This window comes from Blastomonas sp. RAC04, assembly GCF_001713435.1.
In the GTDB taxonomy this organism is placed as follows: domain Bacteria; phylum Pseudomonadota; class Alphaproteobacteria; order Sphingomonadales; family Sphingomonadaceae; genus Blastomonas; species Blastomonas fulva.
This window is the reverse complement of record NZ_CP016460.1, coordinates 2,600,902-2,713,370: the sequence shown is the minus strand read 5'-3', so window position 1 is coordinate 2,713,370 and position 112,469 is coordinate 2,600,902. Positions and strand designations below refer to the sequence as shown.

The following is a 112,469-nucleotide window of genomic DNA, read 5'->3' as shown; positions in this document are numbered from 1 at the left end:
TCGAGCACGACATTGGTGTAGCTGACCGAGCGGCCGCCATTCTCGCCGCGGCCGATGTTCACCGTTTCTCGCGAGGACAGGGAGATCAGCATCACCTCGGTGCCGGTCCCCGGCCTGCCCTGCAGCACGATGCTGCGCCCGCCATCGGCGGTGCGGGCGACGCGCACGGTGACGCCGCTGCGCCTGCGGATGGCGCCCGCGCGCGCGATCTGCTTGCGCGCATTGGCCTCTTGCGATCCCACGCCCTGCGCACTGCCGTCGATCACCAGCTGCGGGGTGTAGATGTTCGCCCCGGCAAAGGCACGGTCGCCATATTGGCGCTGCAGCCGGGTGTTCTCCTCGCGGCCCAGGCTGTCCTTCCAGCAAAGCCGGTCCCAATAGGTCACCGGGCGGCTGATGACGAGGATGGCAGGATCGCGCGCCAGCCTTGCGGCGACCGCATCGGCGGGCGGGCAGGACGAGCAGCCCTGGCTGGTGAACAGCTCGGCGACCACGGGGCCCGATTGCGAAATCGCCAGTCTTGCAGGTGATGGCGCGGAATTGCCGAGCGCCGACCCTTGAGATGGTGCGTGGAGGGCGGAGATGGCAAGCGTGGTGAGAACCGCAGCGGCAGTGATCCAGAGAAGCTTCATGGATGGGTCCATCCTCGGGAGTTGTACGCTCCATGTTCGACCCGGCGCACCAAACGGTTACGCTTTGGCCCGGGCGCGGGTGACACTGCGCGAGGCGAGGTCAGGCGAGCTCGACAGAGCCCCCCGGCGGCGGGACCAGCGCGGGCCAGCCGCGGGGGGCGAGACCCTGGCGCATGCCCAGGATCGCCGCGATCGGGCCGCCATGGGTAACGACCAGCACGCGGCCGGGCGGCAGGCGGTCGAACGCGGCGAGCGAGCGGCGGGCCAGCTCCATCGTGGTCTCGCCGCCGCCGGGGCGGAAGTGGTGCGGATCGTCGATCATCCCGTCCATCGCATTGCCGGTTTCGCGGTAGATCGCATCCCAGCTGCGTCCCTCCCAGCTGCCGAAATCGCGCTCCTGCCAATCGGGCATGGCGTGAACGCCGACGCCTGCGAGATTTGCGATCGCCTCTGCCAGGATGCGCGCGCGGCGCAGGCCTGAATGCAATATGGTTTCGGGGTGCCATGCGGCCAGCTCGGTGGCGAGCGCGCGGGCGTGCGCGGCGCCCTCGCGGCTCAGCCCCATGTCGCTTTGCCCGTAGCAGCGGCCCTTCCAGGCGCGAGCAACCTCGGTGTGACGGACCAGTAGCAAGGTGCGCATCACAGCGCCGTCGTCGCCGCGAGCAGGAGGATCAGTTGCCCGGCATAGGCCGCAAAGCCCAGGCAATCGCCGGTGCTTCCGCCGATCCGGCGCAGCAGCAGCGCGCGGAACCAGAGCGCGAACGCGCCTGCAGCGAGCGATGCTGCCAGGAGGGGCAGAGGGTTCAGCACGGCAAAGCCCAGCAATCCGGGCAGCGCGGTCGCCAACGCCGTCAGCAGAATCGCTGGCCCGACGCCCGATGCGACATCCTTGGCGAGCCCAGTACCCTGCGGAGCGGGCGTGACCAGGGTCATCAGCACGACGACCAGCAGCCGCCCGAAGGTCGCCGCAGCAACGATCGTCAGGAAGGCCGCCCATGGTGCCATGGCCTCGATCACCGCCAGCGTCAGCGCGGCGCGCAGGCCGACCGCGAGGATCAGCCCCAGGCTGCCATAGCTGCCGATGCGGCTGTCCTTCATGATCCGCCGGACATCGTCTGCGGTATAGCCGCCACCGAACGCATCGCAGAAATCGGCGACCGCGTCCTCGTGGAACGCACCGGTCAAACGCGCCTCGAGCGCGAGCGCGATCAGCACCGCGACCAAAGCCGGCCAGAAGGCGTCCGCCGCCAGCGCGACGCCTGCGGTGACAGCGCCGATGCCTGCGCCGACCAAAGGAAACCAGCCCACCGCCTGCACCAGCCCGGTCGCGACCTGCTGCGCGCTCAACCGATCGGTGCCGGGGACGGGGATGCGGGTGAGAAACTGGATCGCGAGCAGGGGCGGCGCCCAGGCGGGGCATCTGCTGTCCATGTCAGGCCCCGATATCCGCGAGACGTGCGACATCGCACAGCAGCGCCGCCGCGCTGTCGAGCAAGGGTAGCGCGACCAGCGCGCCGCTGCCTTCGCCCAGCCGCATCTGCCATTCGAGCACCGGGGTGAGGCCGAGTTGCGTGAGCGCCGCTCGGTGGCCAGGCTCGGCTGAGAGATGGCCCGCGATCATCACCGCACGCGTCCCCGGGCAAAGCCGCTCGGCGATCAGCGCGGCGGCGGTGGTGACATAGCCGTCGAGCAGCACTGGCACGCCCTGCCGCGCGGCCTGCGCATAGAAACCCGCCATCGCGACGATCTCGAACCCCGCGATCGCCGCCAGCGCAGCCTTGTCGGTACGACCGTCCAGCCTTGCAACCGCAGCGGCGACAATATCGCGCTTGATGCCGCGCATCGCTGCATCCGCGCCTGCGCCGCTGCCGGTCGCAGTATCGGCGTCGATCCCGGCGAGCGCGTGGGTGATGCAGGCCGCAGCGGTGGTGTTGCCGATCCCCATCTCACCCGCGATCAGCAGGCGATGGCCCGCATCGACCGCGTTTTTCGCCTCTGTCTCGCCCAGCGCCCAGGCGGCATCGAACTGGTCTTCAGTCATCGCCGGGCCGCTGCTGAGATCGGCGGTACCCGGCGCAACGGTGTGTGGATTGAAGTGCGCGGGCCATGGCTGTCGCGGTGGCTGTGCCATCCCGGCATCGATCACCCGCACATCGACGCCATGCGCGGTGGCGAGCGCGGTGCTGCTCGCCTTGCCGCTCAGGATCGTCTCGACCATCGCGGTGGTCACCGCCGAGGGCCAGGGGGTGACGCCCTGCGCCACCACGCCATGGTCGGCGGCGAACAGCACCAGGCGGCGCGGGCGGGTGAGCGGGGTGAGCGATTGTCCCGCCAGCGCCAGCTCGACCGCCAGCGCCTCGAGCCGCCCCAGGCTGCCCACCGGCTTGGCGAGCGAATCGAGCTTTGCCTGAATGTCTTCGCGGGTGATCATCAGCGCTCCAGCCGTGTGATTTCAGAAGGCAGCCGGTCCTGCCAGCCATGCCGGACCAGTTCGGGCGTCTCGCTCGCGCGCTCGGGATAGCCCAGGCACAGCAGCGCGATAAAGCGCCAATCTCCGGGCACGCCGAGCAGCGCGTTCATGCCTGCAGGGTCGATGATCGACACCCAGCCCAGGCCAATGCCGTGCGCGCGGGCCGCAAGCCACAGGATGTGCACCGCGGTCACCACCGACCAGCACAAGGTTTCGGGCATCGTCGCGCGGCCAAGCCCGTGGCCGGCCTCGCCCTGCTCGTCGCAGAACACCGCGACGATCTCGGGCGCCTCGCGCAGGCCGTGGAGTTTCAGGCCGTCGTACAGCGCCTTGCGCTCGGCGGAATAGCCCGCGCCCGCCGCGCGTTTTTGCGCATCGACTGTGTCCGCCAGCGTGGCGCGGCGCTCGGGCGAGACGATGCGGACGAAGCGCCAGGGCTGGGCATTGCCGACCGACGGGCCGTGGCACGCGGTCTCGAGCAGGCTGCCAAGCAGGCCTTGCGGAAGCGCGCGAGTCTGGAAATGCCGCACATCGCGTCGCCACGCGAGCAGGCTGTCGAGCTGGTCGCGGAAAGCGGCGTCGAACATCGGCTCAGTCATGGCCGATGCCCCGCAATCGCCAGCAGCCGATCGATATCGACATGCTGTTCCAGCCCTGCCGCCAGCGCATCGAGCGCCTGATCGACGCGGTGCTCTTGCGCGACGCCATCGGACTCAGCGCCAAGCCGCGCCAGCCACGCGCCACGCTGCGCGGGGTGATCGAACAATCGGTGGATATAGCAGCCCGCGATCCGGCCATCGGCGCTGATCACGCCGTCCACCGCGCCATCGGCGAGCCGCAGCAGCGGTTGCACCGGGCCCAGCGCGCGGGTCTGGCCGACATGGATTTCATAACCCGCGAACGCCGCGCCGTCGCGCAGGCTGGTGCCCGTGACATCGACCACGCGCTTGTCGCCGGTGAGCCGGGTGGCGACCGGCAGATAGCCCAGTCCCGCCACGCTTCCGGGCACACCCTCTACGCCATCGGGGTCCTCGATGCTCTGTCCGAGCATCTGATAGCCGCCGCAGATGCCGAGCAATCCGCCGCCGCGCCGCACATGCGCTGCGATGTCGATATCCCAGCCCTGCGCGCGCAGAAAGGCGAGATCGGCGATGGTCGCCTTGGTCCCGGGCAGGATGACCAAAGCCGCATCGCCGGGGAGCGGCTGGCCCGGCGGGACCATTACCAGCTTCACGCCGGGCTCGTGCGCCAGCGGGTCAAAATCGTCGAAATTGGCGATCCGTGACAGCATCGGCACCGCGATGGTAATCGCGCCCTCACTGCTGGCGGCGGAATCGAGCACCACCGCGTCCTCGGCGGGCAGCTGCCGCGCTGCAGCGAGCCAGGGGATGACGCCCAGCCCGGGCCAGCCGGTGCGGCGTTCGATCTCGGTATAGCCATCGTCGAACAGCCGGACATCGCCGCGAAACTTGTTGATCAGGAAGCCGTGGATCATCGCGGCGTCGTCTGCGTCGATCACGGCCCTGGTCCCGACGATCGAGGCGATCACGCCGCCACGGTCGATATCGCCGACCAGCACCACTGGAACGCCTGCCGCCCGGGCAAAGCCCATATTGGCGATGTCGCCGGCGCGCAGGTTGATCTCGGCAGGGCTGCCTGCGCCTTCGACGATGACGATATCGGCGTCCGCCTTCAATCGATTCCAGGATTGCAGCACGGCATGCAGCAGTTCGCCCTTGCGGTGCTGGTAATCCGCTGCGCCCAGCATGCCGACCACCTTGCCGTGCACCACCACCTGCGCGCCGGTATCGGACTGCGGCTTGATCAGCACCGGGTTCATGTCGATGCTCGGCTGCACGCGGCACGCCAGCGCCTGCAGCGCCTGCGCGCGGCCGATCTCGCCGCCTTGCGCTACCGCGGCGTTGTTCGACATGTTCTGCGGCTTGAACGGAAGCACCTTGAGACCACGGTTTGCGAGCAACCTGCACAGGCCTGCGACCAGCACCGACTTGCCGACATCCGATCCGGTCCCCTGCAGCATCACAGCAGCCATGCGAGCACTCCCACGATCGCCCACAGGAGCACGCATGCCCGGCGATAGACCCATAGCGCGCGCTGCAGATCGCCGGCATCGGGCGCGGGGCCATCGCCCAGCCAGGCACGGTGCGCGGGCTCGCCGTCATAGCTGACAGGCCCGCCCAGCCTGCGCCGCAGAACGCCCGCCATCGCTGCCTCGGGCCAGCCGCCATTGGGCGAGGCGTGGTGGCCCGCATCGCGCACCATCGTGGCCCAGCCTCCCAGCCCGGCGAGGCACACGAGCACGCCCGAAATCCGCGCGGGGATGAAATTCACCAGATCGTCCGTCCGCGCTGCCGCCCAGCCGAAATGCAGATGCCGCGCGTCGCGGTGGCCGATCATAGAATCTGCGGTGTTGACCACCTTGCAGACCAGCAGCCCCGGCAACCCCGCGATCATAAACCAGAAGGCGGGCGCGACGACGCCATCGCAGAAGCTCTCTGCCAGGCTCTCGGTGGCCGCGACCGCAATGCCGTTTTCATCGAGCGCCTGGGTGTCGCGGCCGACGATCTGTCCGACAGCGGCGCGCGCCGCGCTCACATCGACGCGCAGCAGCGGACGGGCGACTGCGCGGACGTGATCGTCGAGACTGCGCTGGGCGAGGCCGGTGGTCGCAAGCACGATCACCAAACCGATTGCAAGCCCGTCGCCCGCCCAGCGTTCGATCAGCCATCCAATCGCGCCGACCCCGCCTGCAACCAGCGCCAGCAGCGCCACACCCATCGCCCGGCGGCGCAGCGCGGTGCCCGTGTTCCATCTGCGGTCGAGCGCGGCGATGGCAGCGCCGATCCAGATCACCGGATGGCCGATCACCGCCAGCAGCCAGGCGGGATAGCCGATCGCGGCCTCGCCGATCAGCGCCAGCAGCAGCTGTTCGGGCCGCGCCAGCATCAGGGCCGCGCCATCGGGGTGGTGACGATGAAGCGCACGCCGTCGGGGGTGGTGCCGATATGCGAGGATACGCCATAGGTTTCGGCAATCCGCACGGGCGTCAGCACGTCGTCGGGCGCGCCTTGAGCGACGATGCGGCCATCGCACAGAAGCAGCACCTCGTCGGCCACCCGGATCGCATGGTTGAGGTCGTGGAGCACGACGATCACGCCTGCGCCGCCGCGTGCGACATCGCGCAGGCATTCGAGCGTGTCGAGCTGGTGCGCGGGATCGAGATTGGCGAGCGGTTCGTCCGCCAGCAGCCATTGCGGCTCACCCGCCAGCACCCGCGCGAGCAGCACGCGCGCGCGTTCGCCGCCCGACAGCGCGGTCACCGGGCGCGCAGCGAACTGGGTCACATCGGTCGCGGCCATGGCCAGCGCGACCGCCGCGCGGTCCGCCTCGGTCTCGCCCCAGCGCGCGCGGTGCGGGTAGCGGCCCAGCGCCACCAGGGTCGCGACATCGACATCCCAATGCACATCGCCGCCTTGCGGCAGCAGCCCGATCTGCCGCGCCAGATCGCGCATGCCGAGCGTGCTGCGCGGATGGCCGCCGACCAGCACCTGGCCAGTTTCGGGTGTGTGCAGTCCGGCAAGGCACGAGAGCAGGGTCGATTTGCCGGCGCCATTCGGCCCCAGAACTGCGGTCACCCGTCCGGGGGTGAAGCGCGCGCTCACCGCATCGAGCACCCGGCGTCCGCCGAGCTTCAATGTCAGGTTTTCAGCCGCCAGCACGCTCATGCCAGCCTCCGGCGCATGCGCAGCAGCAGGACAAGGAAGAACGGCCCGCCGAGCATCGACATCGCGATCCCCAGCCGCAATTCGCTCACCGTCGGCACCGCGCGCACCAGGCTGTCGGCGAGCAACAGCAGCAATGCGCCCGCCAGCGCCGACGGCAGCAGCACCGCCGAGGGCCGGTTGCCGACGAACGGCCGCACCAGATGCGGCACGATCAGCCCGACAAAACCGATGATGCCTGCGGTCGCCACCGACGCGCCGACGCACAAGGCGACGCCGATTACGATCAGCAGCTGCAGCCGCAGCGGATCGACCCCCATCGAGCGCGCGGCGGATTCGCCCAAGGTCAGCGCATCGAGCGTACGCCCGGTGAACGCAAGCAGCACGCACCCCAGCGCCAGCAGCGGCAGCGCGAGCCAGACGTCGTCCCAGCTGCGATCGGTCAGCGCGCCCATCAGCCAGGTGACGATCTGCGAGGTCGCAAACGGGGTGGGGGCCAGGCTGATCGCCAGCGCGGTCATCGATCCCGCCACGCTCGAAAGGATCACGCCTGCCAGCGTGAACACGATGACGCTGCCCGAGCGCCCGACCAGCAAGGCAAGGATCGCCATGGTGATGCCTGCGCCGGTCAGCGAAAAGGCGGGCAGCAGCAGCGGGGACGCGGAATAGCCGAAATAAAGCGAGATCACCGCGCCCAGTGCCGCACCCGACGACACACCGAACAGCCCGGGATCGGCCAGCGGATTGCGCAGATAACCCTGCATCGCCGCGCCCGACAGGCCGAGTGCTGCACCCACCAGCGCCGCCAGCAGGGTGCGGGGCAGGCGGAGCTCGGCGATGATCGGCCAGCGCGGATCGCCCGCAGTCCAGGCGTCGAGCGGGATCCACACCTTGCCCGCGATCAGCGACAGCGCGAAGGCCAGGGCAATGCCTGCGAGCAGCGCCAGATTGATGCGCAGCGACCGCGTCACAGCGTCCGCCGGATTTGGGCGAGGTGGCCCACCGCATCGATGATCGTCGGGCCGCCGCAATGCAGCAGCTTTTCAGGGTATCGGCGCACCGCGATCTGCTGTTTCAGACCGGCTAGCACCGGATGGCCCAGCATCCTGTCCGAGCGGTCGTGCGCGCCGACCGAGAGCAGCACCTGCGGCGGCTTTGCCACCATGTATTCGAGCGGCAGAACGTCCCATTGCTTGAGACCATAATCCGCGCTCAGATTGCGAAAGCCGGTGACGCGCAGCAATTCGCTGGCGAGCGTGCCATCGCCCGGCACCAGACCGCCGCCCTGCCAGATCAAGGCTCCGGAGGGGGCGGCGCTGCTTGCCGATGCCGCGCGCACCGCATCATCGATCCGCGCGACCAGCGCCTCCCCGCGCGCCGGCTGGCGGATGGCGGCGGCGATGGTGCGGACCTGCGCGCTGCTCTCGTCGATGCTCTCGGGGACGCCGATCTGGATCAGCGGAATGTTCATCCGGTGCAGCGCGGAAATGGTCGAGGGCGCGACATGGCTTCCGGCAATCACGATGTCGGGGGCCAATGCGACCACCTCCTCGGCGGTGCCCGACGTCGCAGCGAACCGCCGCGCCTGTTCGAGCGGGATCGACGTGGCGCGTTCGTCCTGCGAATAATGGCTGATCGCCGCGATCTGCGCGGGATCTGCCACCTGCATCAGCACCGCATCGACGCACGGGTTGATCGAGACGACGCGCGGCAGCGCCTCGCGCCCCTGCGCTGGTGGCTGCGCCGCACGGTCAGCCGCCTGCGACGCGCAACCCGCGACCGCAAGACCCAGGACCAAGGCGAGAGCGCGGATCAATACTCGACCCCCTTCTGCGCCTTGAACCCGGCCTTGAACGGGTGCTTCACCTCTTCGAACTCGGTGACCAGATCGGCGATCTCGATCAGCTCGGGCTTGGCGCTGCGTCCGGTGATGCAGACGTGCTTGGTCAGCGGGCGCTCCTTGAGGAAGGCTATGATCTCGTCGATCGGCAGCGTGTCCTGCCTCAGCACGATGTTGAGTTCGTCGAGGATGATGAAATCATATTCGGGATCGAGGATCAGTTCCTTCGAGCGCTCCCAGGCGGCGCGCGCCGCCTCGATGTCGCGGGCGCGGTCCTGCGTGTCCCAGGTAAAGCCTTCGCCCATCACCTCGAAGGTCAGCAGATCGGCATTGGCCTGGAAGAAATTCTTCTCGCCGGTCTCCCACGCGCCTTTGACATATTGCACGATGCCGACCTTCATCCCCCAGCCCAGCGAGCGGATCGCCATCCCGAAGGCGGAGGAGGACTTGCCCTTGCCGTTGCCGGTGTGGACGATCAGCAGCCCGCGCTCGAGCGTGCGCTTGGCTTGCATGCGTTCGCGTGCGGCCTGCACCTTCTTCATGCGGGCGTTGTGGCGGGCGAAATCGTCGGGCGTCTCGGTCATCCATTCCTCCATGTGGCGAGCGCATCGCCCAGTCTCGTCCAGTCAGTCTCATTGCCCGGCAAACCGATCCGCAGCCAGTCGGGCGACTGGGCAAAGGGCCGGGTCAGCACGCCCGCCTGTGCCAGATGCATGAACAGGCCATCACGCTGCGGCGTGTTGATCAACACGAAAAACGCGGTACGGCCAACGATTTCGATGCCTTGGCCGGTCAGCACATCCGCCAGCCGCTGTGAAGCGTTCGCCAGTCGTGCGCGCTGCGTGTCCTGCCAAGCGGTATCGCGATAGGCGGCAAGCCCGGTGGCGAGCGCAGGGCCGGAGATCGGCCAGTCGCCGATCAGCGCGCTCAGGCGCTCTCCAATTTTGGGCGGGGCGATAACGAAGCCCAGTCGCAAACCAGCGAGGCCGAAGAACTTGCCAAACGAGCGCAGCACGATCAGCCCCGGCCAGGCGCAGCGGGCCAGGCTGTCATGCGCATCAGCATCGGCGAAAGCTTCATCGACGATCAAATGCCCGCCGCGCGCCGCAAGCAGCGAGGCAGCAACCTGTAATTGCGTGCGATCAGCGATCACCGCGTCTGGGTTGTTGGGTCTGGCCAGCACCAGCACATCGTGCGTCTGTGCCATAGCAAGCACGGAGTCGGAATTGCAGAGTGTTACCGCTTGAGCGCCCCACATCGATTCATGGCCCGAATAGCCTGGGCGCACGATAGCAGGCTGCAGCGGCAATGTCCTGTCATCCAGCAGCACGCCGAGCAGCCGCATCGCCAGATCGCTTCCCGGCACCGCGACGACGCGCGAAGGGTCCGCGTCGAAGCAGGCGGCTGCGGCTAACTCCAGCGCCTTCAATTGCGCAGGATCGGGCAGTCGCTCGGCCTGATCCCGCGCATTGCCGAGCGGATAGGCCCAAGGCGCAATCCCGGTCGAAAGGTCGGTCCAATCCGCAACCTGCGGAAAGGCTGCGCGCGCCAGATCGATCCGACCGCCATGCCGGGCGAAATCGGCGACCAGATCGTCGGGGGCGCGCGCGTCCCTCATCAGTAGCGCAACCGCACGCCGGCATAGCCCGCGCGGCCCGGCGAGCCATAGCGGAACACCGTTTCGTAGCGCTCGTCGAACAGGTTCTCGACGCGGCCATAGATGTCGATCCGCTCGGTCAGCGGGAACGAGGCGCGCAGGTCCGCGAGCACATAGCCCTCGACCTTGCGGCTGTTGTTGGCGTTGTCGAAATTCGCGCCGACATGGGTCAGCGTCACCCCGGTCTCCAGCCCGAAGCCCCAGCGATAATCGATCAGCGCGGTCATGCTGTGCTGCGGACGGCGGACCAATTGACGCCCGAAATTGGCGTTGCCGGGCGAACGGTTGGTGGCATCGGTATAGGTATAGTTGGCCTGCAGCCGTAGCGCATCGACCGGCTGCATGGTCAGGCCGATCTCGACCCCTTCGGCGCGCGCGCGGGCGACATTGTCATAGGTCCCCGACGGCCGGTTGGCGCAGATGCCGGTGAGCGGCGCGACGCATGAGACGAAGATGATCAGGTCGCTCGAATTGCGCCGGAAATAGGTGGCGCTGGCCTGCAACCGGCCTTCGACCAGGCTCTGGGTGATGCCGGCGTCCCAGCCCTTGGAGCGCTCGGGCTGCAGCTGCTGGTTGCCGAAATCGCTCTGCAGCTGGAACAGCGAGGGCGCCTTGAACCCCTCGGCATAGCTGGCGCGAAACGCGGTGTTGCCCTCGCCCGGCGCAAATACGCCGCTCGCGCCGAAGGTGGTCGCGCCGCCGAAGCGGTTGTGGTCGTCGTGCCGCACCCCGCCGGTCAGCGTCAGCCCCTTGGCGGGGGTGGCGACGATCTGGCCGTACAGGCTGTCGATCCGCGCGCGTCCCAGCGAGGGCGCTGCGCCGAAGCTGCTGCTGGAAAAGCGCGAGGTTTCGCGCTCGAGCCCTCCGGTCAGCTGCCAGCCTTCGGCGATGTCGAAGATGCCCTGATATTCGATCCGCTCGTTGCGGCCATGGCCGACAAAGGTCTCGGTTGCAGGGCCATCGAGCGCGATCGAGCGGCGGCGGGTGTCGGTATAGGCATAGCCCAGCCGGTTGCGAAACCGTCCGTCGAACAGCGCAGCGTTGATGCCGGTATAACCGACGATCTCGCGGGTGCGCGATTCCTCGTTCACATCGGCAAAGGCGAAGGCGGGTGCGGGGAAGCCGTCGATGTTGACCCGGCCTTCGGAATACCAGCCGCGCGCATCGATCGAGATCGCATCGCTGAGCGCCAGGTTGAAATTGCCGTTGGCGCCGTAATTCTCATAGCCGTCCCGCTCGGTCCCGCCGCGCGCCTCGCTGAACGACGAAATGCCGTCGGTGCGGAAATAGCCCGCGCCCGCGCTCGCCGACAGGGGACCTGCCTTGCCCGAGATGTTGCCGACCAATTGGCCGGTGTCGCGATAGCCATATTCGCCGCGCAGGTTGACCGCGAGCTCTTCGGTCGGCTGGCGAGTTATCATGTTGATTACCCCGCCGATCGCCTGGCTGCCCCACAGCACGGAGGAGGGGCCGCGCAGCACCTCGATCCGCTCGATGTTGCCGGTGAGCAGATGGCCGAAGTTGAAGCCGCCGCCGGGCGTGGAGGGATCGTTGAGCTTGACGCCATCGATCAATGCGGCGGTCTGGTCGCTCTCGGCGCCCCGGATGAACACCGATGTGGTCGCGCCGACGCCGCCGTTGCGGATGATGCTGACGCCGGGAAGGGTGCGCAGGATGTCGGCGACCGACTGGGTCTGGCGCCGTTCGATCTCTTCGGAATCGACCACGCTGATAGACTGGCCGACGCGCTCGACCGGCTGCGCGGTGCGGTTGGCGGTGACGACGACGATGGGTTCGCGCGGGTCGGCTGCGGCAAGATTGTCCTGCGCGATCGCAGGCGCGCAGACGCCGGTACAGAATGCGAGTGTGGAGGCGGTAGTTTTCAGAAACGATGTAGGCATGTGTATCCCCTGTCTAACAACAAGGGGTTGCACGCACCAATGGTACAGCTGAGCAATCGCCGGCCTATCACCCGCGCGCGCCACCCCGATCGATGTCGTCACGCGAGGATGAACCTCGATCACGCTGAACACCCCGTCCGCGCAAAGGACCGACTGCGTCAGGCAGGTCTCCTGGCTCCCGGGTCAACACGTCCGCCCCGCCTTCCCGGATGCGGTTGCATCCAGTGGCATGATAGGGCGACCGCTCTCCGGTCACAGTTGCGGGGACAGCCGCGGATTACAGGGGTGGATACCTGCTTCCGCGTTCCCTATTAATCCCATCTCTGGGAACCTGTCGCGTCGCCGCATTATGGCGCGACTTTACGTTTTGCAAGGAAAATGGATCGATGCGGTGCTGACCTTCATCACCGGCGGCGCGCGTTCGGGCAAGAGCGCGCGCGCGCAGTGTCTGGCCGAAAGCCATGCCGGAGAGCTGGTCTATCTGGCGACCGCGCAGGCCTTTGACGAGGAAATGCGCGATCGGATCGCGCGGCACCAGGCGGACCGGGACGCGCGCTGGCGCACGGTCGAGTGCCCGGTAGACCTTCCCGAAGCCATCGCGCGCGAAACCGGCGAAGACCGCGTACTGCTGGTCGATTGCCTGACGCTGTGGACCAGCAACCTGCTGCTGGGCGAGCATGATTTCGCCGCCGCGTCCAAGCGGCTGATCGACACGCTGGCGCAGGCCCATTCGCCGGTCATACTGGTCAGCAACGAGGTCGGCATGGGCATAGTGCCCGACAATGCGCTCGCGCGGCAGTTTCGCGACATGGCGGGGCGGCTGAACCAGAAGGTCGCCGCCATCGCCGATCGCGCCGAACTGGTCGTGTCGGGGCTGAGCTTGACGCTCAAGCCCTGACCGGCCGGAGCGCTAGCGTGGCTTACCAGATCGTCGTCAGCCAGTAGAACACCGCGCCAACTGCGGCCGAGGCGGGGATGGTGATCAGCCAGGCGACGACCACCCGGCCCGCCACGCCCCAGCGCACCGCCGAGGCGCGGCGCGCCGCGCCCACGCCGACGACGCAGCCGGTGATGGTGTGCGTGGTCGAGACCGGAATGCCGAACGCGGTGGCGGCAAACAGCATCACCGATCCGCCCGACGAGGCGCAGAAGCCCTGCTGATGCGACAGCTTGGTGATCCGCGTGCCCATTGTCTCGATGATCTTCCAGCCCCCCGACAGCGTGCCCAGCGCGATCGCGATGTAGCAGCTCAGCACCACCCAGCCGGGGACCGCGAACTCGCCGTCGAGCATGCCCTGCGAATAGAGCAGCACGGTGATGATCCCCATCGTCTTTTGCGCATCATTGGCACCATGGCCCAGCGAATAGGCGGCGGAAGAGAGCAGGTGCAACTGCTTGAAGATGCCCTCGGCGCTCTTTGCGGTCGCGCGCATGAACGCCCAGGATGTTAGCACCACCAGCAGGATCGACAGGATCATGCCCATGGTTGGCGACAGGATGATCGCCGATGCGGTCTTGAGTACGCCCGACCACACGATGCCATCCAGCCCGGCGCGCATCACGCCCGCGCCGATCAGCCCGCCGACCAGCGCATGGCTCGAGGAGGAGGGGATGCCCTTCCACCAGGTGACGACGTTCCAGAACATCGCCCCGACCAGCGCGCCGAAGATCACCTGCGGATTGACGATGTCGACCTGGATGATGCCCTTGCCGACGGTCTCTGCCACCTTGAGCCCGAACACCCAATAGGCCGCGAAGTTGAAGAACGCGGCGAACACCACCGCGTGCACCGGCTTGAGCAGCCGGGTCGACACCACCGTCGCGATCGAATTGGCGGCATCGTGCAGCCCGTTGAGAAAGTCGAACGCCAGCGCGAGCGCGATCAGCGCGATCAGCAGCGGCATGGCAATGATGGTGGTTTCCATGGAGGTTGCGGGGCGCTCAGGCGTGGTCGATCACGAGACCGTCGATCTCGTTGGCGACATCCTCGAACCGGTCGACCACGCGCTCGAGATGCGTGAACAGCTCGCGTTCGACGATAAAGCGCAGCGGGTTCGCCTCGCCATGCTGCTTGTAGAGCGCCTTCAGGCCGCGCGCGTGGATCTCGTCGGCATGGCCTTCCATGATCACCAGCCGTTCGGTCAGCTCGTGCAGCCGCCCGGCATTACGGTTGACCTGGCGCAGCAGCGGCAGCGCCTCGACGGTGATCCGCGCGCAATCGACGATGATCGCGGCCATGTCCTTCATTTCCTGCTTGAACTCGGTGAGCTCGTACAGATCGATCGCGCCTGCGGTCTTCTGCATCTCGTCGATGGCATCGTCCATCGATCCGATCAGGCTGGTGATCGCGCTGCGGTCGAACGGGGTGAGGAAGGTGCGGCGAACGGTCTGCAGCACCTCTCGGGTGATGAGGTCCGCCTCGTGCTCGCGCTCGGTGAGCTCCTGGATGTGATCGGCCATGCCCGGCCCGCCGCCCAGCAGCCGTGCGAGCGCGTTGGAGCCCGACAGCAGCGTCAGCGCATGCGCCTCGAACAGCTCGAAGAAATTGCCCTGCTTGGGAAGCAGCGCCTGAACCCACTGGAATACGGCCATTTTCGGAGAGGCTTTCTGTGTGCCGAGAACAAATCCGCTTTTGGCGATGCGCCGGTCGGATTCGCTGGCGCGGAAGCGCCGGATGAGTTCGGCAAGCTCGGGCTCGTCGACCAGCTGCGCGGCTTCCTCGAGCGAGAACCACTGCCGCTGGCGCTGGTCCTGCTCTTCCCATTCGTCGAGCAGATCGGTCACCGAAAAGGGAAACACATCGACATCCACGTTCAGCGACGCGCCGTTCTTGCGCTTCTTGCGATAGCGATAGCTGCCAAGCGCGGTCGGGCAGGCCGCGCCCTTGACGCCTGCCTCTTCCTCGGCCTCGTGCGCGGCGGCGGCGTGCGGCTGCAGCCCGTCGATCATGTTGCCTTTGGGCAGCACCCAGCGCCGGGTCTCGCGCGAGGTGATCAGCAGGATGCTGACCGGTGCGGTGACGTTGTCGCGGTCGGTGCGATAGGGCAGGGCGGCAATCTGGCGGATGGTGGTTCCCCTGGGCGGTCCGGGTGGGTGAAGGTCAGGTTCGGTGCGCCGGGCCTTCTGCTGGCAACACCGGTGCAGTGCCGCGCCGCCGCTGGGCTGCGCAGGCAAAGGTTCGGCAATGTCCCTCTTCCCCCGGTCCGGATATCTTATGCATCACGCCGCCGCGGACGGATGGCGCGTAATAAAACGGTCACATAACTGTAATGTTGGCGTCTGCAAAGTGCTATTGCGACGGACCGCGCCGATGGGGGGCGCTCGGCAGATAGGCGGTCAGGGACGCGCCGGAGGGTGATATCGCTCGAATCGCCCAAGTGCTACGAAGCCCGCCGAGATTCCGGGCGAGCTTTCGGCGAGCTGGACGATGTCTCCTGCGCACAGCAGCGCGCCGGAGGTGCGGGTGATCAGGATCTGGTTGCGGTTAAGCAGGCTCGCACCCCGGCGCACGCGGTTGATCAGCAGTTTGCGCCCGCTCATCTGATAGACGATCCCTTCGCCTGCCAGGATGCGGGTGGAGCGCACGCGGTGGAGCGCGATGCACTGGGTGCCGGTTTCGCCGTCGCTGTCAGAAGCGTATTCGACTGGCGGCACGAACCACATGTCCTTGTCGGCGGGTCCCGTGGCATCCGCCTTGCCTGCCAGCGCCAGCATCACTGCAAGTGCGCCAAGCTGCGTGCGCAGATAGGGCATGGGACCTGTCTCCTGCTCGCCCGGCGTTCAACAAAAGGGCACCTTGAGGGCTGGAAGTGGTCGCGACCCGGCCCTCAAGGTGCAGCCGGTCGATGGGGGGCACCATGACCGGATAGAACCGACCGGGGCTTGGCCGGTTCTGCCGCTAAGACGCCGCGCCGCCGCCACACCCGCATGGATGTGCGAAAAAAATGCACACGGGGACAGATGGGGTGCGGGTTCTTGCGCGCGGCGGCGTCTGGGTGCATGGGCTGTGCCCGCATTCCTTCCGCTGCAGATGTGATTGCCGTATCCTATGTCCCGCCAAGGCCTCGAAGCCGTGCTGATCGCCGAACGCGAGCCGTTGCTGCGCTTCCTGCGCGCCCGCGGCGCGGGCGAAGCGGCAGAAGATGTGCTGCAGGAGCTGTGGCTGCGGCTGGCCAATCTGGATACCGGGCCGGTCGCCGATCCGCGCAGCTATCTGTTCCGCGCCGCCAACAACGTGATGCACGACCGCTATCGTTCGGCACAGCGCAGCCGCCAGCGCGATGCCGACTGGCTTGAGGTGCAGGGCGGCACCGGCGAGGCATCGGACGCGCCGCTTCCCGATCGCCAGCTGATCGCGCGCGCCATGCTTGATCAGGCAGAAGCCGTGCTGGCAGCAGAGGGTGCCCGCGTGCTGCAGGTCTTCCGCCTGTTCCGCATCGAGGGGGTCAGCCAGCGCCAGATCGGTCAGGATCTCGGGGTCAGCCTGAGCGCGGTGGAGAAGGATCTGCAAAAGGCCTATCGCGCGCTGATGGCCTGGCGGGAGACACTCGATGTGGATTGAGCGCAGCCGTGACGTCTTATGGCCAGGACAGACATGATGACAGACACTGGTGACCATATCCGCCTCGAGGCGATCGACTGGGCCATCGCGACCCAGCACCCGGATTTTTCCGATTGGGACGGCTTTGCCCGCTGGCTGGAAGCCGACCCGCGCCACACTCTTGCCTATGATCAGGCGCTGGCGGCGGCGGGGAGCGTGGCAGATCTGGCCGCTCAGGCTGCGCCCGCCATGCCTCGTGCGGCCAATGACGAAGAAGTCGGGCCGCGCCAAAAGACCGTGCGCCGCCGCTGGATGATCGGTGCGCTGGCGGCCAGCCTGCTCGCGGTGATCGCCATCCCGGCCTGGCAGATGCGCCCGGAGCCCTATACCGTCACCACCGCGATGGGCGAGACGCGGAGCATCGATCTGCCCGATGGCAGCATGATCGTGATCAACGGCGGTTCGCGGCTCGGGCTGGATCGCGGCAACCCGCGCTTTGCCCGGCTGGAGACCGGAGAAGCGCTGTTCGAGGTGCAGCACGACGCGCGCGACCCGTTTGTCGTCGAGGCGGGCGATGTCCGGCTAGTCGATGCCGGAACCGCTTTCAATGTCGTGCGGACCGGCAGCGATCTCGATGTCGCGGTTTCCGAGGGCGTGGTGATCGTCAATCCCGAGCGGGAAAATGTTCGCCTGCCCGCAGGACGCCGCGTGGTCATGGCAGGCGCAGGCGGCGGGATCATGCTGTCCGATATCGCGCCCGACCAGGTCGGCAGCTGGCGATCAGGGCGGCTGAGCTTTGCCGGCACCAGCCTGGCCGCCGTCGCCGCAGCATTGGAGCGGGGGCTGGGCACGCGCATCCTGGTTCACCCCTCTATCGCCGCGCGCCCGTTCAGCGGGGTGGTGCAGATCAGCGGCAGGGGCGCAGGCGCGGTGGCAGCGATCGCGCCGGTGCTGGGCACCCGCGCGGTGCGCCGGGCCGATGGCTGGGAGCTGGTGAGCGACGATGCGCTGCCTTAGCCTGACGATGCTCGCGCTGCCGCTGGCGGCGCTGGCATCGCCCGCGCAGGCCGAAGCGCCGGTGTGGATCGACATCGCGGCGGGCAGGCTGGACACCGCCATCATCGCCCTGGGGCGGCAGGCGGGAATCAGCATCGGCCTGACCGACCGGCAGATCGGCGCGCACCGGGTGCGCCGTTTGCGCGGCACCATGACCACGCGCGAGGCGCTCGACCGGCTGCTGCAGGCCAGCGATGCCCGCGCGGTGCGGCTGGCGGCCGATCACTGGCGCATCGTGCGCGCGCCGGTCACCGCGAGGCGCAGCGGCGCGCCGATCCGCCTCGCAATGGCCGTGCCCTCGTCCTTGCCCGAACCGATCCACGAAATCGTCGTCACCGCGCAGCGCCCGCCGCCCGAGGCGCTGACTCGCGACACCTTTGGCTACATCCGGCTGGAGGGCGACTTTGCGCTGGGCGAGCAGGGCCGAGGGTCCGATGCGCTGGTCGAACGGCTGCCCACTCTGGGCTCGACCCAGCTTGGACCGGGGCGCAACCGGCTGTTCCTGCGCGCGATTTCGGATTCAAGCTTCAACGGCCCAACCCAGGCGGTGGTCGGCCAGTATCTGGGTTCGGCGCGGCTCAACTACAACGCGCCCGATCCGGACCTGAGGCTGGTCGATCTCGCCACGGTCGAGGTACGGCAGGGGCCGCAGGGTACGCTTTATGGCGCGGGCACGCTGGGCGGGGTGATCCGGCTGCTCCCCAACCTCCCCGATTCGCGCGACTGGCAGGCAGCGCAGTCGCTCTCGCTCGCCGCCACGCAGAACGGCGATCCCTCGTTCGATGGCAGCGCGATGCTCAACATTCCCGTCGTCGAGGGGGCGGTGGGCCTGCGCGCGGTGGTCTATGGCGCGCGCGACGGCGGCTATATCGACGACCGCCTGCGCGGGCGCAACGATATCAACCGCGTCGATACCGTGGGCGGGCGCGTGCTGGCGCGGATCGAGCCGGGTGCGGGATGGACCATCGACATGATGGCCGCTGCGCAGGATATCGACGGGCGCGACAGCCAATATGCCGACCGGCTGGGCGATGGCCTCGACCGGGCAAGCCCGTTCGCGCAGCCCTTTCGCAGTCGCTTCCGGCTGGGCCAGCTGGCGGTGGGCAAGCAATGGGACAGCTTCGAGCTGCTCTCGACCACGACGCTGACCGGGCTGGACCTCACCGAAACCTTCGATGCCAGCGTCCCCGGCCAGACGCCCAGCCTGTTCCGCCAGCGGGGCGAGACGCGGCTGGTCACCAACGAGACTCGGCTGTCGGGCGAGACCGCGGGCGGGATCGGCTGGCTGGTCGGCACCAGCCTGCTCAGCAACCGCTACCGCATCCGCCGCGCGCGCGGCGAGGTGGCGCGCGCAGCGGCGATCACCGGGATCGAAAACGGGGTGGACGAAGCGACCGCCTATGCCGATCTCGCCATCCCCGCGACCGACCGGCTGTTTCTCGATCTGGGCGGACGGCTCAGCCATATGCGGCTGTCGGGCGAAGCGCTGGATTCACCCTTCCTCTCGGTCGCCGCGCTGGCACGCAGCAATGCGCGGCGCACCCAGACCGCCTTCCTTCCCTCGGCGGGGCTGCGCTACCGTTTTTCGGACGGTTTGTCGGCGCACGCGCGCTATCAGGAGGGCTTTCGCCCCGGGGGCATCGGCGTGCGCGACCAGATGGTGCGCCGCTACCGCCCCGACACCGTCTCGGCGGTGGAGGCGGGCCTTGCGTTTTCCGCCGATACGCTGAGCGGCGACGTGACGCTGGCCTATACCCGCTGGCGCAACATCCAGGCCGATCTGATCGATGCGGACGGGCTGCCGGCGACAGAAAACATCGGCAACGGGCGCATCGTCACGCTGGATGCGACGCTGGCCTGGCGCCCGGTGAGCGCGGTTTCGATCGAGGCCTCGGCGGTCTGGGCCGACAGCCGTCTGGTCACGCCAGCGGCGGGGATCTTCGTGCTGCCGTCCAACCGCGCGAACTTCGATTTCGCCTCGATCCCAGCAGGCGCGGTGGTGGCAGAGACCAATGACCTGCCCAATGTCGCGCGCTTTTCCGGGCGGCTGGCGGGCAGCTATCGCGCGTCGCTGGGCGCTGCGGGCGATCTCAGCATCAGCGGATCGCTGCGCTATGTCGGGCGGTCGCGGCTGGGCATCGGGCCGGTGCTGGGGGTGCAGCAGGGCGATGTGCTCGACACGGGCGTTTCGGCCAGCCTGGCGCGCGAGCGCAGCACCTTCTGGATCCAGGCGACCAACCTGTTCGATGCCCGCGGCAACCGCTTTGCGCTCGGATCTCCGTTCACCTTGCCCTGGGGCGAACAGACCACGCCGCTGCGCCCGCGCACCATCCGGATCGGCGCGGACTTTAGCTTCTGACAGAAATTATCCATATTTCTCAGAATTTTGCTCCGAATATGCGCAGCCTTTCGGTGAGTGCCATGCGGGTCTGATTCGTCCGCAGCGTCTTGGTGAGTGAACCCACACACTTCCCTGAAAGACCCTGAAAGGACGATCATGCGCCTCTTGCTGGCTTGTACCTGTTTGACTCCCGTATCGCTGCTGCTCCCCCAGGCTGCGGCGCTTGCCGAAACCAGCGTGACCACCGCGCGTACCACGCCGATCGCCACCGCCACGGCCAACAATGCCGCTGCCGACAGCATCAAGATCACCTCGGCTGGATCGATCAAGCCTGCATCGGGAGGCGTTGCGGTGACGGTCAACAGCAACCACAATGTCACCAACGAAGGCACCATCCAGACCACCGATGCGAGCAATTCCGCCGGGATCGTCGCGGTCGCGGGGACCAGCGCGACCATCAGCAACACCGGCACTATCACCATCGACGAGACCTTTGCGCCGACCGACACCGACAATGACGGCGATCTCGACGGACCGTTTGCGCAAGGCCAGAACCGCTTCGGCATCCGCACCCTGGGCGCGCTCACCGGATCGGTGATCAACGCTGGCACCATCACCATCGAGGGCAATTCGAGCGCGGGCATCAGCCTGGAGGGCCCTTTGACCGGATCGCTGACCAGCAGCGGCTCGGTATCGGTGCGCGGCGACAATTCCGCCGGAATCCGCGCCGGTGCGGTCAGCGGCAATGTCGCGCTCACCGGCTCGATCGCGACTGTCGGCGCGAACGCCATCGGTGTTGCGCTGACCGGGCCGATCGGCGGCGCGCTCACCGTGCAGGGCAGCATCACCTCCACCGGCTATCGCAGCGCCACCCCGCCTGCCGATGTCAGCAAGCTCGATGCCGACGATCTGCTGCAGGGCGGCCCGGCGCTGCAGGTGGCAGGTTCTGTCGCAGGCGGCATCCTGCTCGATGTACCGCCGCCCAACACCAAGCCCGATGACAAGGATGAGGACAAGGACGGGATCGAGGACGACAAGGAAGGTACCGCGACGATCACGTCGTTCGGCCCGGCCGCTGCCGTGCAGATCGGCTCGGCGACCGCCGCGGTCGCCATCGGCGCGGTGGGCGGCAGCGCGGCTGCGGGCAACGGCCTGGTGATCAACGGCCGCATCCTGGGCAGCGGCGTCTATAAGGATGTCGCGGGCAACGGTCTGGTGATCGGCGGCCTCGGCCAGGCCACCACGATCACCGGCGGCGTGCTCAACAACGGCGCGGTCTCCGCTGCATCGAACGGAGGCAACGCCACCGCGATCCGCATCGGCGCGCTCGCCAGCGTGCCGGGATTGCGCAACACCGGCACGATCGAGGCGGGTGGCGGCTCGGTTGCCGCCAACCAGGTGCGCGCGGTGGTGATCGATGCGGGCGGATCGCTCGCAGGGATCACCAACAGCGGCAGGATCACCGCCAACGCAGCGGGCGAGGGTTCTGCCGTCGCGATCGCCGACCTGTCGGGATCGCTGCGCACGATCGAGAACAGCGGCACGATCAGCGCGGTTGCCGCCAAGCCCGCAGCGGGCCGCGCGATCGCGATCGATCTGGCCGCCAACACCAGCGGTGCCACCATCCGCCAGAGCGCGGCGACGCCCACGGGCAAGCCTTCGATTACCGGCGATATCCGGCTGGGATCGGGCAGTGATCTGCTCGAGGTGTCGGCTGGCACGATCACCGGCGCGATGCAGCTCGGTGCGGGCAGCAACCGGTTGCTGGCGAGCGGCGAAGCGCTGCTCACCGGCGATGCGACCTTCGGCAGCGGCGCCGATACGGTGCAGCTGGCAGGCAAGTCGGCGCTGGTCGGCAGGCTGGACCTGGGCGGCGGCGCCGACACGCTCGCGCTCTCTGGCTCCGCGCAGTTCCGCGGCATGCTGGCGGGTGCCGGGCAGGCAGCGGTGACGGTTGCGGGCGGATCGCTTGGCATCACCAGCCCCGGAACCGTGACGCTGGGCTCGCTCGCGGTCACCGACCAGGGCATGCTCGGCGTGACCATCGACGGCAAGGCGGGCACCGCGACCCGGCTCGACGTCGCAGGTGACGCCAGCTTTGGCACAGGCTCGCGGCTGGGCGTGACGTTGGTCAATGTCAGCCAGTCTGAAGGGACCTACCAGATCCTGTCCGCAGGCCGGCTGACGGGCAGCGCCAATCTCGTCGCCTCCAGCATCGCGCTGCCGTTCCTGTTCAAGTCAAGCGTGACGGGCAATGATGCTGCGGGCACCGTTGCGGTCGACATCAAGCGCAAGACCGCCACCGAGCTCAGCCTTTCGGCCTCGCAGGCGCGCGCCTATGATGCGGTGTTCAAGGCGCTGGACAGCGATGCGCAGGTGGCAAACAGCTTCCTGTCGATCGCCAATGCCGAGCAGGCGGGCGCCGCGGTGCAGCAGATGCTGCCCGATCACGCCGGGGGAACCTTCGCCACCGTGACCCAGGGCTCGCGCGCGACCGCGCGGTTCCTCACCGATACCGCAGCGCCCTATAGCGATCAGGGCGGCTGGGGCTTCTGGCTGCAGCAGACCGTTTGGGGCAGCGAAAAGGCCAACCGGGGCACCGCCGCATTCGACACCAGCGGCTGGGGTGCAACCGGCGGGGCCGAGATCAAGGCAGGCGATGTCGGCAGGTTTGGCGTCTCGCTCGCCTATCTCAACGGCAAGAACGACGATCAGGACACCGGCAACGAGGTGCGGTCTGACCAGTATGAGCTTGCGGCGCACTGGCGCGGCGACTGGGGCCCGCTGCGCGCCTTTGCCCGCGGTTCATTCGCGCAGATCGACTTTGAAGGCACGCGCCGCTTCGCCTTTGCGCAAGGCACCAATGTGATCGAACGCAATGCCCGCGGAACCTGGTCGGGCCAGCTCTACAGCGCCTCGGCGGGGCTGGGCTATGAGGCGAAGATCGGCAGGCGCTTTGCGCTGCGGCCTTCGGCCTCGATCGACTATTACCGGCTCGACGAGGACGGCTTTGCCGAGACCGGCGGCGGCGATGCGTTCAACCTGACGGTGGACAAGCGCAGCAGCGACGAGATCGCGGTCAACGGCACGCTGGTGGCGGGCTATGACCTCGGCAGCCTGGCAGCGGACGCGGTGTGGCTGCGTGCCGAGATCGAAGGCGGGCGCCGCCAGATCATCGGCGGCTCGCTCGGCGCGACCACCGCGCGCTTCAAGGGCGGCGCGGCGTTCAGTTTGCTCCCCGATGCGCGCAACGATGGGTGGATCGGCGGGCTGAGGCTGGTCGGCGGACAGAGCGGCTTTTCGCTGGCGGGCGAAGTCGGCGCCGAGGAGCAATATGAGAAGATTGCCCTCAACGCCCGGGTGTCGCTGCGCGTCGGCTTCTAGCGGCTGCGCCTATCCGGCGTGGCGCCTGAGAAACGCATCGAACAAGGCCGGCCATTGCCCTGCGGGAGCATTGGCCGGCCCGATGCCGAAGCCATGCCCGCCTTCCTCGAAGTAATGCGTTTCGACCGGACGACCGGCGGCGAGCATCGCGTCCATGAACAGCGCGCTGTTGGGATAGGGCACCGCCGTATCGTCGAGCGCGTGGACCAGGAAGGTGGGCGGTGTGGCCGCATCGACATGAAGCGCCGGTGAGCGAAGCGCGATGCGGTCAGCGCCGGGCGACGGGCCCAGCAGCGTCTCGGCCGACAAGCCATGGGTGTGCGGCGCGCTCGCGGCGATCACCGGATAGATCAACCCCGCGCACATCGGTCTTGCGTCCAGACTGTCCGCCGCGTCGCGGTGAGCATAGACCTGTTCCTCGCTCGCGGTGATCAACGAGGCGGCGAGGTGCCCCCCGGCGGAAAAACCCAGCACCGCAACCGTGGCCGGATCGATCGCATAGCTCTGCGCGCGCGCGCGGATGATCCGCATCGCCCTTTGCGCATCCTGCAGCGGCACGTTCCATCGCTCGGCCCAGCCCTCGCCAGGCAGGCGGTAGACCAGCACGAAGACGGTATAACCCAGCGCGGTCAGCACCCGGGCGACATCGGTCCCCTCGTTGCGGATCGAAACGAAATTATAGGCGCCGCCGGGGATGGCCAGCACTGCGCGGCCATTGCTCTTCTCTGGCCGGAAGACACGCATCTCGGGGCGCGCGACGCCGGTGATGAACGCCGGATCGAGCGTGGCCGATCGGACCGGCGCGCTGGCGGGGGCACCGGGCGGTGGGCCATCCCACAGCGCGATCGATGGCGCTGTGGTCCATTCGGGCGGCAGCGGGCCGGTGCCCTGCGGGATCTGCAGCGCCTCGCGTGCATCGAGTGCGGGCACGTTCATCAGCAACACTCCACTCGCCAGCAGCATCTGCCTGCGGTTGACCTGCCAGCGCATTGCGTTCTCCCGCGGATCGATGCCGGGGCATCGGGGTGGTTCGTCCTTGCTATCATCGTGGCACGCTTGATCACAAAAGAGAAGATTGCGCAATCGATTGCTCTTGCCTAAGGTCGCCGACAAGCGTTGCCTGCAAGGGCGACGGACAAGGGGCGAGGGTCTTGCAAATATGCCTTTTGACGGGGGCAGTGGCGGCTTCCGGGTGACTGAACTGCGGTGCCCGGGCGGCATCCCCTTCGGAATATGGTGTAACGTTTACGCGGGGGCAGGCCCCTGCTGCGGCTGGCAAAGGGAATTTGGAATATGGTAACCGGTGTGGGCACAACAGACGAAGCGGTTGTGCTTGCAACATCTGTTGCGCCAACCGTCTGGACCGCGGGCGATCTGGCAACGCTGATGCGCGACCCTGCCAACACCATTCCCGCCTTCGCGCTGGACAGCAGCGCGCGAGTTCCGGGTTTCGATCTGTGGGACATGTGGCCGGTCGAGCATCAAGATGGCCGCCTGCCGCGCTTCGATGGCGCCGCTTTGTGGATGGTGCTGGCAGCCACCGTCGAGCCCGATCCCGATTCCCGCCACATGGTCGCGCGCATCTATCTTGCCAGCGAACGCCATGGCCGCTGGACGCTGCACCAGCCGGTGTTTCCGGAAGGCTTCACCCCCGGCGACCGCGAATGGTCGGGATCGGCGGTGCTCGACGACACAGCCACGCGGCTCACCGTCCATTTCACCGCCGCCGGGCGTCGCAACGTGCCCGGGCCCAGCCTGGAGCAGCGCCTGTTCGAGGCGAGCTGCAGTTTTGCCGCCACCGATGGCGGGATCATCCTGTCCGACTGGTCGGCACCGCAGGAAACCGTGGTCGCCGACGGGATCGACTATCAGGTCGCCAACCAGACCGAAGGCCGCGGCGGCGAAATTCTGGGCTTTCGCGATCCGGGCTATTTCCGCGATGCTGCCACGGGCGGCGCCTACCTGTTCTTAACCGGATCGTGCGCGCGTTCGTCCTCGCGCTGGACGGGCAATATCGGGGTCGCGCGGCAGGACGATGCCGGCGGCGCGTGGCAGATGCTGCCCCCGGTGCTCAGCGCCGCGGGCGTCAACAACGAGCTCGAACGCCCGCACATGCGCCAGCGTGGCGGGCACTACTATCTGTTCTGGTCGACCCAGGCGAGGGTGTTTGCCGAGGGCATCGTGGCGCCCACCGGGCTGTATGGCGCGGTGGCGCCTTCGCCATTGGGTCCGTTCACGCTGCTCAACGGCACCGGGCTGGTTGCAGGCACCCCGCCCGAATGTCCGGCGCAGGAATACAGCTGGTGGGTGCTGGACGACCTGCAGGTGATCGGGTTCGCAGACTTCCCCGGCATCCGCGACATGGGGCTGATCGTCGACGCCGCGCAGCGCCGCGCGCATTTTGCGGGCTACCCCGCGCCGTTCTTTCGCATCGCGCTCGACGGCGCAACGGCGCGGGTGGTCGGCTGACGCCAGCGCTTGGTGTCAGGTCGATCCGCGGATGATCAGCTGCGGTTCGATCTGCTGCGAGACGGTGTCCTCGCCCGCAATCCGCCGGAACAGCGTCTCGGTGAGCAGTTGCGCGCCATGGCGCAGCTGCTGGTCGATGGTGCTGAGCGGCGGCGCCATATGCTCTCCGATCGGCAGGCCGTCATAGCCGATCACCCTGACGTCTTCGGGCACGCGCTGGCCCAGATCGCGCAGCGCGCGGATGACGCTGATCGCGGTGACATCCGATCCCGCGACGATCCCGTCGGGCATGTGCGGCAGCGCCGCGAGCTTTTCGCGGACATCGGCATAAGCAGCGTCGGGCTCGAAATGGGTCGGGATTTCCTCGAGCGGTGCCAGTCCCGCGTCGATAAGCGCGGCGCGTGCGCCATCGGCACGCTCGCCGAATTCGGATCCCTTGATCGGCCCGGCATAGGCAATTCGGGTGCAGCCGCGCTCGACCAGATGCATCGTCGCCATGCGCCCGCCCAGACGGTTGTCCGAGCCGATCGAGCAATGGTGCTGATCGGGCGAATGCCCGCCCCACACCACCATCGGCTGGTAGCGCCGGGATACCGTCTCGATGACATGGAACTGGTCCGATTGCCCCACCACGACGATGCCATCGACCCGCCCGCTGCCGATGAAGCGGTCCATCCAGCGGTCGTTGCGCGGCAGCACGCGCGAGAGCAGCATGTCATAGCCGTTTTCGGCAAAGGCATCGGCCAGAAAGCCGGTCATGGTGTTGAAGAACGGGTCGGACAGGTGCTGCAGCGCCTCGTGGCCCAGCGGAACCAGCACGCCGATGGTCATGGTGCGCTGCGTGCGCAGGTTGCGCGCGGCGATGTTGGGCTGATAGCCCAATTTCTCGGCAAGCGCGGCAATGCGCTTGCGGGTCTCCTCGCTGACGCGGCCCGATCCGGTCAGCGCGCGCGAGGCGGTCGCCGTGGAAACCCCGGCGAGTTCGGAAAATTCCTTCAGATTCTTGACGCTGACCATCGGATCCTTCGTATCCGCCCGTGCGGTGCGGGCAGAGGCTGCTGACACCCCGCACACTTCCTACACGCCGCTGCGCATCGGGCCAATGGCCGATATACCATTACTTCAGGCTGGCCCGCTCGGCCGCGTCGATTTCCGCGATCATGCGCGGACTGGTGTCGAGCCGAAGCGATGGAAACCGCCCGGCTGTCACCGGCTGCCAGACGGGCAGCGCGCTGGCGCTGGGCACGCCGGTGGCGGCAAAGGCGACCAGCGCCTGCGACATCTGCTTGGCCAGCGCGCGCGCGGCGCTCCCGCCGCCAGTCATCGACGCGCAGGCGGCGGCATTGTCGAACCAGAAGGGGATGTCGAGGCAGTGGAACGACCGCGGCCGCCCCTCCAGGATCGGGGTCGCCCAAGTGAACCAGTACAGATAGGTGGGCGCAGCGTCGGCGGCGATCCGGCGCGCGGCCTGATCGATCACCGCCTGCCGGATGGGAGCCGTCGCGATCCGGCTCCACAGGTCGAACGCAGGGGCATCGGGGTTCGCGGCGCGGAAGGCGCGCACTACCGCATCGCCGCGTCTGGGCGCGAAGCGTTCGGCGCGCGCGTGCAAGCCCTGCTCGGTCATCGCCTCGACCTCCGGCTGGTTGATCCCGGTGACGAACTCGTTGAGCGTCGAGCCGATGATCAGCGGCACCTTGGGATCGGTCAGCGGCACGCCGGGCGCGCCGGGTGTCGGCAGGATGTTGCGGCCATCGACCACCGGCGCGAAGTTCAGCATCTGCGCGATGCGGCGCACGTCGATGAAGCCGTCGAACCCGGGGTTGATCTTCGCCATGACCTTTTCGGCGGCTGCGCGCAGCGTGGCATAGGGCAGCGCCTGCAGCGCCGCGATATCGCCCCTGGCGATCCCGAGCTGTGCCAGCAGCAAAGCCGAAAGCTGTGCGCTGCGATCCGGCGTGTTGAACATCGCGAACGATCCGCTGAGGATCGCCGCACGGTGGAACAGCCCGCGCGCGGCGGGCATCGCCATCAGCGCGGTGACCTTGGCACCGCCGCCCGACTGGCCGAAGATGGTGACGCGGTCGGGATCGCCGCCGAAGCGCGCGATGTTGTCGCGTACCCAGGCGAGCGCCGCGACGATGTCGAGCATGCCGACATTGCCTGAATCTTCAAAGCCCTCGCCCCAGGACGACAGATCGAGAAAGCCCAGCAGGTTGAGCCGGTGGTTGAGCGTAACCACCACGGCATCACCGGTGCGGGCGAGGTTCTCGCCGTCAAAGGCGGGGATGTCATGCCCCGATCCCGCGGCAAAACCGCCGCCGTGCAGCCAGACCAGCACCGGGCGGCGCGCATCGTAAAGCCCGGGCGTCCAGATGTTGAGACGCAGGCAATCCTCGTCCTCGACCGCATCGTTCCAGCGGAAGATGAAGGCCTCTTCGTCGTTGAACCGTCCGGCGCCCTTGTCCTGCGGAGCGATCGGGCCATAATGCAGCGCCGAGCGCACACCCTGCCAGGGGGCTGCCGGCCGGGGCGGGCGAAAGCGGTTGGCGCTGCCTGTCGGCGCGGCATAGGGCACGCCCTTGAAGATCGTGACCCGCCCCTTGCGATAGCCGCGCAGCCGCCCGCTCGCGGTCCTGGCGGTGACCTGCGCAGGGTCGGTGCTGATTTCGGGATTGGCGGGGTCGGGGGCAGGTGTCTTGGCATCGGCCAGGCTGGCGGATGCAGGACAGAGCGCAAGGCCGGTGGCCAGCGCAGCCCCCGTCATGATCCCGCGACGATCGGGATCGGTGGGCGATGCGAGGCTGGCTTCCTCCGGCTTGGGCATGGCATGGGCCTCCAGCGACGCGGCGGGCGGCATGCCGTCCGTTGCCGGAAGCACGCCGCCCGTAGCTGGTCAGTTGGTATTGACGCGGAAGGTGATGCCGAAGGTGCGCGGGCGGGGCCCGGCCAGCAGCGTCGGGCCGTTGGCAGATGTCGGTCCGCGCAGATCGGACAGGTTGTCGCCGAACAGCCGCACTTCATAGCGGTCGAAGCGCACGCCCAGGCTGGCCTGATACAGCTCGTACGGATCGATCTCGTCGACCACCGCATCGCCCAGCCGCGATCGGCCGATAAAGGTGGCCGAACTGGTGGCGAAGAGTTCGACATTGCCGATCTTGCGCTCGTAGCTCGCATCCAGGCGGAAGTTGTGCTCGGGCGTGTTGAGCAGCCTCAGCCCGTTGGCAATGCGCGGATCGGCACCGGCAAAGGCGGGGCGCACGCGGGTGAACTTGGAATCGTTGATGTTGCCGATGGCGTTGATCGTGAGGCCGGGCAGCGGCGTGCGCCAGGTCGCCTCGATATCGATCCCCTGCGCCTTGCCGTCGCCCAGATTGGCGAACGCCGACAGGCCGATCGAGGTGTTGAAGGCGCTCTGGATGTTGGTGTACTTGATGTCGTACAGGCTGACCGCAACGCGCAGTGCGCCATCGAACAGCGATCCCTTCACGCCCACTTCGAGGTTGCGCAACTTGTCCGGCGTCAGCGAGATGTCGCTGGGCACGCCATCGGCGATCACCGCATCAGCCTGTGCCTGCGATTGCAGGATACCGCTGCGGAAGCCTGTTCCGGCGTTGAAGAACATCATCCAGTCGGGCGACGGATTGATCGCGATGTTGGCACGCCAAGTCAGCGCATCGGGCTTGGCCCGGCTGGCCACCGCAACGCCGTTCGAGATCGAATCCGATTCGCGCTCGTCCTTGAAGTAGCGAAGGCCGACCAGCGGCGTGATCAGGCCGTCGAACAGCTCGTAGCTGGCTTCGGTGAACAGCGCCGCGTTTTCGGTCTTGGTGATCGTCCGCCCGCTCAGCGCAAAGGCCGGGAAGGTCAGGTTGAAGGTATAGAGGCTGCGGGCGTTCTGGTAGAAGATCCCGGCAACGCCCTTGAACGGACCGGGGGTCGAGGTCGCCAGCCGCAGTTCGTTGGCGAAGTTGCGCGCATCGCCGCCATTTTCGAGAACCCCGATGCCCAGCGGCGCGCCGAGGTTGAGACCGACCTGGAAACCGCCGGGAAGCGACTTCTGGTAGGAGGTCGCGTTGGTCAGCGTGAAATCGCCGATCTCGCGGGTGATGGTGTTCGACGCATACCAGGCGCGGCGACGGTCGAAGCCGACGACATCGCCCTGGAAAGAGGCGAACGGCGGATCGAGCGAGTTGATGACGTTGAGGTACTTCTGGTCGGTGCTGAAATACCAGGCGCGGGTGCGCACCGTGGTCTTGTCATCGGCCTGCCACAGCAGCACCGCCTGGATGTCCTTGGCGGTGGCGTCGTTGGCGTTGCGCTCGCGCGGGACACCGGTGGGGGCACCGGCAAAGATATCGGCAGTGCCCGACCGGCGGTCATAGCCGCCGCTGATCCGCAGGCCCAATTTGCCGGGAACAATGGGCACCGAAAACGCCGCCGCACCGCGATAATTGGGATCGCCTGCCGATCGCGTGCCCGACAGTTCGACCTCGCCGGCATAGGTCACCTGGTCCAGATCCGGGTTCTTGGTGCGATAGATGATCGTGCCGGCCGACGAGCCCAGACCATACAGCGTGCCCTGGGGGCCGCGCAGCACTTCCACCTGTTCGATATCGAAATATTGCACCGGCGGCGCGGCCTGGTTGTTGGGCACGCCAAAGGGGGTGTCGTCGAGATAATAGCCGATCAGGCCATCGCCGATCGGGCCGCCCGCGCCCGAGCCGCGGAACGAGAAGATGCGATAGCCCGCGCCGATTTCCTGCGCCTGCGATGCGCCCGGGATCAGTTGGATGAGATCCGAGCCATCGCGGATGTTGCGCTCCTTGAGCGTACCGCCATCGAACGCCTGGATGGCATAAGGCACCTTGTCGAGCGTGACCGCGCCGGTCTTGCTGGCGGTGACGACGATCTCGCCGCCCGCCGGGGCATCATCGTCCTGCGATGCGCTGTCCTGCGCATACGCCGGGACGGCAAACAGCGCCGCAGCCGCTGCGGCGCCTGCAAGCCGGGTGCGCACGGCACGGAAACGGAAACTGGCCTTCATGAGATCCTCCCTAGGTTCTGGTTTTTGCGTAATCGATTGTGCAAATAGTGTCAAACTGGCTCTTTATCGTGGCGCCTCAGCCCGATGCGGCGGCGCGGTCGCGGAAAGCCGCGCCCAGCGCGAGTTTCCACGAGGCGATGAAGGTGCGTGATGCGCGGGATCTGGGGGCGATGAAATCAAAGCCATGATAGGCGCCCGGAACCACCAGCAGCTGGGTCGGCACGGCGTGCGCGATCAGCCTTTGCGCATAAGCGATGTTTTCATCGACGAACAGGTCGATCGCTCCGACGCCGATAAAGGTCGGCGGCAGCCCGGACAGATCGCTGGTGCGCGCAGGCACCGCGCCGCTCGGCACGCGATCGCTTCCGGCGGGCACCCCCAGCAAGCTGCTCCATCCGACCGCGTTGCCTGCCTCGTTCCAGCCGATGGTGCCGATGAACGGCGGCACGCGCCGGGTGGTGCCGGTGCGGTCGTCTAGCATGGGATAGATCAGCACCTGATAGCACAGCGGGACGCTGCCGCGGTCGCGCGCGGCGATCGCCAGCATCGCGGCCATGCCGCCGCCTGCGCTTTCGCCCATCACCGCGATCGAGTTGGGATTCACGCCCAGTTCGGCGGCATTGGCGTGCAGCCAGACCAATGCGGTGTGGCAATCCTCGAGCGGGCCGGGAAACACGGTTTCGGGCGACAGCCGGTATTCGACCTCGACCACCACGCAGTCGAGCTCTTCGGCCAGCTGCTGCGATGCGACGAACGTGTCCTGCATCCGGCCCAGGATGAAGCCGCCGCCATGGATGTGCAGCACCGCAGGGCGGTTGTCGCCATCGCGCCTGGCACCGATCACCGCAATGCTGACCTCGGGCTGGCCCCTGGTGCCGAGGATGCGGCGCATCTCGATGGCGGGGGCAGGTGCGGGCAGTGGCGCGGCGGGTGGCGGGACGCCCTGGCGCATCGCCAATATGGCCTCGTGATCGAGCGGATCGGGCAGCGGGCGCGACATGATGAGCTCGGCGCCCTCGCGCAATTCGGGGTCGACCAGCCCCAGCGGATCGATCTTTGCAGGGGCAGTGCCGGCAGGGATCGCAGGTGTCGCGGCGAGCGCCGCAGCACCCTTGGCATTGAACAGCGCAGGCATGACCGCTGCGCCCAGGGCCGCGATGCCGAACGATCTGCGCGTGATTGTCACCTTCAAAACCCCCTCGCTGAGTCGCCCTTCTTGTGAGGCGCACCCTTTGTGTAATCGTTTTCATACATCTTGCGGCGAAGATTGCAATCGATTACGCACATCCCTGCCGACAGATAAACAGGCAAGGGTCCGAGCAGCGTTGCAAGCGGCCTGAAGGCGATCGGGAGAAGCGAAATGATGGTCAAAGCAATCGCGCAGATGCGCCGTGCGGTGCGGGGGCTGGCAGTCCTGCTGCTCGCAGCGGCGCCGCTGCCGTCAGCACAGGCGCAGACCGCGCCATCTCCACCCGTGAAGATCGACGATGATGGCACGGTGCACGTCCCGGCGATGGCGGTGCCGGTGTCCTCGATGCTCAGCCCCGAGGCGAAGCAGTATCTCACCGACCATCTCAAGGCGATGCAGGATCCGGTGCAGGTGCAGCAGAACAATGGCGTTCCGGTGTTCATGGAGCCCTATCTCGCCGAGGCCAAGGCGATGTTTGCCTACACCTTGATCGAACGCCGTATCGCCGGAGTGCGCGTGTTCGACTATGCGCCCAAGGCCGGAGTCGCGAAAAGGAACGCGCGGCGGGTGCTGATCAACCTGCACGGTGGCGGCTTCATGGGCTGCTTTCCCGCCTGCGCCGAACTGGAGTCGATCCCCGTTGCGACAATGGGCGAAATCCGCGTGGTTTCGGTGGATTACCGTCAGGGGCCCGAGCACAAGTTCCCTGCGGCGAGCGAGGATGTCGCCCTGGTCTATCGCGAGCTGCTCAAGACCTATCCCGCTGCCAATATCGGCATCTACGGCTGCTCGGCGGGCGGAATGCTCACCGGAATGGCCACCGCATGGTTCCAGAAGCACGGTCTTCCGCGACCCGGCGCGGTCGGCATCCTGTGCGCGGGGCTCACCACCTCGGCCAACGGCTTTGGCGGCGATGCCGATTACATGACCGCCGCGGTGGGCGAGGCGCGGCCCGCCCCGCAATGGCCGCCAAGCGGCGATGCCCCCTGGACCGCTCTGCCTTATTTCGCGGGCTCCGACCCCACCGATCCGCTGGTGGCGCCGGGCTCTTCCGACGAAGTGCTGCGCCAGTTTCCTCCAACGCTGATCATCACCGGCACCCGCGGGTTCGAGCTTTCCTCGGCGGTCAACACCCACAGCCGGATGGTGGCTCTGGGGGTCGATGCCGATCTGCATGTCTGGGAAGGGCTGTTCCACGGCTTTTTCTACAAGCCCGACATGCCCGAATCACGCCAGGCCTATGACGTGATCCTCAAATTCTTCGATCGCAATCTGGGGCAGTAGGCGATCAGGCCTGCGAGCCGAAGGCGGTGTGCAGGCTCGACTTCCAGGCCTGGGTGAACTCGCGCGCGATGCGCGCTTCGGGCACCACGAAATCGAAGGCGTGATAGGCGCCGGGGCTGATGTGCATTTGCGTCGGCACGCCCGATGCGATCAGCCTGCGCCCGAATTCCAGGTCCTCATCGATGAACAGGTCGAGCGTGCCCACCCCGATGAAGCTGGGGGGAAAGCCCGCAAGATCGGGGAGCCGCGCAGGCACGCTGCCTGCCGGCACGCCGTCCGATCCTGCCGGAACACCCAGAAAGCTCGACCAGCCAAAACGGTTGGCCTCGGCCGACCAGCCGATCGTTCCGACATGCGGCGGGACCATGCGGGCGCTGCCGGTGCGGTCGTCGAGCATCGGATAGAGCATGACCAGCAGGCACGGTTGAATGGTGCGCGAATCTCGCGCCATCTGCGCCACCATCGCGGCCAGCCCGCCGCCTGCGCTCTCGCCCATGATGGCGATGCGCCGCGGGTCGATTCCCAGTTCGCCAGCGTTGGCGACCATCCATTCGAACGCGGCGAAATTGTCGAGCACCGGGCCGGGAAACGGGGTTTCGGGTGCCAACCGATAATCGACATTGACCACCACCGCGTCGAACTCCGCCGCCAGTGTCTGGCTGAACGAAGTCATGTTGCGCGCGCGGCCCGAGATCATGCCGCCGCCATGGATGTGCAGGATCGCCGGGCGCGGGGTGGAGTCAGGGCGCGCTCCGATCAGCTCGACCGCCACGGCAGGCGCGCCCGGCGGGCCGGGGACCTGCCGTACCGTCACGGAGGGCGCAGGCGCGCTCAATAGCGGCGGCGGCACCCAGGATGCGCGCACCGCGGGTAGCGTCTCGCGGCTGATCGGCGGGAAGGTCTGCGCCAGCATCGCGCGCGCAGCTTCGCGCAGTTCGCCGTCGACCAGCGCCAGCGGGTCGGGCGCGGGGCTCGCCGCCGTGGCAGCGTGGATCAGCCAGCCCGGCACAACGCCGGTCAGCAGTGACAGCGCACCTGCACCAAGTGCGAGCCGGGTCAGATGCCTGCGACTGATATCCATCTGCCTGTTCCTTGCCGATCGGTCCCTGGAGAGCATTTCCTAGGTTCAATTCGGACCGACGCCAAGCAAAGGATGGGGGTAGGCGCGGCCTCGCCAATCGGCCCAATCGGTCCTTTCTATCTCTCTGATGGGCTTTCCTTGTTTGGGAGATCGCGCCGCAGGGATTATTCTGGTCGCCATCAGATCCAGAAGGAGAGCAGCCATGGACATGAAGACAAGCGGAATGGGCGGCAACTGCCCGTTTTCGAACAAGGATGGCGGCGTCAGATCGCTGCTGGGGCGGACCAACCGCGACTGGTGGCCCGACTCGCTGCAGCTCGATATCCTGACGCAGAACGGCACCTCGCCCGACCCGATGGGGCCGGATTTCGATTATGCGCAGGCCTTCGCCAAGCTCGATTATGCCGCGCTCAAGGCAGACCTGAAAGCGCTGATGACCGACTCGCAGCCGTGGTGGCCGGCGGATTACGGGCACTACGGCCCGTTCTTCATCCGTATGGCCTGGCACTCGGCGGGCACCTATCGCACCGCCGATGGCCGCGGCGGATCGAGCAGCGGCCAGCAGCGCTTCGCCCCGCTCAACAGCTGGCCCGACAACGGCAATCTCGACAAGGCGCGGCGCCTGTTGTGGCCGATCAAGCAGAAATACGGCAAGCACATCAGCTGGGCCGATCTGTTCATCCTCACCGGCAATGTCGCGATCGAGTCGATGGGCGGCCCGGTGTTCGGCTTTGGCGGCGGCCGAAAGGACGTGTTCGAGCCCGAGCGCGATGTCTATTGGGGCACCGAGGAAGCCTGGGTCGATACCGGCGCGGAAACCCGCATCAATCCCGAAAAGGGTTGGGAGCTGGAAAACCCGCTCGCCGCGATCCAGATGGGGCTGATCTATGTCAACCCCGAAGGCCCGGGCGGCAACCCAGATCCGCTGCAATCGGCGCGCGATATGCGGCTGACCTTCGAGCGCATGGCGATGAACGATGAGGAAACCGTGGCATTGACCGCAGGCGGCCATGCTTTCGGCAAGGCGCACGGTGCGGTGCCGGCAGACCAGCTGAGCGGCGCGCCCGAGTCCGAGGCGATGGAGCTGATGGGCTTTGGCTGGGCGACCGATGCCGAGCAGATCAACAATGGCCACATCACCACATCGGGGATTGAAGGGGCATGGACGCCCAACCCGACGGCCTGGGGCGGCGACTATTTCCGGCTGCTGTTCAAGTACGACTTCGAGCTGGTGCGCAGCCCGGCGGGCGCGCAGCAATGGCAGCCGATCAACCCCGACCCCGAGGACATGGCCCCCGACGCACGCGATCCTTCCAAGCGCGTGCCGACGATGATGACCACCGCCGACATGGCGCTGAAGATGGATCCGGAATATCGCAAGATCTCCGAACGCTTCCGCGACGATCAGGCGGCGCTCGACGATGCCTTTGCCCGCGCGTGGTTCAAGCTGACCCATCGCGACATGGGGCCCAAGGTCCGCTATCTCGGCCCCGAGGTTCCTGCAGAAGACCTGATCTGGCAGGATCCGGTGCCCGCCGGCACCGTGCCTTCGCAGGCGACGGTCGATGGCTTCAAGGCAGCGATCCTTTCGAGCGGCCACAGCATCAGCGAGCTGGTCAAGGCGGCATGGGCATCGGCATCGACCTATCGCCGGTCGGACCATCGCGGCGGTGCCAATGGCGCGCGGGTAAGGCTCGCGCCGCAGAAGGACTGGGCGGTCAACGATCCTGAAGAGCTGGCAGCGGTGCTGGCGACGATCGATCGTCTGCGCGGGGATCTGTCGATGGCGGACGCGATCGTGCTCGCAGGAAGCGCAGCGATCGAAAAGGCGGCGCGCGATGCCGGGTTCGATGTCAGTGTGCCGTTCACCGGTGGCAGGGGCGATGCCAGCGCCGAACAGACCGATGCCGAGAGCTTCGAGCCGCTCGAGCCGCGGGCGGATGCGTTCCGCAACTATCTGGCGACCAAGCAGAGCGTGAAGACCGAAGAGCTGATGCTCGACCGCGCGCATCTGCTCGGCCTCTCGATCCCGCAGATGGCGGTGCTGGTGGCGGGTCTGCGCGTGCTGGGCGCCAATGCGGGCAACTCTGCGCATGGCGTGCTCACCGATCGGCCGGGGCAGCTGACCAACGACTTCTTCGTCAACCTGCTCGATATGGGCACGGCGTGGAAGGTGGTCGACACCAGCAGCGACGAGGAGTTCGTCGGCACCGATCGCGCCACCGGAGAGCAGCGCTGGACCGCCACCCGCACCGATCTGGTGTTCGGTTCCAACTCGCAGCTGCGTTCGGTGTCCGAGGTCTATGCCGAGCGCGGCAACGAGGCGAAGTTCGTCGATGACTTCATCGCCGCCTGGACCAAGGTGATGAACGCCGACCGGTTCGACGTGCAGTAAGCGCGCGGCCGACGCGCCAAAACGCAAGACCCCGGCGGTGCAACCGTCCGGGGCCTTGCCGTTTCCGATCGCCAGGTTGCGCTGACGTTTCGGGGTAAAGCGTTGTGTCGAAAGGGAACCCATCGGCATCTGGGGCTTAAGGTACGGGACCTCCCGAAAAGGACCCGGCCATGACGACCGACACCAGCCCCGACAATGGCACCGACGAGCATCCCGATACCGTTTCCTATGAGGGATCCACCGGCGGCTGGGGCTCGATGCGTGGGATGGTGCAGACCATGGCGCGCGAAATGTCGTCCCCCGGCGCGCTGGCGACGCTGGCGACCCAGAACAAGACCGGCGGCTTCATGTGCACCAGCTGCGCTTGGGGCAAGCCCAAGCACCCGCATGCGTTCGAATTCTGCGAAAACGGCGCAAAGGCGACGCTCTGGGAGCTGACCAGCCACCGCTGCACGCCCGAATTCTTCGCCGAGCACACGGTGAGCGAACTGCGCGGCTGGAGCGACCATGATCTCGAGCATGTCGGCCGCCTGACCCATCCCATGCGCTTCGATGCGGCGAGCGACCATTATGTCGAATGCAGCTGGGACGAGGCGTTCACCGCGATCGGCGCCGAGCTCAGGAGCATCGATCCCAAATCGGCGGTGTTCTACGCATCGGGCCGCGCGAGCCTGGAGACCTCGTACCTCTATGCGCTGTTCGCGCGCCTCTATGGCCACAACAACCTGCCCGACAGCTCCAACATGTGCCACGAGACGACCTCGGTGACGCTGAACGAGCTGATCGGATCGCCGGTCGGCACCTGCGTGCTCGAGGATTTCGAGGAATGCGACGCGATCTTCTTCTTCGGGCAGAACACCGGCACCAACAGCCCGCGCTTTCTGCACCCGCTGCAAAAGGCGGTCGAGCGCGGCTGCCGGATCGTGACCTTCAACCCGATCCGCGAAAAGGGTCTGCTCAGCTTCACCAACCCGCAGCGCGTCGGCCAGATGCTGACCGGCAGCGACACCGATCTGAGCTGTCAGTATCTGCAGGTCCGCGCCGGTGGCGATATCGCCGCGATCATGGGGCTGTGCAAATATGTGTTCGCGCAGGACGATGCGCTGGGCGGGACGGTTATCGACCATGATTTCATCGCCCAACACTGCACCGGCTTCGACGCCTTCCGCGCCAGGGCCGATGCGACATCCTGGGAGCGGATCGAGCAGGAATCGGGTCTGAGCCGCGCCGATATCGAGGAGGCGGGCCGCGTCTATCTGGGGGCCGAGCGGGTCATTGGAGTCTATGGCATGGGCCTCACCCAGCACGTCCATGGCTTCGAGAACATCGCGATGCTGGTCAACCTGCTGCTGATGCGCGGGCATATCGGGCGCAAGGGCGCAGGCATCTGCCCGGTGCGCGGGCATTCCAACGTCCAGGGCCAGCGCACCGTGGGCATTTCCGAAAAGCCCGAGCTGGTGCCGCTCGACAAGCTTGCCGAGCAGTTCGGCTTCGAGCCGCCGCGCGACACCGGAATGACCACGGTCGAGGTGTGCGAGGCGGTGCTCGACGGCAGCGCCAAGGCGTTCATCGGGCTGGGCGGCAACTTCCTGCGCGCCATTCCCGATCAGGGCCGGGTCGAGCCCGCCTGGGGCCAGCTGCAGCTCACGGTGCAGATCGCCACCAAGCTCAACCGCAACCATCTGTTCAACGGCCGCACCGCCTATCTGCTCCCGTGTCTCGGGCGCAGCGAGGAAGACATCCAGGCGTCCGGCCCACAGACCGTGACGATCGAGGACAGCTTCAGCCATATCCATGGGTCGCGGGGCCATCGCACCCCCGCCAGCGAACATCTGATGTCCGAGACCGCGATCGTCGCCGGTATCGCCAAGGCGACGCTCGAGGCCAATCCCCTCAAGACCAATCCCAAGGTGCGGTGGGATGCATGGACGGGCGACTATGGCCTGATCCGCGACCTGATCGCCGAGACCTATCACGAGCAATTCCACGACATGAACGCCCGGATGTTCGAGCCCGGCGGCTTCTATCGCGGCAACAGCGCGCGCGAGCGCATCTGGAAGACCGACAGCGGCAAGGCGGTGTTCACCGCGCCGCAGATGCTCGCTGCGACCGATATGGAAGATATGCCGGGCCGCTACCGGCTGGTCACGGTCCGCTCCAACGACCAGTTCAACACCACCATCTACGGCTATAGCGACCGGCTGCGCGGGATCGAGGGGACGCGCGATGTCGTGCTGATCAACCCGCAAGACATCGCCGCCGCAGGCCTGGTCGCGGGGCAGCGGATATCGCTGCTGGGCGATGCCGAGGACGGGCATGATCGTCGCATCGACAATCTGGAGGTGGTGCCGTTCGATCTGCCTTCGGGGACGATCGTGGGCTATTATCCCGAGCTCAACCCGCTGATCGCACTGTCGCACCACGATCGCACCTCGAAAACTCCGGCCAGCAAGGCCGTTCCCGTGCGGATCGCGGCGCTGGGCCTTGCGATTTCCTTCGGCCACGGCACGCTGAGCCGGAACACGATCGCCCAGCGCTCAGCAGGGGGCGAGAACGAGGATCGGTAGACCGGCGAAGATGGTCGCGCCGATTGCCGTGATCTGGAGATAACGGGCCGTGCGCCCCAGCCCGGGTGATACATCCAGCCGCGCAGCGCGCCTGGCCAGCAGCGCGATCACCCCCAGCGCGACGAGCCACAAGCTGACCTGCGCAATCTGGCCGGCGGTGCGCGACAGGCCCAATGCGCCTGCGCATTGCGCGCCGTGCAGCGCATAGGCCAGCACGAACCATAACGCCCAGAGCAGCAGCCCCGACAACAGGGCGAGCGCCGTCCTGGTCAGCGCGGACCTGCGCATCACAGCTTGGCCACCGCCAGCGCCAGCGCGCCGATCAGCGAGACCAGCCCGGTATAGCCATGCCACTGCGCGAGCACGCCCTGCGTCGCGACGGCCTGCACACCGATGCGGTGCCCGCGCGCTGCGGCCAGATGCATCGTCACCAAAATCAGCGCGTGCAGCACCAGATAGGCCAGGATCGCGGCTTGCACCGCATGGCGCGCGTGCTCGGCAGGCGATCCGGTCATCATCGCGCCCGAAGCCAGCGCGCCTGCTGCGACCGCAAGCATGCCCGCCCAGGCCAGCGCGCGCTGCCCCGCGGTTGCGGCACGCTGCGACCACAGGCCCGCACAGAGCAGCAGCGCCCCGCCGATTGCGGTAACCAGCAACGCTGCCATCGGCAGCACGCCGTGCGGGTTCTCTTGCACCGCACCCTCCCATCCCGGCGCGATCACCGAGAGAAAGGCGACCGCGAACAGCAACGATGCGAAAAGGCTGGCATTGGCGACAAGCAGCACCGCCGATCCCCACCAGCCCAGGCCGTGGCGATAGAACGGGCTCGCGGGCAGTCCCTCGATCGTCTCGGGCACAGCGGCGGTTGTGCCCTGTATCGGCGCCACCGGCCTGATCCAGCTTGCGCACATCGCCGCGACCAGAACCACTGCAGCGGCCGCGACCCAGTAGAAGCCCGCCAGCATCGCCAGGAAGAACAGGCCGATGGTGAGCGCGGTAAGCGCGGGACGCATGGTGTTCCCCGGCAGCACCGCAACCGCCTCTGCCCGCCCGCTGACCGCGTCGATGATCAGCGTCTCGCGCACCCCGCGCGGGGCGCCGGCGAGCATGCCTTCGCCCATCGCCAGCGTGGTCGCCAGCATATCGAGCCGCGACGGGGTGAGGGTTCGCTCGTCGGTTTCCATGTCCGCGCGGGGCAGAGAGGCGAGGTTGTACGTGGGCGGCGGCAGCCGCATCGCCCAGTCGAGGCTGGTCGCGCGCCAGGGGTTGCGGCGGGTGCGCCGCCCCATGAAGAGCTGCAGCCCCATGTCGACCGCGAACAGCGCGAAGCCTGCGGTCATGATGAACCCGCCCACCGAGGAGATAAGGTTGAGCAGCTCCCATTCGGGATTGTCGGGATAGATGCTGACCCTGCGCGGCATGCCGAGCAGCCCGGTCAGGTGCATCACCAGGAACGTGCCATGCACCCCGATGAAGATCAGCCAGAACGCTGCGGCCCCCAGTCCGCGCACTGCGCGCCGCCCGGTGAAGTGCGGCATCCAGTACGTGATTGCCGCCAGCATCGGGAAGACGAAGCCACCGATCAGCACATAATGAAGATGCGCGGTGACGAACGCGGTGTCGTGCGCCTGCCAGTTGAATGGGATGGCGGCCAGCATCACGCCGGTCAGCCCGCCCAGCACGAAAGTGAGGAAGAAGCCGGTGATGTGCAGCATCGGCAGCGACCAGCGCGGCCGTCCGCTCCACAAGGTGCCGATCCAGGCAAATATCTGCACCGATGTCGGCACCGCGACCAGCATCGAGGCGGCGGAAAAGAACGCCAGCGCCAGATGCGGAATGCCGATGGTGAACATGTGGTGCACCCACAGTCCGAAGCTCAGGAACACCATCGCCCAGATCGCTGCGACGATCATCGCATGGCCGATGATCGGCTGGCGCGCGAAGGTCGCGATCATCACCGACAGCGCGCCCGCGGCGGGGAGGAAGATGATGTACACCTCGGGATGGCCGAACAGCCAGAACAGGTGCTGCCACAGGATGGGATCGCCGCCGCGCGCCGGATCGAAGAACGCCCAGTCGAACGCGCGCTGCACCTCGAGCAGGATCGAGCCCAGGATCAGCGGCGGAAAGCCGATCAGCATCATCGCTGCCGTGCCCAGCATGTACCACGCGAACAGCGGCAGCCGCGTCAGCGCCATGCCCTCGGCGCGCAGCTTGAGGATCGACACGGTGATCTCCACCGCCGCGCAAATCGCCGAAATCTCGACAAAGGTGATGCCCAGCAGCCAGACATCGGCGTTGATCCCCGGCGTGTGCACCTTGTCCGACAGGGGCGTGTACATGAACCATCCGCCATCGGGCGCGACGCCTGCCAGCATCGCCACCAGCAGGATCAGCCCGCCCAGCGCATAGCACCACCAGCCCAAGGCCGAGAGCCGGGGATAGGCCATGTCGCGCGCCCCCATCACCTTGGGCAGCAGATACAGCGCCAGCCCCTCCAGCTTGGGAATCGCGAACAGGAACATCATGATCGTGCCGTGCATCGTGAACAGCTGGTTGTAGATGTCCGGGCCGACAAAGGCGGCGCGCGGGCTGGCCAGCTGGACGCGGATCAGCATCGCCAGCACGCCTCCGATGGCGAAATAGACGATCGCGGTGATCATGAAGCGAAGCCCGATCGCGCCGTGGTTGACCTCGCAGACAAAGCCGCGCCAGCCCGGCAGGCCGCGCCACACCGCGTCGAGCTCGGCATGCAGCGCGGCGGGATCGTGCGGGGTCATGGGCGCCTGGGCAGATGTCTGGTGTGTCGTCATGGCTGGCCCCCGGCTGCCGAGCTGCGCGGGGCGGTGGCCAGCACCTCGAAACGCATCCGGTCATGGCCGACGCCGCAATATTCGGCGCACTGGCCAAGATAGGTTCCGGGGGTATCAGCCTGGATCAGATGGCGGTTGGGCTTGCCGGGAACCGCATCCATCTTGCCCGCAAGCCTTGGGACCCAGAAGCTGTGGATCACATCGGTGGAGACGATCTCGACGATCACCGGCTCGCCTGCCGGGATCACCAGCCGGTCGGTGGTCGCGCCCTGCACGCCATCGGCGCCCAGCGGCGCGAACTGCCAGCCCCATTGCGACGCGGTCGCGCGCCAGGTCGGCAGGCGGTCGTCGCGTACGAACTGTCCTTCGCCGACCCACAAGGTTGCCGCCAGCAGCACGGTGAGCACGCTCATGGGAAAGGTGATGCCCAGCCACACGACCCATCGCCGCTCGGCGCGCGTCCCCGAAGCAGCGTCGTCACCCTTGACCCGCTTCCCCCGCCGCAGCGCGATCGCAAACAGCCCGATCACCAGCGCGAACGCGGCTGTGGCGACCAGAACCATCGCCGAGGTGAACACGAAAACCGATCGCGCCTGCGGGCCGCCGGGATCGAGCGTGGAGAGCGGACCCTGGCAGGCGGCCAGCAGCAAAAGGGAACCGAACAGGCATGCGCGCATTGGAAGAGCTGAACGGCTGCAGGAAAAACGAGCGCGATGACCGAAAAGACCAAGACCCTGCGCTCCGACCCCATTCTTTCGCGCCGCAGCTTCGACGAGACCGAATCGCGGATCGCCTTTGCCAGTCATCCGGTGCACGCGATGATGGTCGCCTTTCCGATTTCCGCCGCGTTCGGCACCTTCGGCGCCGATCTGCTCTATTGGGCCACCGGAGACATGTTCTGGGCGCGCGCCGCGCTGTGGGCGATCGGATCGGGCTTCATCTTCGGCGTTTTGGCCGGCATGGTCGGCACGGTGGAACTGCTCGCGGTCCCGGGCATCCGGGTGCGCGCGGCAAGCTGGACGCATTTCATCCTCGCCATGACCCTGCTGTCGGTGCTGGGTGGCAACTGGGGCCTGAGGCTGGGCGACCCGGTCGGCGCGATCCTGCCTTATGGGGTGATGCTCTCTGCCCTGTGCGTCCTGATGACGGGCCTTACCGGTTGGCACGGCGGCAAGCTTGTGTTCGACTATCAAATCGGTACCCAACGCGGCAGCGACCAGGATTGAGGCTGGGTCATCCATTGCGGCCAATCGAGCGCCAGCACCGGCTTGGCGAGCACCAGCACCAGGATGCCGACCAGCACCAGAAGCACCGGGGCCAGCACCAGATAGGGTGAGGGCAGGCGCACCGTTCCGCGGGGCTCTGCGGTTTGCACGATCATGTGGCCGATATAGGCGTGCAGCACCGCAAGCAGCGAGACCAGCGCCAGCTTGGCGTACAGCCAAGGCTCGAAAATCCCGCGCATCAGGATCAGCACGATTCCGGTGCCGACCGCAACCACCGCCACGGGGGTGAGGAAGCGGACATAGCTGTGATGGGTGAGCTTGCGGAAACGGGCATAGGCCGCATCACTCAGCCCGGGACGATAGCGCCGGAACAGCAGCGGCAGCATGATCAGCCCCACCGCCCACAGGGCGATGGCCGAGATATGCAGCGCCTTGAAGATCAGGGTCGACCAGGTGATCAGCATCGCGCGCCCTCGGCCGGAGCGCCCGCCAGCCTGCCCAGCCGCACGAACGCCAGCAGCGCCATCGGCACCATGCCCGCGGTCCACATCAGCAGGCCAGCCAGTTGCTGGTCCCACAGGGGCGACACACCGAACAGCACGGTGGTGAAGATGTGCTCGGCAAACAGCGGGCGCGGGGCGAAAGTCAGCAGCGCACCGGTAAAGCCCATCGCCATCGCCAGCAGCGCCGGAGCTGCAACCGCGATCAGAGGCCGGGAATCGGTGGCCGGTGCAAACCAGGTCGCCCAGAACTGCCACGCCGCGCCGAGCATCACCAGCTGCAGCGCCCAGTATGCCGCATCCGATTGCCAGGCAAAGCTGTACACGGACGGTACGAACCACGCGGCCAGCGCCAGCGATGCGCCGATCGCCCAAGCCAGCGGATCGCCCAGCCGGAGTTTCGGCCAGCCCAGCGCGAGCGCGGGCGCCAGCAGCAGCATCAGCGCCATATGGTGCGCAACGCGCACCGACAGCAGGGTCGCGGATGCCGCGCACAGGGGAGAGATCCAAAGCATCGCCATCAGCGCGACCGCGGTCCAGCGCTGCGCGCCAAGATTGCGGGGTCCGTGCAGGGCCAGTACCGATACCGCTGCGATCGCGGCGATCACGATCGGATCGAAATTCCAGCTGGTCAACCAGCGATCAGCAGTGGTCAGCCCGCAATACGGCATCGTGACGGATGCTGCGGAGACCATCGTGATTGCATCCCTCGTTCGACTGAAACCCGTGCGGCAGACCCGGCGCGCCAGACAGGGTTACGAGGCAGCCTGCAAGCCGTTCCGTGGATGGCTTAAAAGCCAGCTTGCGGCCGCGGCTGGCCTGTCGTTTTCTCGCCTTTGCAGATGCTGTTGCAGGAAGGATGAATGTCCCCATGATCCGGTCGCGGAACGCGTTGGGCGTCGCTGTAATGGCCTGCCTGGGACATCACGGTCATTTCCAGCTCGGGGATCACGAGCAGCATTTGCCCGCCATTGCCGCTGGTTAAATAGGTGTCGATCGACCGGCCTTGCACCGCGAATGTCTGCCGCCACCAACCATAGCCATGGTCATCCGGCAGGTTCATCGTGGAATGCGCGGCGGCTGACTTGGCCAACCCGGTCCTCGGACGCCAGCTCCTGCCTCTCCACACCCCGCCATCGGCAGAGACCTGCCCCAGCTTGAGGAGGTGGCGAGGCCGAGAGGTCCTGAATGGCTTAGGTTTTTGAAGCGGTCAGCTTGGACCGCGGTCGAGGCGGAGCAGCCAGCAGTTACTTTGCTGAGTATTCGCCCGGGCGAGCACCGAAATGTTCCTGTGCGAATGCGCGCGCTGCGGTTGCAGTTTTGAACAGCTCGTCCTGCAGCAGCGACGTCACCAGGGGGTAACCTTGCGAGTTGTAGCGGGTGGAGCGCACCGTAAGCCGGACATTTCCATCGGCATCCTTGTTGATAAGGAACGGACGATTTTTAGGATCAGTCATTTTTGCCTCCGGAAAACTGAGCTCGGTACAAGGAGCGGGGCAGTGCGGCCGCGTTGACCGCACTGCCCCGCATCAATCATGCAGCCTGAAGATTCACTGCCGAGGTCTTGCCGCGCTGATCGGTTTCCAGTTCGTAAGAAACGGTCTGATCCTTGTCGAGGGTACGCATTCCGGCGCGTTCGACGGCGGAAATGTGTACGAACGCGTCGTCGCCGCCACCATTTGGCGCGATGAAGCCATAGCCCTTGTCGGCGTTGAAGAATTTCACGGTTCCGGTAATCATATGGATAAGCCTTTATCCCAAGTATGACGGGCATGCGCCAACAGCGGAGCATCCCGGCTTCAAGTAGTGCTAGAAAGGGATAAGAGGTGGCATAATGCTGCCGATTATCCGTCGCATGCGACGTGAGCCCCGCTTCTCTACCAACTTGTTCAGAATATGGAAGCAAATTCTGAATTTAATGCGGCCGCGGCGCTGAAGTCTTTTGAAACGAGCAAATGACGGCTCGCCACGACCAGTGTCGGCACCAGCGAAGTGGTGCGGCGCTCCCGCTAGTCCGATGCAAGGTCCGCCAGGCTGAAGGTGGAGGTGACAATGGTCCATTCGTCAAAGACGCGCCGGCCAGCGCGATCGTGTAACCGGATGCGCAGGCCCGGTTCGGTCTTCAAGGCAGCCTCGCCAAAACCGTAGCCGCGCGGGCTTTCCCCTAGGAGATGGCAATTGCGCACCCGGTCGCGGCGAACCACCTTGCATTTCAGCCAGGCCACACCTTCGACACGGGCAGCGGCAGCGCCGGGCGGGTAGAACTTGTTGTCCTTGGAGAAGTCCATGCTTGGCGCCCAGGACGCGGTGTAAACTTTTGCCATCCCCTTGCCGCTCTCAGCGGAGCCGCTGCTCCCTTCGCCTGTTCCGGAGCTGCCATCGCCAGCGCCGGACACGCTCGGCGCGCCCGTATCCACAAGGGCATTGCCTGCATGGGCAGGAATCTGGTCGAAAATGCTGTCCGGGATATCGGCAGCCGCATTCAACGTCTGGGAAAAGTCCGGTAGTTCGATCGGCTCCGGATGGCGCACCCGTGGAAATGCCGGAGGCTCCGGTATCGTGGACGCTGGCCGGGGTTCTGGCTGCCCGGCATTGTCATCCCGGCGCTTGTCTACCCCTTCTGGCTGATCGTACTTTTTCCCGGCTGACTCTGCGATGGGCCCTTCATTCGCGTCTTCTGCGCTGATGACGAAAACCTGCACACTGCTCATGATATTCGCGCGGCCCTCGACAGAGATAAGCATGGGGGCCAAAAATATGCAGCACGTGCAGATCAGGGATAGGGCACAAGAAAAACTTCTCTCGCCAAACCTCATTTCTTGATCGCCGTGAATGAAGCCACCGCCTGAATTGCCCGATGCCATGTACCGATACATCACGTCATTCCCGATTGAAAAACAGGGGCCGACAAGCCGTTCAGAAATGTCTGATTTGTGTCCTCATGATGCCCTTATCGTTCCTCCGTACAGGAGCATGATAACTGCAACAGGTAGCAAGATAGGCTACAGGCCTTGATGGTGAACAAGAAATACTGGCGGCCCGGCGATAGATCAAACCTATCGAAACGCTCAATGGCGGCTGGCATTGCCGATACCCGGCAGCGAGGTTGGCGCAGGTTTTGGTCAGTAAGCGGCCTTGAACTGGCTGAGGCCGCACCGCGCGGCATGATCTGCAAAACGTGCTCAGAAAGGCAATCTAGCCAGGGCACGGGTTTGATGCCAAAAGGCGGTCCGAGACGGCCATGCGCTATCATGCGCTCCAGCCCGACAGAGCCGAAAGACCAACGTTGACCCCACAACTCGAATTGCGCGGGCTCACCAAAAGCGTTCCTGGCGGTCGCGTTCTGTTTCGCAATCTCTCGTTGAGCGTTGCGGCGGGGGAACTTGTCGCCATCATCGGCGAGTCAGGGTCGGGCAAGTCGACATTGCTCAACATCGCTGCGGGGCTTGATGTTCATGATGAAGGCCAGATCCTGATTGGCGGCGAAGACTTGGGCCTGCTCGATGATCGCGGGCTGACCGATTTGCGCCGCCGCCGGATCGGCTTTGTGTTTCAGGCTTTTCATATCCTCCCATATTTGACCCTGCGCCGAAACGTCGCGCTGCCGCTCGCCTTGGCGGCGTGTGACAAAAGCGAGATCACAGCGCGCGCGGATGCGATGCTTCACATGGTAGGTTTCGGCAGCCGGGGCGATGACTATGCGCGCGATCTTTCTGGCGGGGAACTGCAACGCATTGCGATTGCGCGGGCGCTGATCCATCGACCGGCATTGATCCTGGCCGATGAGCCGACGGGAAACCTTGATAGCAAAACGGCCGCGCGCATTTTGCAGCTGTTTGCGGATTCGACGCGGAATTCGGGATCGGCAGGTTTGTTGGTCACGCACTCGGCCGCGGCAGCAGCCATCGCCGACCGGACGCTCGTCTTGACTGAGAATGGGCTGGCCCCCGCCAATGTCTAGCAATTCGATCCGGGCGCTTGCCTGGCTGATCACAGGCGAGGCGCGGCAGCATCCCGGGCGGATCGCGATTGCCGTGATCGCCATTGCCATCGGGGTCGCGCTGGGGTTTGCGGTGCATCTGATTAACGGATCGGCACTCGCGGCATTTGGTCAGGCGGTGAACACGGTCAACGGTGCCGCGGACCTGAAAATCGAGGCGGCAAGCCGTCTTGGCTTTGACGAAGCGCTTTATGCCAAGGTTTTGCAGGTTGAAGGGGTCGCCGATGCCAGCCCGGTCGTCGTGCTCAGGGCAGGGGTTGCGCGCGGCGAGCCTTTCACATTGCTCGGGCTGGATATCATCCGCGCGGCCGAGGTGACGCCCAGCCTGATCGGTGCGCCCGCCAGCGGCCCCGGTGGCGGAAAACAGGGCGGCGGGGGTGATGATGTGTTTGCCAGCGACGCGCTGTTCCTGTCGCAAGCTGCGCTGATCGCTGGAAAGTTGCGCATCGGTGACCGTGTGACGATCAATGCCAATGGGCAGGTGCAGCGGATGACCGTGCGCGGCCTGCTGCCGGCCATTGCCGAGGGGCGACGCGTCGGCATGATGGACATTGCCGCCGCGCAGTGGCTGTTCGGGCGGCTGGGCAGGATCGACCGGATCGACCTCAAATTGACCTCCGATGTGCAGGCAGGCGACGTCCGTTCGCGGCTGATGCCCCTGATCCCGGCAGATGCGATCGTCAGCGACCAGGATGACGACGCCCAACAGAGCGATGGTCTTTCGCGCGCCTATCGCGTCAACCTGACGATGCTGGCGCTGGTCGCGCTGTTTACCGGCACATTCCTCGTCTATTCGACACAATCGCTTTCGGTCACCCGGCGCCTGCAAAGTTTCGCGTTGCTCCGCACGATCGGGATGCAACGCGGCGGGATTGTTGCATTGGTGACAATCGAAGGCGCGCTGGCCGGGCTGATCGGCGCTACATTTGGCCTGCTGATAGGCTTTGGTCTGGCTGCTGGCGCGCTCGATATCCTAGGCGGAGATCTTGGCAGCGGGATTTTCGACGGTGCGCCGCCTGCGCTCATCCTTGCGCCTTTGGCAGCTGCCGGGTTTTTTGCCCTGGGGGTTGCGGCGGCGGTCGGGGGCAGCCTGATTCCGGCATTGCGCGGCGCACGTGCCGCCCCCGCCGTCGCACTCAAGAATGCCGGGGATAGCATCGACCCGCGTGATCATTTGGCCGGCGGGTTGCCGCTCACACTGCTGGTTGCCGGGATAGGGGCCGCGTTGCTGCCTGCGGTGGGACGGCTGCCGCTCTTCGGCTACCTTTCGGTTGCGCTTTTGCTGGCCGCCGGGATCACGGCGATGCCATGGCTTGCGCGTGCGCTGCTTGCTCCGCTAGCCCGTGCATTGCACCGCAATGTGCCGACGGATCTGGCGATCCAGCATCTTCACGGGGCACCGAGCGCCGCCGCAACCGCTTTGTGCGGGATCGTGGCAAGTACGGCGCTGATGATCGCGATGGCGGTCATGGTGACCAGTTTTCGCGGCGCGGTCGACCAATGGCTTGGCGACATTCTGTCGGGCGATCTGTATGTCCGGTCGGAGCCGGGCTGGGGCGGATTTGATTCCGCATCGCAAGCGCGGATGGCTGCGATCCCTGGCATCGCTTCCATCGCGTTCAGCCGGCAAGTGCCCATCGTCCTCGATCCGAGCGAGCCTCCGATGAGCCTGATCGCACGTCCGGTCGGCACCGACGGTGCGGCGCTGGAATTGCTGGGGGAGGAAGTCATGCCGCCGCCTGGCACCACCGCGGTCTGGCTCTCCGAACCTGCGGCGCGTATCCTGGCGGCCGAACCCGGGGATGCGATCCGTTTGCCGATTGGCACCGGCGCCCGCTTTGCCGTGGCGGGCATCTGGCGCGACTATTCGAGGCAGCAAGGCGCGGTGGTGATCGATTCCAGCGATTACGATCGGCTTACGGGTGACAAAGTCCGCGACGATGCCATGGTGCTGATGGAACCCGGCGCGGATATAAAGGTTGTGCAGCGGGCCATAAGGGCTGCAGCCCCGCCGCCCTTGAAGTCGCGTCTGACAATGGCTGAACCTGCAAGCCTGCGCACCCTGGCGCTTTCGATTTTCGATCGCAGCTTTGCGATTACCTATGTGCTTGAGGCGATTGCGGTCATCGTCGGATTGGCCGGCGTTGCGACCACCGCTTCGGCGCAGGCCAGTGCCCGGACCCGCGAGTTTGGCATGCTGCGCCATATTGGCGTCGGGCGCGGACAGATTGTCGCGATGCTCGGGATCGAGGGCGCCTTGCTGGGCGCGGTCGGCGGCCTGGTCGGCGTGACACTGGGCGTCGCGATCAGCCAGGTGCTGATCCATGTCATCAATCCCCAATCGTTCAACTGGACGATGACGACGCGGCTGCCGGTGACGCTGATGCTGTCGGTCATCACGGCGTTGATTGTATCCTCGGCGATCACGGCAATGCTTGCCGGGCGACGCGCCGCATCGATGGATGCGGTTCGCGCGGTGAGGGCCGACTGGTGATCCGCGCAGCATCGCTCAGTCTGGCAGCCCTCGCGCTGACCACTGCCAGTGTCGCGCAGACACCGGGATTGTCTTATCCTGATGTCACGCCGGGCCGTGCCTTTTCCTTTCCAGCCGATCACGGCGCGCATCCGGATTTCCGCACGGAATGGTGGTATGTGACGGGGACAGTCAAAACCTCCAAAGGCAAGGATTTGGGGTTCCAGATCACGTTCTTTCGCACGCGGCCGCGGGTCGATCCCGGCAACCCCAGCAAGTTTGCGCCGAGACAGGTGCTCTTTGCCCACGCTGCCGTTTCGGATCCAGCCATCGGCAAACTCCTGCATGATCAGCGCGCGGCGCGTGGCGGGTTCGGCATTGCCGAAGCCAAGGTTGGTGACGCCGATGTTCGCATCAAGGATTGGCGATTGGCCCGGTTGGCCGATGGTCGCTTTTCGGCGCGGATCGTCGCGCGCGGGTTTGCGCTGAAGCTGACATTCACGCCCACGCAGCGACCGATCCTGCAGGGCGCAGGCGGCTACAGCCGCAAGGGGCCCGAGCCTCAATCTGCCAGCTATTATTATTCGCTGCCGCAGTTGGAGACGACAGGAACGATCACGCGCGGCTCATCGACCGAGACCGTCAGGGGGCGCAGTTGGCTCGACCGGGAATGGTCGTCGCGCTACCTGGGCGGAGCGGCGGTCGGCTGGGACTGGACGGGGCTAAACTTCGACGATGGGGCAGCGCTGATGGCGTTCCGTATCCGGGGCAAAGATGGCCGCAGCATCTGGGCGGGTGGTACATTCCGCCGCACGAACGGAACAGCGGTGACCCTCAAGCCGGGCGATATCACCTTCACGCCAACGCGGACGTGGCGATCGAAGCGGACAGGAGCAACCTATCCGGTGGCGCAGATTTTGACGATCAAGCTGCCTGAGGGCCAGAAGCGCCTGACGCTCGCGCCCATGTTCGCAGACCAGGAACTCGATGCGCGTTCGAGCGGTCTGCCGGTCTATTGGGAGGGGCTGGTCCGCACCGAAGGTGGCCGGGGCTATCTTGAGCTGACGGGATATGCCACTCCGTTGGTCATGTAAGGCGCTCAGGACGACCGATCAAAGGCGTCACGGACAAAATCCCGGCCCAGTCGCAGACCGACAGGATCGACGCTGTGCGCTACACCGTAGGAGACGTGCGTCGTGACTGCGACGCCAAGCCGCTTGAGCTCGCTTTCTGCCATATGCAGCGCCGCAATCGGTACGACCGGATCGGCGGTCCCATGCACCAGCAGCACCGGCGGCTTCGCGAAGTCGGAGTGCGCAAGCCCTGCCGTTGCGGTCAGCATCCCCGAATAGCCGACCACGGCAGCGACCGCGCTTGGTCGGCGCAGCGCGATATGCAGTGCCATCATCGTGCCCTGGCTGAACCCGACCAAGGCCAGGTCCGCCTCGGTCAGTTCATACTCGGCCAGCTTGCGGTCGATGAAGGCGTCGATGGCGGGAGCGGCCGATGCTGCGCCAGCCGCCAATGCCGACGGCGCGAACCCCGACAACCCCCACCACTGGTACCCCGCCCCCATCATTCCGCAGCGCTGGGGGGCGTGCGGCGCAAGGAACAATGTATCGGGAAGCGCATCCTGCCATTGGGGCGCGAGCGAAATCATGTCCGTGCCGCTCGAACCATAGCCGTGAAGCAGCAGCACGATGTTCCTGGGCCGAGTTCCGGTCCGTGGTTTCAGGCTGGCGCCATTGACGATTTTCGACACTGAATATTCTTTCGTGCTTGTGAAGGGGTCGCCTGTCGATGGCTGTTATTCTGCCTCGAGCGACCAAACCCGAACGTCCTGACAGGTCGAAACGCAAGGCCCATTGGGACGCTACAGCCGGGCGGCCTTGGTGCAAAGGGTTTGGCGCGCTTGATCAAGGTGGCAGTATTCGTTTTCGGATCGAAATTCCAGCTGGTCAGCCAATGATCAGCGGCGGTCGGCCCGCAAGTCGGCTGGTGGATGCCGGAAAAACCGGCTGTCGGTCTGTTTGTCTCGCGCTGGTGCTACGTGACGATGGACTTCGCACAACCGGCACGCGCCCCCTAGCGCTCGACCAGCGACACGGCTGCCCTGCAGCAATTTCGCCCCTCGGCCTTGGCTGAATAAAGCGCCCGGTCAGCCGAGCTCAGCAACGCCTGCGGCATTCCGATAGAGCCGCCATGGCTGGCGCGCGCGGTTGCCGACCCGATACTGACCGTCAGCACCTGACCGCTCGAGCCTGCATGACGGATCTGCAGATCCTCGACCGCCTGTCTGGCGCGCTCGGCCACGATCGTGGCGGCCTGTGCATCCGCTTCGGGCAGGATGATGGCCAGTTCCTCGCCGCCATATCGGGCGACGGTGTCTCCGGGGCGCTGCACCACCGATACCAGTGCGTTGGCGACGCTGCGCAGGCAATCGTCACCGACCTGATGGCCGAAAGCGTCGTTGAATGTCTTGAACCCGTCGATATCGGCGAGCAGAAGAGACATCTGCGATCGCGCGCGCGCCGTGCGCTTCCACTCCATCAGCAGCGTCTCGTCGAACGAGCGCCGGTTGGCCAGCCCCGTCAGCCCGTCCTTCAGCGCCATGGTGCGCAGCGTATCTTCCAGCGCCTTGCGCTCGGAAACATCGCGCATGATCACCGCCCGGTTGCCCGGGGCGCCGGTTTCGGTCTGGTCCATCAGCCGCGATGCGACTTCAACCCAGATCAGGCCGCCATCGCCCTTGATGACGCGCACTGTCACGACGCTGTCGTCCGCCTTGCCAGAGACCACCTGGTGAGTCGCCTGCGCGATCAGCGTGAGGTCTTCCTCCAGCACGAACTCGGCAATGTGATGCCCGATGATCTGGGTGGTCGGACGGTTGAACAGCCGTTCGGCAGACGGTGAAATATAGCTGAAGGTCATGTCGGGGCGAACCTGCGCGATCACGTCGCGCGAGTATTTCGCGATCAGCTGGAGGATCGTTTGTTCAGGACTGATAGGCGGTGCGCGAGATGTCATGTTGGTTTTCCGGCCGCATGTGCCCCCCATGCAGTGAACAATGGGCTTCAGCCCCTAACGCGCCATTAACTTGCACGTCACCAAAGCCGCAGGCGTGCGCCACGCGGTGGTGACACTGCATGCTGGCCCGCATGCAAGCGCCAGGCCTTCTGGCGTATGGCGGGCGATGTGCGCGTCTTGCGCTGGTACCCCGGCAGGGGCGATGCCGCAACCGGGCAGGGTTAGTACCCCCTGACCGGCTGCGGCGTATGGACCCGCAGGTCATTCGGGGCCTGGCTCGGCCTGGGCTTCGCCCGGCCGGGCATCTTTTGCCGCTGCCTTGAGCTGCCCTGAGGACATGGCCGTGACCAGCACATCGCCGTTGCCGCTCAACTGGCTCGCGGGCACCGGGACGATGCGGTCACCGATCTCGACCATCACCATGTCCGCAGTGCCATTGGCTCCGGTCCGCACACTCTGCACAAATCCTATGGCACGGCCCTTTGCGTTCGTCACCGGCATCCCGGCGAGCGTTGCAGGCCCGGTTTCGCCCGAACCGGTCAATGCCCCGCTGCCATTGGCCGAGCCACCCGCGCTGCCTGCGATCGCGCCTGCGTTGCCCGCGAGCGAACCACCGGCATTGCCTGCAAGACCGGCAACCGCTCCGATCTGGCCGGTAGCGCCACCTGCGGCGGCCTGCGCGAGGCCAAGTTGCTGCACTGCACTCTGGCGGGCACCGGCAACGGTATTGCGCGCCGAGCCAGCGCCGCTGCGCGCGATTTCGCCCGCCCGGTCGGTTCCGATCAGCGTCGCCTCGGCGCCGCCATTGGCGCTGCCCGCGCCCGACCCGCCGACCGCGCCGGCGATGCCGTTGCCCAGCAGTCCGCCAGTGCCTGCAAGATTGCCCGATCCGCTGGCGCTGCCACCGCCATCGGCGGCTACGCGGCCGCTGCGGGCATCGACTTGCCGGCGCGCGCGCGCTTCGCCGCGGGCCTCGCCGCTGGCGTTGCCGGTTGCATCGACCGAGCGGCGGGTGCGTTCCACGCTCGCGTCCAGATCACGGGTCGGCCGCTCGATCGTGCCGCCCAGGGTGCCGCCCAGCGTTCTACCGAGCGAACCGCCCAAGCCTCCGCCCAGGCCGCCACCGCCCAGGCCGCCGCTGCCCAGCAACTGCGCCTGAGCTGGAGCGGCCATGAGAATCGCTGCAACGCAGCCCATCTTCAGAACATGCTTCATCGTTGATCTCCTTCGCTTGCCGGATGCGCCGGAACGGCATCCGCTGGAGAGACAACGAGGCGGCTCGGGTAATCCATCCCCGGCCGGGAGGAATTTGTCAGCGGCCGCAATCGCCACAGACCAGGCCATGGCCATAGACCGGGTCGCGGCCCTTGCGCCCCAGATCGCGCGCCTGGCCTATCAGGCCGCGCACGGCGGTCTCGATTCGGCCGGGGGCAGGGGCGGGGTACAGCTGCGCCAGCCTGCCTGCGACCAGCGGCGCGGCAAAGGACGTGCCGCGCACCGTGACGCTCTTACCTCCCCCTGCGGCGGGCGCCAGGCTGCGCCCTGGTGCTGCGAAGGCGACATGCTTTCCCCGTCCCGCCTCGGGCAACACCCGGCCGGAGGTATCCACACCGGTCACCGCGAGCACACCGAACTGTGCTGCCGGAAAGGCTGGCGGCGCCGCCGGGCCATCATTGCCGACGGCTGCGACGATCAGCGCACCCTTGGCCTGGGCCCGCGCGATCGCTGCATGGACCAGCGCGTTGTCCGGTCCGACCAGGCTGATGTTGATCACGGCGGCCTGCTGCCCGCTGAGCCATCCCAGCGCGCGTGCGATTGCCGAGGCGGTGCCGCCCGTGGCATCGGTGCCATAGACATCGGCAGCATAGAGCGCGCTGCCCGAACCCGCCGCGCCCAGCGCCAGCGCCGCCACCGCGGTGCCATGGTCGCCCGCGCGGGGCGCGCCGGTGGCAAAGCCCTTCTGCACGACCCGTGTGCTGAGGCCGGGGAGTGGGCCCACGCCGCTGTCGATCAGGCCGATCCGCGCGCCGCCGGGCCCGCCTGTCTGCGCAGCGGCCAGCGCGCCGAGAGATGCTGCGGGCGGAAGACCGCCACTGGGGAAATAGAGGTTGTCCGCTGCTATCTCGGCTGCGGGCATCAGCGCGGCCAGCTGGCGCTGCGCCTTGCCGAGCGGCAGTCCTTCGGGAAGCGCGAAGCGGACAAAGGTCAGGTCGAGCTCCGCGATGACCTCTTCGTCGATGATGCGGTACCCTGCCGCAATCGCTCTGGCCCGGTCGGCGCCCGCCACCCCCGTCGCCAGCAGCACGCCGCGCAGGGCAGGCGCGCGCACCGCGTCGAACTCGACCCGATCGCGATGGGTGCGGACAAAACCGGTCAGGCGATCAAGCCTTGCCGAGCGCAGTTGCCGCGCCACCGCATCGGGCGACAGCCGATCGAGGTCGAGAGTGTCGAGCAGGGGCCGTGCAAGCCCGTCGATCCCGCCGCGCGGCGTGGGCAGCGAAGGCAGCCCGATCTGGGGCATCGCCGCCGCCGGAAGGGCGACCATTGCCACCCCCGCCATGACCCTGCATATTTTTGCCATCATGCTGCTGCGTCCCTGCCAGAGGCCATCCCTCCGCCTTGTCCTTGCACGAATTTTTCGTGGTCCGGGGATGAAACGCATCAACCGGGACGTTTCATCCGCATGAACCACAAAAAATGGCTGACCCGATGCGGCATGGCAACCGCCGATGTGGAGCGCGAGAATGGCATTTGAGCAAGATCTGGTTGCCCTGCTGCCGCGGTTGCGACGCTTTGCGCGGGGGCTTGCCGGTCATCACGCCGATGCCGACGACCTCTGCCAGGCGGCGGTCGAGCGTGCTTTGGTCGCACGTCAGCAATGGCAGCCGGGAACACGATTGGATAGCTGGATGTACCGCATCACCCGAAATCTCTGGATCGATCGCCATCGCGCGAATGCACGGCGCGGCCCTACTGCCAATATCGATGACGATGCCGTGCAGATCGCGGATGACGGCCATCGGCGGATGGAAGCGCAACTGGAACTGGGCGATATCGATCGCGCCATGGCCAGGCTGCCGCCCGAACAGCGCGAGGCGGTCGTCCTGGTGCTCGTCGAGGGCTACAGCTACCGCGAAGCCGCCGACATCGCCTCGGTTCCAGTCGGAACTCTGACCTCGCGCCTGGGGCGCGGGCGCGAGGCTCTGGCCAATATGCTCGGAGAAGCCGCATGACCTTCGATCACGATATCATCATGGCCTATGTCGATGGCGAGCTCGATCTGGTCACCAGCCGCCGCATCGAGCGCGCAGCAGAGCAGGACCAGGCGCTGGCGGCGATGATCGCGCAGCAGCGAGCGCTCAAGACCAGGCTGAAGGCGCATTTCGACCCGGCGCTCGATGAACCTCTTCCCGAGCGGCTGACCCGGCCGCTGGAGGTCGCCGCCATTCCAGTGTCCGATGCCCGGCGCCGGTTCGGCTGGCCGACCTTCGCCGCGATGGCCGCGAGCCTTGCGCTGGGGCTGGTGATCGGCCCGCGCCTTCTGGCCCCCGACACGGCACTCGAGACGGCAACCGGCGCTGGGCCGGTCGGGGTCCGGGGCGAGATGCTGGTTGCGCAAGGCGGACTAGCTGACGCGCTGGATCGCCAGCTCGCATCGGCCCAGCCTGCGTCAACCGATATCCGCATCGGCCTCACCTTCCGCGACAGGCAGGGCGCGGTCTGCCGCAGCTTCGACAGCGCCGCCATTGCCGGGATCGCCTGCCGCCAGGATGATCGCTGGGCGCTGCGCCAGGCGGTGGCCGGTTCCGCGCAATCCACCTATCGCCAGGCGGGTGCGAGCGATCTGCTCGCAGCGGTCGATGCGATGCGCGCGGGCGATGTCGCCGATGCGGCAACCGAGCGCGCCTGGCAGGCGGGTGGCTGGGTGGCGCCTCGTCCGGGCCGGCCGGGCCGCCGCTGATAATTCTCCGGCAGCGGGATGAAACGCGGCGCGCGCGTCGTTGTCCCTTCGGAACGTCAACGCCAATGAGGAGAAGTTCGATGAAGTTGCTTGCCGTCGCTGTTTGCCTGGTTTCGCTCGGGGTTCCTGCGCTGGCCACCGCACAATATTCCACCGGCCCCGAGTTCCCGTTGCCGGCCATACGCAGCGAACCGATCTCGGAGGTCTTCAACGCGCAGTGGTTCAACTATCTTGCCAACGTCAACGAGGCAGACAAGGAGCTCAACCACGACCTGCGCCGCGCCAGCGACCGCGAGGACATCGCCGATGCGTGGGAGGAATATGCCGTCGAACTGGTCGATGCGGACAAGGACTATGTCAAGGCAATGCGCAAGCGCGGCTACCGCGTCGGCCGCGTCTCGTTGCTCGCCAGCCGCAACTGAGCGCCGCCCCGCTGCGATGTGATCGCCACGTTGCAGCGGGTGTCTTTGCTGACGAGAAGGAGCCATTGGCGGAGACGGAGGGATACACATTAATTAAAGTAAAGAACTGAAAATAAAGATATTATATCTATCTTGATTGTAAGTTTTCCCACAAATTTTCCCACACTTCCTGATTCAAGGATGCTGCGTTTGCGGATATGAGTGACGGCGAGGTTCTCTCCGGCTCCCTCGTGTGCCTGGCGATCTGCCCCCCGCTGATCCCACAGTCATAACAAGAGTCTGCCGGTTTGATATTCGTGCTCGCACGCCGGCGAGCTTGTGCGGGCGTGCGGTTCCCCAGGGATAAGTGTGGCCTGACGTTGTTGTGGTCGTAGCGCCAGACCGCCAGCTTTCGCTGGGCATCGGCAAGTCTGTCGGACAGCTCCTCGTTGAGCAGCTCGTCGCGCAGTGAACCGTTGAACGATTTAATGAACGCATTCTGCTGCGGCTTGCCTGGATCGATGCAGTGCCACTCGACCCGGTTCTCGCTCGCCTACCTCAGAATTGCCCGGCTCGTAAACTCCGTCCAATCGTGCTGATGATGCAAGCCGGTTTGCCATAGAGCAGCACCAGCGTGTCCAGCTCCCGGGCAACCCGAGCGCCAGAGATGCTGGTGGCGCCTAGCAAGCACAGTTTCTCACGGCAGGCGTCATCGTTGATCGCCAGGATGCGCAGCCTACGTGACTTGCCGAAGCTGTCTGCCACAAAGTCCATCTACCAGCGATCGTTCGGACGCACCGGCACAGGCATCGGCGTCCGACTGCCGCGTGCCCGCTTGCGACTGCGCCGTCGCCGCACCGACAAGCCCTCTTCGCGATAGAGTCGTTAGAGCTTCTTAGGGTTTATCACGTGGACCTTGCGTTCGAGTATGACGGCGACACGTCGGGGACCGAAGCGGCGGCGCTGAGCGGCAATCTCGCGCATCTCCCCGCGAATCTTGGCATGGTCACCGCATGCTGCTTCTCCGGGAGGAACCTCGGATCGCCGGGGGTGACCAACTCATAGTCACGCGAGTCAGCGAAGCTAGATGCATCGCCTCCCTCAGCGAGGGTGAGCACAGCGGCATGTATGTCAGCGAGCGCGAGCGATACAGCTCGCCAATGAGAATTGGATCTGATCCGCGGATCACCATACCGGCCAGCGGTTCGGCAGTGCCGCAACCAAAGGCCTTACAGAAGGCCTCACTCGGTCACTCGCACACCCGGATCAAAATCTTCTTACACCGCGGGTGGCAACTATAGAGGTCCTTAGCCTAACTGCAAAAAAGCCGAAAAGACAAGCGTGGGCCTTACCAGACGGCAGGCGTTGCCCTGCCTTCCATCTTGCTCTTCCTGACATCACGCGTCCCAAAGGACATGGATGGCGTCCGGTCCGCGCAGGTTGAGGCCCCTAATTTCAGGATGTGGAAACGCCGGATCAAATCGCAGATTTGGGAGGTCCAGCATCGCATCAAGGGCGACCTCCATCTCGGCCTGTGCCATGTGCATTCCCATACACATGTGCGGGCCGAAACCAAAACTCAGCAACGGCCGCATCGGACGCTTGAGCCACAGTCGGTCAGGGGCTTCATACACTTGCGGATCGCGGTTGGCGGCGGTGATTGCCAGAAGCACGGCGGTTCCCTTGGGGATAGTGATGCCGTCAATCTCCATGTCCCGCGCGGCAATCCGCCCCAAGGCGCCCGCCGTAGGATCACGGCGCATTGTTTCGGTCACAGCCTTTGCGATCAACGTGCGATCCTGTCGCACCTCTTCGAGTACATCCGGATTTTCGAGCAGTTGCACCATCATGTTGGCAAAGCTGCGCGTCGTCGTCTCACCCGCAGCAAGCAGCAGCATGCGGATATAGGCGGTGATCTCTTCGTCGGTGAACATCTGGCCCTCATGCTGCGTCTGCATCATGTAGCCCAATATGTCTTCGCGCATCTCGCCGCGGGCGCGATAGGCCTGCACCACGGGCAGCAATGTGTCGTACATGGACTGTCCCGCAACCATCGACTGCGGCACCGTGATCTTTGCAAGCTCTGGGTCGGACTGCGGCGCTGCCACTACCTGGATTGCCCAGCTGGCAAGGTTGGCGAGCAGATCCTTGTCATCTGGAAAGCCGAAATAGGCATAGATCGCGCGGATCGGGAACGGCAGCGCGAATTCGCGCAACAGATCGGCCTTGCCGTTGGGGCGCAATCGGTTGACGAAATCGTTCATCACCACCGGACGGATCAAAGTATCGATGAGCTTGCGGATCTGCGGGCGCATGAACGGCTTTTGCAGGGTTGAGCGGAATGCGCCATGCTCGCTTCCGTCCATCGCGGTGAGCAGCATGTTGTCGACTGCTGCGCCGAACCCGTCCCCGACGATGTAGCTCTGCCAGTCAGCAGGGTTCATCAGTACCGCGTGAATGTCCTTGTAGCGGAACAGGCTGACGATGGGCCTGCCGGTCATCATGTAATCGGCCATGCTCGGCACCTGGTGCTGCTGCAGGATATCGCCGTGCATCACCGGGCAGGTAGACCGCTTTTCGGCGAGCATGGGATAGGGGTTGTTCGGAGCCTTGCCGGCATAGCCGTTGGTCACCAGCGAATAATCGGCGACCATCTGGTCGAGCGGGTCTAGCTTTACGGTCATGCTGTGGCTTTCTGGTTGGGACAGATGGCAAGCCTGTTTCAGACGGTTTTGCCCGACCGAAAACCTGTCGTGCGGTATGGCCGGGCAGGAACGCGAATGGACAGTTGCCGGAGGTAGGCGCCGCAATACATTGTTGTCGCTCACCTATCCTTTAGCAGGTCCGCGCGCCACCTTAGCTGCCAAGACGGCAATAGGACAAATCGACAACAGACGAGGTTTTTATGCTGGGTGTACAGGTAACCGAGGCTCCGCCGCATGTGCCTGCCGATCTGGTGCGCGACTATCCGATAAAGATGGGCGGATTGGTCGAGGAAAACCCCTTCGATCGCATGATTCCCGAAATTCACCGCACAATGCCGCCGATCTTCTATGCGCTCGATGCCTATCCGGGCGGAACGCCGGCCTGGATCGTGCGACGGGTCAAGGACCTGCAGGCGATCTATTACGATACCGAAAGCTTCTCCAACAAGGATTTTGCGCCCTTTGCGCTGCTGGTGGGTGAAAGCTGGAGCTCGCTGCCGGCCGAAACCGACCCGCCCATGCACGGGTTGTACCGCAAATGGGTGAACCCGCTGTTTTCGCCCAAGGAGATGAACAAGCTGGACCGCAAGATCCGTGACTATGCGCGCGACTATTGCACCGCGATCAAGGCCAGGGGGTCCTGCGAATTCATGGGTGAGTTTGCATTCGAGTTTCCGATCAAGGTGTTCCTTGAACTGATGGGGCTGCCGCAGGAGATGACGGCGGAGTTTCTCGAATGGGAAATGGGGCTGCTCCACACCAACGACCTGGCGGTCATCGCAGCCAGCACGCGCAAGGTGGTCGATTATCTGCGGGGCGAGATCGCTGATCGCAAGGCCAATCCGCGCGACGACCTGATCAGCTACGGCGTGACGATGCCGATCGATGGGAGGCCGCTGACCGATGACGAACTGGTCGGGTTCACCTTCAACTTGTTTATCGGCGGCATGGATACCGTCTCGACCAACATGGCGTGGCAGTTCCGTCATCTGGCCACCCACCCTGAAGACCAGGCAATGCTGCGCGCCAAGCCGGCGATGATCCCCGATGCGATCGAGGAGATGATGCGCGCGTATCCGGCGGTCACAACCTTCCGCACCTGCAGCCGCGAAGTGACGATCGGCGGGGTGACTTTCCAGCCGGGGGACAAGATCGCGATGCCGACCAGCCTGGCGGGGCGCGATCCGGAAGAATATCCCGATGCCGACAAGGTCATACTGGGCCGCAAGTCTCGCTATCTCAGCTTTGGCTATGGGCCGCACCTGTGCGTCGGCATGCATCTGGCGCGCCGGGAAATGCGGATCGCGCTGGAGGAGTTCCTGGCTGCGATCCCGCCCTTCCGCATCCAGGATGGGTGCACCGTCAAGACGCATACCGGGGGGATTTTGCAGCCGGAGACACTGCCGCTGGCTTGGGATTGACGGCATGGACTTGGCGGCGTTGTTCGGCTCGGCGCGCACTTTCAACGCCTATCAGGAACGCCCGGTGCCCGAGCCACTGCTGCACCAACTGTATGATCAGCTGAAATGGGGGCCCACGGCTGCCAACAGCTGCCCGGCGCGTTTCGTCTTCGTGACCTCGGAGCAGGCAAGGGCGCGGCTTCTCGCCTGCGTCAATGCCGGCAATATCGCCAAGGTCGAATCTGCACCCGTTACCGTGATCATTGCCGCCGACACCCGCTTTTTCGACCAGATGCTCACGCTCTTTCCGTCGCGCGATTTCAAGTCGGTGTTCGAAGGGAAAGACGCGGTTATCGCTGATCTTCTGGCGCGCAACGTGCCGCTGCAGGGCGCGTACATGATCATCGCCGCGCGCGCGCTCGGGCTCGACTGCGGGCCGATGTCTGGGTTCGATGCCACTGCGCTCAACGCAGAATTCTTCCCCGATGGGCTCTGGCAGGCCAATTTCATTTGCACTTTGGGCTATGGCCGTAAAGACAGTGTATATCCGCGCAATCCACGGCTGCCCTTCGACGAGGCATGCCGCATCCTTTGATTGAAGAGGTGTCTGCATGGCGAGTTTAGACCCGGGCCGGCGCGATCCCCTCGATGATTTCGAAATCCGTCAGATTACGCTGATGGGCAGGACCAAGCGGGTCTACGTCGCCGGCACTGGTCCCGCGGTCATTGTGATGACCGAAATTCCGGGGATCAGCCCGTATGTGGCGCGCTTTGCCCGCTGGGTGCGTGATGCCGGCTTTACCGTGTATATGCCCTCGCTGTTCGGCGAGGACGGCGTGCTGCCGGGCAGCGGCAAGGCGATGCTCACATTGGCCCGCGTCTGCATCAGCCGCGAGTTCAGGGCGTTTGCCAGCAACGACACCAGCCCCGTCGTGCAGTGGCTGAGGGCGTTGGCGGCGCAGGCGCATGGCGAATGCGGCGGCAAGGGAGCAGGCGCGATCGGCATGTGCTTTACCGGCAATTTCGCGCTGTCGATGATGCTCGAAAAGGCGATGCTCGCGCCGGTCATGTCGCAGCCATCGCTGCCGCTCAACAACCCGGCCGGTATGGCGATCGACCCTGCAGACCTCGCGGCGGTCAAGGCGCGGATGGAGGCGGAAGACCTGACCGTGCTCGGTTATCGCTTCGACGGCGACAGCTTCTGCCGCGCCGAGCGGTTTGCCGCGTTCCAAAATGCGCTGGGCGATCGCTTCATTGGCAAAGTGCTGCCCGATTCAGCGGCCAACCCCAATGCCCCGCTCAAGACGCCGCACAGCGTCGTCACCCTGCACCTGATCGATGAGGCTGGACAGCCCACCGTTCAGGCACGGGATGAGATACTCGCGTTTTTCCGGCACCGGCTGATGCCCGATTAGAAGGCTCCCGGTGGCGAGATCATGTCGCCGCCGGCAATGTTGCGTCCGTATATTTCATAGCCGATGGTCGGGATGTTCTGGATGTGGCGCAGCCCCATCGAGACGTCCTTCCAGTAGCGGCTGATCGGCTTTTCAGTCGAGAATGCGGACGATCCCGCCTGGAACATCAGCGATTCCGAGGCGCCGTGCACCAAGGTGATCATCTGTGCACACTGCGCGCGGTGGCGGGCCTTGTCCGCCAGGGTAAGTTCCATCTCGCCGCGCGCGACATTGTCGAGCTCGCCGACCAGGTGGAACAGGATCAGCTTGGCGGTATCCAGCTTGGCAGCCGCTTCACCGAGATCGCGCATATACGAGCCAGAACCAGTGCGTGGGCCGATCGTCGTGGTCAGCACGGGCTTTTTCGATTCGCCGGTGACGATCTCGAGCATCGCTTCGACCGCGCCGATCAACTGGGCGATGCCAGTGGTGCGGACCACCGGAACAACGGGAAGAAGATCGGTTGGCGCACCAAAGTTGCGCTTGGTGCGATCGATCTGGCCGGCGCGCTCATCCATTAGCACCATCTGGGCGTCGGGGATGAAGACATCGGTGGCGATGCTGGTGTCCGACCCGGTGCCCTGCATGCCGGTGACATACCAGCTGTCCTTGATCGTGAGGTCCTTGAAGGGAATGTAGCACATGCTGATCCCGGGGACGACGGGGCCTTCATATCCTTCGAGCACGACACCCTGCTGGGCCCAGACCGACTGGCGTGAGCCGGAGGTATATGGCCAGGCCCCGTTGATGATCCAGCCACCATCGACCTTGCGGGCCTTGCCCGGGGGGTTGTAAGCGCCGCAAACCGTGGTCGGGCCGTTGGCAAAAACGATATCCTGCACGCTGTCTGGAGCAAGGCTCGTCACCCAGCTGGTCCCGTTGATGATCTGCACCACCCAGCTGATCGCGGGGTCACCCTTGGCGATCTCGATCTGCATGCGGCAAAAATCGGTGAGAGAGAGGCCGACGCCGCCCAGCCGCTTGGGCAGCAGGGCATAGAGGATCTTGTTATCGAACAGCGCTTTCTCGACCAGCTTGGTGGGAGAACGCTGCATCTCGCCGTCTTTGGCCTGCTCCATCAACAGCGGCCGCAGTTCCTTGGCCTTGGCCACCATGGCATCTGCAGTAGCCTTATCGGCAAACGTGGAGAACTCTTCGGTCTTGATCATTGCTAGACTAGCCATTGTTGCTTCCTTTCCGTGCCGAGTTTTGGGCGTATGTCGCGGCAATCCTGAGTGCCCATTTTTCGATGTTTTCTGCGGTGTCATCCCACAGGCGGTTCCATTCCGGACTGGCCGGTACCAGCAGCGTGCTCAATTGGCTTCGCACCAGCGTCTCGACGATGGCATCCCGGTTGATCGCTTCGTCCAGCAGCCCGTCGAGATAGTCGAAGCTAGGTTCGAGCGCATCGAGCACCGCCTGTTTGTAGCGGGTGAAGCGGCTGCGAAAAAACGACAGGTGGAAGGCGGGCTCGACCTCGAACACCCGATCGGGCGAATTCTCGTTGGTATAGCGACCATAGAACCGCATCACCGCCTTGAAACGCTCCATCGGGTCGTCGATGCCAGCTCCTGCTTCGCGGATCCCTGTCTCGAAGCCGACGCAGACATATTCCGCCACCGCGACAAGGACCTCGTCCTTGTTAGAAAAGTAGCGATACACGGTTCCGCGCGAAACTCCGCTGGCATCGATGATGTCGCTCATCGACAGGCGTTTGACGCCGCGGCTGGCAATCGCATCGAGCGCCCCGCTCATGATGCGGATCACGCTGGGTGACAGCTCCACCTCGGGGGCGGGCTCGGGCTCGATCTCGGTGGCGATCAGCCTCATGCTGCGCTTCCTTCGAGTTCTTCCAGGTTATGCGGGACGCTGACATAGCCGGGAAGGTTCTGTCCGCCATCGACGTTGATCATCTCGCCGGTAACGAAACGCGCCATGTCCGATGCCAGGAACACCACGACCGGGCCGATATCCTTTTCGGGATCGCCGGCGCGCTTGAGCGGATTGGAGGCGACGACAGTTTCCATGAAGCCGGGGACCTCGTCGACCAGCTTGGCAAACACCTGCCCCAGGCCAGTCGGCGCAATCGCGTTCACCCTGATATTGTACCGACCCCATTCCACCGCCGCGCTGCGGGTCAGCCCCACAATGCCCAGCTTGTTTATGTTGTAATCGCTGTGCAGCCAGGCGCCGGTCTGCGCGTCGATCGAACTGAAATTGATGACGGAGCCTCCTCCACGCGCCTTCATGTGCGGGAATGCCGCCTGCATCGCCCACCAGTTGCCCCATATGCCGATCTCCAGTGTACGGCGCAGCATCTCGTCGGTCTTATGTTCCAGCAATACGCCTGCCGAGAGCAGCGAGGCATTGTTGACCAGAATGTCGAGACCGCCGAAGGTATCGACCGCCTGCTGCACCATTCCAACCACGTCTTCCTTGACGCCGGAATCCGCAGCGATGCCGATGGCCTTTGTGCCAAAGTCCCGCTCGATCTCCGTCGCAACCTTGGCGGTTGCAGCACCATCTCGCCCGCTGATCAACAGCGATGCACCCTCCTTCGCAAGGGCTCGCGAGATGCCGTGGCCCAGACCCTTGGCGCCGCCGGTAACGATGGCAACCTTGCCTTCGAGCAAACCGCTCATGCGAACTCTCCCACCCTTTGATCCATTTGCGTGCGTTGACCGCATTTGTTCCCTGTCAGCACGTAGCCATGCTCTCTTCCCGCCGCGTCGACGTAGACATGGCAACTGCCTTCCGCATCGTCTTCCAGAAGCGTCCAGACCCCTTCGACGGATAAGGGAGGCGGCAGCAGATTGATCGGCAACAACGTTGTCTTGACCTGCACCGAAAGTGGCGGGAACCGGATGCTGGTGGGCGTGCCAAGCGCAGTCGCGGCAATCGCCCGCGCAGCGGCCATGATGGGCATGACATACGCCGACAGGCCATGCTGGTATTGAGCGCAATCGCCCAATGCAAAGATGTGTGGATCGCTGGTGCGGCCGCAATCATCGACCTTGATGCCAGCGCCGGTGTCCAGTCCGGCCTCGCGGGCCAGCGCGATGTCAGGGGCAAGCCCGACCGCCGACAGCACCAGATCGACTGCGATCTGCGTTCCATCATCCAACGTCACGCTATAACCGGGGCCGGGCTGGCGGTAATCGATCGCCACCACCTTGCGGCCAAGATGCCAGGTCACGCCCGCCGCCACCAGCCGGTCGCGCACCTGCTGCCCGACGGCTGGAGGCACCAGCCTGCCAAGCGGCATTGCCAACATATCGACGACAACCGGGGTGAAGCCGCTGGTAGCGAGGTCATTGGCGAACTCTGTTCCGACCAGGCCCGCGCCCATGACCAGAACGGTCCCGCCGTCAGGCAATTCCTTGCGGAACCGCTCGTAATGGCCGAGCTGGTTGACGCAGATCGCGCGATGGGCAGCATCGCCTGCAATCTGCGGGCGGATCGGCACGGCTCCTGTCGCCAGGATCAGCGCGTCATAGGGAATGGGGCCGCCGGTGGTGCACAACGCCTTGCCGGCCCGGTCGATCGCTTCCGCTTCGCGTCCGATGCGCCCATCAAGCTTTAGTTGCGCGATCATCTTTTCGGCAGGGGATGTCACCAGCGTTTCCGCTGTCTTGCCCTTGGCCAGCGCTGTCGACAGGGCCGGCTTGGAATAAAAATGCCCGTCCTCCAGCGTCACCATCGTCAGCCTGGCTTCAGGCGAGAGCTTGCGCAGTTCGCGCAGTACCCCGAACCCGGCCAGTCCGCTTCCGACGACGACAACATGAGGGGCGCTTGCTGCGGACATGATCGTTAGAGGAACACCGCAAAGTTCGACATGCCCAGCACCGACTGGTCGACGATGATCTCGCGCCGGGCGAGCTTGTAGGCACCATCGACCTCACGCCACACATCCCGACGTTCCGCAGTCATCCGTTCGTTCTCCGGATTGTCGCCACGGCTGCGTTCGAGGAACAGATAGCTGACAACCTCGTATTCGCCTGCGGTCTCGCATTCACCAACGCGCACGTTGGTGACGAACCGGCGGCAACGCGATGGCGGATCTTCTGCCCAGGCGCTTTTCTGCAGGCGGCCGGTCCGCATCAGGATCGATCCGTAGTCCTCATGGAAATGGTACATGGTGCGCATGACATCGCGGTCACGGTTGGGGCCGGTACGGGTCAGGCGGATCGGTGCGGTGTAGACAAGGTCGTGCTCCAGCATCGCGACCCAGTCGTCGAAACGCCGTTCGTCGAGCGCGGCAGCTTCATCGTACAAAGTCTCGAGCAACCGATTGTAGATCGCCGAGCCGAGCGGAACCCGGGCCCTGGACACCAGCCCACGCAGGATGGTGGTCTGATCGGGAGCGGCAGTGGATCTGGTTGTGGTCATGATCGTGTTTCCCCGTGATGCTCAGGCTTCGCTCATCAGCTTGTGGTAGGCCAGCCACCAGTTCCACTGGGTGTCGTCCTTGGTGAAGCCGGGATAGAGCAGGCCTTCGCCCTTCCAGCCCTCGGGGCGTTCATGGCCGTGCAGGGCCTGGTATTTCAGCGTCATGTGCTTGCTCACGCCACCACGCGCATTGCGCATGATGACAGGCCACACATCGGCATCGTCCTGCTCGATCGTGCCCGATGTGCCGGTCTGCTGGACGGCATTCTGCAGCATGTCGCGCTTCATCTGCTCGGGCGCATCCTTCTCGGCGAAGATGAAGTTGACGAACTCAACCTTGTCGGGACCCTTGGGCACATAGGTGTGCAGAGCCAGTGCGCCCGATGCTCCGCCATCGGTGCGGGGGGCGAAGATAAAGGCCAGCAAGATGTTGGGGAACATGCCGCCAACCTGCGGCGGAATGGTTGCCAGCTGCTCGACCTGATCGGCAGACAGGTTCTTGAACAGCTGCGGGATCATCTCCTTGGTCACACCGGGGGGCGTCAGCAGGTTGAGCCGCTCTTCAACCGATTTGCCCTCGAACGGGACATCGGCAAACATCTTGAACGTCTTTTCCGCCTCGAGGCAGCGCAGCGAGTGGCCCTGTTCGCACGACACATCGACACCATACATCCCGGGTGCCTGATCATAGATCGTCTCGGCGGTGCCGCCCATCACGCCACCTTCCATCAGCGAACGGTGCAGGGTCAGCGTGTGAAAGCCGTCCGATCCGGACTGTTCGCCGGGGATCTTCCAGTTGCATGGAATAACGAAGCGCTGCGGGGGCCCCAGCAGTTCAAGGCCGCTGTCCGTGCGGCAGAACAACTGGTCCAGATAGTATTTCATGTCGCCCAGAAAGTCGTCGAAAGAGGGGCCATCGACATTCCAGGTGGCGAAGATGAGGCCGCCGTAAAGGTGGACACGCGCCTTTTTCAGGTTCAGCGTTGCCTTGTCGACGTTGTTGCCGTGCATCTTCTCCTTCTCGATCGGCGCGCCGATGAAGTCGCCATTGGGCTTGAACGCCCAGCCATGGTAGATGCACTGGTGGACATGCTTGTTGCCCGCCTCACCCAAGCAGACCCGCATCCCGCGGTGCGGGCAGACGTTGAGCGATACGTTGACATTGCCCTCGCGGTCACGCGCCACGATGACATTGTCTTCCGCCATGTCGCGCACGACAAAATCGCCGGCCTTCGGAATTTCGCTCTCATGGCCCAGCAACAGCCAGGTCTTTGCGAAAACCCGCTCCATCTCATGTTCGTAGAGCTCTTTGTCGGTCATCACCCGCAGCGACACCTCGTTGGTATCGCGCTTGATCAGATCATCCAGCGTCGTGCCGTCCTGAAGGACCAGGCTCGTTTTCTGCAGCATGATGCATCCTCTCTGGTTCAGTTTTTTCGTTGAGTCGGGTTATACATATTGAATGAAATGTGTTCAAGCTGTAAGTTGTGTTCCAACAAAACAGATCGAGGAGGTGGATATGTCAGGAGAGGTTACGCTGAAGGTTGTCATCAACAAGCCAGCCTGTTGCGGCTATGGTGTCTGCGCAGACATATGCCCCGAGGTGTTCAAGCTGGACGAAAACGGCATCGTGTTTGTCGAGAGCGATCTGGTCCCGCCCGAGCTGGAGGAAACAGCGCGCGAAGCCGCCGATGCCTGTCCGCAAAGCGCGCTGGCTCTGGTTGCCGCCTGAAGACACGCCATCGCTCCTGCCTTGCGGAAGGTTTGTGCGGCGCTGGCTGCGGTATCTCTCCCCAGAATGTCGAGGGACGGATGATACGATGCGCAACGATTTGGCTCCGCTGTTTTCGCCCTTCGCTTGTGGTCCGCTAGTCCTCGCTAACCGCTTCGTGATGTCGCCGATGACCCGGCAATTTTCGCCAGGCGGGGTGCCGGGTGAAAATGTTGCGGCTTATTATGCACGCCGTGCAGCGGCTGGCGTTGGTCTGATCATCACCGAAGGCGTGGGTGTCGATCACCCAGCAGCGATCGGTCATGGTTCGATGGGTGAGCACGATATCCCCGTGTTGCACGGCCATGGCGCGTTGAGCGGCTGGCGAAGAGTCGTGGACGGTGTGCACGCAGTCGGCGGCAAGATCATGCCACAGCTCTGGCACATGGGCGGTATCCGGCAGGAAGGTACGCCGCCACACCCGCAAGCGCCCTCGCTGGACCCCTATAACGTGACCGACGAGGATATCGTCGCCGTGATTGCGGCGTTTGCGCGCAGTGCCGCCAACGCCAAGGCTGTGGGTTTCGATGGCGTCGCACTGCATGGCGCCCACGGCTATCTCATCGACAGTTTCCTGTGGGCAGCCACCAATACGTGTAACGATGCCTGGGGCGGTGACATTCTGCGCCGCACGCGGTTTGCGACCGAGGTCGTCCAGGCGGTGCGCACCGCAGTCGGTCCCGGCTTCCCCATCGTGTTCCGGCTCTCGCAATGGAAGCTGCAGGACTATGAGGCGAGGCTGGCCGAAACACCCGAACAGCTCGCAGTTATCACGGATTCGCTGTCAGAAGCCGGGGTGGATATCTTCGATGTCAGCACCCGTGTGTTTTCAACGCCCGCATTCGCCGGATCGGAGATGGGTCTGGCTGGCTGGGTCCGCAGGCTTTCGGGCAAGGCGGTGATCACGGTGGGCGGAATCGGGTTCGACAGGGAGCTTGCCGCAAGCTTTGCGCAGCCGACGTTAGCCATCGACAACCTGGATGAAGTCGTCCGCCGTTTCACAGCCGGGGAGTTCGATCTGGTGGCACTCGGCCGGGCGCTGCTGATGGATGCCGAATGGGTGAACAAGGCAAGGGAGGGAAAGCCGTTCGCGCCGTTCGATCTGTCGGCCTATGCGCGGCTGGACTGACTGGCGTTTGGGCCTAAAACCCCTCCGATGTGGCATAGATGTGCATTCTGGCCGCGTTGGCGTTCCCGGTCTGCTCGCACATGAAGAGGATGGCGCGGGCAATGTCCTGCGGCACCATGGCGGGAATGTATTCATCCCATCCCGGCTGGCCCCTGGCCTTCATATCCTCGAAAATCTCGGTCGATGTGGTGCCCGGGGCTACCTGTCCGACCCTGACGCCGCTGCCTGCAAGCTCTATGCGCAGCACGTCGGTAAAGCGATCCAGCGCCAGCTTGAGGCTGCCATAGACCCCGGCGCCTGATGCCGACAAACTGGCGCCGATGCTGGAGATGTTGACGATCTGCCCGCTGCCGCGTTGCTTCATTGCCCTTGCAAACAGGATGCTGCTGCGCACGACAGCGCTGTAGTTGATCGCGATCATCGGCTCCAGCTGGGCCAGGTCGAAGCTATCGACATGGCTGGTGCGCAGGATACCGGCATTGTTGACCAGTATATCCACCTGCCCAAGCTGTGAGGTGGCCGCGTCCAGCATCGTTTGGGCCGCATCGACCGAAGCCAGATCGATCGCGAGGCAACAGGCTCCTGCGCCTATGTCTTCGGCCAGTGCCTCCAGCCGATCGAGCCGCCGGGCAATCAGCATCACGCGCGCGCCGGCACCGGCCAGCGCCCGCGCGGTCGCCTCGCCGATGCCCGCCGATGCGCCGGTTACCACGGCGGTCTTTCCTGAAAGGCTGGTCATGCGCGCGTTCCTCAATCAATCAGCACGGGGGTGAACTGCCGCCGCGCAATGCGCCAGCCCCCGCTGGTGCGGATCAGCTGGTCATCATAATATCCGATCCCGCGGTGGATGGGCCCGCCGTTCTGGACCGGCATCAGCAACGCATCGACATAGGCGCGTGTGCTCACCTGACCATCGACCTTGCGGATTTCGATGTTGCTGATCCGGTGCAGCGTTGCGCCGAGGTCTGCGTGAACCTGCTTCATGAACTGGGCGACCGCCGCAGCGCCGTGCCATTTGCCGAAACTGCCGTAATCCGCTTCGCAATCTTCCGAAAAGCAAGCGCGCAATCGCTTCCAATCGCGTTGATCGATCGATGTCCCATAGGCCACCAGAATGGCGTGAATGTCTCGCTCATCCTGAGCGCTCAGGCTCGATCCCGCCGTCATGGTCTGGTTCATCCGGCACTCCCCTCTTTTGTGGAGCCAAGGCTAGCTGCTGCGCCAACCGCAACGCCCTTCTTTGGATAGGCGTATTGCCCGCCCGCTCGGCAATCATGTCGGCAGGGCGCAATGAGGGGATATTGCCGATGCTGGTATCGAGTCTGTGCATGGTCGGCTATGATGGGCCCGCCCCAGGACTTGAGATCTGGCCAGCGCAAGCTGCCTATTGCCAGCGCGACGTCGCCTTGGCCTCGTTCAATCACAGCCTCGCCATGGCGCGCAAGGCCGACGCTCTGGGTTTTGACTGGGTCAGCGTGTCGGAGCACCATTATGCGCCTTACATCATGACCCCCAACCCTTGTGTGATGGCGGCGGCACTGGCGCAGGTGACCAGCCGTGCCAGGCTTGCCCTGCTGGGCCCGCTGGTTCCGCTGAGCAACCCGGTTCGTTTGGCCGAGGAACTGGCGATGGTCGACATGCTGAGCGGCGGGCGGCTGGTCGTGCTGTTCTTGCGGGGTACGCCGAACGAGCACCAGACCTACGATACCGATGCCAATTCCACTCGCGCGATGACGCAGGAAGGCATCGACCTCATCATCAAGGCATGGACAGAGGATTCGCCATTCGCCTGGGATGGTGATCAGTTCCAGTTCAGCACGGTCTCGGTCTGGCCCCGAACGGTGCAGACGCCGCACCCACCGGTCTTCGGATCGGGCAACAGTGATGAGTCGGTGCGCTTTGCCGCCACCCGGCGGATGGGCATTGCGTTTTCGTTCGCGCCGCCAGACGCCGTGCGGAACTGGGTTGCGCTTTATCATGCCGAAGCCGACAAGGCCGGCTGGCAGCCGGGGCCGGAGCATATCCTGTATCGCGGCATCGCGTATGCGGCGCCCAGCGATGCGCAGGCGTTCGACGAGATGGGCGCGTTCTTCGGCGCAAAGGCAACCGAGCAGGCGCAGATACAGCAGCAAACGCTGGGCGGTCCGCCGGTAGTGCCGCTGATACTCGAACCTTATTTCGTGGGTGGACCAGATACGCTCAAGGGCAGGTTCGAGGCGATCCGCGATTGCGGGGTGGGGGTTGTCGATCTAGCCTGGGGTGTCGGTGCTCCCGCCCAGCGCGAGGCATCGATGGACTGTTTTGCCCAAGGCGTGCTGGAGACGGCGCAGGGGCTCTGACCCGCCACCGCCGCCCCTGTCACCGCTCAGCCGATGGGATAGAAGACCGACTTTTCGTGCTGATACTCGCGCAGCCAGTGCGGCCCATATTCGCGGCCTATCCCTGAACGCTTGTAGCCGCCGATTGGTGCAAAGCTCATCGTGCCGGTGCCGCCATTGAGCGCCACGCTGCCGGTGCGGATGCGCATCGCCATGGCATAACCTGTCGCTGCATCGGCAGTTTCGATCGCGCCGTTGAGACCATAGCGCGAATCGTTGGCAATTTGCACCGCCTCGTCGTCGCTGTCGAAGCCGATGATGCAGCCGACCGGACCGAAAATCTCGTCCTGCGCGATCGCCATGTCGTTTGTGACATTGTCGAACAGAGTGAAATCGGTGAAAAATCCCTGATCAAGCCCGGCGGGTCGTCCACCACCACAGACCAATGTAGCCCCCGCCGCCTTGCCGAGTGCAATGTAATGCTCGACCTTGGCGCGCTGGCTTTCGCGGATCAGCGGCCCCATCGTGACGGCCGGGTCGGACGCATTGCCGATCCGGATGTGTGCCGCAAATGCGGTTGCGGCGGCGACAAAGGCCGGGCGAATGCTGTTGTGGACCAGCAGCCGCGTGGGAATTGCGCAACCCTGACCGGCATTGACCGACAAGAAGCCGACGGCCATCGCAGCGGCTCGCTGCACATCGGCATCATGGCGCACGATCATCGCGGACTTGCCGCCAAGTTCGAGGTGCACCTTCTTCAATGTCGGTGCCGCCTGCGCCATGATGCTGGCACCAACCCCCTCGGATCCGGTGAAGGTCACCATGTCGACCCTGGGGTCGGTACACAGCAGCTGGCCTTCACTGGTGCCACCGGTGACGATGTTCAACACGCCTGCGGGCAGGCCGATCTCGTCGCAGATCTGTCCGAACAGCAGTGCCGAATAGGGCGTGAACGGCGAGGGTTTGAGGACCATGGTGCAGCCCGCCATCAACGCCGGACCGATCTTTGCCAGGTTCAGCAGGAACGGGAAGTTGTACCCGGTAATCGCGCTGACCACACCGAACGGCTCACGCACCACCGTGGTGCCACCGATGCTTTGCGGGCCGCCGGGCATCATCATGTTGGGTGTGATGTCGATCGGCAACCGATCAGCTTCATCGCGGCGGCCATAGCGGATCGTCGATGCCAGATGGTTGATCGGATTGGCGACCTGCATCAAATGGGTGATGCCCTGCGCGCAGCCGACCTCAGCGACGATCAGCGCCGCAATGTCAGCCTGGCGAGCCCGCAGCGCCGCGACCATCCGGTCGAGCACATCGCCGCGTTCGTCCATCGTCATCTGCGGCCATGGGCCGTGATCGAATGCCGCACGCGCCGCAGCGATCGCCGCATCGACCTGGGCACTGTCGGCAACCGGCGCATGGCCGATCACTGCCTCGGTTGCCGGATTGATGACCGCCTCGTGACCACCCTGCGGCGCGACATGCTGGCCGTCGATGTAGAGCGTTGCGATATCGGTAAACGGTACGGTCATGCTGAAGCCCTATCTGCGAGGATCATGTCTGCCGCATTCATGGCGATGGCCATGGCGGGTGCATTGGTGTTGCCCGAAACGAGTGTCGGCATCACCGAGGTATCGCAGACGCGCAAGCCCGTGACCCCGCGCACGCGCAGTTGTGGGTCCAGCACACTGCCGGCGTCGGCACCCATCGCGGCGGTCCCTGCGATGTGAAAGCTTGTGCCGCCCAGCTGCAGCAGGTTGGCCATGATGTCCTCATCGGTCCGGGCAGCGGCACCTTTGCCGGTTTCCTCGATAATCCAGCCCGCCAGCGCCGCCTGCTGACCCAGGCGCCGCAGCCATTTGAAAAGGTCGAGCGCTGTCTGCCGGTCGATGTCCTCGGCGAAATGGTTGGCATGTATTTCGGGCGCGGCGTCGGGATCGGGCGAGGTGATATGCGTCCAGCCCCGACTCTCCGGGCGGGTGAAATAGCCTAGCAGCCGCATGCCGGGGAATGGATCGAGCAATGGCGCGCCATCCGGGCCGATCGACATGGTCACCAGCATCGACCCAATCTGCGCGTCGGGTCGGTCAAGCTCGGGTCGGGTCTTGATAAAGCCCCCGATCTCGTGGGCCGCGTCGGTCATTGGACCGGAACCCAGCAGGAAGTAGCGCAAAACCGAGGCCAGCAGTCCGAGCCCCTGCAGCTTCTGGTTGGAACTGCCCCGCGTCACCTTCCAGTCGAGCGCAACATAGCGATGCTCACGCAAATTCTCGCCGACCAGCGGGCTGTCGACCCGCGTTTCGATGCCCAGCGCCTGCAGCCTGGCGCCAGCGCCAATGCCGGAGAGCTCGAGTAGCTTGGGGCTTTCGACAGCGCCAGCGCTGAGGATGATGTCGCGGCGGCATCCGATCGTCTGGCCGCTGAGAGTAATACCGCTGGCCCGCGTGCCGTCGAAAAGGATGCGTTCGACCCGAACGCCGGTCAGGATGTCCAGATTGGGTCGGCTGCGGACCGGATCAAGAAAGGCGCGAGCGGCTGAAAACCGTTTCCCCTTGTAGGTTGTGAGCGTCTGATATCCCATGCCCTGATCTGCGACGACATCAAGCGCGTTGACATCGGCAACCTGCGGAACCCCCATCTCGCCCGCTGCCGTCAGCATGGCATCGCACAGCGGGTTGCCCGAAGGATGCTGCGAGATCCGCAAAGGTCCGCCTGCGCCGCGTCCATCACCGGCCCCAAGCACGTGGTCTTCGAGAGCAATGAACTGCTTGCCAATCCGGTCCCAGCCCCAGCCTTCACACCCGGCGCTGGCCCAATCGTCATAATCCTGCGGGCTCCCGCGCATGTAGACCATGCCGTTGACCGAGCTCGACCCGCCGACTGTCCGGCCCTTCAGCCACACTTCCTGCGGCTGGTTGCCTGCCGGGGTCACCGGATAGGCATAGACATGGGGATTGCCCGGAGCGAGCAGCTTTCCGATCCCCCGCGGCATGCGGATGAATGGACTTCTGTCGTCGGGCCCGCTTTCGATTAGCAGCACGCGGGCGCGGGGATCAGCAGACAGCCGGTTGGCCAGCACGCAACCTGCCGAGCCCGCTCCGACGATGATGTAGTCATACGTTTCCATCGGTGCAGATTGCCTCCCGCTTCCTCGCCGGGACCTTTCCACAGATAGGGCCGCGAACCATGCGCGCATTGCATCGTGCGGACAAAGGGGAAATCGATGATGTTGCAGCGACCTGATGCCGACGCCATGCTGGCCACAGCAGGCCTGGATGGCGAGATGGCTGCCGGCACCCGCCCAGGCCTGGCTGCAGCGCTTACCGCGCTGGAAGACGAGAGGGGTCTATCGCCCGCTGGCCGGGAGCGGGCGCTGGCGCAGTTCGAGGACAATCTTGCACGCCTGGCAGCCATCGCCCGCGATCGCGCCGAGCACCCCGAGATCGCCGATGTCGTCATCGACCGGCCGGTGTTCATTCTGGGTCTGCCGCGGTGTGGCACGTCGATCCTGCATGCGCTGATCGGTGCCGATCCGCAGGTGCGAACGCCGCTGCAATGGGAGGTCGCCGCACCATCGCCGCCGCCCGAAGCGGATACGTTCGATACCGATCCGCGCGCTGATGGCTTCGATGCCTATGTTGCTGCGAACTTCACGGGCGCCTGGGCAGATGTGCTGAAAGCGCACCCGATCGGCGCGCGCGTACCGCAGGAATGTGGCATGATGCTGGAAACTGCGTTCCAGGGGATCAATCCCAGCATGCTGTTCAGCCTGCCCGGCTATTATGCCTGGTATCGCGAGGCGGACACCAGTTTTGGCTACCGGGTACACAGGATGTGGTTGCAGCACCTGGCGTGGAAGAATCCGCGCAAGCGTTGGGTGTTGAAGGTGCAGGAACACGCCTATCATCTGCCCGAGCTGATGTCGGTCTATCCTGATGCTGTGCTGGTACAGCCGCACCGCGATCCGGCCACCGTGATGGCGTCGATCTCTCGGCTTATCGAGGTCATCCGCTGCGTGAGCTTCACGGACATCGACCGCCCGGCGCTGGGCCGGGAACTGCTGCATCTCTGGCATGACGGGCAGGTCCGGTCGATGGCGTGGCGAAAGGCCAACCCGCAGATCAAGGTCCACGATCTTCGTTTCAAGGATATCGTCGCCGATCCGGTCGCCGCGGTGCGGGGCATCTATGCGCATGCGCAGATGGATTTCACGCCCGAGACCGAGAACGCCGTCAACACCTGGTGGGCCGCCAACCCTGCGGACAAGCACGGCCAGCACCGCTATGAGCTGGCAGATTATGGTCTCACCCGCGAACAGGTCGAAAGCGTCTATGCCGACTATATCGCTGCCTATCGCGATTATTTGTGAGCTGCTGGGACGAAACCGTCGCCAGCCTTGGTGCGACATCCGACCTCCTGGGGCTGCTGGCCGATCCCGATGATCCGCAACAAGCGGCAGAGGCGGAGCGGCTGTTCCTGCTAACGCTCGCATCAGGCTGGTTCACCGCCTTTGCCGATTCCGACCTGCCCGATTTCGTGCCAGCGGTGAACACGCATCTCAACTGCGTCGGCACCAATCCCGATTTCATCTACGGGGCCGCCTCGATCGACGGCGCTGGCTGCTATGTCCTGTCGGGGGAGCGGGGCAGCGGCCTGTTCGTCCATCTCGACATCGTGGCGGGCGGGCTGGGCGTGATGGAACCGCTTGGCCCCTCGCTCGGCACGCTGGATTTCGACAGCCTGACGCTCGATGAGAATGGGCGCTTTTCGCTGCTGCTGAGCGCGGAGCGACCCGCCGACTGGTCCGGCGATTGGCACCGGCTGGACCCTGCCGCGCGGTCGCTCTCGCTTCGTCAGGCATGTTATGACTGGGGCGTGGGGCGCGAGGCGCGGATCGCGATCGAACGCACCGACAAGCCGCATCAACCCCGGCAATGGTCTGCGCCTGAGATTGCCGAACGGCTGGCAGCGCTCGCCGCTTATCCCCGCCGCTTGGCCGGCATGGCGCTGGGGTTCATCAAGTCGCAACGCGACAAGGGCCTGTGGAACTTGCTGGAGCACGACGACTGGGCGGGGCGGGGCGGGGTGACCGGTCAGCATTATTACCAGGGGCTGTTCGATCTCACACAGGGTCAGGTCCTGCTGCTGGAAACCGACCTGCCCGAAACCGTTCTCTACTGGAATGTCCAGCTCTCCGACATGCTGTGGAACAGCATCGACTGGATGAACCGCCAGTCGAGCCTCAACGGCGGGCAGGCGCGAATTGATACCGATGGCCGGTTTCGCGCGGTCATCGCCATGGACGATCCGGGCGTGCCGAACTGGCTCGATACCGGTGGCAACCTGCAGGGCGCGATCATGCTGCGCTGGACCCGCGCCAGCAGCGGGCCAGCGCCTTCGCTGCGTGTGATCGAAGCAGCGGCCCTGCGCGACCACCTGCCTGCAGATACTCCCGTCGTTGCCCCGGACGAGCGACAACGCCAGCTGCGCGCGCGCCGCCGCAGCGTCCAGATGCGGCGGCGCTGGTGATTCGCCTGATCTTTGCACGGCCGCAAGCCGGGCGCGCCTTTGGCACCAATCCACCGAAAGGACAGTCATGAGCGGACCAGAATTCAGTGGCAAGGTGGTGCTGGTCACCGGCGCAGCATCAGGCCTGGGCCGCGCGGCGAGCCTGCGCTTCGCAGCCGAAGGCGCGCAGGTCTTCATGGTAGATATCAACGCCGAAGGGCTTGCCGAAACGCAGCGGCGCATTGCGGCGGCGGGCGAGGATTCCTGTCAGCTTGCCTGCGATCTGGCGCAGGCCGAGAACTGCAGCAGCGCGGTTGATGCCGCGATTGCGGCCTATGGCAGGCTGGACATACTGTGCAACATAGCGGGCATCCTGAACTTTCATGCGCTCGGCAATGTCACGACTGACGCCTGGTCGCGGATATTTGCCATCAACGTGACTGCACCGTTCTTCATGATCCAGGCGGCGATGCCGCATTTGCTGGCAAGCAGCGGCAACGTCGTCAACATCGTCTCGACGGCGGCGTTTTCAGGCCAGGCCTATCTCGCGCCCTATGCGGCGAGCAAGGCGGCGCTGCTCAGCCTGACGAAATCGCTGGCGATGGAATTCATGCACCAGCCTGTGCGGATCAACGCGCTGGCTCCCGGCGGGATGCTGACTGAGATGGTGCAGAGGCTGGAGTTTCCGCCGGATGCCGACCAGAGCCTGGTCGCGCGCTACATCGGCATCCGCCCCCCGTCGCAGCCCGAAGACATTGTCGAGCCTCTACTGTTCCTCGCTTCAGACCGCGCCCGGTCGGTCCACGGCGCCATCTACACCGCCGACAACGGCATCACCGCGGGCTGATTGGCCGCACCCTTTACGCCGCGCCGAGCTTTTCGGTGCCTCCGGTCAGCACCCGGTCACCCATATGGACGCGGGCGCGCTCCTCGGCGGCAAGTGCCTGCGATGTCGGGTGGGCGACGTCGTCCTTCGTCAATCGCGCGGTCAGCCTGTCCCAATGGGTAATCCGCAATGTCGCCGGATCGATTTCCGGCGATTGGGCGAGCATCGGTGCATCCTGCCATCCCCGCCAGGCCGCAGTATCGTTGACCCTGTAGATGCCGACATAGTGGTATGCCGGGCTGGTCGGGATCATCTGGCCATAACTGCGAAACATCAGCAGCGCTGCGGAATGGACGCCAGTCCGCCGCACAGCTTGCGGAAGATAATGGTCGGCATACCATGCGCGCAGGCGATCATCGGACCCCGGTGTGGCGTTGAACTGTTCCAGCACGATGCCGCCGCCGTGCGGCGTCTCCGGATCGGGGTTACGGAACGCCAGCGGATAGTAATGATAATCCTCGAGCACGCTGTCATCGATGGCATCGCTGACCATCATCCGGTTGGTGAGGGCATTCTCCCAATGTTCGCGCGAAAAGCGCTCGGCGTCGAACACGTCGTAAAGCGCAAGGCACTGCCAGTCGAAACCGTCGAGCAGGGCGACCGGCTGGGCGGTGCTGAGCGCAAACCGCTCGGCGGCAATCGAACCACGAAAGCGCAAGGCATCGCGGACGTGGATGTTGGTGTACCAGTCGTCCATGTCGGCCTCGCGCCCCGGATGCGCCTTGGTCATCACAACAAGCACAGCCTGGATCATGGCTGCTCTCCCGTTGCTGCAGAATTGGGCATGCGCGGCGCGCCCATGCTAGCGCGATAGGATATCGGCTGCTTGCCATCATTGTCTGCAATGCCGTACCGGATGCCTAGCTCTGCCCCGATCAGCGCCTGGCCGGACAGCGGCATCAATTCGGGATCGCGGTAAAGCGCATCGATCACCAGCCCGGTGAATTCGGGGGTTTCCCAGGTCGGCAGCATGGCGCGCAGGTCGTCGGGTATCATCTCAGGCGGCATCGCCCGAACCGCGTCGGTCAGGATGAAGCCTGGCCAGATCGACACCGCCGCCACGCCATAGGGTGCAAGGTCAGCCGCCATATCGGCGGTCATCTTGTCGGTTCCGGCCTTGGCTGCGCCATAGGCTGGGCCATGAAAATACGAGACCGCGCCATAGAACGATATGCTTGCGATCAGCCCCTTGCCCGCTGCCGCCATCAGCGGTGCTGCGTACCATGCGGCGACATAGTTGGACCGCAGGCCGACCTCGATCATCTCGGCCAGCCGCAGAGGTTTTTCCCAGAACGGTCCGGGCGCGATCAGATCTTGCCCGTACACTGCCGCCGCATTGTTGACGAGAATATCGAGGTGGCCCATCTCGTCGCGCACTCTGGCGAAGGCTGCTGCCACCGCACCGTCGTCCCGGTGGTCGCACTCAAGGGCTAAGGGTTTGCCGCCGTGCGCCTCGATCTCGGTGCACACATCGGCCAGCGCTGATGCGTCTCGGCCTGTCACACCGACCATCGCGCCGCAGGATGCAAACGCGCGGGCGATGCCGCGCCCCAGTCCCCGGGTCGCCCCGGTCACAACGACATTGCAGGACATGGCGGGTTCTCCTTATCGGCTGGTTTTGCGGGGCAAGGCAAAGGCGACGAGCTGGTCGCTATAGCCCGAGAGGATTCCGCCATGGCCGCCAGCGGCAATCACGACGAACTGGCGGCCTGATTTTGCCGACCAGTAGCTGATTGGTGTGGCATTGCCTCCTGCGGGCAGACGGCCTTTCCACAGCTCCCGGCCGGTGCGGATGTCGTACGCCCGGATCCTGTGTTCCTGCGTCGCGCCGATGAAGGCCAGCCCCGATCCGGTGACCACCGCACCGCCGATGTTGGGCACGCCCATGGGAATGGGCAGCCCGGTGGACATCAGCAGCGGACCACTGTCGCGCGCCGTGCCGAACGGCTTCTGCCACAGCAGCGTGCGGCTATTCAGGTCCACTGCGCTGATCAGGCCGTAGGGCGGCTGGGTGCAAGGGGCGACCAGCGGCGACAGGAACGGAGCGATCGCGGCGGCAAACGGAGTGCCCTGCTGCGCAACCGGACCTGCGACATTCTCGAAGCTGGGCTTGGCGACGGGCTTCAGCCCCATCGCATCGGCGACGGCGCGATGCAGAAGCTTGTTGTAGTTGATCACGTGCGAGGAGTTGACGATCATGATGCGGCTTTTCGGATCGACCGCAACGCTGCCCCAGTTGTTGCCACCCAGCGCGCCCGGCCAGGTGATCGTCGGACGATCATCGCCGATCGGCGTCAGCGTCCCTTCAAACCGAGCCTGCCTGAAGCGGAGTCGGCACCAGGCCTGGTCAATCGGGGTCAGCCCCCACATCGTCGGCTCGCTCGGCCGGGGTCCTTCGAAGCTTGGAAGGCCGGTCGAGAACGGCTGGGTGGGAGAGGATCGCTCACCCGCAACCTGGCTGACCGGCACCTTCTGCTCGGTAACTTCCGCGATGGGCTTGCCGGTGCGCCGATCGAGCATGAAGATTTCGCCGCGCTTGGTGGGCTGCAGCAGCGCCGGACGGCCATCGGCAAGATCGACCAGCACCGGCTGCGATCCGACATCATAGTCCCAAAGGTCGTGGTGCGTGGTCTGGAATGACCAGCGCGGCCTGCCCGTCGCCACATCGAGCGCCACGACCGAGCTGGAATACTTCTCCATGGCCGGGGTGCGGTGTGCACCATGATAATCGGGGGTCGCATTGCCGGTCGGGACGTAAACCAGACCCAGCGCCTCGTCGGCGCTCATCACGCTCCAGCTGTTGGGGGTTCCGGGGGTGTAGGTCTCGCCCGGTTCCGGCTCGGTCGCCTTGTCGGGGCTGCCCATATCCCACGCCCAGGCGAACTGCCCGGTGACAGCGTCATAGGCGCGGATCACGCCCGAGGGCGAGCCGGTCGTCTGGCCATCGGTGACCCAGCCGCCCAGCACCAGCCTGCCTGCCACGACGGCTGGCGGGGAGGTGAGGTGGTAGTAACCTGTCGGAGCCTTGCTCATACCCTTGAGCAGATTGACCGCACCCCTGTTGCCGAAACCCTGGCAGGGCTTGCCGGTGGCAGCGTCCACCGCCAGCAGCCGCGAATCGATCGTGGCGGTGTAGACACGCTCGGCACAGGCAGCGCCGGGCAGGGAATCGGGCTGACGGTAATAGCTGATCCCCCGGCAGGTCTGGCCGAAGATGCCATCGGTGTCGGCGTGCGCGGCAAAGCGCCACACTTGCCTGCCGGTCTCCGCATCCAGCGCGATGATGTCGTTATAGCCTGTGCAGACGTACAGCCGGTCGCCGATCTTCAGCGGCGTGGCCTCAAACGGGGCAGGGTCGCCATTGGGCTCCTTGCCAGCCGAAAAGGTCCAGGCCCTGCGGAGCGCTCCGACATTGGCGGGCGTGATCTGTGCAAGCGGTGAATGCCGGTTGCCGCCTTGCGCATTGCCATAATGCAGCCATTCGCCATCGCGTGCGTCGTTAGGCCCAGCGCCGGATGCGGCAAGATCGGTCCCGCCGGTGATGCGGTCGTTCCAGAAGATCCAGCCGGTTCCGCCCGCAAGACTGATTATGGCAAGCGCGAGCAGGCCGCCACTGAGCGCGGTCACAGGCTTGACCCCCAACGAGCGACGCACCCACGGCGTCAGCAGCCACAGCCCGATCCCGGTCAGCAATCCCAGCCGAGCCGCCAAGGCCCAGCCGTTCAGGCCCGATTCCCAAAACGCCCAGGCCAGTGTGACAGTCCAAAGCCCGCCAAACAGCAGCAGGGCGCGCGCCGATTGGGTCCACAACAGCCATGCCGTCGCCAGCAGGGCAAGGCCAGCGGGTAGATAATAGAGGGACCCGCCCGCAAGGATAAGCTGCGTTCCGAGCCAGACAAGCGCCCCGCCCATCAGGAGCAGCAACGCTGCAAGCAGGCGGTTGAGGATTGTCATGGCACGAGCACGCTGGGCCCGCCGAACAGCGCCCGACCGATCACCGCCGGCGCTATGTTGACGACAAGAAAGCTCACCTGGAACACAGCGACCATCGACCAGAGCCGGGTCCATTCGCGCCGCCAGCCGGCCGTGCGTTCCTCGGCACCTGCCCACATCTCGTGCGGCATGAAGCCTTGCGGATTACGCCGGGCAAGCAGCGCAACGAATAGTCCTGCCCACAGCCCGAGCAGGATCGGGAATACCAGCGGCAGGCGCCCTTTGGGGCTTTCCAGCGCCGGACCGATGACGACATCATAGGTCCACCAGCCATTGGCGACCGAACTGCCTTCGACATTGATCTGATAGGCCAGGAACAGCGGCATTGCGATGACCAGAGCGATCAGGGTGGTGGACAACCGGGGAAGCCTGCGGTTGAGCCACCGGGTCAGCGCGACCAGCAGGGGGATCGACAGGGCAAACCACCAGCCCCAGCTGAAGGGAATGAACAGCGGCTTGACCGGGGTGGTGAACGCCATCTCACCCCAGAACGGCAGCCGCGCAAACGCAGGGTTCCAGGCGAGATAGGCGCCCCAATCACCGAAGAACTCCTGCCAGAAGGCACTTGTTGCCGCCACCAGCACCAGGCCGAACAACGGGATACGACGGTCCTTCAAGGTGAACACGATCGCCAGGACCGCAAGCGCGCCCCAGATCCAGAAGCTTCCGGTCTCCATCATCCACGGGTTGACCGGCTCACCCATATCCGGCGCGGTCATGCCACCAGCTGCCGGATATAGTCGGGCAGATTGTGGTTGAAGCACTTCTTTTCATAAAGGCTGGCGATCCGCCAACCCTGCTCTGTCCGCCGCAGCTGGTGGATGTACCAAAGGCCAAAGAACATCGTCTGCGGTTGCCCGTCATCGCCGGGCACCACCATCGGATTGTTGCACACGGTGCGGGTTTCGCATCGGTCGCCGTCAAACCGGTATTGCGTTGTCATGACCGCGTGCTGCACGGCGGTGATCGGTGCAAGGCTCTCCGTCAGGAACGCCTTTATCTGAGCAAGCGATCCCTTGATCCCCACCATCTCGCTATAATCGATGATGGCATCTTCGGTGAAAAACTGGTCGAGCGCGTCAAAATCCCGGTCATCGACCGCATAGCAATAGCCAACCAGCAGATCCTGGATTTCGAACCGGTCAGACATCTCCTGCACAGAAAGGGTCATGGCAATCCAGCTCCGCATTTTGATTGTTTTCGCTTTTTCCCCTAGCAACCCGGCAAGGCTACAGGCCTGCCCGAAGGTAGGTTGCAGTGTGACGCTGGGCTGGAAAAGCTTGCGTATTGACTGGCTGGCTGGCCCTTCTGGACCAGACGGCACCTTCCCCACGGCCGCATCATCACGGCAGAATTACTGGAGACCCAATATGGCTGGCCGCATTCCCCCCTTCACCATCGATGATTTCAAGCTTTCGCCCGAAAAGCGTGCCGAGATCTGCGATGGCCTGACCGACCGCCAGACCTTCATGGTCAATCAGTGGATGGACCTGCACGATAAGCTCAACGTGGGCGACTGGGGCGGCTTCGACGAGTTCATGGACACCGAGAAGATGACCTACGACAATCCGAACCGTCCGGATCTGGGTACGTTCGAGGAATGGAACACTTCGCCACGCGCGCTGTTCACGACCTTTCCGCCGAGCGTCTACCGTACGCTCAAGGCATGGGGCAAAGGCGATGATGAAATCTGCGTGCTGTGCCATCACCACGGTAAGCACACCGGTGGCCCCTATATGGGCGTGCAGCCTACCGGAAACCAGCTCGATGTGCTGTGGTTCAGCTGGATCAAGTTCGAAGGCGACAAGATCATCCACATCTACTCGATCTCTGATGTGCTTTCGATGCTGATCGATCTGGAAGTGATGAAGGCACCGCAGCCGGTCGATCCCTATAAATAAGGACCACGCCTGGTTGGTCAGGAAGAGGGGGCTCCGGCCCCCTTTTTTGTTTTAGCCGACAACGCCCGGCGCTCGACGCTCGACGCTCGTTCAGAGGCTGAAACCGCCATCGACGATCAGCGTCTGACCAGTGATGTACCGCGCACGGCTCGAGGCGAGGAAGGCGATGGCATCGCCTATATCTTCGCCACTGCCGAACCGGCGCAGCGCCACCGATTTCTTCTGGTTTTCCCAGATATCGGGCGAATACAGCGTTTCCAGGAAATGGCTGCCTAGCCCTGCATCGATGATGCCGGGCGCAACCATGTTGGCTCGGATGCCGAACTTGCCCTCTTCCTTCGCGATCGCCCGGCCCACCGCCTCCATGGCGGCCTTGGGAACTGAGGAGAGTGCATCGCCCGGTGGAAAGCAATAATTCGCGACCGAAACGACGATCACGAAATTGCCGTGCTTCTGGGCCCGGAAGATCGGCAGTGTGGCTGCTACCACGCGGGTCAGCCCGATGAGTTCGGTTTCGATCACCTCGCGCCACTGGCTCTCGTCGATTTTGCTGACGAACGGCTGGTCGATAGCCACGCCAGAGGCGAACACCATGGTGCCTATGCCACCGAAATGGGCCTGGGCCTGCAACACCGCCGATTCGATCGAGGCTTTGTCCGATAGGTCGCAATGGACCGGCAATCCCTCGCATGTGCCCGATATCCCGGTCGCAACCGCTTCGGCCTTTGCCTTGCTGGACCGGTAGCCGATGGCAACACCGGGCCAGTCACGCGCCAGCGCCGTCACCGCCGCCGCACCCAGCCCGCCGGTTGCGCCGACCACAAATGCAGCATGGCGGGTCATGCAGGGACTCCTTCGGGGATGCGCGCAAGGCAGGCCAGCAGTTCCGCCGCAAAGGCATCGTTACGGTCGGCGGTGAACATGTGCCCGGCACCCTTGGCGATGATGACTTCGAGCTGCGGGGCCAATGCGCGGAAACGGTCCACTCCGGCATCGGTGACCAGATGGCTATGCTCCGCTCGCACCAGCATCACGGGCGATGTTACCCGTGCGGCGGCGGCCAGCAGAGCCTCGCCTTCGCTCGGCGGGTGCAGGAACTCGGCTCTGCCGGTTGCCGGGTCCCATCGCCAGTGCCAGTGACCTGAGGGATCCTGCCGCATGGCGCGAGCGAGTCTGGCGGAATCGACCAGCCTTGGCTGGTCAAGATTGCGAGAGAGCGAATCCGCAGCCTCATCGAGCGTCGCAAAACCGATTGCCCCTTCTGCGAAGAAGTTGCGGATACCGTTGATGCCGGAATCCTCCATCAACGGCGCGACATCTGCGAGCATGATCAGGCGTACCCGCCCAGGATGACGCGATCCGCCGACCAGTGCCGCCTGACCGCCGCGCGAAGCACCGACAAGCGTCACGGGCCGTGCGAAGTGCGCCAGCAAGCGCTCGACATCGCGGGCATAGGCATCGAGCAGATAGTCGCCGTCCGCCGCCCATTCGCTGTCGCCGTGGCCGCGCAGATCGACGCTGATGCCGTAATATCCTGCCTTTGCCACTGCAATGGCCGAGCCGAGCCATGCGCTGCGGCTTTGACCTCCGCCATGGAAGAACAGCACAGGGGAAGCTGCCGGATCGCCAAAGGCGCTTCCGGCAAGCTCCACCCTGTCTGCCTTCAGGCGGATGGTCTGCGGCGACACATCATTCCGCCGCGATGGCGACGGTCTCTGCGTGCGAGGGGTGTTCACCGGGGCCTGCATAAGCAAACTTGTTCGGCGCATGATGCCATTTGCCGTCGTTGCGGCTTTCATAGGGTGAAGCGACCTCGATCAGGCACCCGTGGGTGCTCTGGGCGCCGACCCAGCTCCATTTCTGCCAGGTCATGTCTGGGTCGTTGAAGCATTCGCCATCGCCGGGCAGGTGGATGCCGTCGGCCTTGAGCTTTGCCATCGCGCCGGGGACGTCATCGGTGGTGAAGCACAGGTGGTGGACATGTTCGCCAACCTTGTCGAGCCTGCGTCCCATCGGGGTGCCCGGCGCCGGCTGGATGAACTGGATCTCGGTCGAATGTTCGTTAACGAAGGTCGCCCACTTCATCCCGGCATCATCGCCCGAGGAGAATTCGTCATATTTGACGATGCGCTTTTCAAGGCTCTGCGGATCAAGGACGCGCAGGATCTTCGTCCAGTCCTCGATGGCTTTTTCAAGATCGCGCACGACCATGCATACATGTGCAAAAGGACCACTTGGCATATCGACTCTCCTTAACTCGGGATCAGAATAGTTGCAGTGCCGGCGTTCACGGTGCCGCGTCCTTCGACGTCGAGCGTGAATGTGCACGAAATACGGTTGCCATCGATGGAGGTGATGCTCCCCGATGCGATTGCCTTGTCGCCACCATAGACATTGTCGAGGAACCGCGAGTCCATGGTTTCGATGGTGCATCCGGGGAAGGCGGTCATCAGCATGTTCATCATGTAGGCGACGTTGATCGGCCCCTGGTTGATGACGCGATCGCCCAGCCCCTTGGCCTTGACCACTTCGACGTCGAGATGGATCGGATTGGGGTCGGCAAGAAACACCGACCATTGCCGCATCGCCTCCGGGCTGACGCCGGGAATTACGAACGGCGCAAGGGCATCACCAACAGCATGGGTCATGCGGCAAGCTCCTTGCGCGGCAGGACCCAGACATTGTCGGTCTCCACAACACAGGTGTCGTCAGCCTGCCGGTGCAGGCGCAGACGGTAGGTGAGGACATCCATGACGCCAAGCTTGCGGCTCAGCTTGCGCACCAGCGACAATATTTCGCCGGTTACACGGTAGCTGTCGCCGACCATCAATGGTGCCTGGAAACGCACGCCGGACGATCCCATCATCGGGCCTTCCTCGACATCGAACTCGCAGGTTTCGCACACCCCGGCGACAGTCTTGCCCATCGCGACCTGGGTGGCGATGTAGTAATAGATCGGATGCGCGCTGCCGTCGTCTGCCGGTTCCACACCGGTCGATCGGCACAATGCCGCGTTTTCTTCAGCGGTGATCGTAAAGATTTTCGTGCCGTCCAGCGATGTGCCGGCGACGTCCGGGGCAGGGGGCAGTTCGGTCTCTTGCATGTCAAACGCCTCGACTTCAAAACGACCGGGGAAGGCCAAGGTTTTCCGCAATGCTGTTGCGGACCATTTCGTTCGATATGGGAGTCATCCGCAGGATGCGGTGATCGCGCCAGTAGCGCTGCATGTCGGTTTCTGCGGAATAGCCCATGCCGCCCAGGATCTGGATGCCAAGATCTGCCGCCTCGACCGCCCTTTCAGTGGCCACCATCTTCAGCATGTTGGCCTCGTTGCCACACGGCATGCCCTGGGCCTGCATCCACGCCACGTTGTATAGCAGCAATTCGGTCAGCTTCTGCGATGTCGCGATGTCAGCGACATAATGCTGCAGGATCTGGAATTCGCCAATAAATTTGCCAAATGCCTTGCGCGTCTTCATATAGGCAAGCGCATCTTCCAGCACGCCGTCGATCGCGCCGAGGCACTGGGCACCGACCATGATGCGCTCGTTGTTCAGGCTGGGCAGCATCGCGCCCCACGCCATGTGCGGTTCGCCCAGCACATCGCTATCGGGCACGAAGACATTGTCATAGGTGACCGAACAGCTGCCCATCGCCCGCATGCCAAGCTTTGGCAACAGCGACGCGGTAATGCCGTCTGACTTTGCATCGACGAAGAACGCCGTCAGCCCGTGGTGCTTCTTGGCGGCATTGCGATCCGACCGGCACAAAACCAGCAGACGGTCTGCCGCGCGCGCACCCGTGGTCCACATCTTGGCGCCGTTGATGACCCAGCCGCCGTCGACCTTGTCGGCATAGGTCTTCATCGCGCCAAGCACGTCGGTGCCGCCATCGGGTTCCGTCATCGACAGCGAAACGCGCATGTTGCCCGCTGCCATTTCCGGTAGCCACTTGCGGCGCTGTTCCTCGGTACCTGCGACGGTAAGGGTCTTTGCACCACCGAAGGATGTGAGGCCCCACACCCAAAGCAGGCCGCCTGCGGTGCGCGCCATTTCGCGCGCAAAAATCATCTGGGTGACGACATCGCCGCCCAGTCCGCCATATTCCTCTGGAATCCCGATGCCGAAAAAGCCCTGCTCTTTCAGCTTGTCCCAGATGACATAAGGGTAGTTTTCTTCATCGGCCTCCAGCGTGCGCATGAGGTCCTTGGGCAGTTCAGCATCCACCCAGCGACGCACCACGTCACGGAACGCGACCTGTTCCTCCGAAAGATTGAAATCCATGTCGACATTTTCTCCTGCAGTCTGGTTCACAGCCGCAGCGCCGGTCTGCACCTATCGACCGGAAGGAAGCGCGCAAACTCGTGCGCCTATCGCCGAAGGAATTCGAACTGCTGGTCAACCAGCAGCCCGAGCTGCTGCCGGGTTGCAGGCGCGCCGATCACATCCTCGCCCGGGCTGGCCGGTATGCTGTTGATCGCCACGCCAAGCGGGGTTGGCCAGCCGCGCAGCGCGTGCACGATCGCCCGCAATTGTCCGAGCGTCGCAACCGCCGCCTGCCAGCCCGCTGCGGTCGCGATGCAGCCGACAGGCACGCCGGAAAAATAGCATCGCGGATCGCCGCTGGTGTCCTCGACATAATCAAGCGCGTTCTTCACCAGCCCGGACAGCGCGCCGTGATAGCCCGGCGAGCCGATGATGATGGCATCTGCGCTTCGCAGCGTGGAGACCAGATGGACGGCTGCCTCGGTGCGATTGGCGTTTTCGGGCGCATAATGCGGCAGGCCCAGTGCCTCGGCGCCCAGCAGGGTGGTGCGGGCACCGCGGGCCTCGGCAAGGCCGAGCGCGGCCACCAGTGCTCGTTCGGTCGAGCTGCCTGCGCGCGTTGTTCCGCCCAGCGCAACGAAATGCGGCGCCGTCATATCGCCAGCCCGCCTTCGACCGGCAATACGCTGCCCGTCACATAGGCTCCCGCCCGGCTGGCGAGATATATGGCGGCGCCCGCCATGTCCTCTGGGGTTCCCGTGCGGCCGCGCGGCACCATCGATACGACCATCGCGCGCATCGCATCGTCGGTGATCACGGTCATGTCGCTTTCAAAGAACCCGGGGGCGATGGCATTGACGGTGATATGCTGGGGGCCGAGCTTCTTGGCGAGCGAACGGGTGAGCCAGTGAATCGCCCCTTTCGATGCCTGATAGCTGTAAACCTCGCGCGGGCCGATCTTGAGCGCCCCGACCGAGCCGATGTTGATGACGTTGGACGGGCGATCGGCACTGGCCCCGGCGCGCAGCTGCGGCAGAAGCTGCTGCATCAGGAAGAAGGGTGTCTTGAGATTGAGGTCGATGACATCATCCCATTGGTCTTCGCTGAAGGCATCGAGGGGTGCGTCGGTCAGTGTGCCTGCGTTATTGACCAGAATGTGCAGCGCAGGCTCGCGTGCCGCAATCTGCGCCACCAGCTCGGCGATGCCCTCCAGGGTTGCAACATCGGCGGTCAGGCCGATGCAGTCCCCGCCAATGTCGGCAACAGCGTGCGCAACCTTGTCGCTGTCGCGCGCGCAGATATAGACCCTAGCGCCCGCAGCTGCGAGACCGGTGGCGATCATCCGGCCGATGCCGGCGCTACCGCCTGTGACCAGTGCGACTCGGCCGGCAACCGAAAAAAGACCCGCAGCGTCCATCAAGCGATAATCTCCAGCATGATCTTGGCGACCCCCTCAGGATCGCCAACGTTGAAGGCATGGTCGCCCGGATGATCATGCACCGGCCAGCCGAGCGTTCGGGCGCGTTCGTGCATCGCGGTCATTATCGTGTGCTGTGCGGCGATATAATCAGCCGGGTGCGTGATGCTCTCTGCGCCCACCGCAATCGCGCAGCAGGTTGCCCGCATCGGTTGATCTGACAGGCGGTCGAGCAGCCATTGCTCGCGATTCCGGTCCATCATGTGCGGATGTTCCTTGGCCATTGCGCGCTGCTGTTCGTGGACGCCCGACCCCACCGGACCCTGTCCGCTGTCGAGCAGGGCATCCAGCCCGGCCATGTCCGCCTCGCTGGCAAAGCCGAGCAGCGACAGGATCCGCTCGCCCGCATGGGCGATGATCGCATCGAGGAAGATCACGCGGCGGATGCGCTCGCCAGCCTGTGCCAGCACTCCCGGTGCCACCGTACCGGCATAGCTGTGCGCCACGAGGATCACGTCATGCAAGTCTTCATAATGCAGTACATTGACGATGTCGGTGACATGCGTTGCGTTGCCGACATCGCGGTCGATCAGATGGACACGCTCGCCAAAGCCGGTGAAAGTCGGGGTGAATACGGTGTGTCCCTCGGCCTCAAGCACCGCACGCATGTGCTTCCAGGTCCAGCCACCCATTCCGCCGCCGTGCATCAAGAGAAAGGTTGCCATTACGCAGGTGCTCCCGGTTCAAGATTGGCGACGAGTTCGGGCGGCACATCCGGCCCCCACAGGTAGAAGCTGTCACTTGGATCGTGCTGCGCGGCGGGCCACTCGCAATCGGCGGGGATATAGTCGATATCTGCCGAAAACTCGGCATAGCTGCCCCAGGGGTCGCGCGCATAATAGAAATAATTTCCGCCCAGCACGTGCCGTCCGACACCCCATCCCTGCTTGAACCCGGCGCGGAACATCTGGGCGGAACCGAGGCCGACCTCCTGGAAAGAGGCCACATCCCAGCTGCTGTGATGCATGCCGCGATGGGTCGACCCGACAAGCGCCAGCAGGTGATGGTCGCTGCCATGCGCGCCGTGCAGAAACGCGACCACCGGCCCGCTGCCGTCGGACAGGCGCAATCCCAGCATCGTTTCATACCAATGCGTCGCTGCGATCACGTCGGTGGTGTAGATGGCAAAGTGCGACAGATGGCGAGGCAAAGTCTTCGGCGCTGACGAATTGAATACCGCGCCCGATGTTCCAGCCGCAGACGAAATCGTCTCGAACCTGGTCTTGTCCGCAGGCGAACATTTGTCCGCGACCCGGATGTTGATCGGCAGGCCATCGAACCCCTCGATCCACAGTCCATCTTTGGGCGCTCCGATCACGGGATCGATTCGGGTTGCGCCGTGACTTTCCAGATGCGCCGCGATCGCGGCTTCGTCCTCGGGATAAATGCCGAAGCTCAGATAGCGCAATTGCTTGACCGGACCCTTTGTGATCCTGCCCCAGCATTGGGGATTGCCATATGTATGCAGCCCCAAGCCATCGTCCGAACTGCGCACGTCCAGCCCGAACGCATCATAGAAGGCATGCGCCTCCTCAAAGTCAGGCACCTGAAGCCCGAAATGGTCGATCGAGTGGATTGCCAGCGCGTTGGCACGCTTTTGCGGCATGGTTCTCTCCTTGGTGGTCTGCCGGTGCGGCTATTGTGCGACGATCGGATTGACGAGCAGGCCGACACCTTCGATCTCGACCTCGCAGACATCGCCCGGCTTCATCCAGACCTGCGGGCTGCGCGCCACGCCGACGCCGCCGGGGGTGCCCATGACCAACACATCGCCCGCCTGCAGCGTCATGAAGCTGGACAAAAGGTGGATGGTCCTCGCGACCGAAAAGATCAGGTTGCCGGTGTGCGAAGACTGCATCACCTCCCCGTTCAGGCGGCATTCGATCTTCAGGCCTGCCGCCCCGGCCGGCAACTCATCGGGCGTCACCAGATAGGGCCCGAACGCACCGGTATCGTCGAAATTCTTGCCGGCGGTCCATTGCGGCGTACGCAGCTGATAGTCGCGGATCGACGCATCGTTAAACACCGAATAGCCCGCGACATGGTCAAGCGCATCAGCCTCGGCAATGTCCTTGCCGCCGGTGGACAGCACGACCGCAAGCTCGGCCTCCCAGTCGAGCTGTTCAGAAACCTTCGGTAAAATGATCGGCGCTTTGTGTCCGGTCAGGCTGGAGGCGAAGCGGGCAAACAGCACCGGATGCTCCGGAATGCCAAGCCCTGATTCCTCTGCGTGGTCGAGGTAGTTGAGGCCGAGGCAGACGATCTTAGCTGGCCGCATAACCGGTGGCAGAAAGGCGAGGCTTGCCTCGTCGACTGGCTCTCCGGCAGCAGCCTGCTTGCCTGCCTCGGCAAGGGTGCCTGCTGAAATATGCGCGTCAAGATCGGCCAGATCATCTCCATAAGCGATGGTGACAGTATCGCCCGTCTTGGCGGCGAGGCCGATTTTTCCGTCCTTGGTGACTCTAGCTAGGCGCATGTTCTTCTCCGAAGTTAAATCAGCGGCTGGCCGTCTGGCCGGTGCCCCCGCCGGTTGCGGGCATCAGGTTGTTGCTCATTCCGCCATCGACCACGACGTCGATGCCGGTGATGTGTCCCGCTAGCGGGCTGGCGAGAAAGAGGATCGCGTTGGCGACGTCGTCTGCGGTGCCCAGCTTGCCGAGTGGGATCATCGATTCACGCTGGGCCCGGCGCTGCGGGTCGTCATACCCTGTCTGGGTCATTGGTGTGTAGGTGGGGCCGGGCGATACCGTGTTGCAGCGGACGCCATCCTTGCCCCACTCAAGCGCCAGTTGGCGAACAAGCATCACCAAAGCCGCCTTGCTGGAGGAGTAGAAGCCCAGGCCCGGTGTCGGCTGGCTTGCAGACATCGATGCAGTAGCAACCAGCGCGCCCCGGCTTGCGGCCAGATGCGGATGTGCAGCCTTGGCCAGGGCCCAGGTTGCGCGGGTGTTGATCGCATAGACGCGGTCGAAATCTTCGGCGCTGAGCGTGGTCAGTGCGCCGCCAGCGATGATGCCTGCATTGCTGACTACCGCGTCGATCCCGTCCATATGGGCCATCGCCGCAGCAACAATGGCGTCGCCGCAACCGGTATCCGCCAGATCTGCGACGCAGCCTGCAGCATCCGGGCCGATGGCATCGGTCACTGCGGCGAGACCCACAGCATCACGGTCCGTCAGCAGCATCTTGTGCCCGCCGGGGATCACGGTTCCGGCGGCGAGCCGCTCGGCCACGGCGCGACCGATGCCACTGGCTGCTCCGGTGATGATGACGCGCATGGGCATTCCTTCAGTCAGAAAGATCAAGTTCCGCCATCAATTGCTGGCGGAGCTTGAACTTCTGTATCTTGGAGGCCGACATCGGCCATTCGTCAACAAATCGGATGTGCCGGGGCACCTTGAATGAAGCGATGCGCGTGCGTGCAAAGGCGATCAGATCGTCGGCGCTGACATCGCATTTCCCTGAGAGTTCTATGAAGGCTGCCGGAATTTCTGCAAGCCTGGCGTCGGGCAGCCCGACCACCTGCGCCAGCTGGACACCCTCGTGCGCGGCGAGCACAGTCTCCACCTCGGCTGCGGCGACATTCTCGCCACCGACCTTGAGCATGTCCTTGAACCGACCGTGAAAGCGCAGATGGCCATGCGCATCGATCGAGCCGATGTCGCCGCTGCGATACCAGCCGTCGGGTCCGAGTGCCTCGGCGGTCTTGACCGGATCGCGGTAATAGCCGTCCAGCAAGCTGTAGCCCTTGATCCAGACCTCGCCGCGTTCGCCTGTCGGAAGCTCTTCACCGGTGGCCAGATCGACGATCTTCACTCTGACCCCAGCCATGGGGTAGCCCAGCGCCTGGAAGCCCAGTTCGGGTTCCATGTCGTAGCCGCCGGTCGAGACGATGCCGCTGGCCTCGGTCATGCCGAATGTGCCGACCTGCAGCGCATTGGGTGCCTTCTGGCGATAGGCATCGCCGACCCACCCGGGCATCTGGCTGAAACAGCTGTTCATCAGCCGGACCGAGGTCATGTCGGCAGCATCCCAGTCCGGGTGCGCAATCATCGCCTGATGGAAGGTCACGAACGGCAGGAACAGCATGCTGGCCTTCTCGGCCTGGATCTGGCGCAGGCTTTCGCCTGCATCGAAATGCGGCTGGCCGATAAAGGTCCCTCCGACGTCGATCGCGCCCAGCATGCCCAGCATCGCGGCGATATGGAACAGCGGCATTGGCGACCAGACCCGCTCATCCTCGCGGAAAGCCCAGCGATTGCGGGCCAGGTTGCTTGCCTCGCGGCAAATCGCCTCGTGGCTCAGCAGGCAGCCCTTTGGGTTTGCCGAAGTTCCCGAGGTGTAAAGAACCATGCAGGTATCACGCAGTCGGACGCTGAGCCTGGCGCTGTGGACGGCGCGTTCGTCTATCGTGGCTGCAACCGCATCGAACTGGGTCTGATCGATGAAACCACTGGCCTGCCTGTCGCCGAACAACACCAGATGCCGGAGCCGCGGGGCGGCTGCCATCGACAGTGTCAGTGGATCCCGGATCTCGTCCAGCGCTGGGAAGGCCTCGGTCAGGCGCGCGACGAAATCGACATGAGCGTCGGATTGGCTGTTGGTGAGGATCGCAACGAGATCGGCATTTTCAGCGACATAGGCAACTTCAGGCGCACGGTAACGGGCGTTCATCAGAACAGACACGCCGCCGACCATGGCCACCGCGAAAAGTGTTTCGATGAATTCTGCCCCTGAAGGCAGCAGGATGCCGACATGGTCGCCCGGTGCGATGCCCAGGCCGATGAGCCCGCGCGCGCGATGCAGGACCGATTGCACGACGGCATCATAGGTCTTGCGACCGGTCGGAAAGACCAATGCCTCCTTCTCCGGAGCCTTGTCCCACGCGTTGAGCAGCATGTCCGCCAGCGGACTGACGGAGATGCGCATCAAGGCAGGGTTTTCGCTGGTCGCAGTCAAGCTGTGTCTTTCCGTCGGATATCAGTTGGCAGGCTGTTGTCTGTTCACGTCTGGCGATTTGCCAGAAGCGTTCATCCTTTCAGACGATAGGTGGCTTTGGTTTTTCGGGCTTCAGCCGCAACCGATGATACCCCCGTCGACAGGGATTTCGACTCCGGTGACATAACCGCCCGCGCGCGAGGACAGGAACACGATGATGCCTGCGATCTCGTCGGCGCGGCCCATGCGCCGCATCGGTATCTTGGCGAGCAGTCCGGGGTCGACAGCATCGTCGTCCCGCATGTGCGCGGTCATGCTGGTAGGGAAATAGCCTGGCAGCACCGCATTGGCCGTGATGTGCCGATCGGCGAGGTCGCCTGCAAGGTCGCGCGTGAGCATGTGGATGGCCGCCTTGCTTGCCGCATAGCTGTAGGCGCTCAGCCCCTGCGCTGCCTTCCCGGCCACCGAGCCTATGTTGATGACGCGGGCTGGATCGTCGGCGCTGGCCGATGCGGTCAACTCGGGCAGAAGCTCGCGGACCAGCGTAAACGGCGCCTGGACGTTGACCGCCAGCACTCCGGGCCACGCCTTGTCGGGGAAGGAATCGATCGGCGCACCCCAGGTCTTGCCGGCATTGTTGACCAGAATATGGAGTTTTCCACCCGTCAGCGAACGGACCTTTGCCGCAAGATCAACCGCAGCCTCGGGCGAGGTCAGATCGGCCGGCAGGGCAATGCAATGCCCAAGCGCCGCCATCTCGGCTGCGGCTGCGGCGCAGATATCGGGCTTTCGCGATGTAATGATCACACTGGCACCGGCCCGCAACAGGCCCTCGGCAATCATCCGCCCCAGTCCCTGCGCGCCGCCGGTGACCAGCGCCCAGTGGCCGGTGAGTTCGAACAATCCGCTCATACCGTCACCACGACCTTGCCGAAGCTGTGCTGCTCTTCAAGGTAGAGCAACGCCTCGCGCGCTTGCGCCAGCGGGAAAGTTTGTTCGATAACCGGGGTGATCCGGTGTTCGCCGACAAAGGCCAGCATCTCGCCAAAATCCTGCAGATCGCCGACCTGGCTGCCCACGATGCTGGCGCTTTTTAAGAAGATGCCGGTTGCGGTAACCTCGAACTTGTCGCCCGCTGTCGATCCGTAGATCACGATCCGCGCGCCGGGATTGATGGCGCGGACATAATTGGCATAGCTGGGTGCCGGCGCACCATCGAGCACCACGTCGATGCCGCCGGTGAGTTTGCCGATCTGCTTGCGCCATTCCGGATCGGTGTAGAGCAGGCCGCCCGCCGCCCCCATTTCCATCGCCCTTGCCAGCACCGCTTCGCTCTCGCCGGTGACATAGGCCTTGGCCCCCAGCGCTACGGCAAATGCGAGCCCGAAGGTGGCAACCCCGCCGCCGATGCCGCTGATCAGCAAGGTTTCTCCGGCAGTCAACTGGCCCTTGAACATCAGCGCGCGCCACGCGGTCAGGCCGGTCAGCACGGTCGCTGCGGCCTGCTCCCAGGTCATGAACGCAGGTTTGGGGGCTACGTGCGCGGCAGGCACGCAGACATATTCGGCGATGGTGCCGGCATGGGGCATGCCGAGCAGTCCGAAGGCTGGGCTCGGCGCATGACGGTTTGTGCCCCAATCCATGCCCGGATAGATGACGACTTCGTCGCCGATGGCTACGTTCGACACCCCTTCTCCAAGCATGTCGACCACACCGGCACCATCACAGCCCATCGTGCATGGCAGGCTCATACCCGGGTACAAACCGCGCGCGATCCACATCTCGCGATGGTTGATCGAAGCCGCCTTGATAGCGACTCGGACCTCGCCGGTTCCGGGCAGCGGTGTTTCGACATCGGCGACCCGCACAGCCTGTGTGCCTTCGGTGGTTTCCTGCAAAAGGGCTTTCATCTGTTTTTCTTTCCTGGAGATTCAGAACGATCGCGGAAGGCCGAGTGCCTCGGCGATTCCGTTTCTGACCATTTCGTTGGTGACCGGGCCGATCCGCCACAACCGGCTGTCGCGCCAGTACCGCTGCATGTCGGTCTCGGCCGAATAGCCCATGCCGCCCAGGATCTGGATACCCATGTCGGCGGCTTTGTTGGCGTTTTCAGAGGCAAACAGCTTGAGCATGTTCGCCTCGTTGCCGACGTTCTCGCCGCGCACCTGTTTCGCGGCGCAATGGTGGAGCAGCAACTCGGTGGTCTGCTGCATCGTGGCGATGTCAGCGATGTAGTGCTGCAGAATCTGGAACTGGCCGATGTATTTGCCGAAGGCCTTGCGCTGCATGACATAGGCAAGCGCATCTTCCAGAATGCCGTCGATCACCCCCAGGCAAAATGCGCCGACCATGATGCGCTCGTTGTTGAGCGTCGGCAACAGCGTGTGCCAGGCCCGGTTCGGTTCCGCCAGAACATCGGCATCGGCGACGAACACGTTGTCGAAAACAACCGTGCAGCTGCCCATCGAACGCATGCCGAGTTTTGCCAGCGGGGTGATCTTGATCCCCTCGCTTTTGGCCGGCACCCAGAAGAGGGTCAGGCCCTGATGCTTTTTCTCGACGTTGCTGTCGGTCCGCGCGATACACAGCAGGTAGTCTGCGACATGCGCAGAACTGCTCCAGATCTTTTCACCGTTGATCACCCAGCCGCCATCGGCTTTTTCTGCCTTGGTCGTCATGCCGCCGAGCAGATCAGTGCCGCCGCCTGGTTCGGTGAACGAGATCGCAGCTTTCAGCCTGCCAGCCGCAATTTCGGGAAGATACTTCGCCTGTTGCTCGGGCGTACCGTAAAGCCCGATCGACTTTGATCCGGCAAACGAGGTGATGCCCCATATCCATGCGAGACCACCGAGCGAACGCGCAAGTTCGCGCGCCAGCAGCATCTGCATCAGCACATCGCCGCCCTGGCCCCCAAAGTCCTCGGAAATTCCGACCCCGTGAAAGCCGGCATCGCTGAACTTGTCCCACAAGGCATGGGGATAATTGTGTTCGTCGGCTTCAAGCTGACGCGCCCAGGCCTTCGGGCATTCTGTATCGACCCAACGGCGAACCATGTCGCGAAATGCGCGGTGCTCTTCGGGCAGTTCAAAATCCATTCTCGGGCACCCTCACATCCGCTCAGGTCGATATTGCGCCTGCGTTGCCACGATGGATTGGATAGGGGATTGGCGCTAGCCACCTATCTACGGGTAGGAATTGATGCTTGCACTCGTGCTTTTAGTGGCCGATAAACAAGGTGTTGGACACGAGAGCAGTTTGCAAACTTCCCGGTCCCCTAGGCAAAGAGGATGTCTGTAATGGGTGTGGTATTGACCACGATCATGCCGCCGCGCGCGGCCCACCGCTATGTCGAGCGCGGGACGATCGAAACGCTGTCTCAAAGTGTCGCGAATGCGCGGGTCGTGACGGTCAGCAGCCCGGCAGGGTTCGGAAAGACCACAGCCATGCTGCGCTGGGCGGACATTCTGAAAGAAGACGGGCGACCGGTTCTCTGGATTGCGGCGCGAGCCGGTGTGGATTCGCTCGACACTTTTCTCGAGGCGCTGCAGATGGCCTGTATTGGTGCCGGGCTGGACGCGGAAAAATTCAACGCCGGACTGACCCCGCGGAGCTGGCTGGCGATGCTGTCGGTTCAGTCGGGCCCCCGGCCGGTACTTTTTATCGACGACGCGCAGTTGCTCACCGGTGATGTGCGCGACTTTATTGGCCAATTGATTTCGAGCGCGCGAGATTCCCTTACGACAGTAATTGCCTCGCGCGGTGAAAGCGGGATCAATCTCGCCAGAATGCGCTCGCTCGGTCACCTTGCCGAAGTCACCGTTCGCCACCTCAGCCTGGACCATGATGAGGCTATGCGGCTGATCCAGCAGGAGTGCGAGACGGCCATTCCGGCAGGTGAAATGCAACGGATGATCGCGGACAGCCAAGGGTGGGCGGCTGGCCTGGTGCTCGCCGTCAACGCATGGCGGCGAGACCAGGAAGAGGATTACAGTGCACAGCGCAGTACAACCGGGCTTCGCAACGAGTTTGCGAGCTACTTCCACGAGGAGGTGATCGAAGGCCTGCCCCAGGGATTGCGCGACTTTATCGTTGATACGTCAATCCTGGAAGAACTCAGCCCTTCAGCGTGTGCCGCGGTGGTTAACAAGGACAATGCACGGACCATGCTCGAAGAGGTGTTCGAGCGCGGGCTATTTCTGGCCGATCTCGACCGAGAGCAAAGCCGCTATCGCTACTATACCATGTTCAGGGAGATGGTGCAGGGCCGGTTGATGATGCGTGCCCCGGAACGCGCGGCCGAACTGCATCGCCGGGCCAGCCGCTATTACGTCTCCATCGACAATTACGAGCGGGCGGTCGACCATGCGATGCAGAGCAAGGACCCAGCGTTTCTGGGCGCGCAGCTGGACCAGCTGGCCGAGCCGATGACCTATGGCGGCTTGCTGTACAGGGTCGATGAACTGGCCAGCGATTTGCCTTGGGAAGTGGTGCAGAATTGCCCCTCCCTGCTGCTTGCCATGTCGTGGCGTCGCAGCCGGCGGCTGGCGTTCAAATCGTCGGAGCGCCTGATTGAGGCCGCCGAAGCGGCGATTGCGACCAAGGTCGAGCGCGGCGAGATGGACGATTATGCTGCCAGGCAGATGGGCTGCCGGGTCAGGCACCGCAAAATTATGCTCGAGGCCGCCCGCGACAACATGCACTATGTCGAGCGGGAGTCCGAGGCATTGCTCGATGATCTGGGGGATGATCACCCCTATCTGAGCTGCACGTTGCTGGCACAGCTGCTGTCCGCGCGCCGGGAGCTCTATCATTTCCACGATATGCTGCGGCTTGAAGCGGAACTGCGCAAGGCGCTGGGACGACCAGGATCGGATTTTGCCTCCATCGCACTGAAATCATCTGTCGCACCGACATTGGTGGCACAGGGCAAGACGCAGATGGCGCGCCAGTTCCTGACCGAGGCCCACAGTCTGGCTACCGGGATGGACGGCCATATCTCTGGGCTCGCTGCGCTCCCGGCATTGCCGCTTGCTGAATTGCATTACGAATGTGGCGAGCTGGAATCGGCAGCGCGTCTGGTCGAGGATCATCTGCCATCGATCCGGCAATGGGGCTTCGTTGATCAACTGGCGTCGGGGTTTCTGGTCCGCGCGCGCCTGGCCGCTGCACACGGTGATCTCGCCAGCGCGCTTTCGGGGCTCGAAGAGGCGCAGCTGGTTGCTATCGAATGCGGGCTCGACCGCTTGCGCGCGCTGGTTCTATCCGAACAGGTGCGGATGCTGGTCAAGGCCGGGCAGCTGGAACAGGCCGAGCAATTGTTTCACTCCAGCGATCTGAGCGGAGAGGGCGAACCCGTGCCGACCCTCAATCCGACGCGGCTCAACGAATGGATGGCCATCGCCTGGCTGCGGCTCGAAATGCAACGGTTTCGGCTGGTCCGATCGCGCAAGATTGCCAAACGCTGGCTCGAATTCGTCCGCAAGCGCGGGGCGGTTCGGTCCGCCGTGACATTCGAACTGCTTCTCGCGGAGATAGCGGTTCTTTCGGGCAATCGCTCGGAAGCGCGGCGTTCGGTTCGGTCAGCAGTGGAACTTGCAGAGCCTGGCGGGTGGCTTCGTCCGTTTGTTGACGAAGGCGAGGCCATTGCATCGCTGCTGATCGAATCCTACGCCAATGGGCCGGTGCTCGACACTCCAGTCGATCGGTTTGCGGGGCGGCTGGTGTCGGCTTTGCGCGGCACGCCGCATATCAGCGAGGACGACGCTGAGGACGATGACTTCGGCATGGGCAGCGGCCTGTCGCTGCGCGAGGTGGAAATCCTGACGATGGTCAGCGGCGGTCTGCGCAACCGCGAAATCGGCGACAGGCTCGGCCTGACCGAAGGCACGGTCAAATGGTATATGCAGCAAATCTACGACAAATTGGGCGTAAGGCGTCGTCCGCAGGCGGCAATCCGGGCACGCCAACTGGGAATTCTGCCCTGACACCAATCGGCGAACTGCTGCGCCAACCTATCGAAGGGAAGATTGGTGCAGCGGGTTTGCCCGCTAGAAATGCCTCAAAGCCAAAGCGATAGCGGGAGAAGCATGTGGCAAAAGGCAAGGTGATCATCAGTTGTGCCGTGACAGGGGCGATCCATACCCCCTCAATGTCGCCATTCTTGCCGATAACTGCAGAGGAAATCGCCGAAGCATCGATCGGTGCAGCCGAGGCCGGGGCTGCAATCATTCATCTTCACGCGCGCAATCCGGTTGATGGCCGTCCCGACCAGGACCCCGATCTGTTCGAACCCTTTCTCAAGGTCATCAAGCAGCGGTGTGATGCGGTCATCAATCTGACGACCGGGGGCCACCCTGCGATGACGCTGCAGGAGCGGCTACGCCCCGCTACCCGCTTCCAGCCGGAGGTCGCTTCGCTCAACATGGGAACGATGGGCTTTGGGCTGTTTCCCATGCTGGATCGGTACAAGGACTGGAAGCACGATTGGGAGCCCGCCACGCTTGAAGGTTCGCGCGATCTGGTTTTCAAGAACACCTTCAAGGATATCGAGGATCTTCTGAACCTGCTTTCGCCGAATGGCACCCGGTTCGAATTCGAATGCTACGATACCAGTCATCTCTACAATCTGGCCCATTTTCTGGACCGTGGGCTGGTCAAGGCACCGTTGTTCATCCAGACCTGCTTCGGCATCTTGGGCGGAATCGGATCGCACCCCGACGATGTGATGCACATGAAGCGGACCGCCGACCGGCTGTTTGGCGACCAGTACGAGTGGTCGGTGCTGGGGGCCGGTGCACGGCAGATGAGCATCGTGGCAATGGCGGCATCGATGGGCGGCAATGTCCGCGTCGGGCTTGAAGATTCGCTCTGGGCCGGGCGTGCCAAGCTGGCCGAGACCAACGCGCAGCAGGTCAGGATGGCGCGCGAGATCATCGAGAATATGGGTCTTTCAGTGGCCACCCCCGACGAAGCGCGCGCAATATTGCATCTCAAGGGCGCCGACCGCACGGCGATTTGACCCTCGTGCGCACTCGCGAGCAGTTTACGGTTACCAATCACGACCCGCTGGCCGCCGGAAAGGCAGTTTGAACGCAGATGACCTCCCCATGGAACCCCGACGAAGCCCGCGAATGGATGGCCTGGCTGCAGGCGATGCCGCCGGGCGAGCTGTTCAACCGGGCCGAGGCGATGACGCTGGCGGGGCAGGGCACCGTGTGTACCTATTCGCGCAAGGTCTTCATTCCGCTCACCAAATTGTGCCGGGATGTCTGTCACTACTGCACGTTTGCGCAGCGCCCTTCGCAGCTGGCAGCCCCTTTTCTGGACCTTTCACAGGTGCTGGACATAGCTCGCGCGGGTGAGGCTGCCGGGTGCCGCGAGGCGCTGTTCACGCTTGGCGACCGGCCCGAAGCCCGCTTCGCTGTGGCGCGACGCTGGCTGGCGGATCGCGGTTACGCCACCACGCTTGAGTATCTTGCCGATGCAGCGGCACTGGTGCTGAAGGAGACCGGCCTGCTGCCGCATCTCAACCCAGGGCTGATGGCGGCGCAGGACTATGCGGTCCTGCGACCACTTTCGGCGTCGATGGGGCTGATGCTGGAAAGCGCATCCGACAGACTGTGCGGCAAGGGCATGGCGCATTTCGGTTCGCCCGACAAACGTCCGGCGGCGCGGTTGCAGTCGATCCGGCTTGCCGGAGAGGCGAGCGTCCCGTTTACCACCGGCCTGCTGATCGGCATCGGTGAAACCCGGCAAGAGCGCATCGAGGCACTGCTTGCGATCCGCGACCTGCATGCGCGCTATGGTCATATTCAGGAGGTCATCATCCAGAACTTCCGCGCCAAGCCAGGGACGCGGATGGTCGGGGCTGCCGAGCCATCGCTGGATGATCACCGTTGGACGATTGCTGCCGCGCGGCTGTTGCTGGGGCCGCAGATGACAATCCAGGCGCCGCCCAATCTGCGTGCGGGCGAACTGTCCGATCTGATCGGTGCGGGCGTCAACGACTGGGGCGGGGTCTCTCCCGTCACGCCGGACCATGTCAATCCCGAAGCCCCATGGCCACATCTCGAGAAGCTAGAGACGCAGACCGAAGCGGCAGGCCGCCACCTGCGCCAGCGGCTGGCGATCGGACCTGGCCATGTGCGCGATCTGACGCGGTGGGTGGACCCAGCGCTGCAGACCGCGATCCGCCGTGCGGTGGATACGCGCGGGCTGGTGCGCGAGACGCAATGGCACGCGGGAACCGGCGACGAAGTCCCCGATGCGATGCCATCTTTGGTCACCGGGCGCGACCCCAAGATCGTCGTGGCGCTGGGCCGGGTGGAACAGGGCGAGGAGCTGGACAAGGTGCAGATCGCCCGGCTGTTCACCGCCGAAGGCCGCGATTTCGACCATGTGCGTAGCTTTGCCGATGAACTGCGCAGGGACCGGGTCGGTGATACAATCACCCATGTCGTCAACCGCAACATCAACTACACCAATATCTGCCTTTATCGCTGCGGCTTCTGCGCCTTTTCGAAGGGCAGCACCCGGCGCGAGCGCGGACCAGCCTACAACATAGACCATGCAGAGATCGCACGGCGCACCCGCGAGGCGTGGGATCGCGGTGCCACCGAGGTGTGCCTGCAGGGCGGAATCCATCCCAGCTATGACGGTAACACCTATCGTGGCATCGTCGAGGCGGTGAAGGCGGCCGTGCCGCAAATGCATGTTCATGCGTTTTCACCACTCGAGGTCCACCATGGTGCCACGACTCTCGGGATGAGCTACAAGGCGTATCTCGCGGATCTCAAGGCAGCAGGGCTGGCGACGTTGCCAGGAACCGCAGCGGAAATACTCTCTGACGACGTCCGCGCGATCATTTGTGCCGACAAGGTGGATACCGCCCAGTGGCTTGGCGTAATGCGCGCAGCGCACGCGGTGGGCCTCAAGTCCACCGCGACGATCATGTTCGGGCATGTCGAAACCTATGAGCACTGGGCCGAGCACCTGTTGCAGGTGAGGACCTTGCAGCGCGAAACCAGCGGGTTTACCGAGTTTGTCCCGCTGCCGTTCGTGCACATGGAAGCGCCCAACTGGCGGCGCGGCGAAACCCGATCCGGCCCGACCTGGCGCGAGGCGGTGCTGATGCATGCGGTGGCACGGATCGCGCTCGATGGGGCGATTCCCAATATCCAGACGAGCTGGGTGAAGCTGGGTCCCGATGGCGCGGCCGCGATGCTGCAATCGGGTGCCAATGATCTGGGCGGGACGCTGATGGACGAATCGATCACGCGCGCCGCCGGAGGACAAAACGGCCAGATCTTCGATGTCCCGCAGATGCAGGCACTGGCAGCCCGGCTCGGACGCCCCCTTCGCCAACGCGAAACGATTTATGGCCAGCCCATTGGGCAGATGGCCTATGCAGACTAACGACAGGACAGCAGCATGAACACGACCATCGCCATTATCGGCGGAACAGGAAATCTCGGCAGCGCACTCGCATGGCGACTGGCCCGCGCCGGCAAGGACGTCGTGATAGGCTCGCGCACCGCGCAATCTGCGGCTGACAAGGCCGCAGAGCTTGGCCATGGCCTGCGCGGGATGAGCAATGCCGATGCCGCTGCCGCTGCCGGGATCGTAATGGTGACGGTGCCCTTTGCCGCGCAGGCGCAGACGCTTGCCGAAATCGCGCCGAATGTTGCCGGCAAGATCGTGGTCGATACCACCGTGCCCCTGATGCCGCCAAAGGTCATGCGCGTTCAGTTGCCCGCCGAAGGATCGGCAGCTGCCTGCGCAGCGGCGGTGCTGGGCGACGGCGTGCGCCTGGTGTCGGGATTTCACAATGTCGCCGCGCATAAGCTGGCGCAGGACATTGACGTAGCTTGCGACATTCTGGTGTTCGGTGACGACAAGGCCGCCCGGGCCGAAGTGGTTGCGTTGGCAGATGCCATCGGCCTGCGCGGTATCCACGCCGGAGCATTGGTCAATGCGGCGGCGGCCGAGGCGATGACCTCGCTGCTGATCTTCATCAACAAGAACTATCGCGTCGATGGCGCCGGCATCCGCATCACCGGCGAGCTTCAGCCGTTCGCATGAGCCAGCGATGATCCAGATCCTACCGCTGGAAGGCCTGCCTGAAATCGCGGCGGGCGATGATCTGTCCCGGCGGCTGGCGGCGCTGCTGCATGCAGGTCCAGTGCATCTGCTGCCGGATGACGTGCTGGTCGTGACGCAGAAAATCGTCTCCAAGGCGGAAGACCGTTTCGTCGATCTGGCTGGCATCAGCCCTTCATCAGAGGCGATCACGCTGGGGCTTGAGGTCAACAAGCCTGCCGCGCTGGTCGAGGTGGTGCTGAGCGAATCGTCGGCCATCGTCCGCAAGGCACCCAATGTGCTGATCACTCGGCACCGGCTGGGGCATGTTATGGCCAATGCCGGGATCGATGCCTCCAACATCGGCAGCTGCAACAGCAGCAAGGTCCTGCTTCTGCCAGTCGATCCGGATGCTAGCGCTCAGCGGATATCGGATGCCTGCCAGGATGTTTTCGGATTTGCTCCCGGCGTCATCATTTCAGACAGCTTCGGGCGACCCTGGCGACTGGGCACCGTCAACGTCGCGATCGGGGTCGCCGGAATGGCTGCGATGCTCGACATGCGCGGCACACCCGATCGCGATGGGCGGACCATGGAGGTGACCCATATCGCCTTTGCCGACGCAGTGGCGGCGTCTGCGGGTCTGGCGATGGGCGAGGGCGCAGAAGGCATCCCGGCCTGCATCGTGCGCGGACTGAAGGTTCCACACGATGCGCGCGGGAGCAATACGATCCTGCGTCCGCAAGCCGAGGACCTGTTCCAATGAGCGCGCGCTACACTGTGCTGACGGGGGGAGTGGGGGGCGCGAAGCTGGTCAATGGCCTGTATCGCATACTCCCGCCGCACAGCTTGACGGCGATCGTCAACACTGGCGACGATTTCCGACATTACGGCCTGCCGGTATCGCCCGATATCGATACGCTGCTCTACACGCTTTCGGGGCGGTCAAACCAGACTCTGGGCTGGGGCCGCGAGGGCGAGACGTGGAACTTCATGGCAGCGCTGACTTCGCTGGGCGGCGAGAACTGGTTCAACCTTGGCGATGGTGATCTGGCGCTGCATGTGCTGCGCGGACACGCGCTGGCATCAGGGGAAACGCTGACGTCCATCATCGCCAGCTTCGCAGCAGCATGGAATCTGGCGCTGACCATCCTGCCAATGACCGACGATGCCGTTGCCACCTTCGTCGATACCGATGAAGGTCTGCTGTCGTTTCAGCGATATTTTGTCGAGCGGCGATGCGAACCCAGGCTGCTCTCGGTCCAGTTCGATGGCGCGCAAGCTGCTGCTGCCGCACCGGGGGTGGTCGAGGCGATCATGACCAGCGATGCGGTGCTGGTTGCACCGTCCAACCCTTGGCTCAGCGTCGATCCCCTGCTGGCCATCCCGGCGATCCGCGCGGCGCTGGTAGCAACCCCGGCGCCGGTCGTGGCGGTTTCGCCGCTGGTCGGTGGTACGGCGGTCAAGGGGCCGACCGCCAAGCTGATGGCCGAACTCGGGCTTGCTATCACCAACCACACGATCGCTGGGCATTATGGCAGTTGGCTCGACGCGCTGCTCATCCACGGCGATGACGATGCCCCCGCCGGTGTCGCGCATGCGCGCACCGATACGCTGATGCATACCGCCGATGACCGCATCCGCGTGGCCCGCGCCGCGCTGGCGCTGGCCGAAGGATGCTCCGGATGACAGCATGGCGCATATGTGTGCCGATCAAGCAGGGTCTCGACTGCAAATCGCGTCTGGGTGGCGTGCTTGACGAAACGGCACGCACTGGGCTGGCGCGACGGATGGCGGGGCATGTGCTGGCCGTGCTGCAGGACCGTTTCGAGTCCGAACAGATCACTATTCTTTCACTGACACGGCCCGAAGGCTGGGCGCACGGATGGATGCGCGATCAGGGGCGCGGCCTCAATCCCGAGCTGGGCGCCTGGCGGGCCGCACAGGGTGATACGCCGGTTCTGATTCTGCATGCCGATCTGCCGTTGCTGGACGTAGAGGATATCGATGCCTTGCTTGCGTTGGCTGCCGGAGGCGTTGCGCTGGCCACCGACCGGGCAGGGCAGGGCAGCAATGCGCTTGCCATTGCCGATGGCCGGCCGTTCGACATGCGCTTCGGCGCCCGCAGCCGTGCCCGGCATTGCGCCCAATATCCCGACATCAACGTGATCGAGCGAGAAGGCCTGATGGCCGATCTTGATACCCCCGATGATGCCCGATACATCCGTGCGCGCGGATTTGCCGTCTGATCGTCCTGCCCTTGGGAAGGTTCGATCCGGCGGCGCAGCCCGCACAAGCCGGTCGTCATCTCGAACAGGGGAAAGCTGGCAATGAAGCTGAACATCGGTGTGCCAAACAGCATGAAGGTTGCCGCCATGGTCCAGCCCTGGGAGGGTGCGTTGACCGGAGCTGACGTCGGGCGGCTGATGGCGGCGGCAGACGCGCTGGGGTTCAACAAATGCATGCTCGGCGAGCATTTCATCATCCCCAAAGAGCATATCGCGCTGTCGGGCGACTGGTATTTCCACACCGTCGTGGCGCTGGGGTATATCGGCGGGCAGACGCGCAACCTGCGGCTGTCTTCCTCCGTCACGATCCTGCCGCTCCAGAACCCCATCGTGCAGGCAAAGGGCTGGTCGACACTCGACTGGCTGACCGGCGGCCGCGCCGAGGCTTTGTTCGGCGTCGGTTGGCTGAAAGAGGAGTTCGACATGCTTGGCGTGGATTTCCACAGGCGCGGCAAGATGGCGGATGAGTATGTCGCAGCGATGATCGCGCTGTGGACCATGGATGAGCCGGAATTCGAAGGCGAATTCGTCAATTTCAGCAACTGCGGCTTTGCGCCCAAGCCCGTCCAGAAGCCGGCCGTGCCGATCTGGTTCGGCGGCGATGCTCCGGCGGTACAAAAGCGGGTGGCCAAGTTCGGCAATGGCTGGTCGCCGTTTCGCACCCCGCCGGAGACTTTTCCCGCGTGTATCGATTTCATCAAGTCGCAGCCCGAATATGACGGGCGCCCGATCGACGTATTCTTTGCGCTAGAAATGCTCAACGTGGGCGCGCATCACGAGATTCTCGACGATCCCCGGGCACCTGGAACGGCCGACAAGCAGAAGATCCTCGATCAGATCGGCTGGCTGGCCCAGCTGGGCATTACCGAGACCATCGTGCCGTTGCCCCCCGGCATCCAGGACAGCCAGGCTTGGCTCGACCGCCAGCAATGGGTAGCCGAGGAGATCATGCCGCTGGTGTGAACCTGCGGCATGATCCTGCCTGATCTACGCCGAGCCCATCATGTCGATCATGTCGGCATAATGCGGCTGATGGTGGCAGATGCCGCCATCGACAGAGATGATCTGGCCGGTGACAAAGCCGGCAAGGTCTGACGCCAACCACAGGACCGCGCCTGCAATGTCATCGGCGACGCTCTCGCGCGGCAGCAGTACATGCCGCTGGATCATTCCAAGCTGGGCCTCGCTCATCTGCGCGCGGGCGACAGGGCTGAGCACCAGCCCGGGCAGCACGGCATTGCAGCGGATGCCCAGCCGCCCGAACTGCGCCGCCGTATTGCGGGTAAGCGCATTCACGGCCGCCTTGGAAGCGCTGTAGGCCGGGTTGAGTACGTCGCCGAGCAACGAGACCCCTGAGCCGGTGTTGATGATCGACCCACCGCCAGCAGCGATCATCGCCGGCACCGCGTGCTTTGTCATCAGCATGGTGCCGCGCACATTGACGTCGAAGGCAGCATCCCAGACCGCGCTTTCCATCGCCGTGATCGCCCCGTCGCGCATCATCTGCGCCGCTGCCGTGTTGGCGGCATTGTTGTGCAGAATGTCGATCCGGCCGAATTGGCTGGTCACCGTTTGAATCAGTGTCGCAATGCTGTCTTCGTCTGCAATATCCACAGACTGCGCCACCGCCTTGCCCCCGCCCGAGCAAATGTCGTTCGCCACCTGTCTCGCGCCATCGGCGTTGACATCGGCAATGACGACCTGCGCCCCATGCGCTGCCAGCATCCTGGCACAGGCCTCGCCGATATTGGCGCCGCCGCCCGTGACGATCGCGATTTTTCCTTCAACCAGTCCCATGCTCATTCTCCCAGCAGCTTCCACGTTCCGTAATCCTCGGCAGCGGTGAAGAAGCGCTCGTTCATCGGCACTCCGTTCTGCCCCCAGGCGTCAAGATTGGCGACCCACGCCTGCAGGCCGTACATCACGAACAACCGGGTCTGCTCCCAAGCCTCCTCGAAGTCGGGCACGCCTTGCGCGCCGGTGGCGATCAGATACTCGCGATACTGTTTGACCATGTCCTTGTGGTGCTTGCGGCGCTCCTCGATCGAGAGCGCGCCGATGATGAAATAGGTGAGATCCCGCCAGGGACGCCCGCGGCGGACCAACTGCCAGTCGAGCCACAGCCGCTCGCCGCCGGGCAGGATGTAGGTGTTGCCCTGATGGCAGTCGCCCAGCACGATGCAGTGCGGCGAGCGGTTGGCGCGCTCGATTTCGCCCAGCCGGTCGAAAGCGCGTTCGACCTTTTTAGGATCGTCCAGATAATGCTGCGGCGCGATGTCGCGAAAAGCGGGATCTTCCAGATTGAGCGCGATCCATTGCCACATGATGCGCACCTGATCGCTGTCGACCGGCGTGTCCATCTGGGTCTGGAGCCAGGGGGCGTTGGCCGGACTGATCTTGTCGCTGCCCCAAAGGCTGCCGTGCAGCTTGGCGAGACCCTCGAGATTCTCCATTATCATCTCGACGCCATTGGCGTGCGTGCTGTGGCCAAACCTGCCGCCGCGGTCATGCAGGTCTTCCAGCACGATGAACCCGTGCGCCTTGCCGTCGTCATCCCAGTCCGCATAGTAGCAGCGCGCGGTCGGCACCTTCATTTCATGCACCATGAAGTGATAGAACCGTGCCTCAAGGGCATGGATGTCGACATTGTGGAACGATCCCGACCAGTTGGCCTTCATGCACAGATTGGCAGGCAGGCCAGCGGCGATTCCCGCATCGTTCCAGTCCACCCTGATCCGCCATTTTGTGGTATGGCTGTTGAGCAGTTCGACCGTTTCCATGCTGCGCGCGACCACGCCGGCGTATTTGTAGCCCATCATTCGGCTGAGCCAGGCTGCATCGATCTGGTTCATCGTCGTCGGGATATGGTCGGTGCGCGCAGGATACGGGCGAGGCACGCAGTTCGGATCTACGACAGGGTTGTGATATTGCGGCGCTGCTTGGGGATCGTTCATCATTTCGTCCTTGGTTCAAGCGTGATGGTGGGTGGCGTCGTGGCGGCGGATGGCGCGGCTGGCGAGCAGCAGCAGGACCCCTCCGGCGATACAGAACAGCATGGCAGTGCCAATGCCCCAGGCGACGCCGTCCTTCCCGCCAACCTGGTCACTGACCATGCCGATCAGCCAGGCGCCGAGGCCGACGCCGATCAGGTTGGCGCTCATCTGCACGGCAGACACCGCAAGGCCGCGCAGATGCGGCCCGGCAATCGTCACGATCACAGCGTAGACTGGGCCGTTGTAAGAAGCGCTGAACATTCCCGCCGCCATCAGACAGGCCACCGCGACTGTTGCGCTGCCCGCACTGACTGCGAGCAGACCGGCGATGGCGGTGAGCACGGGGATCGCCGATGCCAGCAAGGCGGTGTGCGCGGGATCGAAGCCGCCGCGGCGCGCATTGATCCGGTCACTTCCCCAGCCTACGGTCAGTCCGCCAACCGACCCCAGAATGCCATAGGCGATCGCAACCACCAGGCCCGCCTGCGGTAAGCCAAAGCCATGGCTGTCCACCAGGAACGTCGCAAGCCAGGTGCTCATCCCGTAAATGCCGGTGGCGATGCAGGTGATCGCGGCAATGGCATAGGTCATGCCCGGGCGGGCGAAAAGCATGCCCAGCCGCGCGCGCAGCGCGTGATCGCCATGCTCCTGCGGAGCATCCTGTCGTCCGCGTACCGGCTCTCGAACGGTGAAGTAGAGCAGCGGGGCCAATAGAAGGCCAGGTACTCCGGCTGCAATAAAGGCCCAGCGCCAGCCATGTTCGGCAACGATCCAGCCGCCGGCAAAAAAGGCGAGCGCAAAGCCTACGCCCGCGCTGAGGTACCAGATGCCGATCGCGGTCGCGCGCCGGTCGGTGCCGAAATAGTCCGCGAGCAGCGACATGCCGGTTGGTGAGCCACCCGCCTCGGCCACGCCGACCGCCGCACGCCCGGCGGCCAAGGTCCAAAAGCCGGTCGCAGCGCCGCACAGCGCCGTTG

General features: G+C 64.6%; 105 protein-coding genes, 1 pseudogene and 1 riboswitch (2 of these 107 only partly in view). Of the genes and pseudogenes, 35 read left to right on the top strand and 71 right to left on the bottom strand.

Translation table 11 applies throughout. The annotated features are described in order from the left end of the window. From BSY18_RS13655 to BSY18_RS13595, 13 genes are all read right to left on the bottom strand, one after another. Positions 1-632, bottom strand: the 5' portion of a protein-coding gene (locus BSY18_RS13655; RefSeq protein ID WP_069050895.1) for a DUF1223 domain-containing protein. It extends 145 nt beyond the left edge of the window; only the first 632 of its 777 coding nucleotides appear in the window; its start codon is at positions 630-632; its stop codon lies beyond the left edge, outside the window. 100 nt (positions 633-732) lie between these two features. Next, positions 733-1,272, bottom strand: coding sequence for a histidine phosphatase family protein (locus BSY18_RS13650; protein WP_236823369.1), 540 nt, complete (start codon positions 1,270-1,272; stop codon positions 733-735). Next, complete coding sequence (locus BSY18_RS13645) at positions 1,272-2,063, bottom strand: adenosylcobinamide-GDP ribazoletransferase (RefSeq protein WP_069050893.1); 792 nt, start codon at positions 2,061-2,063, stop codon at positions 1,272-1,274. Before BSY18_RS13645 ends, BSY18_RS13650 begins: the two co-directional genes overlap by 1 nt. Before the next feature lies 1 nt (position 2,064). Then, positions 2,065-3,063: a nicotinate-nucleotide--dimethylbenzimidazole phosphoribosyltransferase gene (cobT, locus tag BSY18_RS13640; protein WP_069050892.1), complete on the bottom strand. Its 999-nt coding sequence runs from the start codon at positions 3,061-3,063 to the stop codon at positions 2,065-2,067. Beyond that, positions 3,063-3,701 carry a 5,6-dimethylbenzimidazole synthase gene (gene bluB, locus BSY18_RS13635; protein ID WP_069050891.1) on the bottom strand — a complete coding sequence of 213 codons (639 nt, stop codon included), beginning with the start codon at positions 3,699-3,701 and terminating at the stop codon, positions 3,063-3,065. The genes cobT and bluB overlap by 1 nt, the downstream gene beginning before the upstream one ends. Further along, positions 3,698-5,155: a cobyric acid synthase gene (locus tag BSY18_RS13630; RefSeq protein ID WP_069050890.1), complete on the bottom strand. Its 1,458-nt coding sequence runs from the start codon at positions 5,153-5,155 to the stop codon at positions 3,698-3,700. The genes bluB and BSY18_RS13630 overlap by 4 nt, the downstream gene beginning before the upstream one ends. Beyond that, positions 5,143-6,069, bottom strand: a complete 927-nt coding sequence (gene cbiB, locus BSY18_RS13625) for an adenosylcobinamide-phosphate synthase CbiB (RefSeq protein WP_069050889.1) — start codon at positions 6,067-6,069, stop codon at positions 5,143-5,145. Before cbiB ends, BSY18_RS13630 begins: the two co-directional genes overlap by 13 nt. After that, complete coding sequence (locus BSY18_RS13620) at positions 6,069-6,848, bottom strand: ABC transporter ATP-binding protein (protein WP_069050888.1); 780 nt, start codon at positions 6,846-6,848, stop codon at positions 6,069-6,071. The genes cbiB and BSY18_RS13620 overlap by 1 nt, the downstream gene beginning before the upstream one ends. Beyond that, complete coding sequence (locus BSY18_RS13615; RefSeq protein ID WP_069050887.1) at positions 6,845-7,816, bottom strand: FecCD family ABC transporter permease; 972 nt, start codon at positions 7,814-7,816, stop codon at positions 6,845-6,847. The genes BSY18_RS13620 and BSY18_RS13615 overlap by 4 nt, the downstream gene beginning before the upstream one ends. Continuing rightward, positions 7,813-8,661: an ABC transporter substrate-binding protein gene (locus BSY18_RS13610; RefSeq protein ID WP_069050886.1), complete on the bottom strand. Its 849-nt coding sequence runs from the start codon at positions 8,659-8,661 to the stop codon at positions 7,813-7,815. The genes BSY18_RS13615 and BSY18_RS13610 overlap by 4 nt, the downstream gene beginning before the upstream one ends. Continuing rightward, positions 8,658-9,269 carry a cob(I)yrinic acid a,c-diamide adenosyltransferase gene (gene cobO, locus BSY18_RS13605; RefSeq protein ID WP_069051915.1) on the bottom strand — a complete coding sequence of 204 codons (612 nt, stop codon included), beginning with the start codon at positions 9,267-9,269 and terminating at the stop codon, positions 8,658-8,660. Before cobO ends, BSY18_RS13610 begins: the two co-directional genes overlap by 4 nt. Beyond that, the gene (locus BSY18_RS13600) at positions 9,266-10,303 is read right to left on the bottom strand and encodes a threonine-phosphate decarboxylase (protein ID WP_069050885.1); all 1,038 of its coding nucleotides are present in this window, start codon (positions 10,301-10,303) and stop codon (positions 9,266-9,268) included. The genes cobO and BSY18_RS13600 overlap by 4 nt, the downstream gene beginning before the upstream one ends. Further along, complete coding sequence (locus tag BSY18_RS13595) at positions 10,303-12,243, bottom strand: TonB-dependent receptor plug domain-containing protein (protein ID WP_069050884.1); 1,941 nt, start codon at positions 12,241-12,243, stop codon at positions 10,303-10,305. Before BSY18_RS13595 ends, BSY18_RS13600 begins: the two co-directional genes overlap by 1 nt. 143 nt (positions 12,244-12,386) lie before the next feature. Next, positions 12,387-12,593: riboswitch (cobalamin riboswitch) on the bottom strand. Here BSY18_RS13595 and cobU point away from each other — a divergent pair. Continuing rightward, positions 12,593-13,141: a bifunctional adenosylcobinamide kinase/adenosylcobinamide-phosphate guanylyltransferase gene (cobU, locus tag BSY18_RS13590; protein ID WP_069050883.1), complete on the top strand. Its 549-nt coding sequence runs from the start codon at positions 12,593-12,595 to the stop codon at positions 13,139-13,141. It overlaps the preceding riboswitch by 1 nt. A 22-nt stretch (positions 13,142-13,163) precedes the next feature. Here the strand turns inward: cobU and BSY18_RS13585 are convergent, their stop codons facing one another. From BSY18_RS13585 to BSY18_RS13575, 3 genes are all read right to left on the bottom strand, one after another. Then, complete coding sequence (locus BSY18_RS13585) at positions 13,164-14,168, bottom strand: inorganic phosphate transporter (protein WP_054135621.1); 1,005 nt, start codon at positions 14,166-14,168, stop codon at positions 13,164-13,166. A 16-nt stretch (positions 14,169-14,184) separates the two neighbouring features. Beyond that, positions 14,185-15,309 carry a DUF47 family protein gene (locus tag BSY18_RS13580; protein ID WP_054135808.1) on the bottom strand — a complete coding sequence of 375 codons (1,125 nt, stop codon included), beginning with the start codon at positions 15,307-15,309 and terminating at the stop codon, positions 14,185-14,187. A 270-nt stretch (positions 15,310-15,579) separates the two neighbouring features. Beyond that, positions 15,580-15,996, bottom strand: coding sequence for a hypothetical protein (locus BSY18_RS13575; protein ID WP_054135620.1), 417 nt, complete (start codon positions 15,994-15,996; stop codon positions 15,580-15,582). 295 nt (positions 15,997-16,291) lie between these two features. Here BSY18_RS13575 and BSY18_RS13570 point away from each other — a divergent pair, with 295 nt between their 5' ends. The 4 genes from BSY18_RS13570 to BSY18_RS13555 all read left to right on the top strand — a co-directional run bounded on the left by BSY18_RS13570 (position 16,292) and on the right by BSY18_RS13555 (position 23,564). After that, positions 16,292-16,804 (top strand): RNA polymerase sigma factor, encoded by a 513-nt coding sequence (locus BSY18_RS13570; protein ID WP_054135619.1) that lies wholly within the window; start codon positions 16,292-16,294, stop codon positions 16,802-16,804. Positions 16,805-16,837: 33 nt separating this feature from the next. After that, positions 16,838-17,800 (top strand): FecR family protein, encoded by a 963-nt coding sequence (locus BSY18_RS13565; protein ID WP_171900239.1) that lies wholly within the window; start codon positions 16,838-16,840, stop codon positions 17,798-17,800. Beyond that, positions 17,787-20,198 carry a TonB-dependent receptor domain-containing protein gene (locus tag BSY18_RS13560; protein ID WP_069050882.1) on the top strand — a complete coding sequence of 804 codons (2,412 nt, stop codon included), beginning with the start codon at positions 17,787-17,789 and terminating at the stop codon, positions 20,196-20,198. The genes BSY18_RS13565 and BSY18_RS13560 overlap by 14 nt, the downstream gene beginning before the upstream one ends. A gap of 165 nt (positions 20,199-20,363) precedes the next feature. Next, the gene (locus BSY18_RS13555; protein ID WP_335617669.1) at positions 20,364-23,564 is read left to right on the top strand and encodes an autotransporter outer membrane beta-barrel domain-containing protein; all 3,201 of its coding nucleotides are present in this window, start codon (positions 20,364-20,366) and stop codon (positions 23,562-23,564) included. A gap of 9 nt (positions 23,565-23,573) precedes the next feature. Here the strand turns inward: BSY18_RS13555 and BSY18_RS13550 are convergent, their stop codons facing one another. Continuing rightward, on the bottom strand, positions 23,574-24,554 hold the full coding sequence (locus BSY18_RS13550) for an alpha/beta hydrolase (protein WP_069050880.1): 981 nt from the start codon (positions 24,552-24,554) through the stop codon (positions 23,574-23,576). Between the two features lie 303 nt (positions 24,555-24,857). On the opposite strand from BSY18_RS13550, the gene BSY18_RS13545 reads away from it, so the two are divergent. Next, the gene (locus BSY18_RS13545; protein ID WP_069050879.1) at positions 24,858-26,033 is read left to right on the top strand and encodes a glycoside hydrolase family 68 protein; all 1,176 of its coding nucleotides are present in this window, start codon (positions 24,858-24,860) and stop codon (positions 26,031-26,033) included. 15 nt (positions 26,034-26,048) lie between these two features. Here BSY18_RS13545 and BSY18_RS13540 read toward each other — a convergent pair whose 3' ends face one another. The 4 genes from BSY18_RS13540 to BSY18_RS13525 form a co-directional block, all read right to left on the bottom strand. After that, positions 26,049-27,050: a LacI family DNA-binding transcriptional regulator gene (locus BSY18_RS13540; protein ID WP_054135614.1), complete on the bottom strand. Its 1,002-nt coding sequence runs from the start codon at positions 27,048-27,050 to the stop codon at positions 26,049-26,051. Between the two features lie 100 nt (positions 27,051-27,150). Beyond that, on the bottom strand, positions 27,151-28,860 hold the full coding sequence (locus BSY18_RS13535; RefSeq protein ID WP_216094704.1) for a carboxylesterase/lipase family protein: 1,710 nt from the start codon (positions 28,858-28,860) through the stop codon (positions 27,151-27,153). 69 nt (positions 28,861-28,929) lie between these two features. Continuing rightward, positions 28,930-31,080, bottom strand: coding sequence for a TonB-dependent receptor (locus BSY18_RS13530; RefSeq protein ID WP_069050877.1), 2,151 nt, complete (start codon positions 31,078-31,080; stop codon positions 28,930-28,932). A gap of 76 nt (positions 31,081-31,156) precedes the next feature. Further along, positions 31,157-32,266: an alpha/beta hydrolase gene (locus BSY18_RS13525; RefSeq protein ID WP_069050876.1), complete on the bottom strand. Its 1,110-nt coding sequence runs from the start codon at positions 32,264-32,266 to the stop codon at positions 31,157-31,159. A 174-nt stretch (positions 32,267-32,440) separates the two neighbouring features. Between BSY18_RS13525 and BSY18_RS13515 the strand changes: the two genes are divergently transcribed. Further along, on the top strand, positions 32,441-33,553 hold the full coding sequence (locus BSY18_RS13515) for an alpha/beta hydrolase fold domain-containing protein (protein ID WP_236823368.1): 1,113 nt from the start codon (positions 32,441-32,443) through the stop codon (positions 33,551-33,553). A gap of 4 nt (positions 33,554-33,557) precedes the next feature. On the opposite strand, the gene BSY18_RS13510 is transcribed toward BSY18_RS13515, so the two are convergent. Then, positions 33,558-34,634, bottom strand: a complete 1,077-nt coding sequence (locus BSY18_RS13510; RefSeq protein WP_069050873.1) for an alpha/beta hydrolase — start codon at positions 34,632-34,634, stop codon at positions 33,558-33,560. Positions 34,635-34,836: 202 nt separating this feature from the next. On the opposite strand from BSY18_RS13510, the gene katG reads away from it, so the two are divergent. Beyond that, positions 34,837-37,029, top strand: coding sequence for a catalase/peroxidase HPI (gene katG, locus BSY18_RS13505; protein WP_069050872.1), 2,193 nt, complete (start codon positions 34,837-34,839; stop codon positions 37,027-37,029). 170 nt (positions 37,030-37,199) lie between these two features. Further along, complete coding sequence (locus BSY18_RS13500) at positions 37,200-39,596, top strand: FdhF/YdeP family oxidoreductase (RefSeq protein WP_236823367.1); 2,397 nt, start codon at positions 37,200-37,202, stop codon at positions 39,594-39,596. Here BSY18_RS13500 and BSY18_RS13495 read toward each other — a convergent pair. The 3 genes from BSY18_RS13495 to BSY18_RS13485 are packed head-to-tail and all read right to left on the bottom strand — an operon-like array spanning position 39,567 to position 43,086. Next, positions 39,567-39,887: a hypothetical protein gene (locus tag BSY18_RS13495; protein ID WP_150126292.1), complete on the bottom strand. Its 321-nt coding sequence runs from the start codon at positions 39,885-39,887 to the stop codon at positions 39,567-39,569. The genes BSY18_RS13500 and BSY18_RS13495 overlap by 30 nt on opposite strands. Beyond that, on the bottom strand, positions 39,884-42,409 hold the full coding sequence (locus BSY18_RS13490) for a cytochrome c oxidase subunit I (RefSeq protein ID WP_069050870.1): 2,526 nt from the start codon (positions 42,407-42,409) through the stop codon (positions 39,884-39,886). The genes BSY18_RS13495 and BSY18_RS13490 overlap by 4 nt, the downstream gene beginning before the upstream one ends. Beyond that, positions 42,406-43,086: a cytochrome c oxidase subunit II gene (locus tag BSY18_RS13485; protein WP_069050869.1), complete on the bottom strand. Its 681-nt coding sequence runs from the start codon at positions 43,084-43,086 to the stop codon at positions 42,406-42,408. Before BSY18_RS13485 ends, BSY18_RS13490 begins: the two co-directional genes overlap by 4 nt. A gap of 36 nt (positions 43,087-43,122) precedes the next feature. Between BSY18_RS13485 and BSY18_RS13480 the strand changes: the two genes are divergently transcribed. Beyond that, complete coding sequence (locus BSY18_RS13480; protein WP_069050868.1) at positions 43,123-43,635, top strand: DUF2231 domain-containing protein; 513 nt, start codon at positions 43,123-43,125, stop codon at positions 43,633-43,635. Here BSY18_RS13480 and BSY18_RS13475 read toward each other — a convergent pair. The 6 genes from BSY18_RS13475 to BSY18_RS21045 form a co-directional block, all read right to left on the bottom strand. Further along, entirely contained in the window at positions 43,599-44,099 is a 501-nt protein-coding gene (locus tag BSY18_RS13475) for a CopD family protein (protein ID WP_069050867.1), read from the bottom strand. The two genes, BSY18_RS13480 and BSY18_RS13475, sit on opposite strands and share 37 nt — an antisense overlap. Next, on the bottom strand, positions 44,093-44,830 hold the full coding sequence (locus BSY18_RS13470; RefSeq protein ID WP_083231456.1) for a cytochrome c oxidase assembly protein: 738 nt from the start codon (positions 44,828-44,830) through the stop codon (positions 44,093-44,095). Before BSY18_RS13470 ends, BSY18_RS13475 begins: the two co-directional genes overlap by 7 nt. A 95-nt stretch (positions 44,831-44,925) precedes the next feature. After that, the gene (locus BSY18_RS13465) at positions 44,926-45,198 is read right to left on the bottom strand and encodes a hypothetical protein (protein WP_069050866.1); all 273 of its coding nucleotides are present in this window, start codon (positions 45,196-45,198) and stop codon (positions 44,926-44,928) included. Positions 45,199-45,382: 184 nt separating this feature from the next. Beyond that, positions 45,383-45,592: a hypothetical protein gene (locus BSY18_RS13460; RefSeq protein ID WP_054135601.1), complete on the bottom strand. Its 210-nt coding sequence runs from the start codon at positions 45,590-45,592 to the stop codon at positions 45,383-45,385. Between the two features lie 76 nt (positions 45,593-45,668). Next, a complete protein-coding gene (locus BSY18_RS13455; protein ID WP_054135600.1) occupies positions 45,669-45,875 on the bottom strand; it encodes a cold-shock protein in 207 nt (68 codons plus the stop codon). Between the two features lie 269 nt (positions 45,876-46,144). Next, on the bottom strand, positions 46,145-46,999 hold the full coding sequence (locus BSY18_RS21045; protein WP_171900238.1) for a hypothetical protein: 855 nt from the start codon (positions 46,997-46,999) through the stop codon (positions 46,145-46,147). A 377-nt stretch (positions 47,000-47,376) separates the two neighbouring features. On the opposite strand from BSY18_RS21045, the gene BSY18_RS13445 reads away from it, so the two are divergent. The 3 genes from BSY18_RS13445 to BSY18_RS13435 are packed head-to-tail and all read left to right on the top strand — an operon-like array spanning position 47,377 to position 51,702. Then, complete coding sequence (locus tag BSY18_RS13445; protein ID WP_069050864.1) at positions 47,377-48,096, top strand: ABC transporter ATP-binding protein; 720 nt, start codon at positions 47,377-47,379, stop codon at positions 48,094-48,096. Continuing rightward, positions 48,089-50,629, top strand: coding sequence for an FtsX-like permease family protein (locus BSY18_RS13440; RefSeq protein WP_069050863.1), 2,541 nt, complete (start codon positions 48,089-48,091; stop codon positions 50,627-50,629). Before BSY18_RS13445 ends, BSY18_RS13440 begins: the two co-directional genes overlap by 8 nt. After that, positions 50,626-51,702 (top strand): lipocalin-like domain-containing protein, encoded by a 1,077-nt coding sequence (locus tag BSY18_RS13435; RefSeq protein WP_069050862.1) that lies wholly within the window; start codon positions 50,626-50,628, stop codon positions 51,700-51,702. The genes BSY18_RS13440 and BSY18_RS13435 overlap by 4 nt, the downstream gene beginning before the upstream one ends. Positions 51,703-51,707: 5 nt before the next feature. Here BSY18_RS13435 and BSY18_RS13430 read toward each other — a convergent pair whose 3' ends face one another. The 4 genes from BSY18_RS13430 to BSY18_RS13415 all read right to left on the bottom strand — a co-directional run bounded on the left by BSY18_RS13430 (position 51,708) and on the right by BSY18_RS13415 (position 56,180). Next, on the bottom strand, positions 51,708-52,370 hold the full coding sequence (locus BSY18_RS13430) for an alpha/beta hydrolase (protein ID WP_257785048.1): 663 nt from the start codon (positions 52,368-52,370) through the stop codon (positions 51,708-51,710). Between the two features lie 323 nt (positions 52,371-52,693). After that, positions 52,694-53,635, bottom strand: coding sequence for a sensor domain-containing diguanylate cyclase (locus tag BSY18_RS13425; protein ID WP_069050861.1), 942 nt, complete (start codon positions 53,633-53,635; stop codon positions 52,694-52,696). A 261-nt stretch (positions 53,636-53,896) separates the two neighbouring features. Continuing rightward, entirely contained in the window at positions 53,897-54,850 is a 954-nt protein-coding gene (locus BSY18_RS13420) for a hypothetical protein (RefSeq protein WP_069050860.1), read from the bottom strand. A gap of 97 nt (positions 54,851-54,947) precedes the next feature. Further along, on the bottom strand, positions 54,948-56,180 hold the full coding sequence (locus BSY18_RS13415; RefSeq protein WP_171900237.1) for a S8 family serine peptidase: 1,233 nt from the start codon (positions 56,178-56,180) through the stop codon (positions 54,948-54,950). A gap of 13 nt (positions 56,181-56,193) precedes the next feature. Between BSY18_RS13415 and BSY18_RS21565 the strand changes: the two genes are divergently transcribed. The 4 genes from BSY18_RS21565 (at position 56,194) to BSY18_RS13400 (ending at position 58,018) form a co-directional block, all read left to right on the top strand. Then, on the top strand, positions 56,194-56,322 hold the full coding sequence (locus BSY18_RS21565) for a hypothetical protein (protein WP_257785047.1): 129 nt from the start codon (positions 56,194-56,196) through the stop codon (positions 56,320-56,322). Between the two features lie 57 nt (positions 56,323-56,379). Then, complete coding sequence (locus tag BSY18_RS13410; protein WP_054135592.1) at positions 56,380-56,868, top strand: RNA polymerase sigma factor; 489 nt, start codon at positions 56,380-56,382, stop codon at positions 56,866-56,868. Further along, positions 56,865-57,596, top strand: a complete 732-nt coding sequence (locus BSY18_RS13405; protein ID WP_069050858.1) for an anti-sigma factor family protein — start codon at positions 56,865-56,867, stop codon at positions 57,594-57,596. Before BSY18_RS13410 ends, BSY18_RS13405 begins: the two co-directional genes overlap by 4 nt. An 80-nt stretch (positions 57,597-57,676) precedes the next feature. Further along, complete coding sequence (locus BSY18_RS13400; protein ID WP_069050857.1) at positions 57,677-58,018, top strand: hypothetical protein; 342 nt, start codon at positions 57,677-57,679, stop codon at positions 58,016-58,018. Positions 58,019-58,325: 307 nt separating this feature from the next. On the opposite strand, the pseudogene BSY18_RS13395 reads toward BSY18_RS13400, so the two are convergent. Further along, positions 58,326-59,005, bottom strand: a pseudogene (locus tag BSY18_RS13395) (integrase core domain-containing protein); the annotation flags it as partial. Positions 59,006-59,394: 389 nt separating this feature from the next. Then, on the bottom strand, positions 59,395-60,681 hold the full coding sequence (locus BSY18_RS13385) for a cytochrome P450 (protein WP_083231455.1): 1,287 nt from the start codon (positions 60,679-60,681) through the stop codon (positions 59,395-59,397). Between the two features lie 221 nt (positions 60,682-60,902). On the opposite strand from BSY18_RS13385, the gene BSY18_RS13380 reads away from it, so the two are divergent. From BSY18_RS13380 to BSY18_RS13370, 3 genes are read left to right on the top strand one after another with little or no spacing between them, the layout of a single operon-like run. Next, positions 60,903-62,123, top strand: a complete 1,221-nt coding sequence (locus tag BSY18_RS13380) for a cytochrome P450 (protein ID WP_054135551.1) — start codon at positions 60,903-60,905, stop codon at positions 62,121-62,123. A gap of 4 nt (positions 62,124-62,127) precedes the next feature. Continuing rightward, the gene (locus BSY18_RS13375) at positions 62,128-62,697 is read left to right on the top strand and encodes a malonic semialdehyde reductase (RefSeq protein ID WP_054135550.1); all 570 of its coding nucleotides are present in this window, start codon (positions 62,128-62,130) and stop codon (positions 62,695-62,697) included. A 16-nt stretch (positions 62,698-62,713) separates the two neighbouring features. Beyond that, positions 62,714-63,517 carry a dienelactone hydrolase family protein gene (locus BSY18_RS13370; protein WP_054135549.1) on the top strand — a complete coding sequence of 268 codons (804 nt, stop codon included), beginning with the start codon at positions 62,714-62,716 and terminating at the stop codon, positions 63,515-63,517. Here the strand turns inward: BSY18_RS13370 and BSY18_RS13365 are convergent. The 6 genes from BSY18_RS13365 to BSY18_RS13340 are packed head-to-tail and all read right to left on the bottom strand — an operon-like array spanning position 63,514 to position 69,355. Continuing rightward, on the bottom strand, positions 63,514-64,740 hold the full coding sequence (locus BSY18_RS13365; protein WP_054135548.1) for an acyl-CoA dehydrogenase: 1,227 nt from the start codon (positions 64,738-64,740) through the stop codon (positions 63,514-63,516). The two genes, BSY18_RS13370 and BSY18_RS13365, sit on opposite strands and share 4 nt — an antisense overlap. After that, a complete protein-coding gene (locus tag BSY18_RS13360; protein ID WP_054135547.1) occupies positions 64,733-65,386 on the bottom strand; it encodes a TetR/AcrR family transcriptional regulator in 654 nt (217 codons plus the stop codon). The genes BSY18_RS13365 and BSY18_RS13360 overlap by 8 nt, the downstream gene beginning before the upstream one ends. Then, on the bottom strand, positions 65,383-66,198 hold the full coding sequence (locus BSY18_RS13355; RefSeq protein ID WP_054135546.1) for an SDR family NAD(P)-dependent oxidoreductase: 816 nt from the start codon (positions 66,196-66,198) through the stop codon (positions 65,383-65,385). The genes BSY18_RS13360 and BSY18_RS13355 overlap by 4 nt, the downstream gene beginning before the upstream one ends. Beyond that, the gene (locus BSY18_RS13350; RefSeq protein ID WP_054135545.1) at positions 66,195-67,361 is read right to left on the bottom strand and encodes an NAD(P)/FAD-dependent oxidoreductase; all 1,167 of its coding nucleotides are present in this window, start codon (positions 67,359-67,361) and stop codon (positions 66,195-66,197) included. The genes BSY18_RS13355 and BSY18_RS13350 overlap by 4 nt, the downstream gene beginning before the upstream one ends. A gap of 5 nt (positions 67,362-67,366) precedes the next feature. Then, positions 67,367-67,945: an aromatic-ring-hydroxylating dioxygenase subunit beta gene (locus BSY18_RS13345; RefSeq protein ID WP_054135544.1), complete on the bottom strand. Its 579-nt coding sequence runs from the start codon at positions 67,943-67,945 to the stop codon at positions 67,367-67,369. A gap of 21 nt (positions 67,946-67,966) precedes the next feature. Further along, positions 67,967-69,355, bottom strand: coding sequence for an aromatic ring-hydroxylating dioxygenase subunit alpha (locus tag BSY18_RS13340; RefSeq protein ID WP_054135543.1), 1,389 nt, complete (start codon positions 69,353-69,355; stop codon positions 67,967-67,969). 109 nt (positions 69,356-69,464) lie between these two features. Between BSY18_RS13340 and BSY18_RS13335 the strand changes: the two genes are divergently transcribed. Together BSY18_RS13335 and BSY18_RS13330 are read left to right on the top strand one after the other, a co-directional pair. Beyond that, on the top strand, positions 69,465-69,677 hold the full coding sequence (locus BSY18_RS13335) for a ferredoxin (RefSeq protein ID WP_054135542.1): 213 nt from the start codon (positions 69,465-69,467) through the stop codon (positions 69,675-69,677). Between the two features lie 88 nt (positions 69,678-69,765). Beyond that, positions 69,766-70,845, top strand: coding sequence for an oxidoreductase (locus BSY18_RS13330; RefSeq protein ID WP_054135541.1), 1,080 nt, complete (start codon positions 69,766-69,768; stop codon positions 70,843-70,845). Between the two features lie 13 nt (positions 70,846-70,858). Here the strand turns inward: BSY18_RS13330 and BSY18_RS13325 are convergent, their stop codons facing one another. After that, entirely contained in the window at positions 70,859-71,584 is a 726-nt protein-coding gene (locus BSY18_RS13325) for an SDR family oxidoreductase (protein ID WP_054135540.1), read from the bottom strand. An 11-nt stretch (positions 71,585-71,595) separates the two neighbouring features. Beyond that, the gene (locus BSY18_RS13320; protein WP_231684003.1) at positions 71,596-72,024 is read right to left on the bottom strand and encodes a nuclear transport factor 2 family protein; all 429 of its coding nucleotides are present in this window, start codon (positions 72,022-72,024) and stop codon (positions 71,596-71,598) included. 128 nt (positions 72,025-72,152) lie between these two features. Here BSY18_RS13320 and BSY18_RS13315 point away from each other — a divergent pair, with 128 nt between their 5' ends. Then, positions 72,153-73,184: an LLM class flavin-dependent oxidoreductase gene (locus BSY18_RS13315; protein WP_171900236.1), complete on the top strand. Its 1,032-nt coding sequence runs from the start codon at positions 72,153-72,155 to the stop codon at positions 73,182-73,184. Between the two features lie 26 nt (positions 73,185-73,210). On the opposite strand, the gene BSY18_RS13310 is transcribed toward BSY18_RS13315, so the two are convergent. Continuing rightward, complete coding sequence (locus BSY18_RS13310) at positions 73,211-74,698, bottom strand: aldehyde dehydrogenase family protein (RefSeq protein ID WP_054135538.1); 1,488 nt, start codon at positions 74,696-74,698, stop codon at positions 73,211-73,213. Then, positions 74,695-76,293 (bottom strand): GMC family oxidoreductase, encoded by a 1,599-nt coding sequence (locus tag BSY18_RS13305; RefSeq protein WP_069050856.1) that lies wholly within the window; start codon positions 76,291-76,293, stop codon positions 74,695-74,697. The genes BSY18_RS13310 and BSY18_RS13305 overlap by 4 nt, the downstream gene beginning before the upstream one ends. Positions 76,294-76,389: 96 nt before the next feature. Here BSY18_RS13305 and BSY18_RS13300 point away from each other — a divergent pair, with 96 nt between their 5' ends. The 3 genes from BSY18_RS13300 to BSY18_RS13290 all read left to right on the top strand — a co-directional run bounded on the left by BSY18_RS13300 (position 76,390) and on the right by BSY18_RS13290 (position 79,521). Beyond that, positions 76,390-77,535 carry a sulfotransferase family protein gene (locus tag BSY18_RS13300; RefSeq protein ID WP_054135536.1) on the top strand — a complete coding sequence of 382 codons (1,146 nt, stop codon included), beginning with the start codon at positions 76,390-76,392 and terminating at the stop codon, positions 77,533-77,535. Continuing rightward, entirely contained in the window at positions 77,532-78,695 is a 1,164-nt protein-coding gene (locus tag BSY18_RS13295) for a DUF1214 domain-containing protein (RefSeq protein ID WP_054135535.1), read from the top strand. The genes BSY18_RS13300 and BSY18_RS13295 overlap by 4 nt, the downstream gene beginning before the upstream one ends. 67 nt (positions 78,696-78,762) lie before the next feature. After that, positions 78,763-79,521, top strand: coding sequence for an SDR family NAD(P)-dependent oxidoreductase (locus BSY18_RS13290; protein WP_054135534.1), 759 nt, complete (start codon positions 78,763-78,765; stop codon positions 79,519-79,521). Between the two features lie 13 nt (positions 79,522-79,534). On the opposite strand, the gene BSY18_RS13285 is transcribed toward BSY18_RS13290, so the two are convergent. Genes BSY18_RS13285 through BSY18_RS13265 form a run of 5 tightly spaced genes read right to left on the bottom strand, consistent with a single transcriptional unit; the run spans position 79,535 to position 84,886 of the window. Next, complete coding sequence (locus BSY18_RS13285; protein ID WP_054135533.1) at positions 79,535-80,314, bottom strand: hypothetical protein; 780 nt, start codon at positions 80,312-80,314, stop codon at positions 79,535-79,537. Further along, on the bottom strand, positions 80,311-81,153 hold the full coding sequence (locus BSY18_RS13280; RefSeq protein ID WP_054135532.1) for an SDR family NAD(P)-dependent oxidoreductase: 843 nt from the start codon (positions 81,151-81,153) through the stop codon (positions 80,311-80,313). The genes BSY18_RS13285 and BSY18_RS13280 overlap by 4 nt, the downstream gene beginning before the upstream one ends. A gap of 12 nt (positions 81,154-81,165) precedes the next feature. Then, positions 81,166-83,514 carry a membrane-bound PQQ-dependent dehydrogenase, glucose/quinate/shikimate family gene (locus tag BSY18_RS13275; protein WP_054135531.1) on the bottom strand — a complete coding sequence of 783 codons (2,349 nt, stop codon included), beginning with the start codon at positions 83,512-83,514 and terminating at the stop codon, positions 81,166-81,168. Continuing rightward, entirely contained in the window at positions 83,511-84,272 is a 762-nt protein-coding gene (locus tag BSY18_RS13270) for a spirocyclase AveC family protein (protein WP_054135530.1), read from the bottom strand. The genes BSY18_RS13275 and BSY18_RS13270 overlap by 4 nt, the downstream gene beginning before the upstream one ends. After that, positions 84,269-84,886 carry a nuclear transport factor 2 family protein gene (locus tag BSY18_RS13265; RefSeq protein ID WP_335617668.1) on the bottom strand — a complete coding sequence of 206 codons (618 nt, stop codon included), beginning with the start codon at positions 84,884-84,886 and terminating at the stop codon, positions 84,269-84,271. The genes BSY18_RS13270 and BSY18_RS13265 overlap by 4 nt, the downstream gene beginning before the upstream one ends. Positions 84,887-84,923: 37 nt before the next feature. Here BSY18_RS13265 and BSY18_RS13260 point away from each other — a divergent pair, with 37 nt between their 5' ends. Then, the gene (locus BSY18_RS13260) at positions 84,924-85,454 is read left to right on the top strand and encodes an ester cyclase (protein ID WP_054135528.1); all 531 of its coding nucleotides are present in this window, start codon (positions 84,924-84,926) and stop codon (positions 85,452-85,454) included. A gap of 90 nt (positions 85,455-85,544) precedes the next feature. Here the strand turns inward: BSY18_RS13260 and BSY18_RS13255 are convergent, their stop codons facing one another. The 16 genes from BSY18_RS13255 to BSY18_RS13180 form a co-directional block, all read right to left on the bottom strand. Beyond that, on the bottom strand, positions 85,545-86,297 hold the full coding sequence (locus tag BSY18_RS13255) for an SDR family NAD(P)-dependent oxidoreductase (protein ID WP_054135527.1): 753 nt from the start codon (positions 86,295-86,297) through the stop codon (positions 85,545-85,547). Continuing rightward, positions 86,294-87,142, bottom strand: a complete 849-nt coding sequence (locus tag BSY18_RS13250) for an alpha/beta fold hydrolase (RefSeq protein WP_054135526.1) — start codon at positions 87,140-87,142, stop codon at positions 86,294-86,296. Before BSY18_RS13250 ends, BSY18_RS13255 begins: the two co-directional genes overlap by 4 nt. A 1-nt stretch (position 87,143) precedes the next feature. Next, on the bottom strand, positions 87,144-87,665 hold the full coding sequence (locus BSY18_RS13245) for a VOC family protein (protein WP_054135525.1): 522 nt from the start codon (positions 87,663-87,665) through the stop codon (positions 87,144-87,146). A gap of 41 nt (positions 87,666-87,706) precedes the next feature. Then, positions 87,707-88,102 (bottom strand): MaoC family dehydratase, encoded by a 396-nt coding sequence (locus tag BSY18_RS13240; protein ID WP_054135524.1) that lies wholly within the window; start codon positions 88,100-88,102, stop codon positions 87,707-87,709. Then, on the bottom strand, positions 88,099-88,557 hold the full coding sequence (locus BSY18_RS13235; protein ID WP_054135523.1) for a hypothetical protein: 459 nt from the start codon (positions 88,555-88,557) through the stop codon (positions 88,099-88,101). The genes BSY18_RS13240 and BSY18_RS13235 overlap by 4 nt, the downstream gene beginning before the upstream one ends. 16 nt (positions 88,558-88,573) lie before the next feature. Then, positions 88,574-89,737: an acyl-CoA dehydrogenase family protein gene (locus BSY18_RS13230; protein ID WP_054135801.1), complete on the bottom strand. Its 1,164-nt coding sequence runs from the start codon at positions 89,735-89,737 to the stop codon at positions 88,574-88,576. A gap of 86 nt (positions 89,738-89,823) precedes the next feature. Beyond that, positions 89,824-90,375 carry an NADPH-dependent FMN reductase gene (locus BSY18_RS13225; protein WP_054135522.1) on the bottom strand — a complete coding sequence of 184 codons (552 nt, stop codon included), beginning with the start codon at positions 90,373-90,375 and terminating at the stop codon, positions 89,824-89,826. Next, the gene (locus BSY18_RS13220; protein ID WP_054135521.1) at positions 90,372-91,136 is read right to left on the bottom strand and encodes an SDR family oxidoreductase; all 765 of its coding nucleotides are present in this window, start codon (positions 91,134-91,136) and stop codon (positions 90,372-90,374) included. The genes BSY18_RS13225 and BSY18_RS13220 overlap by 4 nt, the downstream gene beginning before the upstream one ends. Further along, positions 91,136-91,861: an alpha/beta fold hydrolase gene (locus tag BSY18_RS13215; RefSeq protein ID WP_082382363.1), complete on the bottom strand. Its 726-nt coding sequence runs from the start codon at positions 91,859-91,861 to the stop codon at positions 91,136-91,138. The genes BSY18_RS13220 and BSY18_RS13215 overlap by 1 nt, the downstream gene beginning before the upstream one ends. Further along, on the bottom strand, positions 91,861-92,802 hold the full coding sequence (locus tag BSY18_RS13210) for a VOC family protein (RefSeq protein WP_054135520.1): 942 nt from the start codon (positions 92,800-92,802) through the stop codon (positions 91,861-91,863). Before BSY18_RS13210 ends, BSY18_RS13215 begins: the two co-directional genes overlap by 1 nt. A 30-nt stretch (positions 92,803-92,832) precedes the next feature. Next, complete coding sequence (locus BSY18_RS13205) at positions 92,833-93,672, bottom strand: fumarylacetoacetate hydrolase family protein (protein ID WP_054135519.1); 840 nt, start codon at positions 93,670-93,672, stop codon at positions 92,833-92,835. Positions 93,673-93,691: 19 nt separating this feature from the next. Beyond that, complete coding sequence (locus tag BSY18_RS13200; protein ID WP_054135799.1) at positions 93,692-94,474, bottom strand: SDR family NAD(P)-dependent oxidoreductase; 783 nt, start codon at positions 94,472-94,474, stop codon at positions 93,692-93,694. A gap of 10 nt (positions 94,475-94,484) precedes the next feature. Then, complete coding sequence (locus tag BSY18_RS13195; protein ID WP_054135798.1) at positions 94,485-96,125, bottom strand: class I adenylate-forming enzyme family protein; 1,641 nt, start codon at positions 96,123-96,125, stop codon at positions 94,485-94,487. A gap of 141 nt (positions 96,126-96,266) precedes the next feature. Then, positions 96,267-97,046: an SDR family oxidoreductase gene (locus BSY18_RS13190; RefSeq protein ID WP_054135518.1), complete on the bottom strand. Its 780-nt coding sequence runs from the start codon at positions 97,044-97,046 to the stop codon at positions 96,267-96,269. Beyond that, positions 97,043-98,044: a quinone oxidoreductase family protein gene (locus BSY18_RS13185; protein ID WP_054135517.1), complete on the bottom strand. Its 1,002-nt coding sequence runs from the start codon at positions 98,042-98,044 to the stop codon at positions 97,043-97,045. Before BSY18_RS13185 ends, BSY18_RS13190 begins: the two co-directional genes overlap by 4 nt. 21 nt (positions 98,045-98,065) lie before the next feature. After that, complete coding sequence (locus BSY18_RS13180; protein WP_054135516.1) at positions 98,066-99,229, bottom strand: acyl-CoA dehydrogenase family protein; 1,164 nt, start codon at positions 99,227-99,229, stop codon at positions 98,066-98,068. A gap of 192 nt (positions 99,230-99,421) precedes the next feature. On the opposite strand from BSY18_RS13180, the gene BSY18_RS13175 reads away from it, so the two are divergent. The 8 genes from BSY18_RS13175 (at position 99,422) to BSY18_RS13140 (ending at position 109,462) form a co-directional block, all read left to right on the top strand. Beyond that, positions 99,422-102,118 (top strand): LuxR C-terminal-related transcriptional regulator, encoded by a 2,697-nt coding sequence (locus BSY18_RS13175; protein WP_442856558.1) that lies wholly within the window; start codon positions 99,422-99,424, stop codon positions 102,116-102,118. A gap of 104 nt (positions 102,119-102,222) precedes the next feature. After that, a complete protein-coding gene (locus tag BSY18_RS13170) occupies positions 102,223-103,152 on the top strand; it encodes a 3-keto-5-aminohexanoate cleavage protein (RefSeq protein WP_054135515.1) in 930 nt (309 codons plus the stop codon). A gap of 77 nt (positions 103,153-103,229) precedes the next feature. Next, positions 103,230-105,548: a 5-amino-6-(D-ribitylamino)uracil--L-tyrosine 4-hydroxyphenyl transferase CofH gene (cofH, locus tag BSY18_RS13165; RefSeq protein ID WP_069050855.1), complete on the top strand. Its 2,319-nt coding sequence runs from the start codon at positions 103,230-103,232 to the stop codon at positions 105,546-105,548. A gap of 15 nt (positions 105,549-105,563) precedes the next feature. Then, positions 105,564-106,214, top strand: coding sequence for an NADPH-dependent F420 reductase (gene npdG, locus BSY18_RS13160; RefSeq protein WP_054135513.1), 651 nt, complete (start codon positions 105,564-105,566; stop codon positions 106,212-106,214). Positions 106,215-106,221: 7 nt separating this feature from the next. Beyond that, complete coding sequence (gene cofE, locus BSY18_RS13155; RefSeq protein ID WP_054135512.1) at positions 106,222-106,977, top strand: coenzyme F420-0:L-glutamate ligase; 756 nt, start codon at positions 106,222-106,224, stop codon at positions 106,975-106,977. Beyond that, positions 106,974-107,900, top strand: a complete 927-nt coding sequence (gene cofD, locus BSY18_RS13150) for a 2-phospho-L-lactate transferase (RefSeq protein ID WP_054135511.1) — start codon at positions 106,974-106,976, stop codon at positions 107,898-107,900. Before cofE ends, cofD begins: the two co-directional genes overlap by 4 nt. After that, on the top strand, positions 107,897-108,460 hold the full coding sequence (locus tag BSY18_RS13145; protein WP_069051910.1) for a hypothetical protein: 564 nt from the start codon (positions 107,897-107,899) through the stop codon (positions 108,458-108,460). The genes cofD and BSY18_RS13145 overlap by 4 nt, the downstream gene beginning before the upstream one ends. 81 nt (positions 108,461-108,541) lie before the next feature. Continuing rightward, positions 108,542-109,462 (top strand): TIGR03619 family F420-dependent LLM class oxidoreductase, encoded by a 921-nt coding sequence (locus BSY18_RS13140; protein WP_054135509.1) that lies wholly within the window; start codon positions 108,542-108,544, stop codon positions 109,460-109,462. Positions 109,463-109,486: 24 nt separating this feature from the next. Here the strand turns inward: BSY18_RS13140 and BSY18_RS13135 are convergent, their stop codons facing one another. The 3 genes in view from BSY18_RS13135 to BSY18_RS13125 are tightly spaced (at most 12 nt apart) and all read right to left on the bottom strand, a layout consistent with a single transcriptional unit that may run on beyond the window. Next, complete coding sequence (locus BSY18_RS13135; RefSeq protein WP_231683994.1) at positions 109,487-110,296, bottom strand: SDR family NAD(P)-dependent oxidoreductase; 810 nt, start codon at positions 110,294-110,296, stop codon at positions 109,487-109,489. A gap of 2 nt (positions 110,297-110,298) precedes the next feature. Continuing rightward, positions 110,299-111,456 (bottom strand): ecdysteroid 22-kinase family protein, encoded by a 1,158-nt coding sequence (locus tag BSY18_RS13130; protein WP_236823365.1) that lies wholly within the window; start codon positions 111,454-111,456, stop codon positions 110,299-110,301. Positions 111,457-111,468: 12 nt separating this feature from the next. After that, positions 111,469-112,469, bottom strand: the 3' portion of a protein-coding gene (locus BSY18_RS13125) for an MFS transporter (RefSeq protein WP_054135507.1). 277 nt of this gene lie beyond the right edge of the window; the window shows 1,001 of its 1,278 coding nt (coding positions 278-1,278); the start codon falls outside the window, past its right edge; the stop codon is at positions 111,469-111,471.

Excerpts from the sequence above, each read along its gene's own strand:
- BSY18_RS13650 (WP_236823369.1), bottom strand. The coding sequence starts at position 1,272 with ATGCGCACCTTGCTACTGGTCCGTCACACCGAGGTTGCTCGCGCCTGG.
- BSY18_RS13585 (WP_054135621.1), bottom strand. The coding sequence starts at position 14,168 with ATGGAAACCACCATCATTGCCATGCCGCTGCTGATCGCGCTGATCGCG.
- BSY18_RS13355 (WP_054135546.1), bottom strand. The coding sequence starts at position 66,198 with ATGAGCGGTTTGCTCGAAGGCAAGGTTGCCATCGTTACCGGCGGCGCC.
- BSY18_RS13540 (WP_054135614.1), bottom strand. The coding sequence starts at position 27,050 with ATGGTCAGCGTCAAGAATCTGAAGGAATTTTCCGAACTCGCCGGGGTT.
- BSY18_RS13535 (WP_216094704.1), bottom strand. The coding sequence starts at position 28,860 with ATGCCCAAGCCGGAGGAAGCCAGCCTCGCATCGCCCACCGATCCCGAT.
- BSY18_RS13145 (WP_069051910.1), top strand. The coding sequence starts at position 107,897 with ATGACAGCATGGCGCATATGTGTGCCGATCAAGCAGGGTCTCGACTGC.
- cobU (WP_069050883.1), top strand. The coding sequence starts at position 12,593 with ATGGCGCGACTTTACGTTTTGCAAGGAAAATGGATCGATGCGGTGCTG.
- BSY18_RS13545 (WP_069050879.1), top strand. The coding sequence starts at position 24,858 with ATGGTAACCGGTGTGGGCACAACAGACGAAGCGGTTGTGCTTGCAACA.
- BSY18_RS13240 (WP_054135524.1), bottom strand. The coding sequence starts at position 88,102 with ATGACCCATGCTGTTGGTGATGCCCTTGCGCCGTTCGTAATTCCCGGC.
- BSY18_RS13455 (WP_054135600.1), bottom strand. The coding sequence starts at position 45,875 with ATGATTACCGGAACCGTGAAATTCTTCAACGCCGACAAGGGCTATGGC.
- BSY18_RS13440 (WP_069050863.1), top strand. The coding sequence starts at position 48,089 with ATGTCTAGCAATTCGATCCGGGCGCTTGCCTGGCTGATCACAGGCGAG.
- BSY18_RS13515 (WP_236823368.1), top strand. The coding sequence starts at position 32,441 with ATGATGGTCAAAGCAATCGCGCAGATGCGCCGTGCGGTGCGGGGGCTG.
- BSY18_RS13405 (WP_069050858.1), top strand. The coding sequence starts at position 56,865 with ATGACCTTCGATCACGATATCATCATGGCCTATGTCGATGGCGAGCTC.
- BSY18_RS13290 (WP_054135534.1), top strand. The coding sequence starts at position 78,763 with ATGAGCGGACCAGAATTCAGTGGCAAGGTGGTGCTGGTCACCGGCGCA.
- BSY18_RS13235 (WP_054135523.1), bottom strand. The coding sequence starts at position 88,557 with ATGCAAGAGACCGAACTGCCCCCTGCCCCGGACGTCGCCGGCACATCG.
- BSY18_RS13445 (WP_069050864.1), top strand. The coding sequence starts at position 47,377 with ATGCGCTATCATGCGCTCCAGCCCGACAGAGCCGAAAGACCAACGTTG.
- BSY18_RS13460 (WP_054135601.1), bottom strand. The coding sequence starts at position 45,592 with ATGACTGATCCTAAAAATCGTCCGTTCCTTATCAACAAGGATGCCGAT.
- BSY18_RS13490 (WP_069050870.1), bottom strand. The coding sequence starts at position 42,409 with ATGACGACACACCAGACATCTGCCCAGGCGCCCATGACCCCGCACGAT.
- BSY18_RS13315 (WP_171900236.1), top strand. The coding sequence starts at position 72,153 with ATGCTGGTATCGAGTCTGTGCATGGTCGGCTATGATGGGCCCGCCCCA.
- BSY18_RS13330 (WP_054135541.1), top strand. The coding sequence starts at position 69,766 with ATGCGCAACGATTTGGCTCCGCTGTTTTCGCCCTTCGCTTGTGGTCCG.
- BSY18_RS13305 (WP_069050856.1), bottom strand. The coding sequence starts at position 76,293 with ATGGAAACGTATGACTACATCATCGTCGGAGCGGGCTCGGCAGGTTGC.
- BSY18_RS13470 (WP_083231456.1), bottom strand. The coding sequence starts at position 44,830 with ATGGTCTCCGCAGCATCCGTCACGATGCCGTATTGCGGGCTGACCACT.
- BSY18_RS13285 (WP_054135533.1), bottom strand. The coding sequence starts at position 80,314 with ATGATCCAGGCTGTGCTTGTTGTGATGACCAAGGCGCATCCGGGGCGC.
- BSY18_RS13230 (WP_054135801.1), bottom strand. The coding sequence starts at position 89,737 with ATGGATTTCAATCTTTCGGAGGAACAGGTCGCGTTCCGTGACGTGGTG.
- npdG (WP_054135513.1), top strand. The coding sequence starts at position 105,564 with ATGAACACGACCATCGCCATTATCGGCGGAACAGGAAATCTCGGCAGC.
- BSY18_RS13220 (WP_054135521.1), bottom strand. The coding sequence starts at position 91,136 with ATGGACGCTGCGGGTCTTTTTTCGGTTGCCGGCCGAGTCGCACTGGTC.
- BSY18_RS13280 (WP_054135532.1), bottom strand. The coding sequence starts at position 81,153 with ATGTCCTGCAATGTCGTTGTGACCGGGGCGACCCGGGGACTGGGGCGC.
- BSY18_RS13570 (WP_054135619.1), top strand. The coding sequence starts at position 16,292 with ATGTCCCGCCAAGGCCTCGAAGCCGTGCTGATCGCCGAACGCGAGCCG.
- BSY18_RS13475 (WP_069050867.1), bottom strand. The coding sequence starts at position 44,099 with ATGCTGATCACCTGGTCGACCCTGATCTTCAAGGCGCTGCATATCTCG.
- BSY18_RS13195 (WP_054135798.1), bottom strand. The coding sequence starts at position 96,125 with ATGCGCATCTCCGTCAGTCCGCTGGCGGACATGCTGCTCAACGCGTGG.
- BSY18_RS13465 (WP_069050866.1), bottom strand. The coding sequence starts at position 45,198 with ATGAACCTGCCGGATGACCATGGCTATGGTTGGTGGCGGCAGACATTC.
- BSY18_RS13550 (WP_069050880.1), bottom strand. The coding sequence starts at position 24,554 with ATGCGCTGGCAGGTCAACCGCAGGCAGATGCTGCTGGCGAGTGGAGTG.
- BSY18_RS13480 (WP_069050868.1), top strand. The coding sequence starts at position 43,123 with ATGACCGAAAAGACCAAGACCCTGCGCTCCGACCCCATTCTTTCGCGC.
- BSY18_RS13400 (WP_069050857.1), top strand. The coding sequence starts at position 57,677 with ATGAAGTTGCTTGCCGTCGCTGTTTGCCTGGTTTCGCTCGGGGTTCCT.
- BSY18_RS13320 (WP_231684003.1), bottom strand. The coding sequence starts at position 72,024 with ATGAACCAGACCATGACGGCGGGATCGAGCCTGAGCGCTCAGGATGAG.
- BSY18_RS13600 (WP_069050885.1), bottom strand. The coding sequence starts at position 10,303 with ATGAGGGACGCGCGCGCCCCCGACGATCTGGTCGCCGATTTCGCCCGG.
- BSY18_RS13560 (WP_069050882.1), top strand. The coding sequence starts at position 17,787 with ATGCGCTGCCTTAGCCTGACGATGCTCGCGCTGCCGCTGGCGGCGCTG.
- BSY18_RS13415 (WP_171900237.1), bottom strand. The coding sequence starts at position 56,180 with ATGGTCGCCCTTCCGGCGGCGGCGATGCCCCAGATCGGGCTGCCTTCG.
- BSY18_RS13360 (WP_054135547.1), bottom strand. The coding sequence starts at position 65,386 with ATGAGGCTGATCGCCACCGAGATCGAGCCCGAGCCCGCCCCCGAGGTG.
- BSY18_RS13140 (WP_054135509.1), top strand. The coding sequence starts at position 108,542 with ATGAAGCTGAACATCGGTGTGCCAAACAGCATGAAGGTTGCCGCCATG.
- BSY18_RS13645 (WP_069050893.1), bottom strand. The coding sequence starts at position 2,063 with ATGGACAGCAGATGCCCCGCCTGGGCGCCGCCCCTGCTCGCGATCCAG.
- BSY18_RS13200 (WP_054135799.1), bottom strand. The coding sequence starts at position 94,474 with ATGCGCGTCATCATCACCGGAGCAGCCAGTGGCATCGGTCGCGCCGTG.
- bluB (WP_069050891.1), bottom strand. The coding sequence starts at position 3,701 with ATGACTGAGCCGATGTTCGACGCCGCTTTCCGCGACCAGCTCGACAGC.
- BSY18_RS13310 (WP_054135538.1), bottom strand. The coding sequence starts at position 74,698 with ATGACCGTACCGTTTACCGATATCGCAACGCTCTACATCGACGGCCAG.
- katG (WP_069050872.1), top strand. The coding sequence starts at position 34,837 with ATGGACATGAAGACAAGCGGAATGGGCGGCAACTGCCCGTTTTCGAAC.
- BSY18_RS13620 (WP_069050888.1), bottom strand. The coding sequence starts at position 6,848 with ATGAGCGTGCTGGCGGCTGAAAACCTGACATTGAAGCTCGGCGGACGC.
- cofH (WP_069050855.1), top strand. The coding sequence starts at position 103,230 with ATGACCTCCCCATGGAACCCCGACGAAGCCCGCGAATGGATGGCCTGG.
- BSY18_RS13260 (WP_054135528.1), top strand. The coding sequence starts at position 84,924 with ATGGCTGGCCGCATTCCCCCCTTCACCATCGATGATTTCAAGCTTTCG.
- BSY18_RS21565 (WP_257785047.1), top strand. The coding sequence starts at position 56,194 with ATGACCCTGCATATTTTTGCCATCATGCTGCTGCGTCCCTGCCAGAGG.
- BSY18_RS13410 (WP_054135592.1), top strand. The coding sequence starts at position 56,380 with ATGGCATTTGAGCAAGATCTGGTTGCCCTGCTGCCGCGGTTGCGACGC.
- cobT (WP_069050892.1), bottom strand. The coding sequence starts at position 3,063 with ATGATCACCCGCGAAGACATTCAGGCAAAGCTCGATTCGCTCGCCAAG.
- BSY18_RS13350 (WP_054135545.1), bottom strand. The coding sequence starts at position 67,361 with ATGTCCGCAGCAAGCGCCCCTCATGTTGTCGTCGTCGGAAGCGGACTG.
- BSY18_RS13210 (WP_054135520.1), bottom strand. The coding sequence starts at position 92,802 with ATGCCGCAAAAGCGTGCCAACGCGCTGGCAATCCACTCGATCGACCAT.
- BSY18_RS13340 (WP_054135543.1), bottom strand. The coding sequence starts at position 69,355 with ATGCTGCAGAAAACGAGCCTGGTCCTTCAGGACGGCACGACGCTGGAT.
- BSY18_RS13485 (WP_069050869.1), bottom strand. The coding sequence starts at position 43,086 with ATGCGCGCATGCCTGTTCGGTTCCCTTTTGCTGCTGGCCGCCTGCCAG.
- BSY18_RS13215 (WP_082382363.1), bottom strand. The coding sequence starts at position 91,861 with ATGGCAACCTTTCTCTTGATGCACGGCGGCGGAATGGGTGGCTGGACC.
- BSY18_RS13245 (WP_054135525.1), bottom strand. The coding sequence starts at position 87,665 with ATGGTCGTGCGCGATCTTGAAAAAGCCATCGAGGACTGGACGAAGATC.
- BSY18_RS13185 (WP_054135517.1), bottom strand. The coding sequence starts at position 98,044 with ATGAAAGCCCTTTTGCAGGAAACCACCGAAGGCACACAGGCTGTGCGG.
- BSY18_RS13425 (WP_069050861.1), bottom strand. The coding sequence starts at position 53,635 with ATGACATCTCGCGCACCGCCTATCAGTCCTGAACAAACGATCCTCCAG.
- BSY18_RS13275 (WP_054135531.1), bottom strand. The coding sequence starts at position 83,514 with ATGACAATCCTCAACCGCCTGCTTGCAGCGTTGCTGCTCCTGATGGGC.
- BSY18_RS13595 (WP_069050884.1), bottom strand. The coding sequence starts at position 12,243 with ATGCCTACATCGTTTCTGAAAACTACCGCCTCCACACTCGCATTCTGT.
- BSY18_RS13205 (WP_054135519.1), bottom strand. The coding sequence starts at position 93,672 with ATGCGCCTAGCTAGAGTCACCAAGGACGGAAAAATCGGCCTCGCCGCC.
- BSY18_RS21045 (WP_171900238.1), bottom strand. The coding sequence starts at position 46,999 with ATGGCATCGGGCAATTCAGGCGGTGGCTTCATTCACGGCGATCAAGAA.
- BSY18_RS13500 (WP_236823367.1), top strand. The coding sequence starts at position 37,200 with ATGACGACCGACACCAGCCCCGACAATGGCACCGACGAGCATCCCGAT.
- BSY18_RS13370 (WP_054135549.1), top strand. The coding sequence starts at position 62,714 with ATGGCGAGTTTAGACCCGGGCCGGCGCGATCCCCTCGATGATTTCGAA.
- BSY18_RS13510 (WP_069050873.1), bottom strand. The coding sequence starts at position 34,634 with ATGGATATCAGTCGCAGGCATCTGACCCGGCTCGCACTTGGTGCAGGT.
- BSY18_RS13300 (WP_054135536.1), top strand. The coding sequence starts at position 76,390 with ATGATGTTGCAGCGACCTGATGCCGACGCCATGCTGGCCACAGCAGGC.
- BSY18_RS13135 (WP_231683994.1), bottom strand. The coding sequence starts at position 110,296 with ATGGGACTGGTTGAAGGAAAAATCGCGATCGTCACGGGCGGCGGCGCC.
- BSY18_RS13190 (WP_054135518.1), bottom strand. The coding sequence starts at position 97,046 with ATGAGCGGATTGTTCGAACTCACCGGCCACTGGGCGCTGGTCACCGGC.
- BSY18_RS13175 (WP_442856558.1), top strand. The coding sequence starts at position 99,422 with ATGTCTGTAATGGGTGTGGTATTGACCACGATCATGCCGCCGCGCGCG.
- BSY18_RS13530 (WP_069050877.1), bottom strand. The coding sequence starts at position 31,080 with ATGAAGGCCAGTTTCCGTTTCCGTGCCGTGCGCACCCGGCTTGCAGGC.
- BSY18_RS13380 (WP_054135551.1), top strand. The coding sequence starts at position 60,903 with ATGCTGGGTGTACAGGTAACCGAGGCTCCGCCGCATGTGCCTGCCGAT.
- BSY18_RS13630 (WP_069050890.1), bottom strand. The coding sequence starts at position 5,155 with ATGGCTGCTGTGATGCTGCAGGGGACCGGATCGGATGTCGGCAAGTCG.
- BSY18_RS13255 (WP_054135527.1), bottom strand. The coding sequence starts at position 86,297 with ATGACCCGCCATGCTGCATTTGTGGTCGGCGCAACCGGCGGGCTGGGT.
- BSY18_RS13575 (WP_054135620.1), bottom strand. The coding sequence starts at position 15,996 with ATGCCCTATCTGCGCACGCAGCTTGGCGCACTTGCAGTGATGCTGGCG.
- BSY18_RS13375 (WP_054135550.1), top strand. The coding sequence starts at position 62,128 with ATGGACTTGGCGGCGTTGTTCGGCTCGGCGCGCACTTTCAACGCCTAT.
- BSY18_RS13180 (WP_054135516.1), bottom strand. The coding sequence starts at position 99,229 with ATGGATTTTGAACTGCCCGAAGAGCACCGCGCATTTCGCGACATGGTT.
- BSY18_RS13565 (WP_171900239.1), top strand. The coding sequence starts at position 16,838 with ATGATGACAGACACTGGTGACCATATCCGCCTCGAGGCGATCGACTGG.
- BSY18_RS13270 (WP_054135530.1), bottom strand. The coding sequence starts at position 84,272 with ATGACCGCGCCGGATATGGGTGAGCCGGTCAACCCGTGGATGATGGAG.
- BSY18_RS13325 (WP_054135540.1), bottom strand. The coding sequence starts at position 71,584 with ATGACCAGCCTTTCAGGAAAGACCGCCGTGGTAACCGGCGCATCGGCG.
- BSY18_RS13420 (WP_069050860.1), bottom strand. The coding sequence starts at position 54,850 with ATGAAGCATGTTCTGAAGATGGGCTGCGTTGCAGCGATTCTCATGGCC.
- BSY18_RS13335 (WP_054135542.1), top strand. The coding sequence starts at position 69,465 with ATGTCAGGAGAGGTTACGCTGAAGGTTGTCATCAACAAGCCAGCCTGT.
- BSY18_RS13345 (WP_054135544.1), bottom strand. The coding sequence starts at position 67,945 with ATGACCACAACCAGATCCACTGCCGCTCCCGATCAGACCACCATCCTG.
- cofD (WP_054135511.1), top strand. The coding sequence starts at position 106,974 with ATGAGCGCGCGCTACACTGTGCTGACGGGGGGAGTGGGGGGCGCGAAG.
- BSY18_RS13130 (WP_236823365.1), bottom strand. The coding sequence starts at position 111,456 with ATGATGAACGATCCCCAAGCAGCGCCGCAATATCACAACCCTGTCGTA.
- cofE (WP_054135512.1), top strand. The coding sequence starts at position 106,222 with ATGATCCAGATCCTACCGCTGGAAGGCCTGCCTGAAATCGCGGCGGGC.
- cobO (WP_069051915.1), bottom strand. The coding sequence starts at position 9,269 with ATGACCGAGACGCCCGACGATTTCGCCCGCCACAACGCCCGCATGAAG.
- BSY18_RS13365 (WP_054135548.1), bottom strand. The coding sequence starts at position 64,740 with ATGGCTAGTCTAGCAATGATCAAGACCGAAGAGTTCTCCACGTTTGCC.
- BSY18_RS13385 (WP_083231455.1), bottom strand. The coding sequence starts at position 60,681 with ATGACCGTAAAGCTAGACCCGCTCGACCAGATGGTCGCCGATTATTCG.
- BSY18_RS13225 (WP_054135522.1), bottom strand. The coding sequence starts at position 90,375 with ATGACGGCGCCGCATTTCGTTGCGCTGGGCGGAACAACGCGCGCAGGC.
- cbiB (WP_069050889.1), bottom strand. The coding sequence starts at position 6,069 with ATGCTGGCGCGGCCCGAACAGCTGCTGCTGGCGCTGATCGGCGAGGCC.